Here is an 88,952-nt window from a genome sequence, read left to right as displayed (position 1 = left end):
GCCCGGTCAACTCGGTGATAGGCATGAACCCGGACACGGTGATCCCGCGGTTCATCTCCGCACTGCCTTCCAAGTTCGAGGTGGGACGTGGGAGGGTGTCGGTATGCGCAGTAGTGGTCGACATCAGTCACTCAACTGGCCGTGCACGGTCGATAGAACGGATTTTCGAGGAATTTGACGGAACATCGGAGTGATGCGGGTGGCAGATGAAAGAAGGAGTTTTCCAATCGGAGAATAATACTCCTATATTAGGTGCTATGTGTGCAACCTGATCAGGAGGATGGTGCTATGGAGGTGCTAAAGGTCTCTGCCAAATCCAACCCCAACTCGGTGGCTGGTGCTCTTGCAGGTGTCATACGTGAACGCGGTATGGCTGAACTCCAGGCGATAGGGGCTGGGGCGATAAACCAGGCGGTGAAGGCCGTCGCGATTGCGAGGGGATTCGTTGCTCCAAGTGGCCTGGATCTCGTGTGCGTGCCTGCATTTGTCGATGTTATGATCGATGGAGAGGAACGAACCGCCATCAAACTGATCGTGCAGCCACGGTGATTCGGTTCCGACCACAGGAGGGGGGTGCATCCGGGGTCTACTCGACGCGAGCGCCCTGCGATATTCGCAATGATCCATATTTCTAACTGGTTTTTCAGACGTGTGTGAGTCGTCTTCTTCTGGTGCCCCTGCAGTCGGATCCGTACGCGGCAACGCGGGCGCAAATGCGATGGATTGGATACAGTTTCTTGGAGGTGAACGACCGTTCCGGGGCGAATCCACATGCCAGCGTGGGGAGGTGGAGTCGAACCGGAAGAGGGGTCGTAGATGGGTGAAGGGGAGAAAGCGACGCTCCGCCCCTTGGCAGAGCGAGATCTCGACGCTTTGGTTGCATGGGATGAAGACTCTGACGTAGCCGATCTCATGGGTGGATCGACTCGGACTCAAGAGGAGTCGAAGGCGAAGTTCATGGCGCTTATGCGCGATAGGAACAGTGCAGCCATGGCCATTGAGTCAGATGCCGGTGTGCTTATCGGCGATATTGAGCTGATCGAGATCGCGTGGCGGAGCGGAGATGCAGAACTGGTGGTTCGCATAGGAGAGCCCGCCTACTGGAACCGGGGCTACGGTTCAGAAGCGGTTCGGGCAGTGCTCGAATTGGCTTTTGGCCAGATGGGCCTGAGGCGGGTTTATCTGAGGGTGTGCGCTAATAACGCCAGGGCCATCAGGTGTTACTCAAAATGCGGGTTCCGCTGTGAAGGTGTGGTCAGGAGGCGGTTCGGAGATACCCGCGACCCGAGGATCATCGTTTTGATGACGATCCTAAGGGACGACTTCATCAGGATGAGGGTGGCGTCCTAACGGTTTCATACCTATACTGCACCCGGGGAGGGCACGTGCCCTCCCTTTCTTCTTGCCAATTCTCGCTCACATCGCCCGGGATATTTGCGGAGCATTGAAGGAGAAAGCCTCACAGCATAGAAGTAATCGGTCAAGTGGAGTAAAGTGGAGCAAAGTGGTGGGTCACGGTGTTCATAGGAGAGTACAGGCACTCCCTCGACAACAAGGGCCGCATCATAGTCCCATCCAGGTTCCGGGAGGAACTTGGGGATAGCTTTGTTCTCACCCGGGGGCTCGACACTTGCCTTTTCGGATTCGCCATGGATGAGTGGCGAACGCAAGAGGCCAAACTAACAAGCCTTCCGATGACCATGGCAGATGGCCGAGCCTTCTCAAGATTGTTCTTCTCTGGAGCATCAGAGTGTGAACTGGACCGCCAAGGCAGAGCCCTTGTCCCTGGCCATCTCAGGGAATATGCGAAGATCAACAGGGATATCGTGATAATCGGCGTGTCGTCGCGGTTTGAGGTATGGGGAGCCGAGGCGTGGGACGAGTACCTGGCCCGGGTCTCCGGCTCTTATGAGGCGATCGCAGAGAAGCTGGTCTCGCTGCAGTAAGGCGACAACGTTGCGATATGGTGGGCTCGGCACGAGCAGGGCCGCCTGCCGCAGGAAGCGTGGAACGAGATTCGATGGACTACGCCCACACCCCAGTCATGCTCCGAGAGGTTTTGCAGTTTCTGAACCCGGGCCCAGGTGATGTTGCAGTGGATTGCACTCTGGGCGGCGCGGGTCACTCTGCCCGGATCGCTGAGAGGATCGGACCCGCTGGATTCCTCCTCGGCATCGACAGAGACCAGGACGCACTGGCGGCTGCGGAGAGAACCCTATCAGGGCAGGAGTGCGCAATCAGGCTCGTTCAGGGGAACTACGCTCTTGTGGGGGAAATCGTGGGGCGAGAGGCTCCACGCCCTCCCGATTGTATGCTTTTTGACTTTGGAGTCAGTTCGTACCAGCTTGATTCTGCGGAACGCGGGTTCACGTTCCGCGAGGATGCTCCGCTGGACATGCGGATGGATGCTTCGTCAGGAATGTCCGCGGCCGATCTGGTGAACACCGAGAGCGAGGATGAGCTGGAACGGATCATCAGAGAGTATGGCGAGGAACGGTGGGCGGCGAGGATAGCCCAGTTCATCGTGGATGCACGGCACACCAAACCCATACTCACCACAGGGCATCTGGTTGGCATCATCCTGGCGGCGGTGCCCCGCGGGGCGAGAAGAGAAGGCCCCCACCCAGCCAGAAGGACATTCCAAGCTCTGCGGATAGCTGTGAACGATGAGCTCGGCGCGATTAGGCGCGGCCTCGAGGGCGCCATTGAGTGCGCTGCACCAGGAGCGAGAATCGTGGCCATCTCATACCACTCGCTCGAAGACAGGATTGCGAAAGAGGCATTCAGGAGTGCAGAGAGGCCATGCACCTGCCCGCCGTCGATGCCTGAATGCATATGCGGCCGTGTAAAGCAGGTGGATGTGATCACGAGGAAACCCGCGTTGCCATCAGAGGAAGAGATAGCGTTGAACCCGCGCGCCAGGAGCGCCAAGCTCAGGGCCGTGCGAAAGGTTCTAGGCTTGTGAGGGGGCGAATAGCCATGGAGTGCAGCAGTTCGAGAATCGGTGAGGTGGGACGGCACGCAGCTGCGCGGAGGGCCACAAGGGGTCGGAGATTCGTGGCGGCGTGCGCAACAGTCGCCATTGCAGCTGTCGTGGTTCTCGTTGCATACCTGGCCCAGAGAGCAGAGATAGTCCGAGCGTCCGATGGACGCGTCCGAGCCGAGTCTCGTTTGGCCGCGCTGAGAAACGAGTACGATCGGAGGTCACTGGAGCTCGCACGCCTCACATCCCTCGATAGAATCGACCGTGCAGCCCGTGTTCAGTTAGGAATGGTGGATCCAACAGCCACTGGAGTGGTGATGGTCGATGCAAGGCCGCAGGTTGCTTCGGCCTCCGTGTCCACGCCTGCGGCCCGCGCGCTGTCCGAGCCGCCGACAGTGCTCGCTTCGGTATCGGGGGCGATACAGCATATGGCAATGGCCGCGGCATCCAGCCTCGTAGCCGCGTGGTTTGCGAACGCCCCGGCGCAGCTCCCTGTTGTTCTCGATTGAACGAAGGTCATGGAGGCATGAGAGGTGCCATCTAGATCCGTTAACGCCAGGAAAGCCTACCGCCGCGCGGCGCCTGGCAGGCAGATCCACAACAGAAACGTCTCAGGAGTATCGGTGTCGCCTGTCGTCATCAGGGCAAGGGCCTATCGGGTGATTGTCCTGGTGACGCTGCTTTTTCTTGCACTCGTGCTCCGGCTGGCATGGATTCAGATCGTGAAGTCGCCCTTCTACACCAAGCTAGCGTTGGATCAGAGAATGCGTCCTGTCCCAGTGGAGGCAAGAAGGGGCACGATCTATGATCGGCAACGCAGGGAACTGGCTGTAAGCATCAGTGCCGATTCTGTGTACGCTGCTCCGGCCGACGTCCGTGACCCCTCGGATGCGGCGAAGAAGCTATCGACTCTGCTGGGCGTTGCCGAGGAAACTCTTCTGAAGAACCTCACAGCTCGTCAGCAGACGGTCTGGCTCAGACGGAAGGTGGAACACGATGTCGCCGATGCCGTCAAGAAGCTCGGACTGAGCGGCATAGGTGTGGTTGAGAGCGGACAGCGGTTCTATCCGAAAGACACTCTGGCGGCGCAGGTCATCGGAATTGCCGGAATCGACAACCAAGGCCTTGAGGGAATTGAGCAGTACTACGATTCCCAGCTGCGCGGCGTGCGAGGCCAGATAGTTGCTGAACGAGATGCGGCTGGCAGGGAGATTGAGGGAGGCAGGCAATCCCGTATTCCCCCAGTCGATGGAAACTCCATAGTGCTCACTATTGACGAGGTGATCCAGTTCATCTGCGAGCGGGAGCTCGATCGTGCACTCGTCGACACTGGTGCATCGCGCGGGCTCATTCTCGCCATGGACCCGCGCACGTCTGAGGTGCTCGGCATGGCGATCCGCCCTACGTTCAACCCGAACAACTACGCCCAGTATCCAGGGGCGAACAGGCGCAACTTCGCCATCTGCGACATGTATGAGCCGGGTTCCACATTCAAGGTGGTGACGGCCGCTGCCTCGCTTGAGGAAGGTGTGGTCACGCCGAACACCATGTTCTTCGATCCAGGATTCATCAAAGTGGAAGACAGGACGATGAAGTGCTGGAAGGCCGGGGGGCATGGGTCGCAGACATTCACTCAGGCCACGGAGAACTCCTGTAACCCAGTGTTTGCGTCCATCGCGCTGAAACTCGGAACGGAGAAGTTTCTCCAGTATGTGAGGGCGATGGGGCTCTCCGAGAGGACCGGAATCGATTTCCCGGGCGAGGCTGCCGGGATAACCCATCAGGTGAAGAAGATCGGCCCTGTGGAACTCGCAACCTATGGATTCGGCCAGGGCATATCAGTCACCCCGCTTCAGCTCCTGAACGCAATGTGCGCAATCGCCAACGGCGGCGCCCTCATGAAGCCTATGCTGGTGCGGGAGGTGCTCAGCCCCGAGGGGGAAGTCATTCAGAGGTTCCAGCCAACCAAGATAAGGCAGGCTGTGTCCGCGAAGACCGCCTCCGAGCTATCGACCATACTTCAATCAGTGGTGGTGAACGGGTCCGGCTCACGCGCGGCAGTGCCGGGCTATGCGGTGGCTGGCAAGACAGGGACTGCGCAGAAGCCGGAGCGTGGGGGATACGGAGAGAAGCGAGTGGCTTCGTTCATGGGTTTCGCACCGGCCAACGACCCTAGGATCGCCATACTGGTGGTGCTTGATGAGCCCACCGTGGATGTGAAGTACGGCGGAGTGATCGCCGCGCCGATCTTCAAGGCGGCAATGGAGGATGCTCTGCGCTACCTCGAACTGCCTCCGACCTACGGACCTACTGGCAGTTCGGTGAAGAAGACAGTGACGGTGCCTAATGTGGTCGGCAAGTCTGCAGATGATGCAAATTCGATCCTGAGTGCGGCGAAGCTCTCGACGAGAGCAGAGGGAAGTGGGTCGGTCGCCACGGAACAGACTCCGAAGGCAGGGGCGCGAGTGGATGCAGGGACCACAGTCGTCGTTTACTTTACCCCTGCAGAGCGGTATAATCCTGACGATGCTGAGGTGGAAGTGCCTGATGTAATTGGAAGGACGCTCAAGGACGCTGCGCTGCTCCTTGGGGCCCGGGGCCTCAGCGTGAATCCGGTGGGGAAGGGTCTAGTCGTACGGGAGGAACCTGCTGCGGGCACAGTGGTGAAGGCCGATACAATGGTCACCATATACCTGGAGGACTGATGCAGATGCCACAGATGAGTCTGGGCGAACTCGTTGCCCGCACTCCAGGATGCGAACTCCATGGCGACGCCGACGCCATGATCGGGAGCCTCGTGTACGATTCGCGACGCGTTTCCGGGGCAGGCGTGCTGTTCGCAGCTTTCGTGGGGGCCAACATTGATGGCCACAGTTTCGTTTCCGATGCTATCTCCCGCGGTGCAAGCGCGGTGCTTGTATCGAGGGATATTGACGTCCCGGCGGGGACAGCAGTCGTAAAGGCCGTTGATGCCAGGGCGGCTCTGGGAGACATGGCCACTGCGCTGTACGGCGACCCCTCATCTGTGCTGAGTGTTGCGGGAGTGACAGGAACCAAGGGGAAGACGACGACTGCCAGTATCCTGCACTCGATACTCGAATGGGCAGGGCGCCCCGCAGGGCTTTTGGGCACCATTTCCTACCGCGCGGGCGGGAGCGTCGTCCCTGCGCCCAACACCACACCTGAAGCCGCGGACATTCAGAAGCTAATGCACGAAATGGCGGCAGCTGGGCAGACCCATTGTGTGATGGAAGTATCATCTCATGCCGTGTCCCTTGGCAGGATCGCTCATATCGATTTCGATGTTGGCGTTTTCACGAATATCGGCCATGACCACATGGACTTCCACAGGACGCTCGAGAACTACGTCGACGCCAAGGCGGGTTTCTTCCGCACCCTAGGCGCCTACGGCAGGCGTGACGCCAAGCCCTGGCCGAAGAGGGCAGTCATCAATCTGGACGACCCGTACGGGGCTTCGATGATTGCCGCTGCACAGAGCGGTGGAGCGGAGGTAATCACCTACTCACAGCGTGGCGCGAACGCCGACTTCCGAGCGGAGGACATTTCACCTGGCGGCAGGGGGCTCGCATATATGCTGCGGGAAGGCGCCTCGTCGGTGCGAGTGTCGTCATCTCTTGTTGGCGCGTTCAATGTGTACAACTCGATGGCCGCCATAGCCGCGGCTCGCGCCTTAGGAGTTGAGCTTGAGCCCGCTGCTGTCGCGGTCGAGCATTTCCCGGGAGTCCCCGGGCGGTTTGAAGCGGTGTCGGAAGGGCAAGATTTCGCCGTGATTGTGGACTACGCCCATTCTCCGGATTCCCTGGCCAATGTACTTGCGACTGCCCGAGAGATGGCTCAGGGCCGCGTCATATCCGTGTTCGGATGCGGCGGTGACCGCGACCGAACCAAGCGCCAGCTTATGGGGAGGATATCCGCGGAGATGGCGGACCTGACCATCGTCACCTCGGACAATCCCAGAAGCGAGGCGCCGAATGCGATAATCGGTGAGATCATCGGCGGAATGGGCTGCCGGGATGGACGATGGGTCGTGGAGCCTGACCGGGCGCAGGCGATCCGTACGGCGATTGGATGGGCGCGGCGTGGAGATGTGGTTCTCATAGCAGGCAAGGGTCATGAGACCTACCAGATATTTCGGGATAGGACGATCCACTTCGATGACAGGGAAGTGGCGCGCGCCGCGATCAGGGAGCTGATTTGACTTGTTTTCATACACCCTAGCCCAGGTTGCCTCGGCAGTTGGGGGAACCTTGCAGTCGGGAGATGCAGGCCGTGAGGTCCGTTTTGCGGTAGTGGATTCGAGGCTTGCCGGGCCTTCCGCCATCTTCTTTGCTTTGCGTGGAGAGCGAGGGGACGGGCACGCATTCGTGGAAGCTGCTGCAGCTGCCGGCGCCGCTGGCGCCGTGGTGTCGAGAATTCCGAATGACGCGAAGGCCCTAGATCCGAGATTCGGCGTGATCCATGTCACTGACACGCTGGCGGCTCTGGGCGCACTGGCCGCCGTTCACCGGCAGGCGCTGAACCTGCCAGTAGTGGGCGTTACGGGCAGTGCCGGCAAGACAACGACAAAGGACATGATCGCATCGGTCCTGTCGTCGAGGCGCCGTGTGGCGTCCACGGCTGGGAATCAGAACAATGAGATCGGCGTACCCCTCACGGTGCTCGGAATGGGGTCTGAGCACGACTGTGCAGTGGTTGAAATGGCTATGAGAGGCCGCGGGCAGATCGCAAGCTTGGCGCAGATTGTGCGCCCTACTATGGGCGTTATCACAAACGTGGGCGACGCCCACATTGAGCTCCTTGGATCGAGAGAGAATACCGCTGTCGCCAAGGCAGAGCTCATCGAGGCTCTCGAGCCCGGAGGAGCGGCGATCCTCAATGGCGATGATCCGTTGACCAGGGCCATGGGCGCCTCGGCCAAGGCCGGAGTCCGAGTGATACTATACGGCCTTGGGGATCACTGCTTGATCCGGCCGGACGCCGTTGATCTGCAATCAGGTAGTTCCAGCTTCACACTTGGGGCGTCGGGCATGGCGGAGAGGGCAATCAGGTTCACTGTTCCCTTGCCAGGCATGCACAATGTGGTGAACGCCTTGGCGGCTTTGGCGGTGGGAATCGAGTTCGGGATGGACGCGGAAGCCATGGCGGCCGGGCTGGCCTCTTTCGCGCCCTCATCCATGCGAATGCAGTTCCAACCTGCGCCTGCCGGGTACGTGGTGATAGATGACAGCTACAATGCGAACCCTGCGTCCATGGAGTGCGCCATCGATGCTGCGGTTGTCCACGCTGCAGGCAGGCGGGTTATTGCCGTCATGGGAGAGATGCTCGAACTTGGGCAGGCGAGCGCATGCGCCCATGCCCGAGTCGGAAGGCATGCGGCAAGGGCAGGCGTTGCCGGAATAGTGGCTGTGGGCGCCCACGCGTCAGATCTCGCAAGAGCGGCGCGGGAAGAGGGACTACGCAACGATATGGTGTTGGAATGCGGCGACAACGCTGCGGCCGCCGCCGCCGCGACGGTCCTCGCACGAGAAGGCGATGTGGTGCTTGTTAAGGGGTCGAGGGGGATGCACATGGAGGAGATTGTCGCTTCCCTCGTGCAGGGTGAAGACGGGCAGGGTGAGTTGGCGTGAGCGAGGTTCTTATGCGTTCCGCAGTATCTGGGACAGTGGCTCTGGCAGTGAGCCTTCTGATCGGGCCGCCGGTAATCGGATATCTGCGAAGGCTCAAGTACGGGCAGGTGGTGAGGACCGATGGACCAGCCTCGCACCTGAAGAAGTCTGGCACTCCTAGCATGGGCGGGGTCATCATGTTGGCAGCCGTGGTCATCGGAGCAGTCTCCGGAAGCCGGTCTTTCAATGAACTCCCGTGGGCTCTGTTCATCACAACGGGATGTGGGCTTATCGGAATGGCCGATGACTACGTATCCGTGGTAGCCCATCGGTCTCTAGGCCTCCGGGCCAGACACAAACTGCTCTTACAGGGCGCGCTAGGCATCATCCTGGGCATGTACGCCTACGCCTCGCCGAACCTCGGGTCGGCGGTTATTGTGCCGTTCACCCACGGTCGCCTCATCGACCTTGGCATTTGGAAGATTCCATTCGTGGCCCTCGTGCTCATCTCGGCCACTAATGGCGTAAACCTCACCGATGGGCTTGACGGACTAGCTGGCGGAACGGTGGCAGTCGCCTCCTTTGCCTACCTTGCGGTGGCCAGGAGCATCGGAAACGCCGAGATGGCGGTGTTCGCAGGCGCAGTTGGCGGGGCGTGTCTGGGGTTCGTCTGGTGGAATGCCTACCCTGCCCGTGTATTCATGGGCGACACCGGCTCCCTCGCCCTAGGGGCTGCCCTCGCTTGCATGGCCGTGCTCACCAAGACGGAGTTCATACTGGTGATCATCGGAGGGGTGTACGTCATGGAGACTCTCTCTGATATCATCCAGGTTGCGTCTTTCAGACTGACGGGGAAGCGCGTGTTCAGGATGGCGCCTATCCATCACCATTTCGAGCTCTCGGGAGTGCCGGAAACCCAGGTGGTGGTGAGATTCTGGATCGTCGCTGCTTTCTTCGGGGTTCTCGGCTTCATGGCTCTGTGAACCGCGCGGAATGTGGGGGGTTGGCATGCGTGATCGGCGAGGTCTTCCGGACCTGGTCTTGCTCATAGTCGCACTTGCGCTGCTTGGGATAGGAATAGTCATGGTGTTCAGTGCGAGCTCTGTGACGTCCTTCTATGAACAGGGAGATCCGTATCACTACCTCAAGCGGCAATCCCTGTGGGCGGTGATCGGCCTCGCCGGGCTTCTGCTGGCGATGAGGATCAACTACCATGTATGGGAGAAGACCGCGGGCGTACTCGCTGTCGTAGGTGTGGGCTCATTGGCCTTGGTGCTTGTGCCTGGCATCGGAAAGCTGGTGGCTGGATCAAGGCGGTGGCTCGGTTTTGGCTTCGCGCGATTCCAACCATCCGAGTTCGCCAAACTGTTCTTGGTGATGTGGCTCGCGGCATACCTTTCAGGGCCGCAGGAGCGAGTGAAGGATTTCCTTCGCGGGATCATTGTGCCCCTGTCTGTGGTGGGGGTGGCTGCGCTTCTCGTATTCGCAGAACCTGATCTCGGCACCGCCATTACCTTGGTGGGTGTGGGCGGTCTCACGGTGATGGTGGCGGGATGCAATGTCGGGCATCTCCTAGGCATCGGGTCACTTGCCGTCCCCGTGATCTACCTCCTGGCGAAATCGGAGCCATACCGGATGCGAAGGCTGACATCCTTCATGGACCCGTGGGCAGATCCGCTGGATTCCGGGTTCCACATAATACAGTCGCTTCTCGCCCTTGGGTCGGGAGGGCTGGTAGGCGTGGGGCTGGGGTTATCCCGGCAGAAGTGCTTCTACCTCCCTGAGCAGCACACCGACTTCATCTTCGCCATAATCGGAGAGGAACTCGGTTTCCTTGGCACTGCAACGGTGATTGCCCTGTACGTTCTGTTCGCGGTGAGGGGCTTCCGCACTGCCATGCAGGCGCCTGATGCGTTCGGCTCCGTACTCGCAGCAGGCATTACGGTAATGATTGCACTGCAGGCCCTCATGAACATCGCGGTTGTGACCGGTTCGATGCCCATAACTGGCATCACCCTGCCGCTGATCAGCGCCGGAGGGTCTTCACTCCTGCCTACGCTGGCCAGTATAGGCATACTATTGAACATATCCAGCCATGTAGGGCAGAGATAGAGACGTCCCGGGCGGCCTTGCGCGGCGCGGCCCCATGTGAGCCGTGGGCCCGGATGAGGAGTGGCATGAGCTTGGCTATCAGTGACTTAACCTCCGCCCAGCGCCTGAGGTTCATTCTGGCGGGCGGGGGAACAGGCGGGCACATATATCCGGCGATATCGATAGGGCGCGAACTCCTCTCGAGGCATCCTGGCGCAGAGATTCTCTTCGTTGGAGGAGACCGGGGCCTTGAGAGAGATCTGGTTCCGCGTGAGGGGTTTCCTTTTCGGGCGATCAGGGTATCGGGTTTCCGGAGGAAGCTTTCCGCCGACACCATTGCCACGGCATTTCGAGCAGTTCAGGGCGTGTTCCAGTCGGTTGCTATTATAAGGGGATTCCGCCCAACCGCAGTAATCGGCACAGGAGGCTACGCCTCTGGCCCGGTCGGGCTTGCAGCCGTACTTCTAGGATGCCCCTTGATCATCCACGAACAGAACGTGGTTCCGGGTGTCACCAATCGCATGCTGTCCCGATCCGCGCAGACGGTGGCCATCAGCTGGGAGGAGTCGAGGCGGTTCCTTCGCCGCCCGGAGAGGGCGGTGCTCACAGGCAATCCAATCCGCGCAGATGTCATGAGTGCATCGCGGGATGAAGGGATCCGCTCGTTGGGGCTGAACCCCAGGCGCAAAGTGGTGCTGGCTTTCGGAGGCAGCCAGGGCTCGGAGACGATCAACAAGGCGTTCATCGCGGCTGCCGCCGGGCGCGAACTCAGGTGTGATCACGGTGTTCAGCTCGTCCTGGCATGCGGGAAGGGGAAATTCGATACTGCGGTTCGGTTGGCAGGGGCTGCCGAACTCCCTGTGATCGTTGGGCCCGACGGTATAGGGCGTTCAGGCAGCGGAGATCTTATACTGATGCCATACATTTACAATATGCCCCAGGCCCTGGCCTGCGCCGACCTTGTGGTATCGAGGTCAGGCGCCATTACCCTGGCCGAACTCGCTGCCAGAGGAGTGCCGGCGGTGTTGGTTCCTCACCCATACGTGCCTGACAACGTTCAGGAGAAGAATGCCAGGGCGATGGCAGCCAGGGGCGCAGCAAGGGTGATCCTGGATCGGGATCTCACACCTGAATCCCTGACTGCACATGTGGTGTCGCTCATCTCGTCTCCGTCCGCTCTTCGGCAGATGGGGGATTCGGCACGAGCGGCGGGAATACCGGACGCGACTGCACGGGTGGCGGACTGCGTGGAGCGGGCAGTGGGTTGGACATGCTCTCGGAAAGGGCAAAAGGCATAGAATAGCAGCGTGCAAGTTGCTGATGGGCAGGAGAGGTGCAGCCATTTGGATGGCGGAATGCGGGTGCATTTTATCGGAATAGGTGGAAGCGGGATGAGTCCGCTCGCTCAGATAATGATAGGGCTTGGGGCATCGGTATCCGGGTCCGATGTCCGTTATTCGCCACATCTGGAGGACATGTCCGCCCTAGGAGCTGAGGTATATCAAGGGCACGACCCGGATAGGGCAGTCCGCGCGAATATGGTGGTGGCATCGGCGGCGGTTCCAGCCGACGATCCGGAACTGAAAGCGGCGCAGCTCGCAGGCGTTTCGATAGTGAGCAGGGCGGAGATGCTCGGAGAGATCATGCGCACGCGTAGAGGAATCGGGGTCACTGGCACCCACGGCAAGACCACGACCTCAGGGATGATAGCTCTGATACTCACTGAAGCCGGGCTTGATCCCACCATCGCCGTTGGCGCCGGGCTTCCCTGGTTGGCCAGTGGAGGCAGGGCTGGGAGCGGCGATTTCATGATTGCAGAGGCCGATGAGGCCTACGGATCGTTCCTCAAACTCGACCCCGAGATTGCCGTGGTGACGAATATCGATGATGACCACCGCGATCACTATGGAACCTTCGAAGGCATCCTCGATGGTTTCTCTGAGTACCTGTCGAGAATCAAGCCACTGGGTTTTGCGGTGTTGTGCGCCGATGATCCGAATGTGGCGCTGGCAGCGTCTGAACTCAAGCGGCGAATAGTGCGATACGGGGTGGCATCGGAGGCCGACTATACCGCTACTGAGTATCGTGCCTCGGGTTTTGGCTCCCGCTTCCTGGCCCTTCACCGCGGAGTAGCCCTAGGGCAAGTAGAGCTTTTGGTGCCTGGAATGCATAACATGAGTAATGCCCTGGCGGCAATCGCTGTGTGCGATCAGATTGGACTGGACTTCGATGCCATTCGGAGGGCCTTGGCGAAGTACACTGGAGCTGACCGCAGATGCCAGGTGTTGGCGCAGGTGAACGACATTGTGGTCGTGGATGACTATGCCCATCACCCAGCCGAGATACGAGCTACCCTGGGGGCCATCAGGCAGGCAATCCGCGGACGGCTTGTGGCGGTGTTCCAGCCTCAGAGGTTCTCCCGCACTAGGCTCTTGCGGGATGAATTCGCCAGGTCGTTCAGCCTTGCCGATCTGATAGCCGTGACCGAGATCTACTATGAAGGCACGGGCGAATCGCCGATTCCGGGCGTATCTGGCCAGGACCTTGCGGAGCGCATTGCGGCCTATGAGGGCAGGCCCGTTGTATACCTGCCTGACAAAGGCGCTCTGGAGCGGTTCATGTCAGAAACGGCGCGTCCCGGCGACACCATAGTGACCATGGGCGCCGGAGACATATACAGGACATCGCGGAGCTTTGCCGAAGAGCTACTCCGCTCGGGGGCATGCCCCGGGCCATCTCGGGATGGGCGGTGGTAAATCGATGGCGAGCATGGTCACCGATGAACAGGTCACGCGTCTGGCACTCTCGTTCAGTGGGGTGATACTCCGGAACGAGCCCATGAGCAACCATACATCGTTCCAGATCGGTGGCCCGGCCGACGTGATTGTTTCGCCGCACGATAGCGAGTCCCTCATTACTGTTCTTTCGTGGGCATGGAATGAGGGGTTGCCTGTTTTCGTATTGGGGAATGGGACCAATCTTCTTGTCGCCGATGAAGGCATACGCGGGGTGGTCCTTCGGATCGGCCCGGGCCTAGACAGGATCTCATTCAATTCCACGCAGGTTAAGGCGGGATGCGGCGTCAGCCTGCCAGCGCTCGCCAGGGTCTGCGCCGAACGAGGGCTGTCTGGCCTCGAATGGGCGGTGGGAATACCGGGTTCTCTTGGAGGGGCATTGGCCATGAACGCCGGCGCCTACTCGAGCACCGTAGGCGATGTCACTAGAGAGGTGATGACTGCAGGTCTCGACGGTTCGATCTCGACGAGGACCGCTGAGGAGATGCAGTTTGGTCAGAAATCGAGCAGGCTATCCCACGGAGATGCAGTGGCGTACGAGGCGGTGCTTTCGCTGAAACCAGGCGTTCCCCACGATGTTGCAGCGAGGATGGCAGGGTACATGAAAGACCGCAGGATCAAGCAGCCCCTGCATCTTCCCAGCGCCGGGTGTGTCTTTCAGAACCCATCTGGCCGCGGAGCGGGCAGATACATCGATGCCGCCGGGCTCAAGGGAATGCGAGTGGGCGGCGCAGAGATATCGAATGTGCATGCGAACTTCATTGTGAACGCTAGCGGGGCGACTGCGCGGGATGTGCTGATCCTGATGGACGTCGTGAAGAGGACTGTTTATGAGAAGTTCGGAGTGGAGCTTGTTCCAGAAGTGAGGGTGGTGGGAGGTTAGTCCGCCATGGATTCGCTGAAAATAGCCGGAGGCGCGCAGCTCGGGGGAAAGGTGCGGGCCAGCGGCGCCAAGAATTCCTGCCTCAAGCTGCTTGCACTTGCAACAATGGCGACTGGGAAGTGCACCATCGGGAATGTGCCAGGCATTACCGATGTAGATACCATGTGCGATCTTCTTAGAATGCTTGGGGCCAGCGTATGCTCGCTGCGGCCTGATACGGTTGTGATCGACCCGAACTGCATGTCCTCCTGTGAACCGCCGGAGTCGATGGCGAGGCGGATGCGAGCCTCGGTGCAGTTGCTGGGGCCTCTTCTTGCGAAGTTTGGCGCGGTGAAGATGCCATTTCCCGGGGGTTGTCCACTGGGATCTCGACCGATAGATCTGCATCTCAAGGGGCTTGCCGCGATGGGCGCTGAGTTCTCAGAGGAGCACGGATATGTGATCGGCAAGGCGTCCCGGCTTGTCGGGGCGGACATTCATCTGGATTTCCCGAGTGTGGGGGCTACGGAAAACTTGATGGCAGCCGCATGCCTTGCATCTGGCGCCACAATCATAAGGAATTCAGCCCGCGAGCCCGAGATCGTGGACCAGCAGAACTTCCTTGTGCGCATGGGGGCTGAGATCCGGGGCGCAGGCACCGACACCATCAGGGTAACGGGAGTGAGCTCACTCGGATCAACGAACTACTCGGTCATGCCCGACAGGATAGAGGCCGGAACATATATGATCGCTGCTGCCGCCGCCAGCGGGGATGTGACAGTATATGACGTGGTCCCTGAGCATCTAGAAGCGCTCGCAGCGAAGCTATCTGAGGCTGGGGCGTCTGTTGTCTTCTCAGAGGACTCCGTGCGGGTCATCATGAACGGCAGGCCAGAGCCGATCACCGTGAAGAGCATGCCCTACCCGGGGTTTCCCACCGACCTTCAGGCGCCTATGGCCGCGATGCTTTCCACATCGCGAGGAACGTCCGTGATCACGGAGAACATCTTCAACAGCAGGTTCAGATATGTGGATGAGCTTGTGAGGATGGGCGCGCAGATAGGGGTGGACGGCCGCACTGCGGTAATACGGGGAGTATCTGAGTTGACGGGAGCTCGGGTGTCAGCTCCTGACATTCGAGCGGGAGCGGCCCTCATCATTGCGGGTCTAGCTGCGTGTGGAGAGACAGTGATAGATGGGGTAGACCACATCCAGCGGGGATACGACGGGATAGCGACCAAGCTCGCGTCGATCGGAGCGAAGGTCGAACTCATGACGGACGTCCCTATCGCTGCCGCCGCCGACTGATGCGCCCCGGAGTCGCCTCTCGATTATGCCGCACGATCATGCCGCATAGTCAACGAGCCAGCCTCGAGCATGGTATAATGGGGTCAGGCGCGTCACCGTCATGGGGGTGTGGGAAGTGCCTGACTCCTCCGACATTTTGGACATTGAAGAGGAACAGCCAGTCAAGCCCAAACGGGCTCTCACGTTTCCGGCGGCGGCTCTCCTTTTCGTGGTGTTTGCAGCACTGGCAGGGCTGAACTCGCCGTATTTCCGAGTTCACGGCGTCACGGTTCAGGGCGCCAACTACCTCTCAGATCAGGAGATTCTCCTCATCGCTGATGTTCCCCGTGAGGTGAACATTTTCCTGGTCCGCACCAGGGAGATCCGGCGACGGCTGATGGCAGCCCCTCGCATATCCTCGGCTGCTGTGGAGAGGGTGTGCCCCGACACCATAAGAATATCCCTAACAGAACGGGCAACTGTCGCTTACATACCATACGCTGGCTTTTTCATTGAGGTTGATGCGGACGGACGAGCCGTGGCGGTGTCGGAGGCAATCACTGATCGCGATATCCCGGTCATAGTCGGCCTGGCCCCGTCCTATGTTGCCGTGGGAGAGGCCGTGCGGCCGGAGGGTCCTGTGATGGTCGGCTCAATGGTCGGGCGGGAGCTTGCGATGAGGCAGATACCAAACATCTCGGAGGTTGACGTTTCACGCAAGGATGACATCGTTGTCAGGACCTCTGATGGCATCAAGGTGTACATGGGGAAGCCCGCGGATGTCGAATCTCGCGCGAGGGTGCTGGATTCCATTCTCGCTTCAGTGAGGGAGCAGGGCCTTGATGTTGAGTATATCGACATACGAGTGGAGGCCAAGCCGGTAATCCGCGTCAGGAGATAAGTGAATGCGTGCGAAGGGTTTTCTGCGGCGCATCTCGAATAGTGGGCTGTAATGCGAACGCGCCAACGTGCCAACGGCGATCAGGCGGAGGGGACGCTCTTGGGCAAGAAGGACATGACAGTAGGTCTCGACATTGGATCGAACAAGATCTGCGTGCTCATCTGCGAGCGCGGAGATGACGACATCCTCGAGGTGGTCGGGGTCGGAACAGGCCCTTCCGCCGGGCTCAGGCGCGGCGTGATTGTGGACATCGATTCTGCCGCCGCAGCAGTATCCGATGCGGTTGCCCGGGCTGAGAATATGTCCGGGTGCGGTGTGGTATCGGTCGTTGCGAGCGTTTCCGGCGCCCATGTATCATCCATGAACAGCAAGGGCGTTGTGGCCGTCGGGCGCACGGATCGTGAGATCGCTCAGGAAGATGTGGACAGGGTGCTTGAGGCTGCGAAGGTGGTGGCGATCCCCCCTGATAGGGAGGTCGTCCATGTGCTTCCGCGTGAGTTCATTATCGATGGTTGCCGTGGAATACGGCGGCCGATAGGGATGACTGGAATCAGGCTCGAGGTGGAGACTCACATCATCACTGGTTCCGCTACATCCATCCAGAACGTACATAGGGTCGCTGCACGCGCGGGGCTCGAGGTGGAGCAGGTGGTCCTGCAGCCTCTCGCAGCGGCCGAGGCGGTCCTCGCAGGGCCTGAGAAGGAACTAGGTGTGCTGGTGGTGGATATCGGCGGAGCAACCACCGACATCGCGGTTTTCCTTGAGGGCAGCGTGCAGCATACAGCCGTGATCCCGGTGGGAGGCGGCCACATCACCAACGATATTGCGCTTGTGCTGCGCATTCCTGTTGCGTATGCTGAGGAACTGAAGATTCGGTACGGTGCTGCCCGTGCCGATATGGTTGGTGCGGACGAGCTGTGCGGACCTGCAGCGCAGCAGAGCGGCAGCGTGGCGTCGGGCGTTCCCGCTTCGCAGATCTCGAGGAGGCAGTTATGCGAGATCATCGAGGCCCGCGTGGCGCAGATTATGGACATGGTCAAGGCTGAGGTCGGGCGCGTAGGCCTCCTCAGTCAGCTTCCCGCCGGAGTGGTCGTGACGGGAGGAACCGCCGAGATGAGGGGCGTTATCATCTGTGCGCAGGACGCTCTTCAGTTGCCGGCGCGGCTCGGCGTTCCCACAGGTGTGTCTGGCATGGCAGACGTTGTTGCGAACCCTACGTATTCCACAGCCGTAGGGCTGGTGAAGTACGCTTGGGCTCAGTCAGGGCTTGCCTCGGCAGCACCTGTGAAACAGCGCAGGCAAGGTGGATTCGTAAGCGGTGTGCGGCAGTGGTTCCGCGATATCTTCTCCTCTTAGGGCGAAGGGCAAGGGGGATGCGTGGTGTTTGAACTAGAACTCGAGAGCGAGCATTTGGCTAACCTCAAGGTAGTGGGGGTTGGCGGCGGCGGAAGCAACGCGATAAACAGGATGATCACTTCTGGGCTCAAGGGTGTCGAGTTCGTGTCCCTCAACACCGACGCTCAAGCCCTGCGCATGTCGGATGCTCCGAACAAGATCCAGATCGGAGAGAAGCTCACCAAAGGCCTGGGCGCAGGCGCTAACCCTGAGGTCGGCAAGAAGGCCGCCGAGGAAAGCCGCGACGAGCTAGCCCAGATACTCGATGGCGCCGACATGGTGTTCATCACTTGCGGGATGGGCGGTGGAACAGGCACCGGCGCCGCGCCCGTGATCGCTGAGATCGCAAAGGAACAGGGCGCGCTCACCGTTGGCGTCGTCACCAAGCCGTTCTCCTTCGAGGGAAGGCGGCGAATGAGCCAGGCCGAGCAGGGCATTGCAGGCCTCAAGGGCAAGGTCGACACGTTGATAGTGATCCCCAACGATAGGCTTCTGCAGGTGGTGGAGAGGAAGACGTCAATCATTGAGGCATTCCGCATTGCCGATGACGTTCTTCGCCAGGGAGTTCAGGGCATCTCCGACTTGATAATAGTTCCCGGACTCATCAACCTGGATTTTGCTGATGTCAGAACCATCATGACAGATGCCGGGTCTGCTCTCATGGGAATCGGCCTTGCCACGGGAGAGCAGCGCGCGGTTGAGGCTGCGCGAGCGGCAATCTCCAGCCCTCTCCTGGAATCCTCTGTCGAGGGAGCGAAGGGGATACTCATGAACATCACCGGATCATCCAGCTTAGGCCTGTTCGAGGTGAACGAGGCGGCTGAGATAATATCGAGTTCAGCGGATCCGGATGCGCTCGTGATCTTCGGAGCGGTTATCGACGAACAGATGGGCGATCAGATCAAGGTGACGGTGATCGCGACGGGCTTCGAAGGGGCGAAAACCAAGTCTTTGCCTAGGCGCGAGAGCTCCGGGAGGGTGGAGATCAAGCCCTTGGCCGGCGCCGACGACCTTGACATACCTCCATTCCTGCGGCGGACCAGGTAGGCCTGCCAGCGGTATTCCGTGTTCAAGAATCGAAAACGAAGCGGCGCGATCCGGCAGAACCGGGCGCGCCGCTGTCATTGTGTGCCCGACATGGTCGTTGCCTGAGGGGTGAAAGTCCCCGATGGTGGAGCAGCAGTAGCCATAGCTTAAGGCAAGGGTGTCCGCCATACTTGCATGTCCATTGGGCTGAGCTCAAGCAATCGCTGCTCAGTGGGACCTACAAGCCAAGCCCTGTACGCCGGCGCGAAATCCCGAAGCCGGGCGGAGGCGTAAGGCTTCTGGGGATACCCACCGCATTGGACCGTTTCATTCAGCAAGCTGCTCTACAGGTGCTGACGCCGCTGTTTGAACCCACGTTCTCCGAGCACAGCTACGATTTCAGGCCGGGCGGAGCATGGCCAGCCGCATTCGCGAGCTCAACTCCTACCTGCGAGGTTGGATGGGATACTACCGAATCGCGCGGACCTCGAGCGTATACCAGGAGATGGATCAATGGATACGACGACGTCTGCGGATGTGCCTGCTGAAGCAATGGAAGAGGCCCAAGACGGTGCGGCGAAACCTCGTCGCTCTGGGCATCCCCAGCGAGTGGGCGAGCATGATCAGTTGATCGCGCAAGGCATACTGGCGACTTGCGAACACCCCGCAGATGAGCAAAGCCCTTGATTTCGCCAGTAGGCGAGGCCGAGGGCTTCTGAGCGTGGTGGATCTCTACGCGCAGAATTCCTAAGGTTTCATGAACCGCCGTATGCCGAACGGCACGTACGGTGGTGTGGGAGGACAGGGGCTAGACGCCCCCTCCTACCCGATTTCCCCGGGTTCGGGTCCGTGGTCGTGACCGCGACGGTGACCGTGATCGTGACCGCGACGGTGACCGTGGTCGTGACCGCGACTGTGCCTGTGACCGAGACTGCCAGCTGCTGTGTGCAGCTCTGAGCTCTGCAGATGCTCCGCGCCTGGAGCATTCCCTTGGCATCGCGGAGGGCAACGTCCCGCCTGCCGCTTACGGCCGCTGATACGAATCCGCGATTCTTGAGATTCCGGTCCCGCAGGCGCTCAATGTCGATCAAACCGGCAGCGTCGCGCGCTCAATGCCACTCGATTCGACATTGACCACGGGGTCAGTGTCCATTCCGTCGACATTGACACTCTCGCTCCAGCAGTCGAGGTTCATGCGGGTTCATTGAGCTCGTCTCACTGCTGGGTTCGTCGACACTACCGCCCCGCGACTCGGTCGCGCTTCGTCAGGCGGCGCGGGCTGCAAACCTGAGCGCTCCGCGAAGGTCCGCGAAGGTCCGCGAAGGTCCGCCGTGATCCGAGTGCGTTTCCGTGAGGTTTTCCGCGAAGGTGTACGAATCTGACCCAGGCTATCCCGCAAGGTGGTTGAAATTGGATCAGTTCGACTCATTCTCACGCTGGATCGTGTGGAATGGGGGGTATATGGGCGCTCAAGTTGGCTCAAATTGGCTAAAGCCGGCCCGTATATGGAAAAATCTAGGTGAAACGAGATTGCTGGGAGCGCTTTTAGGGCGTTGCAGGGTCCGAAATCCCCCGTAGGTATGCGCTGTGGCGGTCAACCTGGGTCAGAAGCGCCCATCTCTCGTGAAAACCTGGTCGCTCCGCGTCCTGGTTGCACCTGGATACCGTGCCGGGTATGCAAAGCGCGCGAATCCGGGAGGAGACTGATCAGTGCTGGATTCGTCGACATTATCGCCCCGCGACTCGGTCGCGCTTCGTCAGGCGGCGCGGGCCCGCAGCCGTGCCTCAACCAGCCAGGTTCCTCCCTCGTCTGCGAGCGGTGCATACTGCAGAACGGCCTGAGCAGCATCGATATTGCTCGGCAGGCCTCTCGTCTAGAGCCGACAGCGTTTGTGGAACCGGGATGATACACTTGGCCCGGCGATTCATTGAAGGAAAGCAGACCACTCTCCAGTACAATATCCGAGAGCGAGGAAGGGAGGCTGGATGATGATTCGCATTTACGTTGACTCCTTGCTCCTGGTTTTCGGAAGCACCTTTGTCCTCGATTTCCTCACACTGTGGGCCATCAGGCAGATCGGCGCAGGAGGCAGCGGGCAGTCAGGCTCATCAGTTCGATCGGGGCAATCAGTCCGATCGGGGCAGTTAGGGCAGGCGCGGCTAGTTGGACGCGGACGGTTGGCAGCTGCCGCCGCCTTCTCGGCTGGAGCGTTCACCATTGCTGCAATGCTGGCGGATGCCGGACTTATGACTCTCTCTTCTCCAGGATCCCTTTTCGCTGGGGCGGTGATAGGAGCGGCATCGCTCCTGATTGCGTTCCCTGCCATGTCGGGCAGGACGCTCGCAAACGCGCTATTCTGCAGATACCTTCTGACCATCATGGCGGGAGGCGCAGGCATGGCTGCCTCGATTGCGACTTCCGGCAATACCGCCGCATCGTTCATCGCGGCGTCAGGCACGGTGCTCTTGATATCGGAGGCAGGCTGGGGAGTGGTTCACCGTGGAATCAGAGACGGTCTTTTCTTCGTTCCGATCTCGATCAGTTTCGATGGGGAAGCAGTATCGGTGTGGGCTCTGATCGACACAGGGTGCCGGCTTCGCGACCCAGTGTCGGGCAACCCCGTCATCATAGTGGAATACGCCGCCATAGAGAGCCTCATCCCACCGGAGATACGCGAGCCGGTGCGCAAATCGGAGGAGGACTTCACCGCAGCCGCGTATGCCATTGCAGGTTCGAGGTGGTCTGCCCGATTCCGGGCGATACCCTACTCCTCCATCGGTCAGGATGGAGGGCTGATGGTCGGCTTCCGACCAAACGAAATCCGCGTAGTAGATGGGAGGCGCCGCATTGCGACGTCGAGGGCTGTTGTGTGCATCCACTCATCCCGACTTTGTCATGATGGCAGGTATTGCGCTCTCATGAACCCTGACATACTCACTGCTGCGTGAGTGCAGAGGAGGGTATGAACATGGCACGCTGGATCGAGCGGGTGACATGGGCAGCAAGGCTGCTGCTTGTCCGCTTTCTTCGCTGGTTCGCTTTGTCGGATGACCCGATGGTCAGGTACGTGGGGAGCAGCGAGACACTCCCTCCTCCGCTCAGCTCAGATGAGGAGACTGCGCTAATACACAGGCTGAGCGGCGGCGCAAACGATGTAAAGACCGAACTCGTGGAGCGAAACCTCAGGCTGGTAGTGTACATTGCGCGCAAGTTCGAAAGCACGGGGCTTGGCGTTGAGGATCTGGTGTCCATCGGCGCCATCGGCTTGATCAAGGCTGTGAACACGTTCGATCCTCACAAGGGAATCAAACTTGCGACCTATGCATCACGATGCATCGAGAACGAGATTCTCATGTATCTGAGAAAGAGCAGCAGACTGAGGAGTGAGGTCTCGTTTGACGAACCGCTCAACATCGACTGGGACGGAAATGAACTGCTCTTGTCCGACGTGTACGGCACCGATGAGGATCTGGTGTATCAGGCGCTAGAGAATGAGGTGGACCGCGCTCTGCTGGGGCAGGCCTTGAGCGCGCTATCCGGCAGGGAGAAGCGCATCATGGAACTGCGGTTCGGATTCGCGGACGGGCTGGAGAGGACACAGAAGGAGGTCGCAGATCTTCTGGGGATCTCCCAATCCTACATATCCAGGCTCGAGAAGCGTATCATCACCAAGCTGAGACATCAGATGAGCCAGGCGGAATAGGGGGCGGTTTCAGAGCCGACTGCGGATGCAATGAACAACCCATCGCATCTAAATCCATCCGAATCCATCCCAATCCGTCCCGCCCCGATCCCGGCCACATCCGGCGATAGCGATTCCCCGGCGTAGGCATCCAGCTGACGTCGGGGTTCTCTATTTGTGAAAATAATTCCAATTTGGTATCCATCAGCGGAATAAAGGCTGGATAGGGGAGCAATACTGCTAGTGCAGGTCCCCAATGCGAGATAGTGGAGTGGTTCCGAAATGGCGCTGAACAAGGTCGAGATATGCGGTGTCAACACCTCCAAACTCCCAGTGCTGTCCAGCACCAAGATGCGTGAGCTCCTAGAAGCGGTGCGAGATGGGGATGATGAGGCGCGCGGGAGGCTGATCTACAGCAACCTCAGGCTGGTGCTGTCGGTGATACAGCGCTTCACGAACAGGGGAGAGTACGTAGATGACCTGTTTCAGGTGGGGTGCATCGGACTCATCAAAGCCATCGACAACTTCGACCTATCCCAGAACGTCAAGTTCTCAACCTACGCAGTGCCGATGATCATCGGCGAGATCAGGCGCTACTTGCGAGACAACAACCCCATCCGGGTGTCGCGTTCACTGCGGGATATCGCATACAGGGCTCTTCAGGTCCGTGACAGGCTGATGTCGCAGAACTCGAAAGAGCCGAGCGTCACCGAGATCGCGGATGCTCTGGGCGTGAAGAGAGAAGAGGTGGTCTACGCCCTCGACGCGATCCAGGAGCCGATCTCCTTGTTCGAGCCCATCTATCACGATGGAGGAGACCCGATCTATGTCATGGATCAGGTCTCAGATGACAAGAACGTGGATGTGAACTGGCTCGAAGGCATATCGATAAAGGAAGCCATGTCGAAGCTGTCGTCACGGGAGAGGCTCATCCTCAAGCTGAGGTTCTTCGAGGGCAGAACTCAGATGGAAGTGGCAGATGAGATAGGGATATCGCAGGCGCAGGTATCGAGGCTGGAGAAGGCGGCGCTGAAGCATATGAGGCGCTCGATGTGAAGGAAGGTTGGCATATTGGCGCACGAAGCTAGAGCACGGGCAATAACATGCGGCCTGATTCTGGCAGCGATGATCCTCGCATGGGCGGTGGCAGGGGCGAGGTCGGCCGGCGCGCGTGATGAAGTGACCTACGCGTTCAACTCGTCGAACCTAATAAGGCTGCACGTAGTCGCGCCAGGCAATGATGGCGCCAGCCAAAGGCTTAAGCTTGCAGTTCGCGATGCAGTACTCACTGAATCATGGCGAGCGATCTCAGGCGCAACCAGCTCACGCTGGGCCATGCGCGCGCTTTCCCAGAACCTTGGCAAGATCGAGCTTGCTGCGAGAGATGCGGTAGGCAGGGCAGGAGTCGACGCACCGGTCGCCGCCACCTTAGGCATGTCACGTTTCCCTGCGGCAGCTTACGGAAGAACTGCCTTCCCCGCCGGGGACTACCCAGCCCTGGAGGTGGTGATAGGGCTGGGCGCCGGCGCCAACTGGTGGTGTGTGCTGTTTCCTCCGTTGTGCCTAGTGGACCTGAATCGTGCGAGGATACTTGAGACAGACATCACGTTGACAGGGGCGGACCGGGGCCTCGAGAGAGGCCTCCCGGCGAACGGGCGGATCGCGCTGGAGTTTGCTGCTGGGCTTTGGACGGCCGGGCCATCCACGGCATTGCTGGAGTGGAATCTTCCGGCGTGGGTAGCGCGGTTGCTCCGGCTGCCCGATTTCCGGCAGGCGAGCAAGTAGAGGGTCTTCGCTGGTTCGAAGGTCGAGAGTCGATGCACCAACCCAGAGAACCATGCATACAATGGCAGGGGTTCAGTACACGCTGGGAGGCGCCGACATGATACAGCGCACATCCGATCTGCGGACCAAGGAAGTGGTCAGCGTGAACGATGGGAAAAGGCTGGGCTACATATTCGATCTGGAGGTTGACATGGACACAGGCAAGGTGACCAGTTTCATCATACCTGGGAGTGGAAGGCTACTGGGATTCCTGGGCCGAGGGGGCGAATTGGTGCTTGAATGGGATCGGATAAGGAAAGTGGGTCTTGATGTCGTGCTTGTGGATGATTCCGGCCTTGAATCCGCGAACGGGTGATGGTATACTTTCGCCTGCCGGAGGCGATGAAATTTGCAGTGTTGCCTATCTCAGGACACGTCCATAATCATAAAAGACGAGGAAGGACAGATCCTACACGTCAACCTCGGTTACTTCGACCCTGTTATCGAAGAAGACAGCCTCGAACACAGCCTATCGCAGTTCAAAGTGCTTACCCGCGCCGGATGGACCGAACTCCTCTCAATCGGGCGGAGGCAGCTATGGGAGGGAGAGCCTCTCTTTCACGTGAAAACACGACTAGGCAGGCTGTCCCTCACCGGAGAGCAGAAACTCGTGGTGAGGCGCGGCGTGGATGAGGCAATCCTTCAGGCCCAGGAACTCAAGGCAGGAGATGCCCTGCTCATGAGGGATCCGCCGAAACTAGGCAAGAAAGCGCCGCTCGTGAACTTGGAGGCTCAGTATCGAGCCTACGGCGTCCTTTCTGTCGATCGGACCACAGGCTATCTGGGATACATATATGAGATCGATACGGAGGACCACACACTCGTGGCGAATGAATTCCTCGTGAGGTGCATGTGATATAATTGCTGCATGAGGTCCAGCTTGCACCGGAGTACGAGGAGATCGAGCGCCATGAACAATCTGATCAGCGGTCGACGCAGGGTTCAGGAACGTACGGCTGCCGAGCGTGCCCTGAACCTCTTCATGCTGGCCGTGGCCATCGCGGTGGTCGCGGTCCTGTCTTATGTTCTCTTGGCCACCATCCGAGGCAATCTGGCTGGTCGATTCACCCAGGCCGCAGTCGCACGAAACGGCTTCATCGAGATTTCAATCCCTGCTAGAGCAGTTATAGTACGGGATGAGAGCGTCGCTATCACCCCAATCAGCGGGGTGCTTCACTACGCTGTCGGCGAAGGCGAGATGGCAGCTCCGGGAACTGTAGTCGCGGAGATTCGCGACCAATCTGCCACTGGAACACCCAAGCAGCAGCCTTCCGAATCCAATGACAACGCGAACCGATCCGCCGTCGATTCCTCGCTGAGAGAGAGGCGGGAACGGGAGCGTATATCGACAATCCGCGTTCAGATGGCATTGAAAGAGGAAGAAGCCAAGGCGTACGAAGAGCGAAAAGATACCAAGAACGCGAATAAGGCCCGTTCGGAACTGTCGGCGCTCAGAGCAAGGGAGCGCGAGGCGGAGTCGTCGCTTGCCCGGATTCAGGAGGAATCCCGCGCCGCCGCGGCCGAGGCAGCCAGCGCTAAGAGTGAATCGAATGCTGCCTCAGCACGCGCGTCCGCGGTCCTTCGCGCTAGCGAATCCGCGCTGATCTCCCGGCATATGGATGGGCTCGAGTCGGTGTACAGGCCGGGCAATCCCGATCTGCTGAATGCGGACCCCGGGGCCCCAGGCGCAGTCTCAAGGGACTGCGCCGAGGGAGAGCAGGTGTCAGCAGGGATGGCAGTGTTCCGAGAGGTGCAGAATTACCAGACGAATCTCGTCATCTTCGCGAATTACCGGGAGGGGGCCGCGCCCAGGCGGGCGCAGCGAGTGAGAGTGCGCTTTCCCAGGCTTGCGTCTGAGGCAGTAGGCGCCACGATCCTGGAAACGCGGAAACGCGAGGATCTGGGGGACAATACATGGGCGATCCACGTCGCCATGGATAGATATGCTGCATCCCTCACCAATCTGCGCACCGAACGGGTGGATCTGGTCACCGACTACGTGGGCGGGGTGGTAGTCCCCGAAAGCGCGCTGGTGCGCACAGGCGACTCAGATGCTGTATACGTCCTGCGCTCCGACAGATACACCCTGAAGAAGGTGTCGGTGCTGGGGAGAAACGGGTCTGAAGCAGTAGTCGAGGGAATCCGCGAGGGCGATCGAGTGCGAGTTAGGCTGTGACTGGGCCCATAAGTGCTGCAAAACAGAGGAATAGTCGCTCGGACGGAGAATATCTAGCCTTACGTGAGGTGGGCATCTTTGGCATCCATTTCGGATAACATCGAACACGTGCGCGAGGCCATCGCCTGTGCGGCAGGCAGGTCCGGGCGGAGTGCGTCAGAAGTGATGCTGGTGGCGATCACCAAGAACGTTGATGCATCGCGGATCACGGAGGCGGTATCCGCCGGAGTGCAGGATCTAGGCGAGAACAGGGTTCAGGAGGCCACTTTGAAGATCCCTCTGGTTTCGGCTGCAGCAGGCGCCGGGAGTCGCCTGGTATGGCATCTCGTTGGGCATCTGCAGAGGAACAAGGCCAAGCGCGCCGCTGAGTTGTTCACCATCGTCCACTCACTGGATTCGGAGGAACTCGCGGATGAGCTCAACCGGAAGTGCGAGGCGATGGGCCGGACTCTGGATGTGCTGCTCCAGGTGAATATCTCGGGAGAGGCTACGAAATCCGGCATCAGGCCTGAGGATGCCCGGGCATTCGCCATCGGAATGCCGAAGTACGAGCATCTCCGAATGCGCGGCATCATGACAATCGCGCCGTACTCAGCTGACCCGGAGTTGGCTCGGCCCGTTTTCCGCGAGGCGCGCAGGCTAGTCCAGGATCTCTCAGGGTTGCGTCTGAGCAACGTGTCTCTTGACCATATTTCCATGGGGATGTCCGGCGACTACGCAGTAGCCGTCGAAGAAGGGGCGACGATCGTCAGGGTGGGGTCCGCGATATTCGGCCCACGGACTTACTGAGATCGAGGTGTATCAATGCAGGAGGAGCGAGGGGAGCAATTCGTTGCCACTGTGATGGATAGCGCATCGCAAGCGGCGCAGTCAGGAGTGCCGGCGCTCACAGGATTTCTTGACCAGGAAAGCCAGGATGCCGCCAGGCAAGCCCTGGCGTCCGCTTCCGATGTAAGGGCCAGGTTCTACGGAGGGTACAGAGGAGCACAGCGCAAGAGGCTCGCAGTGATGCCATCGGGTTTCCCCGATGAAACATATGACCCGGAGATATCGTTCTTCTACTTGAGGCCCCTCGGGGAGCAGTGGGATGATGACGCCGCTGTGATTGCAGCACTGCGCGGGCTGGGCGTCGTGAGAGATGAAATAGGAGACATCTTCCGCTCCGATGCGGGATGGCAGGGAGTCATCTCGTCTTCGGCCTTCAGACATCCCACAGCGGAAGCGCGGACCCGGCAACACGGAGATGACCTGTGCGAACTGGATATCGCGGAGGTATCCTTTCCCGGGCAGGCTGCGAAGGCCATCAGAGCAACGGTGGCGTCCATGAGGCTCGATGCTGTTGCGGGCGCTGGATTCCCTGCGTCCCGCACAAGGCTCGCGCAGGAGATCAAGGCAGGCAGGTTCAAGGTGAACGGAATTATGGCCGATTCGCCGTCATCGCGTGTGTCCCCTGGCGATGTGGTTGTCTGCCGCGGCCGCGGCAGGCTGGTGGTTGAGGAAGTCCCAGGTGAGACCAAGCGCGGGCGCATCTCCGTGATCCTCAAGCGATACTCCGTGTACACCCCAAACACTCGGGAGGAGGCGCCACATGCTCACACCACTTGAGGTGCATTCCAAGCAGTTCTCCACTCGATTCGGCCGGTACGACGCCAGGGAAGTGGACGAGTTCCTCGACCTGGTGGGGCAGAGCTACGACCAGCTATACCGGGAGAGCACCGAGCTCCGAGAGAAGGTCAAGGTCCTGTCGGAGCAGCAGGAGCATACCGATGGAATCAGCGAAACACTAAAGCAGACCCTGCTCACAGCCCAGCAGGCAGCTGAGCAGACGAGGAGAAACGCCGAGGAGAAGGCTAAGCTCATCGTGGAGAGGGCGGAACTCCAGGCTGCCGAGGCCTTCGACAAGATGGAAGACAGGGTTCGCACCCAGGAGAAGCGCCTCGCCGACCTAACGGCCCAGGAGGGCACGGTTCGCGCGCGCATGAAAGCTATCCTCGAAGCCTACCTGGAAATGCTCGATAGCAGCGCCTCCGATTTCGGTGTTAGGCAGGCCGCCGCTACTCGAGAGTGAGCTTTCGGGGGAGTCGAGATGAAACAAATCTGCCGCACCCGGGAAGACTAGCCCCCATGAGGTGTAACGGGTGCGTAGAAGACGGGGGCGCGGCAGAGTAGACTCCCTGATCGTGAGCCTAGCTGAGCTTGCGAAGCGCCTCGACGACGCCAGCGTGGCGGAGTATGTGGAGTTCATGCGCTCACCCCGAAGGGTGGCCTGGTTCAACTTCGTTGCAGGCATAGCCAGGGGCTTCGGCATAGCTATCGGGGCATCGGTCCTCATGGCGGTCTTTCTCTACATCCTGTCTGTCGTGATTGAACTGAATGTGCCCATCATAGGGAAGCTCATAGCAGACATCGTGAAATTCGTCGAGCACTACCGATCATAGACGCACACCCTCGACACCTGCAGGCAGTAACACACGGAGGGACGCACATGGATCCGGCATCTCTTGGCATCTTCAAGGCGAAACTGGCTGCGGCAAGAGCTAAGGCGACAGAGAGGATCGAGGGCGTTGAGAAGGCGGCGGAGTTCGACCGGCCAGAGTCGGAGTGGAGCGGCGAACTGTCAAGCTACGATAATCACACCGGCGACAGTAGCTCCGCTCTGGAGATGCGCTCCATCAGCCTAGGGCTCATAAACCATGGTGAAGACACACTCGCGCAGATCGACGCGGCGCTCGACCGGGTGGAGAGCGGAACCTACGGCAAGTGCGTACGCTGCGGCATCGACATACCCGAGGAGCGTCTTCATGCCATACCCTGGGCCGCGAGCTGCGCCGAGTGCGGCGCGCGCAGTCCATCTCCTGTGGGAACAGGCACATCCAGGCCAATCGAGGAGGAGGTCATCAGACCTCCGTTCGGAGGCAGGAGCACCGCCCATGCTTACGATGATCCAGGCATCCACGGAGAGGACATATGGGACGAATTGGCTGAGTATGGGACTGCCAACAGCCCGCAGGACGAGGAATCGTTTGGATCCGGCGGCCCTGATGCCAGGTAAGCGCTGGCGACTGGGCGACGGACGCGGGCGACGGACGGGGCGACTGGAGCGCAGTTTACGGCGATTAGCAGGTGTGTTACAATACTGATCGAACCTTGGGCGGGCTATGGAGTTGGGAGCTGTGGCGCTTTTCCTGATATCTTCGTGGGTTGTTCTTCTCGACCAGATATCTAAAGCAGTGATCATGCGGCGCCTTGATCTCTACGAGGTCGTGCCGTGCCTCGGGGGGTTCGTTCGCATTACGCACGTTCGGAACGCCGGAGCGGCGTTCGGCATGCTTCAGAACAAACAGAACCTTTTTACTGCGGCGACGCTGCTTGCGGCGGCGCTTGTTCTGGTTTTCCACCAGCGGATCCCCAAACGGGAGTGGCCTGTTCGGACCGGGCTTGCGCTTGGCTTAGGCGGTGCAGTGGGCAACCTCATCGATAGGATTCGATTTTCGAGTGTGGTGGATTTCGTCGAGATCAGTCCGTGGCCAATCTTCAACCTAGCTGATAGCGCCATCGTTCTTGGGGTCGCCCTGATCCTGCTGTGGATCTTGCGCGTCCCCGGTCGGAAGGAGGAGTAGTTAGTGTATCCTGTTCTGTTCAAGCTTTGGAAGCTTCCGGTCTACTCGTGGGGCCTTTCTCTCGCCCTCGCGTTCGTGGCAGGCACATTGTTCGCCTCATCGCGGGGCAAGAAGAAGGGTATCAGCTCAGACAATATTATCGACCTCGCGCTCTTCGTATGCATTGGATCGATCTTGTTTGCGAGAATCCTGTACGTTCTGCTCAACATCGGAGAGTATGCCGCCCGTCCCGTCAGCGTGTTCTATATGCGCGATGGAGGGCTCTCGTTCTTCGGCGGTCTGGCAGGCGGCGCACTGGTGGGGATCATGTACTGCAAGAAACAGAAGGTGCAGATCGGCAGCATGGCTGATGTGATTGCTCCTGCAGTGGCTCTGGGTTACGCCATAGTCCGCATTGGCTGCCTACTGAACGGGTGCTGCTACGGAGTGGAGAGCCACGTGGCGTGGGCTATGAAGGCCGCCGGAGATGGGATCTTGCGCCATCCAACCCAGATCTATTCGGCAATCTACAGTGTCATCATCCTGTTCGTACTGCTAGCGATCGAGGCAAAGAAGAAGTTCGAGGGCGAGATCCTCTGGCTGTACGTGGGCTTCTACTCGGTCGCTAGGTTTATCGTAGAGTTCTGGCGGGAATCCCCGCGGGATTACTTCGCTCCATTCACCTCTACGCAGGTGCTCTGCGTAATCCTTGGCATACTCGCATTCGGAGTCGTCTCCGTGTACTCCCGCGCCTCCTCGACCCCATCTGCTGGGGCGAATCGGGCGAAGCCTTCCACCAAGGCATAGGTTTGCAGTGGTGGAACGAGATGGCGAGATGAACGCCGAGAAAGTGTTCACATTCTCGCCGGCCGAGGCCGACGAGCTATCCAGGCTTGATGTGTACCTTGCGAAGGAGCGGGCTGCTCCTTCGCGTTCTTTTGTGCAGAAGCTTATCGAGGATGGCAGGGTAAGGGTCGATGGCAGAATCGAGAAGAAGCCTTCATACAAGGTGAAGCCCGGTGAGAGCATCGAGGTGGAGATCCCTCCTCCCAAGCCCGAGCCGGCCTGGCTGGAGCCTCAGGCGATCCATGTCGACATCATCTACGAAGATGGCGACATCATGGTTATCAACAAGCCGAGAGGGATGGCTGTGCATCCAGGAGCTGGCCGCAAGACTGGAACCCTTGTTAATGCTCTTCTTGGAGCAGGAATTGGCCTGTCTGGCATAGGAGGCGTGCTGCGGCCGGGGATCGTGCATCGGCTTGATCGGGATACTTCTGGCGTAATGCTTGTAGCGAAAAACGACATCGCTCACTTAGGGCTCGCGGCTGACCTGGCCGCGCATCGAGTTGGCAGGCATTACCTGGCCATCCTCAGAGGGAATGTGGCTGAAGACGATGGGGTCGTGGATGCTCCAATCGCCCGGCGCCCTGTGGATAGAAAACGCCAGACCGTGTCGGTAGGCGGGAGGAGGGCAGTAACCCGATTCCACGTTGAGGAGAGGTATGGCGACTACACTCTGATAAGGGCGAAACTGGAGACTGGCAGAACACACCAGATAAGGGTGCACATGCAGTACATCGGGAGGCCTGTAGCGGGCGATCCGACCTACGGCGGAGTGGTTGGAGAGCTAGGCCTTCGAGCTCAGGCCCTACACGCGTTCCGAATCGAGTTCGTCCACCCCCGAACCGGAGAGAACATGAGCTTCGAGGCCCCGATGCCCGATGACATGGAAACCGCCCTCCATGCACTGAGAGCTCGCGGGCCGCGGAAAGCTCGGTAGAGCCCCCTCGGCGGGCTGGATTGGAGGCTTGAACACGCATGATAGAACGGTACGGCTATCCGGATATGAGGGAACTATGGACCGACCGGAGGAAATACGAGACATGGCTTTCCATCGAGGTGCTCGCGTGTGAGGCATGGGCGGCCTCAGGCAGGATTCCGAGTGATGCGTTGTCCCAGATCCGGGAGCGCGCGGGCTTCGATGTGGAGCGAGTGCTGGAAATCGAGGAGACTGTGAATCACGACGTGATCGCGTTTCTCACCGCCGTCGCGGAGAAGGTGGGAGACGCCTCGAAATACATACACCTGGGCATGACCTCTTCAGACGTGGTCGACACCGCTTTCGCATATCTGATGAGACAGGCGGCTGACGGGCTGATCACCGACATCAATTCTCTCATCGATGCTCTGAGGGAGCAGGCAGTTCGCCATAAGCATACCCCGATGATCGGGCGCACTCACGGGATGCAGGCCGAGCCCACTACGTTCGGGCTCAAACTCCTGTTGTACCTCTCAGAGCTGGAGCGCGACCGGGAACGGCTCATCAGGGCGCGAGATGGGGTGAGCGTCGGGAAGATCTCCGGCGCAGTCGGCACGTATGCGAATGTTCCTCCGGAGATCGAAGCATATGTATGTGGCAAGATGGGCCTTGCTCCGGCTCGGGTATCCAGTCAGATACTGCAGCGTGATAGGCATGCGGAGTACATGGCCCAGATCGCCATCGTTGGATGCTCCCTTGAGAAACTCGCGACGGAGATAAGGTCGCTGCAGAGGACCGAAATCGGTGAAGCAGCAGAGCCGTTCGCCCGCGGGCAGAAGGGATCGTCTGCCATGCCGCACAAGCGGAATCCGGTGCTGTGCGAGCGAATAGCCGGCCTGGCGAGAGTCTTGCGCGGCAATGCGATGGCTGCAATGGAGGACGTTGCCCTGTGGCATGAGCGGGACATCTCTCATTCCTCAGTGGAGAGGATCATCGTGCCCGATTCCACAATACTCCTCGACTACATGCTGAGGAAGACCACGTGGATAGTGCGCAACCTCGAGGTGCGCCCGGATAGGATGGCTGAGAACATCGAGTTCACGCGGGGGCTCATCTTCTCGGGTGAGGTCTTGCTGGCTTTGGTGGGCGCGGGGATGCTCCGCGAACAGGCCTACGAGATCGTGCAGAGGGCTGCCATGAAAGCGTGGGCTGAGCGCATGGATTTCCGAAAGCTCATCGAGGAGGAACCTCACGTGTCTGCGATGATCCCACATGAGGCGCTCGAAGTCTGTTTCGACTACACACGCGCCTTATCCCGCGTGGATGAGGTGTTTGCAAGGTTTGGGCTGTGATCCCACAACAAGAGCGGGGGAGATGATCAGAGGTGTTGCGGCGATGGCGCATTGGGCCCTTGGTCTCCAGATGCCTGGCCGGGCTGGTGATCTGTGCAGTAATGGCGCTGGCTGCCTCCATGGCGGGATGCGGAGCTCGCGACGGCCCTGCTCCTACCTGACCCGCTACGAGCTTGCTGGTCCCGGGAGGACCAGGTGATACAGACGCCAGCAGGCTGGCCGCTGCCGGAGAGCTTGGCGTGTCTGGTGAGGCGGTTAGGATGCTCGCTTCCGCGGCGGCACAGCCTTCTGATGTGCTGCTGGTGGCGTGCGGGGATGTGGTGTTCGACCGCGGTGTCGCGAAGGTGTGTAAGGACCGAGGGACGGATTGGCCTCTCGCGGCGGTGACGGATACGCTTTCATCAGCGGACATTGCTTTCGTGAATCTGGAATCACCGTTATCCAATAGCGGGGCGCGGATCCCTGGGAAGGGCATATGGTTCCGGTCGGATCCATGCTTCGGAGAGAAGCTGGCCACTGCCGGCATTGACGTGGTGAGCCTGGCCAACAACCACATCCTCGATTACGGCGAATCCGCATTTTCCGATACTGTTGATGTGCTCTGGGCGAATGGAATCGCGGGGTGCGGAGGCGGGGCGGATATGTGGGAGGCGCGCAGGCCGGTGTTGCTGAGGAAGAACGGCATCACATTCGCCTTCCTCGGGTACTCTGAGTTTGCGGAGATATACTGGTCAGTCACTCACCCGGTGCGTTTTCTGGCAGGAGTCAACAAGCCTGGCGTGGCGCCGGCCAACGCCGCGATGGTCTCGGAAGATGTGGCAAGGGCGAAGAGGATCGCAGACCATGTGGTGGTCTCATTCCATTGGGGCGACGAGTACGTCCACATGCCTGCGGATCGGCAGGTGAGCCTTGCGCACACAGCCATCGACGCCGGGGCAAGCCTGGCAATAGGGCACCATCCTCACGTACTGCAGCCCGTTGAGGTATACCACGGCGGGATCATCTTCTACTCCCTTGGCAACTTCGTGTTCGATCAGAAGAAGCCCGACACCGTCGAGAGCATGATGGCTCGAGTCGCGTTCTCCCGCGACCGGGTTTCGCAGGCAGAGGCTGTTCCAGTGAGGATCGAGGAGTGCCGACCGCGGCCGCTCACTGCGTGGGCGGCCAGGATAGCTCTATGGAGGCTTTCCAGGTGGTCCGCAAGCCGTGGCACGGACATCCTGAACCTATCTGGGCGAGGGGTCATCATGCTCCCACGCCAGGCCGCCGCTGCCGAGGCCCAGGGCCTTGGAAAGCTCCTCCCTTGACGGGGTTACCCATATGGTCCTGTGGTTCTCATACACGACCATTCCTGGCCTTGCTCCCCTGGGTTTATGCACATTGCGCTTTTCGGTATAGTCTACAGGCGCATTCGATGACATCCTGGCCCTGCTGTAGTAGGCAGCGAGCATTGCCGCCGCGTATATCGTTTCCTGAGGAACCTGCTCTGCGCCTCGACGCCTTATCACCACGTGAGAGCCTGAGACGTCCTTAGCATGGAACCACAGATCGCCATCGCGGGCGAGTTTCATTGTGAGCTGGTCGTTCTGGAGATTGTTCCTGCCCACGTATATGACATGGCCCGATTCGGCCTGGATTCGGGATGGCATGTGAGTGGACGCGGCGCGCACACTGCCTGAGCGCCCCCGGGCGCCGCCCCGTCCGGCCTTGGATCCTCTGGTCCCTCGTTTGGCGCCGGCTCGCCCGGCTGCATCCCCGGCGCCTTCCACATACCCGAGAGCCTCAAGCTCAAGCACAATCTGAGAGAACTCCTCTTCAGAATCTGCCATCTCCAATAGGCCATGCACACCCTCGAGATAGACTGCTTCACTCTCAGTCGAGGCTAGGTTCGCTGATATAGTCTCGATTGCCCGGCGGGACCTGGCGTATCGCGCGAAGATGGCCTGAGCGTTCTGTGATGCAGACATGGTGGGATCCACCTCGATCTCCACTTCAGGCATGTCAGGGTCGTAGTAGTCCACCAGAAGAACGTGACTTCGACCCATGGGGCCGCGTCCCAGGATGTTCAAGCTCGCGGTGAGAAGCTCGCCTGATCGCCGGAGCGAGGCATCGGACTGTGCAGAAGCGAGCTCATCCCTCTGTGTGGCAAGTTTTCGCCGAGCGCGCTCAAGGTGGGTTGCTGCTTCGCGAAGAATTGTCCGCTTGCGCGCCGCGAGCCTCTCGCTGGCCTCTGCGCCAGAATAACACGAATCCAGCATGGCGCAGGCGGAACCGAACGCCTCAATCCGGTGAGACGCCGCCTGGTGGGAAAGGCCGCACGGGCAGAAGGCAATAGCCGCTCCATCAGCCTTGTCGAACGCGGCTTCGAACACCAGCATTCCGGATCTGACCTGCGAGCAGAAATCGGAGAACTCCTTCCAGAGGCGCTCGATCTCGGCGCCGCCCAGCCCTGCTGCCGGCCGTTTCGGATCAAGGCCCGCCTTGAAGGCAAGCTCGGCTCCTATCACGCGCCCCAGCCCCGAGTAGGAGGACCACACGGCTTCCGCAATGCTCCCGGTGTGGGTTCGCCCCGCGAACCTCGCGAGGGACGCTGCGAACTCCTCCCGAGATGCCGTCATAGGGCTGGGCCTGTCGATGGGAGGCGGGGGGATGTATTGAACCCCTGGCAGGATCTCCCGGTAGCGGTTTACCGACTGGTCCACTCTGTGCACAGCGTCGAGAATGCGGCCATCCATGTCCGTGAGGATCATATTCGACCGTCGCCCCATCATCTCGGCGATAAGCAACTTGTTCTGGGATGGCTCGGAATCAGCCCAGCCTTCCACTCGCAGCGCGAGGATGCGGTCCAGTCCCTCCTGCCTCGCCTCCACTATCCTTCCACCCACCAGATGCTTGCGCAAGAGCATGCAGAAGGTGGTGGGCTCTGGAAGCGATGACGGCGGCGCAATAGTCAGGTGCGCCCTCGCGCCTGAAGGCGACGCGGATATCAGGAGTGAACCCGAGCGCCCGCGTCCGGCGGAGATCAGTATGGAATCGCGAGTGGGCGATTGCACCCGGTCGATCTTGGTCCCTGCGAGCTCACGGGATATCTCCTGTACGGCGGCGGAGAGTGTGATGCCGTCGATCTCCATGGCGTACACCCCTTTTCGATGCAGTTGATAGTATAGCACCCGCGTATGAACCCGGTCAAAAGGCCATAGGAATCTATGGACATGATCTGCTTCGAAAGGTGGTCAGGCCAATGCCCGACAAAGCCGTGTGGCACTCGGCGTCGATTGGGGTAGTCGAGAGGGAGTTGGAAACATCCGTTGCGGATGGCCTGGATTCGCGTGATGCAGCACAAAGGCTCGCGGCGTACGGCCTAAATCTGCTGAGAATGGCCCGTGGCCCGTCTGTGATAGGGATTCTCGTAAGCCAGTTCCAGGACTTCATGGTCCTAGTGCTCCTCGGCGCCACTGCGGTGTCAGCATATCTCGGGGAATACCAGGATGTATTCGCGATACTAGCCATTGTGATCCTCAATGCTGCTCTTGGCTTCGTCCAGGAGTTCCGGGCAGAGCGTGCTCTCGCGGCGCTCCGCCGCCTGGCAGCGCCCCACGCCACTGTGCTGAGGGATGGGGCGCTCTTGGTGATCGACGCTGCTAATGTTGTGCCAGGAGACATCCTGATTCTGAACTCGGGAGACCGGGCGCCCGCCGATGCGAGGCTCGTGGAATGCCACGGAGTGGAAGTGGACGAGTCGGTGCTCACCGGTGAATCCCGGCCTGTTCGCAAGGATTCCAGTGCGATAATGCGGGAGTCGGCGCCTGCGCCGGAGAGGCTCAACATGGTTCACGCAGGCACCGTTCTCACCAGGGGCCGCGGTGTGGCGATCACAACAGCGACCGGCATGGACACGGAGATGGGCAGGATTGCGGGCATGATGAGTGAGGCGTCAGAGGGCGATACGCCACTCCAGCGTCGCCTGGCGCAGCTGGGCAAGTGGCTTGTTGCAGGGTGCCTGGCAATCTGTGGCGCAGTTGCAGCTATAGGCGTGGCGAGGGGAGAGCCCGCTCATGCCATGTTCCTTGCCGGAGTGAGCCTCGCAGTGGCCGCAATCCCGGAGGGGCTTCCTGCCATAGTCACAGTAAGCCTCGCCCTGGGGGTTCAGCGCATGAGCAGAAGGCGGGCGATAGTGAGAAAGCTATCCGCAGTGGAGGCGCTTGGGTGCGCGACGGTGATATGCGCCGACAAGACGGGAACCCTTACTCAGAACGAGATGACTGCCGTTGCCATCGATCTGATAGGGCGCGAGATCACCGTCACAGGCGCCGGCTATTCGCCGGATGGACGATTCCTGCAGGCTGCAAGGGAGATCAAGCCGGCTGCGGACCCCACACTTCGAAACCTCCTGATGTGCGCTGCACTGTGCAACGATGCCGCCCTTTCGTGGACCAGGGATGGAGGACGCGGCCATTGGGAAGTGGTGGGCGATCCCACCGAGGGCGCGCTCCTGGCCCTGGCTCGGAAGGGAGGCGGCGACCTGTTGAGGCTCGCCAGTAAGCACGCGCGAGTAGCGGAGATTCCGTTCGAGCCGGAGAGGCGAATGATGGCAGTTGCGTGCGACGGGCCTGATGGGATATTCACCTTCGTGAAGGGCGCTCCCCAGGTCGTCCTCGATCTGTGCGATTCCAGGATGTCGTCGGGAGGTGCGGACGCGGCGGCTGTGGGCCGCATACCCCGTGAACGGAGGTTCGACGCGACTGTGGCGGCTGGGGCAGCGGCAATGGCGTCACGGTCGATGAGAGTCCTTGCACTGGCGTACGCACCCGGCAACCTCATATCCGAAGGACAGGGCGGGGCGCCTGCCGTAGGGGCGCGACTCGTGTTCCTAGGGCTGGTGGGAATGATGGACCCGCCTCGACCGGAGGCCGCTCGCTCTGTGGCCTTGGCGCGGCAGGCAGGGATAAGGACTGTGATGATAACAGGGGACCATGCAGCCACGGCTGAGGCGGTGGCGCGGGAGATAGGACTGTCCACGGGTGCGGCGTCCGACGGAGGTCTGCGGCTCGTATTGTGTGGCGAAGAACTCGACCAGATGAGCGATAGGGACCTTGAGCAGATCGTTGACGGCATCGGGGTGTTCGCAAGGGTGGCGCCTGCGCACAAACTCCGGATCGTGAGGGCCCTTAAGGCCCGTGGGCATGTGGTGGCCATGACCGGGGATGGAGTGAACGATGCTCCCGCCATCCGCGAGGCGGATATCGGAATTGCCATGGGACGCACAGGCACGGATGTGGCGCGTGAGGCATCTGCGATGGTGTTGTCTGATGACAATTACGCCACGATCATCGCAGCGGTGGAAGAGGGCCGATCAATATACGACAACATCCGGAAGTTCATCCGCTATCTACTGGCAAGCAATGTGGGAGAGGTGCTCACCATGTTCATTGCAGCGGTAGGCGGGCTTCCGATGCCCCTTACCCCGATACAGCTCCTGTGGATGAATCTCCTAACTGACGGGCTTCCCGCAATGGCCTTGGCTGCGGATCCCACTGACCCTGATACTATGTCCCGCCCTCCGCGGCGCCCCGATGAAGGAGTGTTCGCGGGTGGGCTGGGGCTCCGGATCATGGTCCAGGGCACGTTCATAGGGATATGCACGATCTGCTGCTATCTCCTTGCGGGCATGTGGCTTGGCCACGATCTTGAGACCGCACGGACCATGGCCTTCTCAACATTGGTGATGTCTCAGCTCATCTACGTTTTCCATTGCCGATCGGAGCGGCGAGCACTTAGCGAGATCGGACTCGGAACGAACAGGTTCCTCCTTGCTGCGGCAGCCATCAGTGTGGTGCTGCAGGCAGCCGGAATCCACACAGGCGCCGGCAGGGCGTTTCTGGGAACTTGCCAGCTCACCGTTATCGACTGGGTGCTGGTGCTGTTCCTGTCCGGTTGGTCATCGGTTCTCACGGCTGCGGCCAGGTCCGTGTACCGGGCTCTTCGACGCGCAAATGCCCTCTCCAGGCAGTCTGAATCACGCGAAACGGGGGAAAAATGCAGTCAGCCTGCTGGTGCAAGCAGGAATTCGCGCACGCAGGTGGAATAAGGGTTCCGGAAAACATATGTCCCGCAAGCTGGAGTTCAGCGTGAACACTTGATGCAGCTGGGGTTTGTATAGTACAATGGGCTGCACGGGACTGCAAAAGGGATGTGAGCTCCAGCTCATGTTGACGAGTATGACAGGTTTCGGCCGTGCCGAAGGCTCGGTCGATGGCAGGGCGGTCTCAGTGGAAGTCAGGTCGCTTAACCATAGATACCTCGACCTATCCATACGGATGCCCAGGGAGTTCTCTCCAGTTGAAGATAAGGTGAGGTCGCTTGTATCGGAGAGAATCGCAAGGGGCAAAGTTGATGTGTCAGTGTCGGTGGAACGGCGCGGTGATACACTTAGGACTGTGCTGTTCGATATGCACCTCGCACGCGCTTACTCTGAAGGCCTGGCTAGTCTCGCTCGGGAGCTTTCACTCTCACCTTCTGTGTCAGTCGAAACCCTTGCGGCTCTGCCTGATGTGATCACGGTCAGCGAAACGTCGCTAGGGGCGGAGGAGATGTGGGCGATGCTCTCCTCACCGCTTGGAGAGGCCCTCACGCAGCTGGAATCGATGCGCAGGGCAGAGGGCGAAAGGCTCGAGAGTGATATTGCGCATAGAATAGAGAGAATTGACCAAACACTACAGGAAGTTGGGGCCCACGCGCCGAATTCTGTAGAAGCCTACCGTGCACGGCTTGCCCGCCGTGTTGCGGACATGGCCGTGGATGTTAGGGTCGATGAGGCCAGGCTTGCCACGGAAGTGGCTCTGTTCGCCGATAGATGCGATTACACCGAGGAAACGGTTCGCTTCCGCTCCCACATTGCGCAGTTCCGCGCTTCGGCTCGCGAGCGCGGGAGCGTGGGAAAGAAGCTTGACTTCATAACGCAGGAAATGAACCGCGAGGCAAACACAATCGCGTCGAAATCCCAGGATTCGAATGTCTCCGCCCTGGTGGTGGAGATCAAAGCGGAATTGGAGAAGGTTCGCGAGCAGATTCAGAACATCGAGTGAACGCGGCTGATCGGCATTCCCATCACTAAACAGGAGGTGCGGTTGAGTGAACAGTCTCCCTAAGCTTTCACCTGAACAGAAAGACGCAGCACTCAAGAAGGCGCAGGAGGTCAGGAGCAAGAGGGCTCAGATTCGCGAGAACCTGAAGGCCGGGCAGATGGGCCTCGAGGAGATTCTCGGCAAGGCAGAGGACGAGGTCATCGGAAAGATGCGCGTCGCCTACCTTCTGGAGTCGCTTCCCCGGATCGGCAGGGTCAGATCCCGTCAGATCATGGAGGAGATCGGCATCGATGAGAGCCGGAGGGTTCAGGGGCTAGGCGTCAGGCAGAAGGAAGCCCTACTGAAGAAGTTGGCCAAGTAGGGGGATGGGCCGTGGCCATCAAGCTCGTCAATATCGGCTTTGGGAACATAGTAGCCGCAAATCGACTCGTAGCAATTGTCAGCCCTGAGTCGGCGCCGATTAAAAGGATAATCCAGGAGTGCCGGGAACGCGGCATGCTTGTCGACGCCACCTACGGACGGCGGACCCGTGCTGTGATGGTCGCCGATAGCGGGCATGTGATTCTATCCGCAGTGCAGCCTGAAACCGTTGCGCACCGGGTGGAAGCTAAGGACGCCGATGCGGTTGGACGGGAGTAGAGGCCGCCACATGTTGCCAGCACAAAGTGATTTGCCCAGAACCCGTGGGAACCTGATCGTTCTCTCAGGCCCGTCTGGGTCGGGCAAGAACTCCGTTCTCGCGAGGGTGAGAGCGGAGGTTCCCGGCCTCGCTTACTCCATCTCAGCCACTACCCGCGCGCCTCGCATAGGCGAGTCAAATGGGTTGAACTACTTCTTCCTTTCGCGTGGGGCGTTTGAGGCCAGGATGGAACAGGGCGGCTTTCTTGAGACGGCCGAGTTCTGCGGCAATCTGTACGGCACTCCGAAGGCCTTTGTTGACGAGAAGCTTGCGGCGGGCGAGGATGTGATCATGGACATCGAGATAAGCGGGGCCATACAGGTCCGCCGTTCGATGCCTGAGGCGATCTTTGTTTTCCTCATGCCGCCGTCCATCGCTGAGCTTCGGGCGAGGATCGAGAGGCGCGGATCCGAATCGCGCGAGGCGATTGAACGCCGGCTCGCCGTGGCTGTGCAGGAGGTACGGGAGGTCTTCCGATACGACTACGTCGTGTTGAACTCCGATCTCGCCTCAGCCGTGGAGCGAGTCAAGGCGATCATACTCGCGGAACGCGCCCGTGTTCCCCGTTGCGATTGCGAAGGCCATATCCGTGATTTAATCGAGTCTACGGGATCCTAGCGTAGATGGCTGTTGCGGGGGCCTGCCTGACGCCGCTCTGGAAGTGCGACGGATGAAGGGGGCTTCATGTGATGCAAGGGCATTGATGTCAAGGAGGCGTCCAGATCAGTTGATTCGAACCCCATTGGAAGACCTAATAACCAAGGTTGACTCCCGCTACACGCTGGTGGTCATGACTGCGAAGCGCGCGAGGCAGATCATGGACTTCCAGCAAAAGAGGGGCGACTATGGCCTTGAGAAGCCTGTGACCCGTGCAATGCGCGAGATTCAGGAAGGGAAAGTTACTTACTACAGACCTTCCCTTGATGACGCATCGGCGCCATGGGATCATGCCGACTATGCAAAGCACGCCCGCGCAGGCGCGAATCAGGGATAAGATGTGCGCGGCATGTGTGTTTGGAGTCACCGGCGGCATCGCTGCTGCTAAAGCCTCACTAGTGGCTAGTGCGCTCACCAAGCGCGGTGTTGATGTGCAGGTCATAATGACCAAGTCGGCGTGCGAGTTCGTTGCGCCGCTTACGTATCGCACGCTCACTGGAAATCCAGTGAGCATCGATTTGTTTGCTGAACCCGGCCAGTGGAACGTGAAGCATGTTTCCCTTTCGGAAGCGGCGGACCTCTTCGTGATAGCCCCGGCCACGGCCAACTTCATCGGGAAGCTTGCGTCGGGCATTGCCGACGACCTTCTCACAACTACTGTCATGGCCACGCGGGCGCCTGTACTGATCGCACCTGCCATGAATGTGGGCATGTACGCGAATCCCATAGTTCAGCGGAACATCGAGTCCCTCAAATCGCTCGGGCGCCGTTTCATCGGCCCCGAGTGCGGGAGGCTCGCCTGTGGAGACGTCGGCGTTGGGCGGATGGCAGAGCCTGACCGGATAACGGAGTTCGCCATGCACATGCTGGCATCGAAAGGGCGGCCTGCGCTTGTCGGGCGAAGAGTAGTGGTGACTGCTGGCCCCACTCACGAGCACATCGACCCTGTCAGGTTCATCGGCAACCGTTCCTCGGGCAAGATGGGCTACGCGATCGCCTGGGCCGCCGGGGCCAGGGGCGCGGAAGTTACGCTGGTGTCTGGGCCCGTGGCTCTTGATCGCCCAGAGGGATGCGAACTTCTCATGGTGGAGTCTGCAGCCCAGATGCGCGAGGCGACAATCAAGGCCGCACGCGAAGCCGATATCGTGATCGGCGCGGCTGCGGTCGCCGACTATCGCCCTGCCCACTACAACGAGTCGAAGATCAAGAAGTCAGATGGCGAGATGAACCTGGAGCTTGCCCGCACCTCCGACATCATAGCTGAGATCGGCCGTGCAAAGGGCAATCGCACCGTTGTCGGGTTCGCAGCTGAGACCGACGACATCATTGCCCATGCTCAGTCGAAGCTCGACGCGAAGAATTTGGACATGGTCGTGGTCAACGCTGTGGGAGGCCCGTCGTCACCCTTCGGAGCAGACGAGAACACCGTCACAATACTGCGTCCAGGCCTTGAGCCTGAGGCGCTTCCCTCCATGACTAAGCTCACCCTGGCCCACGAAATCCTCGATCGCGTGTGCCTCTCTCTCGGGCCGAAGCGCGGATAATCAGCAGTTTCCCTTGGCATGCATGGGTTTTCGAGGAGGAATAGGAGTGTGCGCGTAGAACCTGTATCTTTAGCCATTTAGGGAACGGGGGAACAGGCCTTGGCGCGCCCTGGTCACAAACGAGTTGGCGATGTACTGCTGGAAGCTGGCGCACTCACGTTAGCTCAGCTTGATGAGGCTCTGGAAGTCCAGCGCCGCACCGGGGAGAGGCTTGGCCGAATCCTGGTGAAACTCGGATACACTTCCGAATCGGCCTTGGCTGGAGTTCTCGAGCATCAGCTCGGGGTGAAGCGCGTCAGCCTTCCGGAGTATGTTATCTCCGATGAGGTGATCAAGCTGGTTCCGGAGGCCATGGCTCGAAGGCATAGAGTGCTCGCTCTGGAGCTCTCCGGGAAGAAGCTCACTCTTGCCATGGCTGATCCGTTGAACGTGTTCGCCATCGACGATGTGAAGCTCGCCACTGGGCTCGACGTTGAGCCGGTGGTGGCTGCTGAAGATGAGATCCAGCGGGCGCTAGAGCAGTACTACGGATCCTCTGAGGATCTCGACCAGGTCGTGCGGGATCTTGAGGATTACTCCGGCGAGGGCGTAGAGCTTACCGGAGAGGAAGAGGAGATCGGCCTCGATCGCCTGCGAGAACTGGTGGATGAGGCGCCCGTAGTGCGCCTTGTGAACATGATCATCTCCCAGGCGGTGCGGGAGCGCGCCTCCGATATTCATGTAGAGCCGCAGGCGGGCTCGGTCAGGGTACGGTACCGAGTGGATGGAATGCTTCGGGAAATCATGAAGACCCCCCGAGGAACCCGCGCTGCTATTGCATCTCGGTTTAAGATCATGTCGAACATGGATATCGCAGAGAGGCGAGTGCCTCAGGATGGCCGAGTCCAGCTGAAGGTGGAGGGGGAGGAGATCGACCTCCGAGTTTCCACATTGCCAACGCTCTACGGGGAGAAAGTCGTGTGCCGGGTGCTGTTCAAGCGCGGCGCGCAGGTTCGGCTGGAGCAGCTTGGATTCCTCCCGGATAACCTTGAGCTGTGGGATAGGGCCTTGTCCCATCCATACGGGATCCTGCTAGTGACTGGCCCGACCGGAAGCGGCAAGACCCAGACGCTCTATGCCTCCCTCAACAAGCTCAACTCCGACGATAAGAACATCATCACGGTGGAAGACCCAGTGGAGTTCAGGCTCGATGGGGTGAACCAGGTTCAGACCAACGTAAAGGCCGGGCTCACTTTCGCTTCAGGGCTTCGCTCCATGCTGCGGCAGGACCCGGATATCATCATGGTAGGCGAGATCCGCGATGGCGAGACTGCAGGAATTGCGGTGAACGCGGCCCTCACGGGGCACCTGGTTCTCTCCACCCTGCATACCAACGATGCGCCTGGCGCAACCGTGAGGCTCTCCGATATGGGCGCCGAGCCGTTCCTGGTGGCTTCATCTCTCATCTGCGTGCTCTCCCAGCGCCTGGTGCGCAGGGTGTGCTCCCACTGTGCAGAGGAGTACACTCCCGACGCGGAGTCGTGGGGAAGGTGGCTTCGGACTACTAACGGGCTGTCCGATGAGCCGGGGCTCGGACTTCCCAGCACACTAGTGCGGGGCAAGGGCTGCAGGCAGTGCGGGAACACCGGCTACTCCGGGCGGACGGCGATACATGAGATCATGAATGTGAACGAACCCATCCGCCAGGCGATCGCCAAGAGCGCATCGTCGGACGCACTCGGGGCAATCGCCCGCGAACACGGGATGAGGCGGCTCATAGAGGATGGGGCTGAGAAGGTTCGCAGGCGCATTACCACAATTGATGAGGTGATGCGCGTAGCCGCCGGCGGGGATACATAGAACCCCCGATGCGCTGGGGAATGGACATGGACGGCCATATTCCGAATCAGGCGTCGTTCTTCCCGGATTCTATAGGTTGAGCTATAATCATGTGCATGCGATTGCCGATAATCCTCTCTAGGCACCGCAATCGCTCACTTGTGGACGGTGATTGAGTGACCATCGACGAACTGCTCCTTGAGGCGGTCAACCTAGGAGCTTCTGATCTGCACATAACGGTGGGATTGCCTCCCATGGTGCGGGTGATGGGGATACTGAAACCCCTGGCCGGCAGGCCAAAGTTACTGCCGGCGGACAGCGCGGAAATGGTGCTCGCGATGATGAACCCCAAAGTCAGGGAGACCTTCGATACACTAGGAGAGGTCGACTTCTCCTACGGCATGCCCAAAGTGGCCAGGTTCAGGGTGAATGCCTACACTCAGCGAGGATCCATCGGAGCTGCTGCACGTGTGATCCCAACGAAGATTCGCTCCCTCGATGAGCTTGGCCTTCCGGCCGTGGTCCGCACATTTGCGGACAAGCCTCGGGGAATGGTGCTGGTGACCGGCCCTACTGGAAGCGGGAAATCCACTACTCTCGCATCGCTGATTGACATCATCAACAACGAAAGGCAGTGCCACATCATCACGCTGGAGGACCCGATCGAGTACCTGCATAAGCACAACAAGAGCATGATCAACCAGCGTGAGGTGGGTTCGGATACGAGATCGTTCGCGGCTGCTCTCCGCTCTGCGCTTCGGGAGGACCCGGATGTCATACTCGTAGGCGAGATGCGCGACCTGGAGACAACGTCTATCGCGTTGACTGCTGCTGAGACTGGGCACCTGGTTTTCGCGACTCTGCACACCAACGACACTGTGCAGACTGTAGACAGGGTGATCGACCAGTTCCCCCCGCACCAGCAGCAGCAGGTCAGGATCCAGTTGGCGTCGGTGCTTCAGGGGGTCGCATCGCAAACATTAATGCCGAGGGCAGACGGCACTGGCAGGGTCATCGCAGTCGAGGTCCTGGTCGCCACGCCGGCAGTCCGCAACCTGATCCGAGAAGGGAAGACCCATCAGATATACTCGGTGCTGCAAACTGGCGCCAAGTTCGGGATGCAAAGCCTGGACATGGCCCTTCGCGACATGGTTGCGCGTGGCCTGATAACCCGTGATGAAGCCCTGGTGCATGCGTCTGACCCCGAGGAATTCCGGAGGCTTGCGGATCCGGCGCGGATGATGTAGCCAGGGGGTCCGAATCGAGGGAGGTGATCCACCATGGCGAGCATCTCATGGTCCTATCGTGGACGCGACTCATACGGCAAGGTAGTCGAGGGTTCGATGGAGGCGGAGAACGCCGCCGCCGTGGCGGAACGCCTTAGGAACCAGGGGCTCATGCCAACTTCGATCACTGCGAAGCGTGCGTCCGTGTTTGACGCCCCCATAGGCGGCACTGCGAAGAAAGGCGCGCCCGCAAAGCATATCGGAGTTGTGCAGCTATCCCTAATTTCGCGCCAACTTGCGACAATGATCGGCTCGGGGATATCCCTCGTGCAGGCCCTGAACATACTTGTGCAGCAAATAGAAGCGCCCTCGGTGCGCGAGCTCATAAACGAAGTTCGTAGGAGTGTAGAGGCTGGAGAGACGTTCTCGAACTCCCTGGCGAAGTTCCCAACCGCGTTTCCGCCACTGTTCATCTACATGGTGGAGGCCGGAGAAGCGTCAGGATCCCTTGACGCAGTGCTTGACAGAGTCGCTAAGCACTTCGAAAAGCAGGTGGAGGTCAGGGGCAAGGTCAAGGGCGCCCTTGTTTACCCGGCTATTCTGGTGGGCGTAGCGGCAATAGCCATCACGGCGCTTATGATGTTCGTGCTGCCCACCTTCATCGACATGTTCAAGGGGTTCAACATGGAATTGCCGGCCATAACTCGAATACTCTTCGCCTTCGGCACTAGCATGCAGCATTTCTGGTACATCTACTTCGGGGCGCCCGCGGTCGGAGTCTACTTCTTCCTTCACTACGTGCACGGCGCCGGCAAGGGCTGGTTTGACCAGACGGTGCTGCGCATACCCGCGGTAGGAGTGCTGGTTCGAAAGGATAACACGGCGCAGTTCGCACGGACCTTCGGGATGCTGGTGCAGAGCGGAGTGCCCATGCTGCAGGCGCTGGATCTCCTAGATAGAGTATCGGGAAACTCGGTTGTGAAGGACACGGTGAGGGCGGCCAAGGCATCAGTTCGCGATGGGCAGGGGCTTGCGAGGCCGCTCCGGCAGTCGAAGATATTCCCCCCGATGCTCGCGCACATGGTAGGCATCGGCGAGGAGACAGGCGCCCTCGACGATATGCTCATAAAGACCGCTGACTTCTATGATCAAGAAGTCGACTATGCGGTGAAGAACCTCACAACGGCCATCGAGCCTGCGATTATCCTCGTGATAGGGGTTTTCGCGGGTTTGATAGTAGCAGCCGTCATGATGCCGATGTTCAACATGGTGAACATTTCCATGTAGCTGCAATTCTAGGCGTCCGGTCGGCGCCGGACGAGCTGCTAATCGATTGTGTGGAACAATGCCATGTTGGAAGGAGGTGAAACAGGATGATAAAGAACGAGAAGGGCTTCACGCTGATGGAGCTGATGATCGTCATCGTGATAATCGGGGTGCTGGCTGCAGTTGGAGTGCCCGCGTACAAGGGCATGACCGACAAGGCACGCGAGGCTGCCTGTGATGCGAACCTACGTACTGTCCAGACGGCTGTCAGCATGTATTATGCTGAGTACGGAGAGTACCCCGCGAATCTGCTGCCCGCTACTCTGGCAGACCGAGATGGCAATCCGTACATTGAGAACATTGACTCATTGACGACGTGCCCGGCCGACAAAACGACCGTCTATACTCTCGCGGGAGGCGTCGTCAGCTGCGCTAGTGCTAAGCACCCCCACAACAACTAGGATTCGGTTTCCCAATTCTGATTGCGCCACGCCTGCGCTGCCCGGGCGACCATCATGGTCGCTCGGGTTTGCAGCAGGTGGACGAGCTGTCTCTGCTGCGTGTTGTCGTGCGTTTTCCGAAGCGAATCCAGCAAAGGGTGTTGCTGTTGCTATCTGAATCCTTCGCGTTTGTGCTCGGCCTCCTCGTCGGCAGTTTCCTGAACGTCTGCATCTGCCGCCTCCCGGGACGTAAATCCATCGCCTGGCCTGGATCGGCTTGCCCCGCGTGCGGGGCCGCGCTCAAGCCGCGGGATCTGGTTCCGGTGGCAAGTTACGTCGCCCTGCGCGGCAGATGCCGTTACTGCTCCGCTCGCATATCACCGCAGTATCCCCTGGTGGAGCTCATCACCGGGGTCTTTTTTGCTTTGACGATGGCGGCCTTCGGGCCTACAATAACCAGCCTATGCTGGTCTGCGTTCATATCACTTCTGATTGTCGCCTGTTTTGCCGATATCAACACCGGCCTCATCCCGAATTCCATTACGTATCCTGGGATCGCTGCAGGGCTCATCTTCTCGCTATTCGTTCCTCAGTCGTCGTTTGCGTTCTCTCTCATCGGCCTTATTGTATGCGGCGGGGTCGTGTGGATTGTGGGAACGGCCAGCCGCGGTGGGATGGGCGGGGGAGACGTGAAGCTCATGGCCATGGTCGGTGCATTTCTTGGGTGGAAGCTGGGGCTTCTGGTCCTATTCGCCGGATCTTTGTTTGGCGCGATTGTTGGAATTGCGCGGATTGCCAGTGGAAAGCAAAAACGGCGAGATCCTATGCCGTTTGGTCCGTTCCTGGCGATTGCAGGAGCGCTGTCGGTCTACTTTGGACATCTCGCATTGAGATTGCTCGGATGGGAGTAGGAATTCCCCAGAACAGGGCGAATCATATTGTAATATGCATGCCCATGCATGGATTCCTCCTAGGGGGTGCTGGCGGGTGCCATGGAACCTATTTTCGAAGCAGTCCAAGAGCATGGTTGGGCTCGACATAGGCACGAGCCGGATCAAGCTCGTTGAACTCATAAGCAAGGCCGGAACGGTTCAGCTTGCCCGCGCGGCGGTTCAGCTCACGCCTGCGAACGCAGTGAAGGATGGCATGATTACTCAGCCGGAGCTGGTGGCTGAGGCGATCAAGGCCGGGCTTGCCGCTGGGCGCTTCAAGTCGGAGCAGGTGGTTGCGGCCATCGCCGGGCAGGGCGTGATCGCTAGGCACGTGAAGTTCCCGCGGATGCCTGCGGAGGAAGTTCGCGAGGCTCTGAAGTGGGAGGGGCAGAAGTACATCCCCTACCCGATCGAAGAGGCCGTGGTGGATTTCGAGATCATCGACGGGATGGCCGATCCGAATGCGCCGGATATGGAGGTCATGCTCGTGGCCTCTCAGAAGAGGCTCGTGGATTCGCATGTGAAAGCGATCGAACTCGCAGGGCTCAGTCCCATAGCCATCGATGTGCAGCCATTTACGGTGCTGCGGGCCTTGCGTTGGGAGCCGAAGGGAGACTCAGCCAAGGCTGGGCGGGCAGCTACGGCATACATCGACATTGGAGCGGGCACCACCGATATCGTGATCGCAGAGGGCGAGAGGCTCAGGTTCACCCGGATCGTGCCCACAGGAGGGAATTCGTTCACTGCCGCAATAGCGGAGCGGTTGGGCGTGAGCTTCGATGAGGCCGAACAGATCAAGATCGACGAGGCTCGGCTGTATGAAGACGAATCCGAATGCCCCGTGACGGACGATAGGGGCCGAGCGATAGTGGATGCGGTGTTTCAAGTGGCATCGTCAATCGCGGTGGATGTGCGAAGGTCGCTTGACTACCACGATCTGCAGCTTGAGGCCAGAAGCCAGGACGCGGGCGTCACTGGCGTGGTTCTCACTGGCGGCGGGTCTGTGCTTGAGGGGCTCGACCGGTATTTCGCCGCAGAGCTCGGCCTGGCCACCTGGAGAGGCGACGCTCTCCGAAACCTCGCGATCAGTCCGAAGCTCTTGTCGAAAGGCGATCTTGCAACACTCGGGCCGATGCTAGCCGTTGGGATCGGACTTGCCCTTCGGGAGGTGGCTGATTCATGACCAAGATCAACCTCCTTCCACATCGCGAACAGGCCAGACCGCGGGTCACGCCGAGGAAGCTCATCACTATTGTCGTTCTTGAGCTGATAGTGGTCGGCGCCTCGGCCCTCTACGCCTACAGGCACTTCTCCATTGTACAGATGGAGAAGGAAGTAAGGCAGGTGCAGGCGCAGCTTGCTTCCATGCAGCAAGACATGGACGTGCTTACGAAGGTGCAGATGCGTTCGAAGGAAATACAGATTCTCATCGACGAGGCTCGTGCGATCAAGTCGGAGGGCATTGCGTCGGGAAGAGTCCTCCGGGAGGTCAGGCGCATACTTCCGCAGGATGTCTGGCTGTCATCTCTATCAGCTGCCCCTGAACGGATCATTGCTGTCGATGCTGCTGCCTTTTCGCTGGAGTCGGTAGCCAGGGCCGCCCTGGCCATGGAGGCCTCCCCGTTGTTCTCAGGAGTTCGGGTGGGGTCGATGAAGCTATCCATGGCAGGTGATGCCCGGGTCTACGCTTTTGATGTTGAATGCGCGGTAGAGCCAGGGAGGTGAGGCGCATGGCCTTGGCGATTGGAGGAAGTCCGAAGCAGCAGAAGCTCTTGATCATCCTGCTGTGCGTGGTCGCGGCGGCCGGGCTTTACACTTACGTCTTCGCGCCTCAGGCGGCGAAGTACGATTCGGTGAAGTCGCAGCTTGCCGATGAGGGCACGAAGCTCACTATCAACCTGTCCAAGTTGAAAAGGGCGCCTGCAGCGGAGGAGGAGCTCTCAGCGGCTATCGCGGAGCTTGAAGGTTTTGAGAATCTCGTTCCATCGGAGGACGCGATCCACTACCTGTACCGGGACATTGAGTCGGTCTCTAGGAAGACCGGCACATCTATTCTCGACATCACCATGGGCGCACGCAAGGAGCGAGGCAGGTACGTGGAAGTCCAGGTCACGGCGAGCATCGTGGGGAAGTACAACGACATTCTCGACTTCGTTGAAGGCCTTGACGCCCTCCCCAGGGTGATCAACATGAATGGCTTCACGTTGAACGCAAGGGCCGAGTCTCCGGAAAGCGGCGTCGCTTGGCAGGACAAGCTATCCAAAGGCCCCGAAGGCCTCATATCGGCCACAGTGCAGATGACTACCTACGTGCGGGCGAAAGGCGGTGATCAGGTTGGCGATGGATCTGGGCCAAACGGAGCAAAGAAATGACCCCGAAGCCGGTGTGGCGCCGGAGCGGGGAAAGGCGAGGCGATACGGCGCGATGCCCATCGCATCCCTGGTGATCCTGGCGCTTGCCCTCACGTGGTTCGTATGGTTCATGAGTCACGGAGGCGCCATCAAGCTTGGCCTCGTCAATCCCACCGAGCCGATGCCTGTGATTGCGGGAAGGCTTGCTCCGAAGCTCGAGCCGCTCCTCAAGCGAAGCGACGCGCTGGGATCGAATCGGGCGGAGGAAGAGATCGCTCCTATTGGTTCAGGCCGATGGGATCCGTTTCAGTCGCTGGCGCCTGAACCCGTGAAGATCGTCCTCGAGCCGGAGCAGCCCTCCGCGCCGCCGCCCCCCCCTTCTCCCGAGCCGGAACCGCCGCAGGCGACGCTAACCGGGGTGATCGGCGCCGATTTCCGTAAGATAGCACTGCTTTCTGTGGACGGGCAGACGCAGATGCTTGGCATTGGCGATTCGCCCTACCATGGCGGTGTGGTCAAATCCATCACCGATGACTCCATAACCGTGAGCTTCCTAGGCAAGGAGCTCAGATACCAACTCGGAGGTGAGCACAGATGAGAAAGGCCGGATACGCACGACAGGCGATATACGGGATTGTGCTGTTGCTTTGTCTGATCTTCGCCGTTCCGGCTGTGGCCGGGGAGCAGGCCGGCCGAGTGAGCCTCGACCTCAAAGGCGCCGAGATCTCAGAGGTGTTCCGAGCCCTTGCTGAGCTGGGCAACATGAACATCGTCCTCGATCCTGCGGTCCGCGGCACGCTCACCATCCGCCTGAAGGACCTGGGCATAGACGAGGCCTTGAAGCTAGTTGCGTACACGACTGGCGTGGAGTACAGGATCGTCGGATCGAGCCTGATAGTTACGCCGCCCGGTGCGGCAGCAGGGGGATTCGAAAAAGTCCTGCTTGAAAAGTTCGCCCTTACATACGCAAAAACTGCCGATGTGGTCCCAGCCCTGGAGCTATCGGTGGGCACAGGGAAGATCCAGCCTGACGCCAGAAGCAACTCTATTGTCGCCCGCGGAAGCGCGGCTGATATGCAGAGTATCCGGCAGATCATTGCCATGCTCGACGTTCCGGTTGGACCTCCTCCCGAGGCCATCGTTCCGGCTGAGCCCGCCCCTGCGCCCAAGCCGGAGGCGAGGCCGTCGCTTAGGGTATTCCGGCTCCAGCATTCGGATCCAGCCTCTGCGAAAACTGCTCTGGGTTTGGCGCTTCCAACGGGCACTGTGGGTATCGATGTGCGCACCAATTCCGTTCTTGTAGTAGCAGGTCCAGAACAGCTGGCACAGGCAGCTGAGATCATCGCAGCCATCGACATTCCTGTCCCTGAGAAGCTCGATTCCCAGGAGGCAATCGCGAAGGCGCAGGCAGAGGCGGCACTGGCAGCCGCTTTACAACAGGCCCCCGCTCCGCGCCTCGAGTCGCTTGAGGTAGTGAAGCTCAAGTATGCACCGGCAGACGCCGTTGCCGGGCTTCTCTCCATATTGGTCTCTCGCGACAAGATGCAGGCTGACGGGCGAACGAACACCCTTGTGATGCTGTTGGACGAGGCGTCACGGGAGAGAGCGCTGCAGATCATCGCCCAGGTGGACGCAGCGCCGCCTGATGCCGCCGTGGGTGTTTCTGCACCCACAGCGGAAGCGGCCTTTGCAGCCTCTGGGCGGCATGAGGCGGACGCGACGGTCACTCAGCCGCAGGCTGCTCCGGCGGCAGAGGCTGTGAAGGTGATCAGGCTCGCCTGGGCGGAGGCCGACAAGGCTCGCACCGCGCTGAGCATTGTTCTGGATCAGACGAGAGTCAGTGTTGACCAGAGAACGAACTCACTGATCCTCAGAGCGTCTCCCGATGAGATCGCGAGGGTCCAGGAAGTCGTATCCCTGATAGACATACCAATGGCGCCGAAGGAGTCCGCTGAGGCGAAAGCCCCGGCAGAACCTCAGGCGTCGCCGCCTGCCAGGTCACTTCGGGTATTCCGGCTTGCCTACGCAGAGCCGAACTCGGTTCGAAGCGCGCTTTCGCTGGTGATGTCGCCTGATGGGGCGCAGGCCGATCAGAAAACCGGGTCGCTTCTGGTATTCGGAACCCCTGATGAGCTGGCGCTGGCTTCCGAGATCGTGGCCGCGATGGATATCGAGGCCCCGCCAGTGGAGGCTCTCGAGAAGACCGAGTCGGCCCAGTCTGCGAAGCCAAGTTCAGAACCGGAAACGGCAGAAGTGGTTCGCCTGGCTTACGCGCTGCCCTCCAAGGTGCGTGAAGCTCTCTTGCCAATGCTTCCGCTGGCTAAGGTCTCAGTTGACGAGCGAACCTCATCGGTAGTTATCATGGGAACCTCGTCCCAGAGAGACCAGGCCAGGAGGATCATCGCGGAGCTCGACGCGTATGTGCCTGCGGTGGAGAAGCAGCCCGTGATGAAGGCCGAGGTTGCGCCTGAGCCGCAGAAGACTGCCGCGCCTGAGTCTCTCGCGCCTGCGAAGGTCCTGCAGGCGCTGCGGCTTGTGAATGCGGATGCCCTGGCGGTCAAGGAAGCGCTTTCCCTTGTGCTTCCGGTCGGTGCCGTTCAGGCGGATGTCAGGACGAACTCCGTCCTGGTGTATGCAACGGAAGAGGAACTCTCCCGCGCGAAAGAGATGGTGGCATTCGTCGATGCACCGGCTCTGGCCGAAACTGAGCCCGTGGCCGCTGCGCCGTCTCTCGTGCCGTCTCCCGCGTCTCCTGTGAGGACAGTCCGCGTGTTCAGGCTTGCCGAAGCTGATCCGGTTTCGGTGAAATCAGCGCTTGGGCTGGTCATTTCGCCTGACTCTATTCAGGCGGACGCCAGAACCAACTCAGTTCTGGTGGTCGGCGTTCCTGATGACCTGGCCCGGGCCGCAGAGATAGTGGCTCTTCTCGACGTGGCCGCGCCGAAGGCGCCTGAGCCAATTCCAGCTTTGCAGGTTCAGGAGAAGCAGGCTGCGCCAACTCCACGTGAGCCAGAGCCTGAGATCGCCGAGGTTGTGAAGCTATCCTATGCTCAGCCGGCGAGGGTGAGGGAGGCCCTGGCGCCCACCATGCCAGCATCCAAACTGAGCATCGACGAGCGCACTGGGTCCATTGTGATCGTGGGGACCTCGGCCCAGAGGGAGCAGGCGAAGATGGTAATCCGTGAACTGGATGTCGAGGTGGCCTCGCCAATCCAGGGAGAGCATGAACCTGCCGTCAAGGATGCCCCGGAGGCGCTCCTCCAGCAGCCGGCGCAGGCTGCCGATCCAGAGGCTTTGCAGGTGATCAAGCTTGCGTACGCTCCTGCAGCAAAGGTTCGTGAGGCTCTGGCGCCTATCATTCCCGGAGATAGCATTACGGTGGATGAGCGCACTAACTCGCTGGTGTTTGCGACCACCCAATCCAAGCTCGCCAAGGCGATGCAGGTCATCGGGAAGCTCGATGTTGAGGTGGCGATGCCTACGCCTGAGCCAATTGCCGTGCCGCCTGCGCAGCCAGAGCCTGCGGAGGTTGTGGCCTACCGCATGGCAAACGCATCCGCCGAGTCCATCAGGGCTGCTGTTGGCCTCCTGGCGCCAGCAGCGGATGTGCAGGTGGAACTCAGAACCAACACCCTGCTGGTAAAAGCCGCGCCGTCTGTTCATGCACGAGTGCGCGAACTTGTGGCCAGCCTCGACATTTCAGTCTCCGCTCCGCCGACGCCGGAACTGCCGGCCCCGCCGCCAGATGTAATGAGGGTGTTCAGGCTCGCCCATGCGTCTGCGTCTGAGATTCGCACCGCCCTTGGTCTGGTAGTGCCGTCAGGCAAGGTTCAGGCGGATGACAGGACAAAATCCCTGATCGTCATGGCGCCTGAGGCCGCGATGACGGATGTGGAGTCGGTGGTCAAGAGCCTCGATGTTCCGTCCGTTAATGCCGCTGAGCCCGATCCAGTCGTTACGAGGGTGTATAGGCTGAACTATGCGGTTCCCGCCGACGTGAAGAGCGGCCTCGCCAGCTTCATCAAGGGCGACATCACGTCGGACTCCCGCACGTCTTCAGTGATCGTGCGAGCGAGCGAATCGGAGCAGGGCAGGGCGGTGCAGCTCATAGAGGCGTTTGATCAGGAGCTGCCTCAGGTCCTGATAGAGGCGAGGCTCGAGGAGATAAACGTCGACGCCGCGCAAAAGCTCGGCCTTGACTGGTCGTTCTCTGGCATCAAGTTTGGAGAGAACGCGCTCGGGGAGTGGGCGTCGGTGAGCCTCGATTTCATGACGAATCTCACTGCGCTTGAGGAATCCGGCGCCGCCACCCTCATCAGCCGCCAACACACGTTCACCGTTGACGGCAAGATGGGAAAGATCCTGATAGGCGACAGGATCCCCGTGATAGTGCAGGAGGTTCAGGAGGGGCAGGCAGTCAACACAGTGCAATTCATCGATGCCGGAATCGAGCTGTCCATCACTCCCAAGGTGAGCGACGACGGCATGATCACGACCACGGTGAAGCCTGTGATAAGCTCAATCGTGGGTTGGACTCCCCAGAACTACCCGCAGATACGCACTCGAGAGCTTGAGACGGTAGTATCGGTGAAGAGCGGTGAGACCGCAGTCATCGGCGGCCTGGTGCACCGGGATGAGATCCAAAGTCTTGCCAAGGTGCCTATCCTCGGAGACTTGCCGATCTTCGGAGAGTTCTTCAAGAAGCGGACTACGACATCGAAGAACACGGAGATAGTGATGCTGATAACCGCCTGGCAGATCAGGCCCGGACAGCGTCCGACCCTCTCTGCGCCGGTGGCGAACGACAAGTTCCCAGTTGTCGTAATGGGCGCCCCAATTGGCAAGTAGCGGCGCACTCCCGGACGCCTAGGCGGCCGAAGGTCGGCTGCATCCCCACCGATGAGGAATCGAGCGCGCCACACAGGAGTCGAGCTTGATAATGAGGCGCGAGGCCGCAGCCTCGCGCTTCTTCGTTCCAGGCGGCCGGTGCAGCTGCGGTTGCTGCGCTTGCTGAGCATCAGCTAGTCGCTTCCGCTGGGCCGTTGCCCAGGGTTCGCCATTGTGGTAGAGTGATTTCTTGGGAGGCATGTGTATGAAACTCGGCAGGTTCCGAGCTCTCTTCGCAGAGCGCGGCATCGACGGAATCCTTATCAGCGGCCGAGAGAACCGCTACTACATGAGCGGATTCTCAGGAACCTCCGCTATGCTGGTAATCAGCTCAAGCGACGCTGCCCTGGTGACGGATTTTCGCTACGTGGAACAGGCGAAGCAACAGTGCCCGGACTACCGTGTGATCATGCACGGAAGCCCAATGACCGATACCCTTCTCCAGGTGGTCAGGGAGATGGGCATTCACAGGCTCGGGTTCGAATCAGAGCGGATGACCTTCAGTGAGTACGATGCCATCGGGAAAGCACTCGAAGGGGTGGAGATGGTCCCGACAAAGGGTGCGGTGGAGTCACTGCGAATGCTGAAGAGTCCGGCTGAGGTGGAGCTGATCGCCGAGGCCTGCAGGCTCACCGACAAGGCCTTCAGCCATATCCTAGGCTTCATCAAGCCTGGCGTCACGGAGATTGAGGTCGCAACTGAGCTCACTGCGTTCATGGTGAAGCACAATATGACGCCCAGCTTCGACATTATAGTCGCCTCCGGCCCGCGCGGCGCGATGCCTCACGGCGTTGCGTCGGACAAGCCGATACGGGCGGGGGATATGGTTACCCTCGATTTCGGCGGATTCCTCAAGCGCTACACGTCTGACATGACCCGCACGGTTGTTGTGGGCAAGCCCACTGATGAACAGAGGGCAATCTACGACCTGGTCCTCCGCGCTCAGCTGGCTGGCCTTGCCGCCGCGAGGCCAGGCCTCACTGGCCAGGCCGTGGATCAGGCATCGCGCAGCATAATCGCTGCTGCGGGCCATGGCGATCACTTCGGGCACGGCCTGGGGCACGCAGTAGGCCTTGAGATCCATGAGAGTCCTAGGTTCTCTCCTACTGATTCTACTGTCATCAAGCCGGGAATGGTAATATCAGTTGAACCAGGGGTGTACATACCAGGCTGGGGCGGCGTCAGGATTGAGGACCTTGTTGTCATAACCGACGGCGAGGCCAGGGTTTTGTATGAATCAACGAAAGACCTTATCCAACTGTAGGCAGGGGGAGTTCCAATGATCTCTACGAACGATCTCAGAACCGGGCAGACCGTCGAATGGGAGGGCGGGGTCTGGGCAGTAGTCGACTTCCAGCATGTGAAACCCGGAAAGGGCCCGGCCTTTGTGAGGACCAAACTCCGAAATGTCATCACCGGTGGAATAATCGAGACCACGTTCAGGGCGGGAGAGAAACTCCCGAAAGCGCAGATCGACTACAGGGACATGCAGTTCTTGTACGAGTCCGGCGGAGAGTATTTCTTCATGGATCAGACCTCCTTCGAGCAGATCGCCCTTGGGGTTGATCTGCTAGGCGACGCCATTAAGTATCTGAAGGAGAACATGATCATCGGAGTTCAGTTCTACCAGGGAGCGCCCTTCGGAGTGGAGCTTCCGAACTTCGTGGAACTCGTGATCGTCCAGACTGACCCGGGCCTCCGAGGCGACACTGCGTCAGGAGGCACGAAACCCGCGAAGTTGGAAACCGGCGCAGTTGTGCAGGTTCCTCTCTTCATCCAGGAGGGCGAGAAGATCAGGGTCGATACCCGCACGCACCAGTACCTGGAACGCGTGTAGCTGCACAGGCGGGGCAACTCGAGGCTCTATGTAAGCGGCGGTGCTGAATGCCAGCGCGGCCGCTTTTCGTACGTACTGGAATAATCCCGCGGTCAGTGCGTATGATTCCATAGCATGTCTTGGGAGGACAGCCTTGGATCACCATCCATGCGACCCAGTGATTGAGCAGATATGCCCGGCGCTCCCACCTCGCGCCCGCGAGGCGGTTCGCGCCATCACTCCCGCTATGCGGGCCCGGCTCACTGAGATTCGACTCAGGCGAGGACGGACTGTGATGGGGTCGGCGCCAGAAGGCGATTTCCACGTGTGCTCAAACGGTTGCCTGCTTGCCGATGCCCGTTCTGCCCAACCCGGCGTTCAGCCAGTTTTTGTGAGCGAGGGTGAATGGGAGGCCGCTCTCAGGCTGGTGACCGACTGTTCCATATACGCGGTAGAGCACGAGCTTGCGGAGGGCTTCGTCACAATCCGCGGCGGGCACCGAGTAGGACTTGTGGGCCGTGCGGTCCTTGATGAAGGCCGTGTTCGGACCCAACGGGACCTATCCAGCATGAACTACAGGGTGGCCCGACAGATCCTCGGCGCAGCCGATGGCCTGATGCCGTATATTCTCGGCCCAGATAGGTCCGGGCCCGAAAGCGCACTGGTTCTGTCCGCGCCTGGGCTCGGCAAAACCACCGTCCTTCGCGACATCGCAAGATGCCTATCGTGGGGTATCGATCGGGCAGAGCAGGGCTCTGACGCGATGCCCGCGCGCGAAGGCAAAGTGACCCGTGCGTGGACGGTGGGTGTTGCCGACGAGAGGTCGGAGATAGCTGCGTGCATCGACGGAGTCCCCCAGAACGATGTGGGCCCAAGAGCTGACGTGCTCGATGGGTGCCCGAAGGCGAAGGGGATCATGATGCTGATCAGATCGATGTCTCCACAGGTGATCGTCACCGACGAGATCGGTCGGGATGAGGATGTGGAAGCCATAGCCGAGGCCGCCAGATGCGGGGTGGCTGTGATTGCAAGTGCACATGCTGGGGGGCTTGAGGACGCATTCAAGAGGCGCCCGCTCGGACAGATCCTTGGGAGCGGGATCTTCAGAATAGCGATCGTGCTAGGACGCTCGCTCGGCTTAGGCACCTGCGAGCGTGTGATGGATCTCTCAACAGGGGCCGATCTGGCCCCACATCCGTTCCGGCTTGGGAATGCGGCCCCTGGAGGCGGCAGATGATCTGCGCCATTCTGAGATTAGTTGGCGCCGCGGTGACGGTTGGAGCGTGCGGCTTCGCTGGGCTTGCCGTCGCCGATTCCTACAGAGCCCGGGAGCGGGACCTGGCGTCGTGGATCACTGCACTCTCTGCCCTGGAGACTGAGATCTCCTACGGCTCGAACCGGCTTGCGGCCGCGATGCGAAGGGCCGGTGCGGCAGCCGGGGGTGCGGCCGGCCGTGGCCTTTGCCGCGCGGCCGTTCTGCTTGAGGAGGGCGGCACAGGCAGCGCAGGGGAGTGCCTTCGAGTCGCCCTCGAGGAAGATGGACAGGTAGACGGCGCGGAGGACCTTGCTGCGCTGGGGCAGGCCCTCGGGGCTTCAAGCGCTCGAGACCAATGCCGGCACATTGCCCTCGCGTCGCAGCGCATTGAGAGACGGCGGCTTGCGGCTGAGGAGGCTGCTCGCAGGAACTGCCGGCTGTGGTCGGCCATGGGCTTCCTCATAGGAGGAATGGTGGTCTTGGCGGTTCTGTGAGCCACGCCAAAGGCGGGGCCGAGTCCAGTCGGCAACCGGGAGGAGGGCCACACATTGGGCTTGGATCTGATCTTGAGGATAGCGGGAGTAGGAGTGCTAGTGTCTGTCCTATGCACCATCCTCAAGCAACAGGGCAAGGAGGAATACTCGTTCCTGGTCGCCTCCGCCGGATTGGTGGTCGTCTTTCTCATGCTCATCCAGCACATAGAGGAACTCCTTTCGAGCGTTCGGTCTGTCTTCAAGCTCTGGTGAGGGCGCAAAACATGGAAATTCTGCAGATCGTGGGGCTTGCCTTGCTTGGAACTGTCCTCCTGACGATAGTCCGTCAAACACGCTCCGACATTGCTGTGGCGCTCTCGGCCGCCGTTGGGGTAGTGGTGTTCATGATGGCAGCGTCCCGCCTTGCGCAATTCGTCTCTGTACTGACCCAGCTTGCAGATGCAGCCGGCGTGAGCAGGATCTACCTCGACACAGTGCTCCGAGTGGTGGGCGTGGCCTACCTCGCCGCATTTGGGGCGCAGGTGTGCAGAGACGCAGGTGAGGGCGCGCTCGCTTCCAAGGTAGAGCTGGCAGGGAAGGTGCTGATCCTGATGATGTCCGTTCCACTGATGTTCGCCCTTCTCGAGCTGGTGTTCAGGGTGCTTCCGTCGTGAGTTCGCGGTGCGCGCGAGCTATGGCCGCCTCTGCCCTCGCGATCGCCGCCCTGAGCCTGGTGTGGGCCAGTGGGGTTGGAGCGGCCGGGGGAACGGTCGGCGACGTGGCGGCGCCCATGGATGTCGCACAAGAGGCCGTCGACCGTGAGCTGTCATCGCTAGACCTTCGATCCATTGAGGAGTTCGTCGCCGAAATCGATAGGGACATGGCCGAGCACATGCCCCGCTTCGATATCAGGGAGATAATCTCAAACCACGGATCCGGCCTGTTCGATGCAGGGCGCCTGGCGCGGGACGCGGCATCGCTCCTTCTCGGCGAAGTGAAGCTCAATCTCAGGCTCCTCGGCGAACTCATTGTGATAGCTGTGGTCTGCGCGCTGCTTACGGTGCTTGGAGATGGTCTTGGAGGCGAGGGACCCGCCGCCGTTGCCTGGTCAGTCTGCTACATGGTGATTGTGGCGATCGGGGTGAACGCGTTCTCCCTGGCGTCGCACATCGCCACTGGAGCGGTTGACCAGATGATGTCCTTCATGTACGCCATGATTCCATCCCTCACGGCGCTGCTCGCGGCGTCAGGCGGGATCGCCTCTGCTGCCGTCGTGTCTCCGATGATGCTCGCGGCCACGTCTGCCGTTGCGACCGTAGTGAAGAGCACGGTGATCCCGCTCCTGCTGCTTGCGGCTACGCTTACTCTGGTTGGGGATATCAGTGGGCGAAAGCAAGTATCTCGCCTCGCCGGGCTTCTCCGATCCTGGTCGCTCACAGTGCTTGGCCTTGTGTCCACTGTGTTTGTCGCCGCTGCCGGGGTCAGGGGAGGACTGGCGTCGGTTTCGGATGCTGCCGCGGCGAAGGCTGCGAAGTTCCTCTCGGGAAGCATGATTCCTGTTGTGGGCAAGGTATTCGGAGATGCCATCGATTTGGTGGCTACGTCGTCGATGATGATCAGGGGGGCGCTCGGCGCCTTCGGCCTGGCGGCGCTCGCGGTCGTGTGCCTGCATCCGGTGATCAAGATAGCAGCGATAATGTTCCTATTCAGGGCCGGGGCGGCAATTACGCAGCCCCTTGGCGACGCCAGAGTGTCCGATTGCCTTTCTGAGCTGGCAAACTCGATCACCTCACTGTGTGTGTCAGTTGCGACCGTCGGTCTGATGTTCTTCATCTGCATTTCCCTCATGATCGGGCTTGGAGGCGTGATCGCGGCAGTGCGGTGATAGTTGCGTGGACGGTGCTTCCGGTTGGGGGGTGCGAAGGTGGATGCGATATCCGGGTGGGTGAAGGGAATAGCCTCTCTGGTGCTGCTTGTGACCTTCCTTGAGATGCTCGTTCCCCGGTCGGACATGAAACGATTGGTCGATATCGTCATAGGAATTGCGGTGATAGCTGCGGTGATCTCCCCCATCGTGTCATTAGGCGGAACGCTGGGGTTCGCGTTCGACCAATGGTCTCGAACCTCCGAAACCGCGTTGGCTGGCCGGGAGGACGTAAGGTCCCGAGCTGCCGTCATGTCGCAGTCCATCGGAACTCGCGATCCATCCGAAGACCTCGCCCCGAGGTTAGCCGCACGTCTGTTCGAAGTGCAGGCATCAGAGGCGCTCCTGCGGGAATACGGCGATGCTGCATCGTCATGGAAGGTGTCGGCATCACTATCTCGCGGAGGAGAGCTGGAGTGGATCCGGATTGACATGCGCGGCGGAGGAACCGCCGAGAGTGCGCAGGACGTAGCGGCAGTCGTGGCGTCTGCGCTGTCAGTGCCGGCAAGATTTGTCAGTGCGAGATGAATGGCATTGCAGGATGAGCATTACGGGGAGGGGTCGTTCGTGAACGGGGACAAGGGGACTCGATTTGACTTATCCAAGATCCCGCGGCTCAAGTCCATGATAGCCATGGCGGCTCTCGGGGTGATACTGATCATCGCGGGCGCCGTCGCGCGGCCGGATTCGACTAGCACCAGTTCGCCTGGGCCGAACGCCCCTGGACTCGGACTCACTGATGATGCAGTGGCGGCCTCAACCGCTAGCCAGGCCGTATCGGGATCTGGAATGAGCGCCGATGGGCGTGTTCTGGATGCGTACCGCGCTGATCTGGAGGGAAGGATCGCAGGAATCCTGTCTAGAATTGACGGGGCCGGGACTGTCAGTGTGGAGATAACCCTCAGAGGAAGCACGTCCCGAGAGTACGCGGCCAACACAATCTCTGAGGACAGGACTACGGAAGAGCCCGACAAAACAGGAACTGGAAGCAAATCCGTTGAGAAGCGAATCACCAGGGAGATTGTCCTGGCGGCTGACCCCGGTTCTGGCCGAGGTCAGTCACCCATTCTAGTGAGGGAGGATGCCCCGGCCGTAGTGGGCGTGCTCGTAGTGGCCCCGGGAGCTTCAGATCCTCGTGTAAGGCGAGAGCTGTCGCTTGCGGCCGAAACTCTCCTGGCAATGCCAGCGCACCGCGTTTTCGTGGCCACAACTAGGAAGTGACAGATAGGAGGCTCTCGGCAATGCCGGCGAGAGTGATTGTCCCCAATCGGAAGTGTCCACGGGGTTCATATACCCTGGTGGCGCTGGCAGTAGCCTCGCTGATAGCAGGAGCGGTGTTGAAGGCGGGCCTGGCCAGAACCAAGATGGCTGGTGCGCCGGCGGCGACGTCTGAAGCCCAGCCTGCGGCGGAGGAGACCAGTGAGCATCAGGCAATTGCGCCTGTGGATCCTCCCATCGTCACTCCGCTCGAACCGGGCTTCTTCGACGACTACAAGTTCGAGCGGGAGCGCGCCCGCTCCCGGGAGATTGAGACGATCGAGATGCTTGCGTCAAATCCGGGAGCAGACGCAGGAGTTCGAAAGCGGGCCTCCGAAGCATTGCTCGCAACCGCAGATCGCGCCAGGCGCGAATTCGAGGCTGAGAGCATGATACGGGCAAAAGGATATCTCGATGCCGTCGTGTCTCTGTCGGATGCAGGCGCGTGTGTGGTCGTGAAGTCGGGAAGACTTGAAGAGGCAGGCGCAACGCAGATAGGAGATGCCGTATCCCGCGCAACCGGAGTGGAACTTAGGAAGATCACTATCGTAGAGTGTGCTAGGTGAAGGATAATCGCGTCATACGGTGAATTCATCTGCTATAATACACTTACGCGGCCCGCCACTGACTGCCAATGATCGTCTGGCGGCTGCCAGGGGGTGTGTGGAATGGGATTGGAAGACAGGCCAAGCCTGGGCTCGGTTAAGATCACCAATGAGGTTGTCGCAGTCGTCGCGGGCCTAGCGGCGACTGAAGTGGAAGGCATCGCCGGGATGGGCGGCGGGCTCGCCGACGGAATAAGTGAGCTGTGGGGCAAGAAGAACCTTTCCCGCGGCGTCAAGGTTGAGGTGGGCGAGCGGGAAGCCGCAGTCGATCTGTCTGTTGTGGTCAAGTATGGAGCAGTGATACCGGAAATCTGCGCCCAGGTGCAGAAGAACGTTAAGCAGGCGATAGAGGTTATGACTGGTCTCGACGTGGTTGAAGTGAATGTCCACGTAACAAGCGTTTTCTTTGAAGATAAGGATGCGCCCGGAGAGGTGCGTGTGCGATAGGCGCCATGGGTGGCCGCACAGGCAGAGATGGGTATTGGGTGAGGTGGCGAAGCTTGAAAACGATTGACAGAGTAGTCCTTGTCATCTCCGTTGCGGTAATGGCGTTTCTCTCAGTAGTGATTCTTGCCTCTGGATCCGGCGGATCGTTTCCCAATGATTTCGCCATCGCCTTCTATGATGCGCTCACTTCCAACCGGGTCATCACGGTCCTTGCGTCGATTCTCGTCGTTTTAGTGATGCTCTACGTGGTGATGCTGGCGCTGAAGTCCGACAGGGGTGAGCGCGACATCGTGGTGAGCACCGACCTCGGTGAGGTCCGCGTATCCATGGCGGCCATTGAGACCATTGCACGCAGAACGGCTCGGCAGGTCAGAGGCATACGCGATGTTGAAGCAACTGCAGATGGCGATAACGAAGGAATCAGGGTATTCTCCAGGGTGCAAGTATATCCTGACGTCAGCATTACCGAGGTATGCGAGCAACTGGAGAAGCAGCTTGCCGACGCCATTAACGCCGCCGTCGGAGTGCCTGTGAGATCGGTCCACACAGTAGTGCGGGGAGTGGCATCCGATCACAACAGGCCCCGAGTGTAGGGGCGGCTCGCGGAGAGGTGACCCGTATGCCTGGGTTCGGGAGCAACCACTGGAACATTCCTGAGGATCGCGCCGGTTCGATTATCGGCGCGGCGGCTGGAGCGGTTTTCGGCCTGCTGGTGATCGTGGCTGGTTTCTGGAGGGCCTTGGCCTTTCTGTTTTTCGTAGCTCTCGGCTTCATGATAGGCAGGTACATAGATGTCAACGACGATGTGAAAGATGATTTGGCTCGGCGGTTTGGCAGGCCGCGCGACTGACAGGAGTGGTATTGGCATGCGCACTGATAGGCGCAGGGCCCGCGAGGCCGCTATGAGGGCTCTTTATCAGATGGACATATCCGGATCCTCACCTGAACAGGCTTGCGAGTTCGCGGTGGCGGGCTCGCCAGATCTTGACCTGCCTGAGCGTGCCCAGCTATTTGCCAAGACGCTTGTGTTCGGAGTGGTGTCGAAGCTCAAAGAGATCGATGATGTCATTGCGCGACTCGCCCGAGATTGGGCCGTGGACCGGATGTCGCCGACCGATCGGAATGTGATGCGTATCGCCGTCTTCGAGATGTTGTATCTCCATGACGCGCCTGTGGCTGCCTCCATCGATGAGGCGGTGGAGATCGCCAGGCTCTATGGCAGCGCCGAGTCATCGAGGTTCGTGAATGGCATCCTCGGAAGCCTCGCTGAGATGATCAAGGGTGGTTCGGGTGGCGAAAGCGACGCGCGGAGCGGTGATGGAGGCGGCGATGCAGGCGAGCCTCGGGCTTGACACGAGTTGCTACACGACTTCGGTCGCGCTTGTGTCAGGCGATGATCTGGTTTTCGATGGTAGGATTCCGCTCAGGGTGCCCGATGGGGCTTGCGGGCTTCGGCAGTCAGATGCGCTTTTCCAGCATGTGAGGAACCTTCCGGCCCTGATCGGGGAGGCATTCGGCGCAGCACGCGAAGGCGGGTTCGAGGTATCCAATGTAGCGGCGAGCGCCTGGCCTCGCAGGGCAGAGGGCTCATACATGCCCGTATTCATGGCATCGGCGGGGTATGGCCGCTCGATCGCCTCGGCGTTGTCTGCGCGATGCGTTGAGGTATCCCACCAGGAAGGGCACATTGCCGCCGCATCATGGTCCGCCGGAATGGACCAGAACGGCGGCTTTCTTGCTCTTCACCTTTCCGGCGGAACCACTGAGCTCCTTTCGGTTCACGGAGTGTTTGAGTCCGATCTCATCGGTGGAACCGAGGATCTCAACGCCGGGCAATTCGTTGACAGGGTAGGTGTGGCCTTGGGGATTCCGTTCCCGGCAGGGCCTGGCCTGGAAGCGATGGCTCGCGGTTGCCCCGGCGGTGCGCTCAGGCTGCCTGTTGCTGTTCGCGGGCTCTCAGTGAGCTTCTCCGGCCCGTGTTCCGCGGCGCTCCGCTCTGTTCAGGCTGGCGCGCGAACTGAAGATATTGCCTTGGCCGTGTTCGACTGCATCGGCCGGTCGATGTCCTCACTGTGCGCGGCCGGGCTTATGCATACAGGGGCCAACTGCGTGCTCGCCGCGGGAGGAGTGGCCTCCAATTCGATCGTGAGAGAGATTATGACGACGAGCATCGGCTCGCTCGTCCCAGGGGCGCAGGTGCGGTTCGCGGAACCTGCATACTCAGGCGATAACGCGGTGGGGGCGGCCCTGCTCGGGCAGGAGGTGCGTCACTTTTATGCATGCCAATGACGCTGCCATGACTGTATCCGAAGTCACAAGGCGTGTGGCCAATGCCATCGGAAGCGACCCTGTTCTCGATGATGTGTGGGTTGAGGGCGAGATATCCAACTTCACGCATCATACGTCAGGGCACATGTACTTCACCATGAAAGATGCTGGATCCCGCCTGCGAACGGTGATGTTCCGCGCTGCAAACGCACGCCTCCGCTTCCGTCCCGGCAATGGGATGGAAGTGATGGCCCACGGTCACATCGGCCTCTATGAGCAGGCAGGGGAGTACCAGCTCTACGTCGACGTGATGGAACCCTTTGGCCTAGGCGGGCTTTACCTGCAGTACCTTCAGATCAAGGAGAGGCTCGCGGCTGAAGGCCTGTTCGACGAGGCGTCAAAGCGTGCGATTCCCACATTCCCCCGGTGCATAGGTGTGGTCACATCGCTCACAGGAGCGGCCCTGAGGGATATCATCAAGGTGTCTCGCAGGAGATGGCCAGGGATGGACATCCTGGTGATCCCCTCTCTTGTCCAGGGTGAGCAGGCGCCTGAGAACATAGAGGCGGCGATTCGCCTTGCGAACAAGGTGAACGCGGCGGACAGACCTGACGTGCTCATAGTCGGGCGCGGTGGGGGATCTGTAGAGGATCTGTGGGCTTTCAACGATGAGCGTGTCGCCAGAGCCATTCGCGCATCGCGGATCCCGGTTGTGTCAGCAGTTGGCCACGAGACCGACTTCACCATCGCGGATTTCGCGGCTGACCTTCGGGCGCCAACCCCGTCCGCAGCCGCAGAGATGGTCGCTCCAGACGCAATCGCCTACGCGAAACGTGTAGAGCTGGCGAGCAGCAGGCTGAGGCGGGAAATCCGAAGCATGGTGGATCAGAGGCGCCAGCATGTGGATGATCTCGGTCGATGGCTTGTGCACAAGATTCAGTCTAGGCTGAGTTCAAGCCGGGAAAGGCTCAATGCCCTCTCTGGAAGGCTCGATGCCATGGACCCCATGGCCGTGCTGAATCGCGGGTATTCCGTGTGCCGACTGACTGATGGGACCATCCTCCGGGATGTGAGAGCGGTGGGAGTTGGAGACGGAGTCCTGGTTCAGTTGGGCCGCGGAGGCCTGGGATGCGTTGTGCGCGAAGTCCATGATGGTCAGCTGGCGGAAGCAGAGTAGGCACAGTGGAGTAAGTGAGGAGCAGTCATCATGGGTGCGAAGAAGAAGGCAAGGTTTGAAGATGCCTTGACGCGGCTGGAAAAGATAGTTGCAGATCTTGATCGAGGCGATCTTCCTCTTGATGACGCCCTGAAGCTGTTTTCAGAAGGGGCGGAACTCGCGAGGGAGTGCAATGCAGTCCTAGATGAGGCGTCAGGAAAGCTGCAGGTGCTCCTGGAATCGGAAGATGGAACGACCGAGATCACAGCGGCGCATGACCTCGACATGCTCTCTGAGGAGGACGGCGAGTGAAGGGCGATAGTTGGTTGTCCCAGGTGACAGCGGAAGTCAACTCTGCGCTCGACCGGGCCCTGCCTCCAGTGATTCCCTCACAGGGGCCGCTATCGTCAGGGCTCCACTCGGCGATGAGGTATTCCGTGTTCCCAGGGGGAAAGCGGCTCCGCCCCGCGCTTGTGTATGCTGCGAGCGAGGCTGTCCGCGGCGTAGCCCCGCTTGCGACTGGGGCGGAGCGCAGAATCAGCGTGAACCCAGACTCCCTGAGCCGCCTAGGAGCGAACGCTGCTGCCTGGCCTGCGGCAGCAGTGGAGCTTGTTCACTGCTACTCCCTTGTTCATGATGACATGCCGTGCATGGATGACGATGACTTCAGGCGCGGCGCGCCATCCTGCCACAGGGCATTCGGAGAGGCGCTTGGCCTCCTGGCAGGAGATGCTCTGCTCACGCTGGCGTTTCAGGTTCTCAGCGACCCCTGCTTCGTCGATCTTGTGGGGGCTGACCGTGCGTGTGCATGTGTCCGGGAACTCTCCGTGGCGGCAGGCGCCTTGGGCATGGCGGGCGGACAGGCATTGGATATCCTGCCTCCTCCCTCTTGCGGAGCGGACGCTGAGAAGACGATGACCAAGATGGAGACCCTGAAGACGGGCAAGCTGATTCAGTGCGCTGTAGTCATGGGCGGCATCATAGGCGGTCTCGCTCCGGGAGATGCTGACCTGAAGCGCACATCTGCGCTTGCGCGCTTCGGACGGGATTTTGGCCTTGCGTTTCAGATCCGCGATGATCTCGAGGATGCCGAATCCCAGGATGAAGAGGCCGGCCGGCTAACGTCGGTTTCGGTGTGGGGCAAGGACGCGGCCGCTGCACGGCTTGGCTGCCTTGCAGGTTCAGCTCGCGATGCGGCCACGGGTTTCGGAGAGCCGGGGGATCGCATGTTGTACCTGGTTGACCTCGTATTATGCAACAGACGGTGATGTGAGAGTGTTTTCGGTAACCACAGGAGTACTTGCCAACCGCCATCTATGGGCAGCTTTGGCCGCGTGGGCAATTGCACAAGCCCTGAAGGTGCTCACCAGCATCCGGCGGGGCCACAGGCTGGACTGGTCGAAGTTGGTGGGGCCTGGCGGAATGCCAAGCTCCCACTCGGCCTTTGTGACTGGCCTCGCCATAAGCATCGGCATAACTGAAGGCTGGAACTCGCCCGGGTTCGCAATGGCGCTCGTATTCGCCATGGTGGTGATGTACGATGCGGCGGGTGTGCGACGAGCAGCAGGCAAGCAGGCTAGGGTCCTAAACCAGCTGGTTGACGCCATGTTTGACGAGGGGCATGTACCCTTCGGCAAGCTGCGTGAGCTCCTAGGGCACACGCCTCTTGAGGTAGTTGCAGGCGCGATTCTGGGCGCCGTGACCGCCTGGTATCTGCTTGGGCGCTGATACACGGGCCACAGGATAACAGGCAGGCGCCAGGCCGCTCGGTAATTGAATAATGCCAGCTTCTGTGGTATGATCTTTTGTGAACTTGATAGGTGGCGCAGTATCCTAGTCGGAGTAGGCGTTCCTGAGGGCGGGGCTAAAACACCGCCGATGGGCACATCGATGAAGTCCCTTGTGCTGGCTTTCGACGCCCAGTTGGGGGCTGGTGCTGGGGGTTAAGGATGTAGGGCGATCCGCAATGGCATGCGGGCGTGGACCCTGCTTCCGTGGAGGCCCAAGTTCGTGGGTATACTACGGCTTGGGGGTAACCTGCATTCGGTACTGGCTGTTGGGGCCGATTTGTGTTGGGTGCAGCGTAGCCTGCCTTGAGTGGACGTGCAGGATGGTGGGTATCAGGTCCCTGTATCCCCGGCCAGGGAGACGGACCGTTTGCTGCCTGAAAGCCCGCCTGCAAAAGAGGCTAAGGAATTGCTCGGACCGCTGGGGAAAACCCCTAGGCTGTCTCAGATCAAGGACACCCTGAGGATTACAGTGTGCACTAAGTGGCGATCCAGTGGCTCTCTCGGCGACGAGGAGCGCCTGTCGTAAAGGGAAACCGCCCGCCGGCGACGGCAGGGTGTACAGACGGGAAAACCTACTGGACCTCAAGTCACAATATTTACTCAGGGTGTTGCCACCTATCAGCTATCATCTTTTCCGTTCCTTCAATGAGGTGACGATCACTTGTCACAAGGGTTTGGACGCATCCTAGCCGTCGGGCTGTGGACGTTCGTCCTGTCGGCGGCCATGAGTTCCGGATCCGGGGCGGTCGCCGAGTTCATGAGCCTCTGGTTTTCCGTCGGTGTTCTGATCGCTATCATTGGCGCGGGGATTCTCTTCGACATAGTCGGGACTGCCGCCACTGCCGCAAGTGAGGCCCCGATGAACGCCATGGCAGCGAACAGGGTGCACGGCGCCACGGAGGCTCTAGCGCTTGTACGAAACGCACCTGCGGTGGCGAGCTTCTGTAACGATTTCGTGGGCGACATATGTGGGACGGTGAGCGGCGCCGTTGGGGCCACCATCGTCCTTCGCTTCTCAGTGGCAGCTACTGGGGGAGCGGATATGCACACGCGCATCCTTGCGGCCAGAGTCCTGCCTACGCTGGCGGTGGCCATCATCTCCGCTCTCACGGTTGCAGGAAAGGCTGCGGGGAAGCGGTTTGCCATCGAATCGGCCGATGGGGTAATCCTGCAGGTTGGTCGGGTGGCGGCCACGTTCAACTCCATCATTGGTCGCGATGGGCGTGGCAAGAGCAAGAACAAGCGCCGACAGAAAAATGGGCACTAGCAGAAACCACGGGAACACGAGTACAGCGAGGAGCGATGCGCTGCCGATGAGCGGTATCCTTGAGCGCGTAGACGAGCCCGCGGATCTCAAAGGGCTCACCGATTTCGAGACCCGCCAGCTCGCCGCAGAGCTACGGGCGCACATGGTTGACACTCTGTCGAATACTGGGGGGCATCTCGCCCCGAGCCTTGGCGTTGTGGAACTCACTTTGGCGATACATATGGCGCTCGACGCCCCTCGCGACAAGATCATCTGGGATGTTGGGCACCAATCATATGTGCACAAGCTTCTCACCGGAAGGAGAGAAGCATTCTCTTCCATAAGGCAGGAGGGCGGGATCAGCGGCTTCCCAAGGCGTGACGAGAGCATCTACGATCCCTTCGGGACCGGCCATTCCAGCACATCCATATCCGCCGCCCTCGGAATGGCCATCGCACGGGACCTGGCAGGCGAGAACTACACTGTGCTGGCAGTGATCGGCGACGGCGCCCTGGGCGGAGGGATGGCCTTAGAGGCGATGAATCACGCCGGCCATGCCGGAACCGATCTGATTGTCGTCTTGAACGACAACGAAATGTCAATATCCAAAAGCGTAGGCGGTCTCGCCAGTTACCTGGGTTCACTGCGGGCTAACCCGAAGATCCGCAGGCTTAAATCAGGGCTTGAGCAGGCCCTGCTCAGCATCCCTTTGATAGGCCCGATTCTCAGCCGCTCAGCGCATGCGGTGAAACAGAGCGTCAAACAGCTTGTCTTGAGTGGCATGTTCTTCGAAGAGCTAGGCTTCATGTACATAGGACCGATAGACGGGCACAATGTGAAGGCAGTACGGCGTGCGATCGAAGATGCAAAGCAGGCGCGGGGTCCAGTCCTGATCCACGCCATTACCGTCAAAGGAAAGGGATACGCTCCGGCAGAGGCCAATCCATCAAGGTTTCATGGAACCGGGCCGTTCGTCGTGGCCACAGGTGAACAGCGCATCGAGCCAGTGCGGTCCTTCACATCTCACTTCGGAGAAGCCATGGTCCGCGCCGCAGATCGGGACCAGCGGATCATCGGCATAACTGCGGCCATGACCGATGGGACCGGCCTTCGAGATTTCGCCCGCACGTACCCCAAACGCTTTCACGATGTTGGAATAGCGGAGGAGCACGCAGTCACGTTCGCTGCGGGGCTGGCGGCATCCGGGCTGCGTCCGGTGGTTGCGATATACTCAACGTTTCTCCAACGGGCCTACGATCAGATAATCCACGACGTCGCTCTGCAGAAGCTCCCGGTCCTGTTCGCAGTGGACCGCGCGGGCGTAGTCGGCGAGGACGGCTACACGCACCAGGGCGCGTTCGATGTGGCCTTCCTGCGAAGCATCCCGGGGATGGTTGTGATGGCCCCAAAGGATGAGCAGGAGCTTGCTGCCATGCTCCACACAGGGCTTGCACTGCCGGGTCCCTGCGCCATCAGGTATCCGCGCTCTCCTGGCAGAGGGCTTGAAGTGAATTACCCTCTGTCGGCGATGGGCATAGGCAGGGCAGAGGTCCTTCGGGAAGGCGCCGATTGTGCAGTGTTTGCTCTCGGCCCGATGGTGTGGCAAGCTCTCGAGGCAAGCAGGATTCTATCGATGCACGGCGTAAACTGTGCAGTGGTGAATGCTCGGTTCGCAAAGCCAATCGATTCCGATATGCTTGTGAGATTCGCCAGGCTCACGCGGGCGATAATCACATGTGAGGACGGATGTGCGATGGGTGGTTACGGCTCCGGCGTACTTGAGGCCCTGGCGGCAGAGGATATCGCCGGCCTTCAGGTATCAACGATGGGGCTGCCTGATAGATTCGTGGAACACGGATCCCGGGATTCGATTCTTGCTTCTCTTGGCCTCGATGCACGTGGGATTGCCTCAGTGGCCGAGGCCATGGTGCAATCGAGGGCGGCCATGGCGGCCGCAGGTGGTTCATATGCCTCGCCAAAGTGACCGGCCTCACAAGGCCAAGCTTGAGCAGCTGATCATCGATAGAGGGCTCTCCGAGAGTCGTGAAGCAGGCAGGCGCGAGATTCTCGCTGGGAATGTGCGCGTTGATGGGCTTCGAGAAGACAAGCCCGGCGCCATGGTCAGGTGCGATGCGGAAATCATGATAGAAGGCGGTCCGAGGTATGCGTCCCGCGGAGGCGAGAAGCTGGCGCACGCTCTCGATGTCTTTCGTATCGATGTTGATGGAGTCACAGCAGTTGATGTCGGCGCATCGACCGGAGGATTCACCGATGTCCTTCTCAAACGTGGGGCCGCCCGCGTGTACTGCGTCGATGTGGGCTACGGTCAGCTTGCCTGGGAACTCAGGCAGGATCCCCGAGTAGTTGTGCTCGATAGGACGAACGGGCGCAGTCTGTCTCCCAGGATGTTCGATCCGAGGCCTGATTTCGCGACCGCAGACGTCTCTTTCATCTCGCTATCCAGGATACTTCCGGCTCTGTACCTGGTGACTGTGCCGGACTGCACGGCAGTGTGTCTGGTGAAGCCGCAATTCGAGGCTGGCCGGGAGCAGGTGGGCAAGCACGGGGTGGTGCGGTCTGCCCAGGTTCACGAGGAGGTTCTGAATGCGGTGTACGGGTACGCCGTGGAGGCGGGGTTCCATGTGATGGGATTCACAGCTTCGCCAATCAAGGGTCCTCAGGGCAACATCGAGTTCCTGATGCATCTGAGCAAGGGCAGCGCCAGGCGTGAAGAATCTGCGTTTCCAGCGTCGAAACCGGGGATCGGCGATGATTGTCGCTCGGTGGTTGCCGAATGCGTGGCCGTTGCCCATGAATCCCTCAACACGCGGGAAGGGAGGGATTGCGACGAACAAGGCCGGAATAGTGGTCCAAAGGACCAAGCCTGAAGCAACGAGGATTGCTGCCAAGGTAGAAGAGTGGATGAACCGGTCTGGAATCGACACGGTGACCGATTCAGGATGGGAAGGCCCTCTGCCTGATGGGATTGACTGTGTGATAGTGCTGGGCGGGGACGGCACGCTTCTTTCCGTCGCCCGCAGGGCAGCGGATCGTCGCATTCCCATACTCGGCGTGAACATGGGGAACCTTGGGTTTCTCACTGAGGTGGAGCCCGATAGCATCGAACCTGCATTGGAGGCGCTGGTCAGCGGCGACTACCGAGTCGAGGAAAGGATGATGGTAGAGGCTACTGTGATGCGCGCCGGGCGCGATATCGCGAGATTCACTGGGTTGAACGACATAGTCATCAGCAAGGGCGCCTTCTCTCGGATGGTCAAATTGGATATCTACGTAAACGACGAGTTCTTTGTCACTTTTCCGGCAGACGGGGTCATTGTGTCCAGCCCAACAGGCTCAACTGCGTATTCTCTTTCCGCGGGCGGTCCGCTTATCAACCCAAGCATCGATGTTCTCCTTGTAACACCCATATGCCCTCACACCCTGTTCTCGCGTTCGCTCGTTATCGCAGCCACCGATCAGGTTCGGGTCGTAGTGGAGCCGACGCATGACGAGGTGGCGGTCACTGTGGATGGGCAGGTGGGATTCAGGCTCGAGTCGGAAGACGAGATTGTTGTTGGAAGAGCGCCAGAGGTGACGCGTTTCATTAGGACTAGGGCCAAGAACTTCTACGGCATCTTGAGGGAACGGCTCAAACAGGACCGTCTCTAGGGTGCCCAGACAGCCGGGAGGGTCGTATGTGAAAGCAAGGCGACACCAGCGTATCCTTGACATCGTTCGAAATAGGGTCATCCAAACTCAAGAAGAACTCGCGGCTGAGCTGGCACAGGATGGCATAGCGGTGACCCAGGCCACGGTATCCAGGGATATTAAGGAACTCAGGCTCATCAAGGTCCCGGTGGGAAACGGCACCTATCGCTACTCGATCCCGGCTGAGCGAAACGTGGAGGACATCAACCGCAGGATCGAGCGGATGTTCCGCGATGTTGTAGTCAACATCGAGGACAGCCTCAATCTGGTCGTAGTGAAAACGGTGGAGGGCGCAGCTCAGGCTGTCGCTGCGATCATTGACGACTTGGAGTGGGCGCAGATAGTTGGCACCCTCGCAGGCGACGATACCATCATCCTGGTGATCAAACCGGTGGAGGCCGCGCCAGATATAATGTCGAGGCTCAACAGGTTCCGCAAGCAACCCTAGGGGGCGGCGCTATGCTGATCGAAATGGAAGTGGCAAACTACGCCCTCATCGACCGCATGCGGGTGAAGCTCGGGCATGGATTCAACGTGCTTACGGGTGAAACTGGCGCGGGCAAGTCACTGGTCATCGACTGTCTTGGCCTGGCTTTAGGTGGACGGGCCTCAGCCGATTCGGTGCGTGTAGGCGAGGAGTCGGCTACTGTGGAGGCGGTATTCGATGTATCTGGCCTCTCGGGCGTGGAGAATGCCCTTGCAGAGCAGGGCATAGAGCCTGAGCCGGATGGAACCATGGTTGTCTTCAGAGAGGTCTCACGGCAGGGCCGGTCAAGGTGTCGGGTGAATGGCAGAATTGTGACGCAAACTGCCCTCGCAGGTATCGGAGAGCAATTGGTCGACATTTACGGGCAGCAAGATTACCAATCCCTGGTTGTGCCCCGGCGCCACCGGGCGCTTCTCGATTCATTCGGAGGCGCCGAACTCCGGGAGGCACTGAGGCAATATCGGAGCCTCTACGATGAGTGGAGGGCGCGCGAGGGTGAACTCATGGCGCTTCGCGCTCTGGCGAGGGAGAGAGCGCAACGAGCCGACATCCTTTCGTTCCAGGCCGGAGAGATCGAGGCCGCAAGGCTACAGCCAGGCGAGGACTGTATCCTGGCCGCGGAGCGGACCGTTCTGGCCAACGCGGAGAAACTGCGCCAGGCTGTTGATCGCGCATATGAACTGGTGTATGAGTCCTCAAGCCCTGATTCGAACGCTGCCGCAGATATGCTGGGCGACGCACTCTCTGAACTGGACTACGCTGCCAGGATTGATCCTTCTCTCGCATCGGCCCGCGACGCCGTGGCCAACATGTGCGAACTGGCGGCAGATGCTGGCCGCGCCATGAGGTCCTATCGGGATTCGGTGGACTTCAGCCCTGATCGCCTGTGCGAAGTCGAGGAAAGGCTTGCAGCAATCGCCAGGCTGAAGAGGAAGTATGGCGACTCCCTCGCAGATGTTATGGAGTACGGCGCGTCGGCTCGCGCCGAGCTGGCCGGCATCTCCACTGCTGATGAGCGTGCCTTTGAACTGGAGGCGGCAGTCGAGGATATCGCGGTGAAGCTAGGCGTGGCCGCTGAGAAACTATCGCGCCTGAGGGCGACAGCGGCGGTGCAACTGGAGCGGGACGTCTCCCTTGAGCTTACGGGGCTTTCCATGCCCAGTGCGGTTTTCCGCGTGGCGATGCGTGGCAACAATGCCGGATCTCCACTGCTCCTGAATGGAGCGCAGTGCTGTGCAGGGCCTGACGGCATCGATGACGTGGAGTTCATGTTCTCAGCGAACCGTGGAGAGGATCCTAGGCCGCTCGCGAAGATTGCAAGCGGAGGGGAGATGTCCAGGGTGATGCTGGCCATAAAGTCGGTGCTGGCGGAGGCTGATGCCATGCCCACCATGGTCTTTGACGAGGTGGATCAGGGCATCGGAGGAGAGGCCTCCATGGCAGTTGCAGCTAGGCTTGCAGCCATAGGATCAGTCCGACAGGTGCTGGCAGTCACGCATCTGCCCCAGATTGCAGCAGTGGCGGGAATCCATTTCAAAGTGGAGAAGGCCGAGACAGGCGGACGGACCGAGGTCAGGCTGATGCAGCTCGACCCTGAAGAGCGAGTAGCTGAGACAGCCAGAATGCTTGGGGGTGAGAATCCATCAGACCTTACGCTGGCCCACGCTCGTGAGATGCTCACGCTCATTCCGCGATTGGAAGGACTTAATCGAGGTTTGTTGAAGTCATAAGTGGATTGCCATCTCGAACGGGGGAGGGAGGACTCAGGCCGCCGACCCCGGCGGTCTGTGGCCAAAGACAGTGCGAATTAAGGAACACCCAATACTCAGCTTTCCGCCAGGCGAGGAAGTGAGGTTCACTTTCGACGGAAAGGAGATGTCCGGAGCCGATGGAGAGCCTATAGCCGCCGCTCTCCACGCTGCCGGAGTGAGAGTCCTCCGCCGCAGTCCGGGTCTGGGACGTGCGAGGGGGTTCTTTTGTGCCATCGGGAACTGCTCGTCTTGCTTGATGACTGTGAATGGTGTGCCGAATGTTAGGGTGTGCACTGAGCCGTTGAGGGAAGGTATGGTGGTCGAGACACAAACGGGCCATGGCAAGCTGCCGGTCGATTAGGCAGTTGAACGGCTGGGAGGACGGTGACCTAGTTGAGAGAGTACGATATCGCCGTAGTAGGCGCTGGCCCAGCGGGGCTTGCAGCCGCGTTGGCCTGTGCCGACGCTGGTGCGAAAACGCTGGTGATCGACTCTAGCGACGTCCCTGGAGGTCAGCTGGTCAAGCAGACCCACAAGTTCTTCGGTTCGGAGAGGCAGTTCGCAGGAACGCGCGGGATTAGGATCCCTGGCATATTCGCCGATAAGCTCGCGCACCACCCGAACGTAGAGACCATGTGGGGCGCCAACGCCTCCGGCTACTACGACTCCGGTGTGCTCACTATCGAGAACGACAGGCAATTCGTGAAGGTGAAGCCGAAGCGGCTCATACTCGCCACTGGAGCAGCTGAGAAATCCCTGGCCTTCGAGAACAACGATATTCCAGGTGTGTACGGAGCAGGCGCAGTCCAGACCCTCATGAACGTATACGGCGTCGTCCCTGGGGATCGGGTGCTGATGATCGGCGCCGGCAACATCGGCCTGATCGTCAGTTACCAGCTGCTTCAGGCCCATGTGAATGTTGTGGCAGTGTTGGAAGCGGCGCCGTGTATCGGCGGATACCTGGTTCACGCGTCCAAGCTCAGAAGAGCCGGCGTGCCGATAATGACATCTCACACCGTGGTCAAAGCGCTAGGCGATGATTGCGTGCGCGGCGCTGTCACGGTGGAGCTCGATAGCCGTTGGCTGCCCGTGCCAGGCGCCGAACGTGAGGTCAAGTGCGATGTGATATGTCTCGCTGTCGGCCTCACTCCCTTGGTGGATCTTCTGTGGCAAACCGACTGCCAGATGAGGTACGTCCCAGTTCTGGGCGGCCACGTTCCTGTTCGCGACGGGAATATGCGCACATCAAACCCAGCGGTGTACGTGGCAGGGGACGCGGGCGGGGTGGAGGAAGCAAGCTCTGCGATGATCAGTGGAGAGATCGCGGGAATATGTGCGGCCAAATCCCTTGGCTTCGAGCGCTCCGGCAGCGTCGAACGCCTCGCGCAGCTGAAAGCGGACCTTGCAGCGATACGCTCCGGCCCCACGGGGCAGAAGATATGCGACGGCGTTAGCTGCGCCACGGTATGCGAGGGGGGCTGGCAATGAGCGAGGCGCCGAACCGGGCGGATGAGAACACCATTATATGCCGTTGTGAGGACATTACGCTGGCGGAGATTCGCCGCCTGATCGCTCAGGGGTATCATAGCATTGATGAGATTAAGCGGGTCTCCCGCGCTGGAATGGGCCAGTGCCAGGGCAGGACCTGTAGGCAGCTGATTGCGAGGGAACTCGCGAATGCTCTAGGAGTGAAAATCGAAGATGTTGAGATGCCCACGTTCAGGCCGCCGTCAAGGCCGGTCATGATATCGACTATCGCCAAGGGAGAGGAAGGCGAAGGCGATGAGTAGGAACAGCGCTGATGTTGTAGTGATCGGCGCCGGCGTGGTAGGCGCCTCAGTCGCCTTCGAGCTCGCCCGTGCGGGCTGCAAGAACGTGGTCCTGATCGAGAAGGCGACTCCCGCCGCAGGATCCACCGGAAGGTGCGGAGCGGGAGTGAGGCAGCAGTTCGGGACCAGGCACAACTGCATCCTGGCCCGGGAGGCTGTTCGGATCTTCGAGAAGATGGACGAGTATCTCGATTACCGGCCGGGTGTGGAGTTCCGGCAGAGCGGTTACCTCATGGTCGCATACTCCGACCACGAGTGGAACCAGTTCAAGAAGAACGTCGAGCTTGAACGGAGCCTCGACATCGATGTGAAAACGCTGACACCCGAAGAGGCCAGGGGCATCGTGCCTTTTCTATCCCTCGACAGGCTTGTTGGGGCTACGTTCTGTCAGGAAGACGGGCATGCGAACCCATTTCATACCACATTCGCCTACGTGCAGGCGGCTCGCCGCCTTGGCGTTGAGGTTCAGACCCACACCAGTGTGATCGGCATAGAGACATCAAGTGATAGGATTCAGGCGGTGGTCACCGACAAGGGCAGGATCAGCACCAATACGGTCGTGAACTGCGCCGGAGCTCGATCCGGCGAGATTGCGTCCATGGCGGGCATCGACCTTCCCGTGTATGGCGAACGCCATCAGATCCTTATCACCGAGCCTGTGAATGCATGCATGGGTCCGATGGTGATCTCATTCCATCACGACTTCTACTGCCAGCAAACACCTCACGGCAGCTTCATTATGGGAGTTGGGATGCCAGGTGAGCCGAAGAGCTTCAATATCCGCTCTTCTGTGGAATTCCTGGATGAGATGGCCCGGAAGCTCGTGACGATTCTGCCGCCCCTCGCCGAACTCCGCGTGGTGCGGCAGTGGGCCGGGCTGTATGATCGGTCTCCCGATGCCCAGCCGATCCTAGGAGAGTGCCCCCCGGTTCACGGCTTCTACAATGCGAATGGCTTCTCGGGCCACGGCTTCATGCTTGCTCCCATCGTTGGGGTGCTCCTTTCAGAGCTTATACTTACGGGGAAGACGTCGATCCCCATCAGCATGCTCGATGCCGGCAGATTTGCAAGAGGAGAACTGGTCTTGGAGCCAACCGTGGTCGGATAGCCCGGCCGCGGGAACGTTTAGCAGCGCCTAGGCATTCAATGATCCGTCTATTCATGCACGCGCGGGTGGGTCAGGCAAGGCTCGCCCGCGCTGGTTTTTTGCCGGATCCAACGGGATCTGCTCGGATAATCTAGAGGAATTCCGGCAGATGACGTAGAAGAATGGACAACTGTCCGTAATGCCCCGCAGGTGTATATGCAGGTGAAGGAGGATCCGCTCGCATGCTCAAGTACATATCGATGGGTGGACCGGTCATGTACCCGATCATCCTCTGCTCTGTGATCGGTCTGGCCGTCTCCATCGACAAGCTTATTCAGCTCGTGTTCATACCAGCCAATTCAGAAACCCTGATGCGCACCGTCAAGGCGCACCTATCGCAGGGGCAGGCCGTTGAGGCGATGCAGGCGGCCAAGGCCGCCAGAGGCCCAGTGGCAGCTCTGGCCCGCACGGCAATAGCCGCGTACGGCAAGCCGAGGCAGTACATCAAGGACTCTCTGGAGCTTACTGGCAGAGAGGAGATCTCCGCGATGGAGCGGAGAATGAGCATCCTCGATGGGCTTGTCACTTTGGCGCCTCTTCTAGGACTTCTCGGCACTGTAACCGGGCTAATAAGGAGCTTCCAGGTTCTCTCCGCTTTTGCGAACCTCACGACACCTGCCCAGCTATCAGGGGGAATCGGAGAGGCGATGATAACTACCGCGGCTGGCCTGATCGTTGCGGCCCCGCTCATGGCGATGTACACGTGGCTCTCAATTAGGATTGATGATCGAATCCTCGACATGGAGAGGCGCGTGGTCGAGCTCATCTCGATCACCGCCGGGCCGGACGGGGGGGCCAACTGATGTTCGAGAACAGCCGCAGGGGGCGCCGTCTGCGGGTCGAGATCCTGCCGATGATCGACATCATGTTCTACTTGGTCCTGTTCTTCATGGTGTTTGGCACATTCCGGACTGAGACCGCCGGAATGCCACTCGAGCTCCCCAGAGCCGCCACTGCAAAGGATCTGAGAGAGCAGCACCTAGTGGTCGGGGTTGATGCCGAGGGGCGCATCTACTTCGACGATCGCATCTTGTCAGACGAGGATCTGACGCGGATCCTGGTTCCCCGGCTGAGGGCGGAAGCTGATCGGCTTGTGATCGTCAAAGCGGACAAATCCGTCAGATACGAACGGCTCATTCAGACCATCGATGCCATTCGAAAGGCGGGAGGCGCCCACCTTGCGCTTGCTGTGGAGCGCGCACCGCAGGCTGGCGGTGGTGGACAATGAGAGATGGCCGAGAGGGACGCGGGAACCTCGGAAGCCTGCTCATATCGGTTGCAGTCCATCTCGCAATACTGATTCTCATACCGTACACTGAACCCCCGGTGATCGATTACATCCCGCTGGACGTGCCCGGTGTGGTGGAGATAGCGACCATTGAAGGCAAGCCGGCCGTTGCCGCAGTGCCTGACGGCGTGGACGTCCGCGAACTGCCCGCTGAGAAGCTTGGCCCGAAGGCAACTGCGCCGCGAACGGCGCCAGACCCGAAATCGGAACCAGCGAAACCCGTGCAAGCAAAGGCCGCAGAGCCTAAGAAGCCTTCTGCCGAGCCTTCTCTGGAAACATCGGAGCCGAGGCAGGCAACGCCGCCTCCCGACCGCACCCCTGAGCCGACACCGCAGATCCCAGACGTGCTCACAGGCGCATCGAGCAACTACGTGGCGCCTCCTCCCACTCCTCCTGAGGCGAAGATGGCAGCTAAGCCGGGACCGGAACCGCGGCCGAGCACAGATGTGACGACTGTGCCCAAGGCCCCAGAGGGGTCAGACAAGTCGGGAGACGCGCCAGGGTCAGGAACCGCGAAGGTGGATGCTGCAGTTCATCCTGCTCCCCCTTCGCCAGATTACCCTGCGGGCGATGCTACGGGCGCCGCGATGATCATTTCCACTGGCGGGCCGCAGGATCACGGGGTGTGGATACCAAAGAGTGTGGCTAACATCAGGGGTCAGGGCGAGGCAGTAGTGCGAATTCGGGTGAAAGCCGACGGTTCGGTTGATCAGGTCGTATTCCTGAAGCGTCCATCGAATTCGGAAATGGAGTCGTACATCCTGAAGGCCGTGAACAGCTGGTCATTCAGGGAGGACAATACGCCCGGGAGAGCAGACGCCTACTACTTAGACGTGCGTGTCGGCTATGATGGCTGGACCGGAGACGTGATGGTGAAGAGCGAACGCGCTTCTTATCAGCCCCAGGGTTGATGTGTGGGGAGGTGCCTGCGACAATGCGGTTATCCTGGAGAACATGGCTGGCGGCGACGTTCACTGCGCTGGCCATGGTGTTTCTCTCTCTATCGTGTAGCCACTGTGCGGCGGCAAGCGAAGCTCCTGCCGCTCCAATTGCAGTGCAGAACCAGTTCATCAAGATAATCGTGAACTCCGGCCCAAACGAGGCGGGCAGATTCGGGGTGGAGACGACAGGCGGAGACCCGCGGAACTCTGGCGACGATGGGCTGCCGCTCATATATGGCAGACCGACGCCATGGACTTCGTACACCACCGTGAAGATCGATGATACGGATTGGGTGTTCGGCGGCAAGACCACCCGCAGGGCCGGCAGGGCCGGTAGGTATGGAGAGGCGGTGGAGGCTCCGAAGGCCTCAGGCGACAAGATCGTTTGCTCCTATCGGCTAGGAGACATCCTGGTCACCCAGGAATTGTCCTTCGTCAAGAGCCCCACGACAAGGTATGCCGACACCGCCCGTGTCCACTACACGGTCGAGAATGTGGGGAACATGACCCGCAGCGTCGGACTGCGCGTGCTCCTCGACACCATGCTTGGGGCGAATGACGGTGCGCCGCTTCGTGCAGGAGAATCGGCGATCATCACCGACACCATCCTGTCTGGATCCGAGATCCCCGATTACTGGCAGGCCTTTGATTCCATTGTGGACCCCTCCATCACGTCACAGGCGACGATGATAGGCGGGGAGCTCACACCGCCTTCGAGGGTGTCCTTCTCGAACTGGGGCAACTACGCTGACAGGCTGTGGGATGCTCAGATGGAAGCGGGGAAGCCCTTCAAGCGAGAACTCGAGGCCGACCTGGATTCCGCAGCCGCGATGTACTGGGATCCGGCGTTCCTGGCGCCAGGTGAGGTGCGCCATTACGTTACATACTACGGATTGGGCGCCATTACGCTCGCCCCGGGCAGGCTGGCTCTTGGGCTCACCTCCCCTGCAGAAGTGGGGCTTGCGCCCTCGGGGGTAGGTTCATTCCTCGCTGTCGCATACATCCACAATACTGGAGAAGGGCCTGCTCACGACGTAGAGACGAGCATTGTGCTCCCTCTCGGGTTCACTCTGGCCGAAGGGCAGAAGCAGTCGCGAACCATTGGCGACATGGAGCCCGGGCAGGTATCACAGGCAGCGTGGCAGGTTGTAGCCGATTGGGGCGGCGTAGGCCGATCATCTCTGGTGGTGCAGGTGTCTGCGAGCAACGCCGACTCCAACCGTGCATCCAGAGAGATCGAAGTGGTTGGGCCGCCGAGCCTGCTCGCCTACATGATCCCCCAGGATCCCCTCCGCGTGCAGGGGGAGAGGCGTTTCCCCTGGCCGGTCCGAGCGCGACTGCACGTGGAGAACACCGGCGGATCCACTGCCTACTGGGTACGGGTCATTATGGACTCAATAGGTGGTTTCTCACTCGGCAATGGCGACTCCAGAGAACTCCTCATAGGGCACATCGAGGCGAGAGAGAGTGAGGAGGTAACGTGGACGCTCTCAGGCGAACCCGCACCGGGTACGCACACGATCAGCGCGACAGCGAAGGCGCCGGGCTTGAAGGACTCGACAGGCAGCATCCGCCTGCAAGTTCCAGAGCTTCTCCCGAAGATCTGGCTTGCCCCGACTCCATCGCAGGCAGCGGCTGGGAGTGTGGTCACGGTGGAGGTGATGGTCACTAACCTCCCGGATCTTCAGTCAATCAGCTTCGATCTGCGATACGACCCGAAGCTTCTGGATATCGCAATGGTGTCTGCCGGGTCGCTGTTCGTTGACGGCAATGAGGTGCGAGGCTTCTCCGAAGGCGAACCGTGGAGCACGCCGGGGCTGGTGAGCGATGTTGGAGGAACGCTGTCGGCGCCGATGAACGCATGGGGAAGCGCCGCTAGGGTTTACTTCATTGCTAAGGGATTCGGAAACGCAGTCCTCGTGGTGGAGAATGTGGTTGTGAGCAGCAGTTCGGGCGCACAGATGAAGCTTGTCCCAGACCCTTGCGTGGTGCAGGTGTCACGTTAGCATATGAAACGGTTCTTAGGAGGGGTATCCATGAGAGCGGTCCCAAAGCGGCTGTGCACGGCGGCAATAAGCGTGGTGCTGATCCTTGCCGTGGCGGCGTCGGCCGCGTTCGCGGCGCCTGCGGTTGCGCCCACCGACGTGCCAAAGGATCACTGGGCATATGACGCAGTCACAATGCTTGTTAACAAGGGCTACATGGGAGTGTACGAGTCCGGCCAGTTTAGAGGAGAGGATCCCGTAAGCAGGTACCTTCTTGCCTTCGTAGTTGCGCGGTTCCTTCGAGATGCGGAGACCGGACGCACCTCTCTTTCAGATCAGGACATGGAGATCGTTCGGCAGGTATCGACGAATCTCCGCGACGAGCTTTCGGTGATGCAGGCGCGGCTAGCTGAGATAGAGAAGGCAGCCTCCGACGCGAAGAGCGGCATTGCCATCACCAATGACAGCCTCGCCAGGGTGGCGCGGCAGTACGCCGAGATATCGGTGAAACTGGAAGATCAGCGAAAGCAGCTGTCCCTGGAGATCGTGAAGACTGCGGACCTGGCTGACCAGCGGCTCGCTGCTGCTATTGCAGACGCCAAGGCTGAAGCTCAGGATAGGCTGAAACTTGATTCGCGGGTCACGGCTGAACTGACGAACATGACGAAGTCGGTTGTAGCCAACAAATCCCAGATCGATGCGGCTGCAGCCCAGATCGCTTCCACCCAGGCCCGTCAGGAGTCTCTCTCTCTCTCTCTGGATGGGGCACTGAAGTCCATCGAAGCCATGCGGGCTTGGGCTGCGGCGGCCATGCAGGAGGAAACCAGGGCAAGAGGGGATGCAGATGCGGCTCTCGACGCTGCCTTCCTGGCCAGGCTGGCTACAGAACGTGCGGAATGTACGAAAGACATTGATCAACTCAGAGGGCAGCTCTCAGCGACTAAGGCCGAGCTGTCTTCCACCATAGCCTCAGCACAGGCTGGGGCTGAAGCCGGCCTGAACGATGAAGCTCGTGCCCGCGCATCGGGAGACGAGAAGCTCTCGCTGGACCTAGGCGGGCTCCGCCTCGCCCTGATGGCCAAGGATGATGAGCTCGCCAAGGGGCTCAGTCTATCGATGAGCGCCATGACGAAGGAACTCGATGATCGCGACGCGGCGCTATCCGCCGCGATTTCGAAAGCAGTCGCCGATTACACCACCGCGCTCGGAGCTGAGCGCAGGGCGCGTGAGGATGCACTGGCACAATGGGCGTCGAGCTTCAGTCGGGGGCAGGAAGAGCTGAAGAGCTCAACCGCTGCATCGCTTTCAGCGGCGATCGACTCAGAGAGAACCGAGCGCGGCGTGGCGGATGACAGGCTCTCGCTGTCTCTCTCGGGATTCCGGGCCGAGTATGACGCCTACGTGAAGGCAGCAGCCGATGCCTCTGCCGCGCTAGCAGGGCAGCTCGATGCGGAGAAGCTCGCGCGTGAAGCAGGCGATGAGCTCCTTGGTAAGGCCGTTGCCGACGCGATGGCCGCGGTAAGCTCGGAGCAGCAGGCCCGTGCCAAGGAGGATGGAGCATTGGCTTCGAAGATTGGCGCCGAAATCGCTGCTCTAGGCCTCAGTTTGGACAGCAAATACGAAGCCCTCGCGAAGCGGGATGGGGAGCTGTACGAGGCGATCACCGCCTCCACAGGGGATCTGTCTGCGAAGATCGCAGATTCCACCAACGCGGAGCGCCAGGCGAGAGAAGCCGGAGACGCAAGGCTAGCCTCGGAGGCAGCTTCCATGGCCAGTGCACTTCGGGCCGAGATGGGCGCAGTTGCTTCTGAAGGATCGAAGGCCCTTGCAGCCACATCCGATTCTCTGGCGTCAAGGATCGGCCTTGAGGAGCAGGCGCGCCTCGATGAGATGAAGAAGCTGCGCGAGGATTTGGCTTCTGCAGGAACCAAGATGGCAGACCTCGACCAGAAGGCGGCGCTGGCAGATGCTGCAATCATCTCCACGCTGCAGGCGGAGAGCGTGCGCATCGATGCGGTTAACGCCGACCTCGTCTCCATTCGCAAGAGCATCGAGGACCTTCGCGCCTACACGGCTCGCGTGGAAGCGGACCTGGCAGCTATGTCGGACAGGACTAGCAAGGATTACTCTGAGCAGCGTGCAGCGCTGTCGGAGCTGTCCGCGTCCCTAGACCAGACCGCCAAGTCCATCACCGATAGGATCGTGAAGAACGAAGCGGAGGCATTGAAGACCAGCGCCAAGGTGATCGAGAACGCAATGCTGATCCGCGACGCAGCTGATCTCCTTGGGAAGACCCGCGATTCGCTTAACCGCACATCACTCTCGCTTTCCGAGGCGCAGGCATCGATTCAGAGCATCAACACCAGAATAGCCTCCATCGATGAGCGCCTCGCTAGCATGGAACGGATGATGCAAGGCAGTGTGGACGAACTGAAGAAGAGGTTCGCCGATGACCTTGTGGCCGAGAGATGGGAAGCAGAGGCACGTGAGATCAAGCTGCAATCCCGTATCGAAGAGCTGGAAGGTCGAGTAGGCAGGCTTGAGGGGCTGAAGGCCGAAGCGGACGCCGCCGCTGCTAAGGGCGGTTCAGCAGGGCTCTGGATCGGATTGGCCGCTGCTGCTGCGCTGATCGCAGTGCTGATCGGCTCGGGATCCAAGTAGCGCAGCCGCGTTGCGCTGGCTCTTACCCAATCGAGATTCTTCCAGTGCAAACGGAGTATCGCGTAGATAGCTGGAACGCCGGGGTCCCCTTGGGGCCCCGGCGTTCTTCTCAACGGGTCCAGCTCGTCCACGCTGGCCCGCCTGTTACGCTGTGGCCAACATGAAGGAATCCACAGGCGAAAGGTCAAATCATCATCCTAAATTCAGAATTTGGCCACTATCGCAATAGTCCATGCCCTCCATCGTTCCATTACTCGCTCACCAAGTGGCTTATCCGAGGGAGACTACATGTTCATTTGCGCCAAGTCCATCTCCTCAGCATCAAGGCGGACAGGCTCCGGAGCGGACTAGGGTGTATCATGATCTGCTGCGCCAGGTCGAGACCATCGATGAGCTAGGCCACCGGGCCATCGAGACCTACGACGGGCTCGGACGATTCGTCCTCGCGGAATGGAAGGATGCCGCCAACGATTCGCATATCCTTGCACACACCCGGTACGACTCGCTGGGCGGACGCAGCTTCTGGCGTCATAATAGTCGATGATCCGATTGGTCCAATACCCGTGGATCCACAGACGCCGCCTCCGCCACCCCCACCTCCGCCAGTGCTGGAGTAGGATATGACCGTCACGTGTTATCTCGTGCTGAACGGGAAGTACATGGCCAAGGTGGTGCGGCAGGGGTCGGATCCTGCTCGGACCTACTTCCTACATACGGATGCGGTGGGCTCGGTGAGGACCATCACGGACGCCGCGGGGCAGCTTGCAGCGAGGTTTGAGTATGAGCCGTTCGGGATTGCGACCGTGGCAAACAGCGCTTTCGGGGATCGATGCTCCGGTCCTTTTTTACTATCTCCACCGCCTCATTGAGTATGTCTAGTTCCAGCTGCCTTCGATATATCTGTTTATCTAGGGATTCGATTTCTGCTAACAGAGCATCCCGATCTTTGGGCATCGTTCGTTCAGGCGATTCTCCCATGCCCCCTCCGTCCTTCTCTCCGAGTAGTTCCGTCTTCCATTTGTATAGGCTGTTCCTACTGGCACCAAGCTGTTCAGCAACGGAGGCGGCGGCTCCTTCCCTGGCGCACAGTTCAATCACTGCGCTTCTCTTCTGCTCTTTGGAAAAATGCACCCCAGCACTACGCCGTATTCTGATCTTTCGTTTCCCGGGGGCCAGTTGATCAATCCACCCCCTCAGCGTCGCTCTAGATGGATACCCTACGGTCCTAACCGTTCGGCTGATGCTGCGTCCGTGATCCAGATAGTAGTCCACAGCAGCTTGCATCTGTTCAGGGGTGTGCCGGGGTTGTCTCGAGTACTGCCCGCGCAATTCGCCTGTCTCCTGGTACTCCTTGTACCATCGCACTAGCATTCTGCGATTTGGGTATCCTAGCTCCCGGACAGTATCAGCAGCGCTGAAGTCATACTTGATGTAGAGTCTCACTGCTTTCATCCGATCCTCATACAAATGCATGGACTACCTCCTGACCGTTAAGTCCAGGATTTCGTCCGCACCCCCACTATGCACTTTCCACTTGCCGAACAGACCCGAAGGGGGGGGTGAACCTTAAGTGATTCATCCTTATAGTCCGCCTGCGCTTGTACGGGCGGGCGATCGCGGGGGATGAGGGCGGGATTCTCATTTTTGGGTAAATCGGAGATGCAGATTCTCATTCGTGAGGATTTTCCATCGGGCTGTGCTCAAAAATGAGAAACTCGCCCCGGTACCGGGGCGCGCGCCATCGCCGCGCTGCAATGGATCGCTGGCGGATCGCCGGCGCTAAGAAGCCCGCGGTGGGCACAACGCGCGTAGCTGGATCTTAAAGAATGGCGGCGCCGTTGCGCCGCCTACCGCCTATGCTCCTGTGGTTCGCCTGCGCTTGTACGGGCGGGCGATCGCGGGGGATGAGGGCGGGATTCTCATTTTTGGGTAAATCGGAGATGCAGATTCTCATCCGTGAGGATTTTCCATCGGGCTGTGCTCAAAAATGAGAAACTCGCCCCGACACCGGGGCGCGCGCCATCGCCGCGCCACTGAATGCTGCAATGGATCGCTGGCGGATCGCTGGCGGATCGCCGAAGAAAGATCGTGGCCGCAGAAGGCGGCACGGTCGCCATCGTCCTGCAAATCGGAAACGACATCGTGTGCGAGGTTAGCACACCCGAGAGTGGACCGGCGACGACCGCATGCTATCTTGCCTTAGCGCGGACCCAGCGCGGTCCACTTGCCAGGGTCGACATCAGGGCAGCATGGGGCGACACCCTTGTCGAGCAATACTCCATCAGACCCCTTGGGACGTGGGGGCCGTTATGCCCCGAATCCCAGGCCGGACCAATGGCAGTTGATATTTGGATTCACCAGATAAGTGCGTCAAAGCGGGGGCAAGACAAGGCCAAAGAGGTGTGTCGTCTCGCCAGCATGGACGGAACGGCAGTAGACAGCACAGGCTTCGGGCACGCACGTGGAAGCAATGGAAGCGCGTACGAACTCAAATAGAGGTAGGGGGCGGACGAACCGCCCCCTACTCGATAGGTGCGCCCGGCATGATCGTTGTCTGAGGGGTGAAAGTCCCCGATGGTGAAGGCAGCAGTAGCCATAGCTTAAGGCAAGGGTGTCCGCCGCGAGGCGGAATCTGAAGGAAGCCGACGGCAAACCTCCGGCCCGACGAAC

At 60.0% G+C, this 88,952-nt stretch carries 91 protein-coding genes; 90 read left to right on the top strand and 1 reads right to left on the bottom strand.

Annotated features, from left to right (window positions below):
* The 36 genes from VB144_04590 to VB144_04415 all read left to right on the top strand — a co-directional run.
* On the top strand, positions 1-194 hold a 194-nt coding region (locus VB144_04590), incomplete at its 5' end, for a YmdB family metallophosphoesterase (protein MEA4882938.1).
* 94 nt (positions 195-288) lie between these two features.
* A complete protein-coding gene (locus VB144_04585; protein MEA4882937.1) occupies positions 289-549 on the top strand; it encodes a stage V sporulation protein S in 261 nt (86 codons plus the stop codon).
* Between the two features lie 267 nt (positions 550-816).
* On the top strand, positions 817-1,350 hold the full coding sequence (locus tag VB144_04580) for a GNAT family N-acetyltransferase (GenBank protein MEA4882936.1): 534 nt from the start codon (positions 817-819) through the stop codon (positions 1,348-1,350).
* Positions 1,351-1,517: 167 nt separating this feature from the next.
* A complete protein-coding gene (mraZ, locus tag VB144_04575) occupies positions 1,518-1,946 on the top strand; it encodes a division/cell wall cluster transcriptional repressor MraZ (protein ID MEA4882935.1) in 429 nt (142 codons plus the stop codon).
* 59 nt (positions 1,947-2,005) lie between these two features.
* Positions 2,006-2,965 (top strand): 16S rRNA (cytosine(1402)-N(4))-methyltransferase RsmH, encoded by a 960-nt coding sequence (rsmH, locus tag VB144_04570; GenBank protein MEA4882934.1) that lies wholly within the window; start codon positions 2,006-2,008, stop codon positions 2,963-2,965.
* A 14-nt stretch (positions 2,966-2,979) separates the two neighbouring features.
* Positions 2,980-3,492 carry a cell division protein FtsL gene (locus VB144_04565; protein MEA4882933.1) on the top strand — a complete coding sequence of 171 codons (513 nt, stop codon included), beginning with the start codon at positions 2,980-2,982 and terminating at the stop codon, positions 3,490-3,492.
* 24 nt (positions 3,493-3,516) lie between these two features.
* Positions 3,517-5,688 (top strand): penicillin-binding transpeptidase domain-containing protein, encoded by a 2,172-nt coding sequence (locus VB144_04560; GenBank protein MEA4882932.1) that lies wholly within the window; start codon positions 3,517-3,519, stop codon positions 5,686-5,688.
* 5 nt (positions 5,689-5,693) lie between these two features.
* Positions 5,694-7,202, top strand: a complete 1,509-nt coding sequence (locus tag VB144_04555; protein MEA4882931.1) for a UDP-N-acetylmuramoyl-L-alanyl-D-glutamate--2,6-diaminopimelate ligase — start codon at positions 5,694-5,696, stop codon at positions 7,200-7,202.
* A gap of 1 nt (position 7,203) precedes the next feature.
* Positions 7,204-8,631, top strand: coding sequence for a UDP-N-acetylmuramoyl-tripeptide--D-alanyl-D-alanine ligase (murF, locus tag VB144_04550; GenBank protein ID MEA4882930.1), 1,428 nt, complete (start codon positions 7,204-7,206; stop codon positions 8,629-8,631).
* Positions 8,628-9,593, top strand: a complete 966-nt coding sequence (gene mraY, locus VB144_04545; protein MEA4882929.1) for a phospho-N-acetylmuramoyl-pentapeptide-transferase — start codon at positions 8,628-8,630, stop codon at positions 9,591-9,593. The genes murF and mraY overlap by 4 nt, the downstream gene beginning before the upstream one ends.
* 25 nt (positions 9,594-9,618) lie before the next feature.
* Positions 9,619-10,722 carry a putative lipid II flippase FtsW gene (gene ftsW / locus VB144_04540; protein ID MEA4882928.1) on the top strand — a complete coding sequence of 368 codons (1,104 nt, stop codon included), beginning with the start codon at positions 9,619-9,621 and terminating at the stop codon, positions 10,720-10,722.
* Positions 10,723-10,793: 71 nt separating this feature from the next.
* On the top strand, positions 10,794-11,999 hold the full coding sequence (gene murG, locus VB144_04535; GenBank protein MEA4882927.1) for an undecaprenyldiphospho-muramoylpentapeptide beta-N-acetylglucosaminyltransferase: 1,206 nt from the start codon (positions 10,794-10,796) through the stop codon (positions 11,997-11,999).
* Positions 12,000-12,056: 57 nt separating this feature from the next.
* Complete coding sequence (murC, locus tag VB144_04530) at positions 12,057-13,457, top strand: UDP-N-acetylmuramate--L-alanine ligase (GenBank protein ID MEA4882926.1); 1,401 nt, start codon at positions 12,057-12,059, stop codon at positions 13,455-13,457.
* A gap of 4 nt (positions 13,458-13,461) precedes the next feature.
* Entirely contained in the window at positions 13,462-14,379 is a 918-nt protein-coding gene (gene murB / locus VB144_04525; protein ID MEA4882925.1) for a UDP-N-acetylmuramate dehydrogenase, read from the top strand.
* Between the two features lie 6 nt (positions 14,380-14,385).
* A complete protein-coding gene (gene murA, locus VB144_04520) occupies positions 14,386-15,666 on the top strand; it encodes a UDP-N-acetylglucosamine 1-carboxyvinyltransferase (protein MEA4882924.1) in 1,281 nt (426 codons plus the stop codon).
* A 115-nt stretch (positions 15,667-15,781) separates the two neighbouring features.
* Entirely contained in the window at positions 15,782-16,546 is a 765-nt protein-coding gene (locus VB144_04515; GenBank protein ID MEA4882923.1) for an FtsQ-type POTRA domain-containing protein, read from the top strand.
* 99 nt (positions 16,547-16,645) lie between these two features.
* Positions 16,646-17,902: a cell division protein FtsA gene (gene ftsA / locus VB144_04510; protein ID MEA4882922.1), complete on the top strand. Its 1,257-nt coding sequence runs from the start codon at positions 16,646-16,648 to the stop codon at positions 17,900-17,902.
* 24 nt (positions 17,903-17,926) lie between these two features.
* Positions 17,927-18,988, top strand: coding sequence for a cell division protein FtsZ (gene ftsZ, locus VB144_04505; GenBank protein MEA4882921.1), 1,062 nt, complete (start codon positions 17,927-17,929; stop codon positions 18,986-18,988).
* Between the two features lie 394 nt (positions 18,989-19,382).
* Complete coding sequence (locus VB144_04500; protein MEA4882920.1) at positions 19,383-19,598, top strand: group II intron maturase-specific domain-containing protein; 216 nt, start codon at positions 19,383-19,385, stop codon at positions 19,596-19,598.
* A gap of 1,358 nt (positions 19,599-20,956) precedes the next feature.
* Positions 20,957-21,916 (top strand): sigma-E processing peptidase SpoIIGA, encoded by a 960-nt coding sequence (locus tag VB144_04495; protein MEA4882919.1) that lies wholly within the window; start codon positions 20,957-20,959, stop codon positions 21,914-21,916.
* A 14-nt stretch (positions 21,917-21,930) separates the two neighbouring features.
* Complete coding sequence (sigE, locus tag VB144_04490) at positions 21,931-22,671, top strand: RNA polymerase sporulation sigma factor SigE (protein ID MEA4882918.1); 741 nt, start codon at positions 21,931-21,933, stop codon at positions 22,669-22,671.
* A 261-nt stretch (positions 22,672-22,932) separates the two neighbouring features.
* Positions 22,933-23,706: an RNA polymerase sporulation sigma factor SigG gene (gene sigG, locus VB144_04485; GenBank protein MEA4882917.1), complete on the top strand. Its 774-nt coding sequence runs from the start codon at positions 22,933-22,935 to the stop codon at positions 23,704-23,706.
* 15 nt (positions 23,707-23,721) lie between these two features.
* Positions 23,722-24,435 carry a stage II sporulation protein R gene (locus tag VB144_04480; protein ID MEA4882916.1) on the top strand — a complete coding sequence of 238 codons (714 nt, stop codon included), beginning with the start codon at positions 23,722-23,724 and terminating at the stop codon, positions 24,433-24,435.
* Positions 24,436-24,532: 97 nt separating this feature from the next.
* Positions 24,533-24,790: a YlmC/YmxH family sporulation protein gene (locus VB144_04475; GenBank protein MEA4882915.1), complete on the top strand. Its 258-nt coding sequence runs from the start codon at positions 24,533-24,535 to the stop codon at positions 24,788-24,790.
* A 33-nt stretch (positions 24,791-24,823) separates the two neighbouring features.
* Positions 24,824-25,330 carry a Hint domain-containing protein gene (locus VB144_04470; protein ID MEA4882914.1) on the top strand — a complete coding sequence of 169 codons (507 nt, stop codon included), beginning with the start codon at positions 24,824-24,826 and terminating at the stop codon, positions 25,328-25,330.
* A 54-nt stretch (positions 25,331-25,384) separates the two neighbouring features.
* The gene (locus VB144_04465) at positions 25,385-26,650 is read left to right on the top strand and encodes an HlyD family efflux transporter periplasmic adaptor subunit (protein MEA4882913.1); all 1,266 of its coding nucleotides are present in this window, start codon (positions 25,385-25,387) and stop codon (positions 26,648-26,650) included.
* A 78-nt stretch (positions 26,651-26,728) separates the two neighbouring features.
* Positions 26,729-27,439, top strand: a complete 711-nt coding sequence (locus VB144_04460; GenBank protein ID MEA4882912.1) for a YggS family pyridoxal phosphate-dependent enzyme — start codon at positions 26,729-26,731, stop codon at positions 27,437-27,439.
* Between the two features lie 15 nt (positions 27,440-27,454).
* A complete protein-coding gene (locus VB144_04455) occupies positions 27,455-28,255 on the top strand; it encodes a S4 domain-containing protein (protein ID MEA4882911.1) in 801 nt (266 codons plus the stop codon).
* Positions 28,239-28,718 carry a DivIVA domain-containing protein gene (locus tag VB144_04450; GenBank protein ID MEA4882910.1) on the top strand — a complete coding sequence of 160 codons (480 nt, stop codon included), beginning with the start codon at positions 28,239-28,241 and terminating at the stop codon, positions 28,716-28,718. The genes VB144_04455 and VB144_04450 overlap by 17 nt, the downstream gene beginning before the upstream one ends.
* Before the next feature lie 70 nt (positions 28,719-28,788).
* Complete coding sequence (locus VB144_04445) at positions 28,789-29,088, top strand: DUF5665 domain-containing protein (GenBank protein ID MEA4882909.1); 300 nt, start codon at positions 28,789-28,791, stop codon at positions 29,086-29,088.
* 47 nt (positions 29,089-29,135) lie between these two features.
* Positions 29,136-29,702 carry a TraR/DksA C4-type zinc finger protein gene (locus tag VB144_04440; GenBank protein ID MEA4882908.1) on the top strand — a complete coding sequence of 189 codons (567 nt, stop codon included), beginning with the start codon at positions 29,136-29,138 and terminating at the stop codon, positions 29,700-29,702.
* A 121-nt stretch (positions 29,703-29,823) separates the two neighbouring features.
* Complete coding sequence (lspA, locus tag VB144_04435) at positions 29,824-30,270, top strand: signal peptidase II (protein ID MEA4882907.1); 447 nt, start codon at positions 29,824-29,826, stop codon at positions 30,268-30,270.
* 3 nt (positions 30,271-30,273) lie between these two features.
* On the top strand, positions 30,274-31,056 hold the full coding sequence (gene lgt / locus VB144_04430; GenBank protein MEA4882906.1) for a prolipoprotein diacylglyceryl transferase: 783 nt from the start codon (positions 30,274-30,276) through the stop codon (positions 31,054-31,056).
* A 28-nt stretch (positions 31,057-31,084) separates the two neighbouring features.
* Positions 31,085-32,032, top strand: a complete 948-nt coding sequence (locus VB144_04425; protein MEA4882905.1) for an RluA family pseudouridine synthase — start codon at positions 31,085-31,087, stop codon at positions 32,030-32,032.
* 38 nt (positions 32,033-32,070) lie between these two features.
* Positions 32,071-33,363, top strand: a complete 1,293-nt coding sequence (gene purB / locus VB144_04420) for an adenylosuccinate lyase (GenBank protein MEA4882904.1) — start codon at positions 32,071-32,073, stop codon at positions 33,361-33,363.
* A gap of 239 nt (positions 33,364-33,602) precedes the next feature.
* Positions 33,603-34,670, top strand: a complete 1,068-nt coding sequence (locus tag VB144_04415) for a CapA family protein (GenBank protein ID MEA4882903.1) — start codon at positions 33,603-33,605, stop codon at positions 34,668-34,670.
* Here the strand turns inward: VB144_04415 and VB144_04410 are convergent.
* Positions 34,590-36,494, bottom strand: a complete 1,905-nt coding sequence (locus VB144_04410) for an NFACT RNA binding domain-containing protein (GenBank protein MEA4882902.1) — start codon at positions 36,492-36,494, stop codon at positions 34,590-34,592. The genes VB144_04415 and VB144_04410 overlap by 81 nt on opposite strands.
* A 110-nt stretch (positions 36,495-36,604) precedes the next feature.
* On the opposite strand from VB144_04410, the gene VB144_04405 reads away from it, so the two are divergent.
* The 54 genes from VB144_04405 to VB144_04140 all read left to right on the top strand — a co-directional run bounded on the left by VB144_04405 (position 36,605) and on the right by VB144_04140 (position 88,778).
* Positions 36,605-39,451 (top strand): cation-translocating P-type ATPase, encoded by a 2,847-nt coding sequence (locus VB144_04405; protein MEA4882901.1) that lies wholly within the window; start codon positions 36,605-36,607, stop codon positions 39,449-39,451.
* 118 nt (positions 39,452-39,569) lie between these two features.
* Positions 39,570-40,448, top strand: coding sequence for a YicC/YloC family endoribonuclease (locus VB144_04400; GenBank protein MEA4882900.1), 879 nt, complete (start codon positions 39,570-39,572; stop codon positions 40,446-40,448).
* Between the two features lie 46 nt (positions 40,449-40,494).
* Positions 40,495-40,809: an integration host factor, actinobacterial type gene (gene mihF, locus VB144_04395; GenBank protein MEA4882899.1), complete on the top strand. Its 315-nt coding sequence runs from the start codon at positions 40,495-40,497 to the stop codon at positions 40,807-40,809.
* 11 nt (positions 40,810-40,820) lie between these two features.
* Positions 40,821-41,087 carry a DUF370 domain-containing protein gene (locus VB144_04390; GenBank protein ID MEA4882898.1) on the top strand — a complete coding sequence of 89 codons (267 nt, stop codon included), beginning with the start codon at positions 40,821-40,823 and terminating at the stop codon, positions 41,085-41,087.
* A gap of 31 nt (positions 41,088-41,118) precedes the next feature.
* Positions 41,119-41,745 carry a guanylate kinase gene (gmk, locus tag VB144_04385; protein MEA4882897.1) on the top strand — a complete coding sequence of 209 codons (627 nt, stop codon included), beginning with the start codon at positions 41,119-41,121 and terminating at the stop codon, positions 41,743-41,745.
* 109 nt (positions 41,746-41,854) lie between these two features.
* On the top strand, positions 41,855-42,121 hold the full coding sequence (gene rpoZ / locus VB144_04380; protein MEA4882896.1) for a DNA-directed RNA polymerase subunit omega: 267 nt from the start codon (positions 41,855-41,857) through the stop codon (positions 42,119-42,121).
* Entirely contained in the window at positions 42,084-43,328 is a 1,245-nt protein-coding gene (coaBC, locus tag VB144_04375) for a bifunctional phosphopantothenoylcysteine decarboxylase/phosphopantothenate--cysteine ligase CoaBC (GenBank protein ID MEA4882895.1), read from the top strand. Before rpoZ ends, coaBC begins: the two co-directional genes overlap by 38 nt.
* A gap of 99 nt (positions 43,329-43,427) precedes the next feature.
* A complete protein-coding gene (locus VB144_04370; GenBank protein ID MEA4882894.1) occupies positions 43,428-45,167 on the top strand; it encodes an ATPase, T2SS/T4P/T4SS family in 1,740 nt (579 codons plus the stop codon).
* A 155-nt stretch (positions 45,168-45,322) separates the two neighbouring features.
* Positions 45,323-46,393 (top strand): type IV pilus twitching motility protein PilT, encoded by a 1,071-nt coding sequence (locus VB144_04365; protein ID MEA4882893.1) that lies wholly within the window; start codon positions 45,323-45,325, stop codon positions 46,391-46,393.
* A gap of 33 nt (positions 46,394-46,426) precedes the next feature.
* Positions 46,427-47,659 (top strand): type II secretion system F family protein, encoded by a 1,233-nt coding sequence (locus VB144_04360; GenBank protein MEA4882892.1) that lies wholly within the window; start codon positions 46,427-46,429, stop codon positions 47,657-47,659.
* Between the two features lie 86 nt (positions 47,660-47,745).
* Positions 47,746-48,099, top strand: a complete 354-nt coding sequence (locus tag VB144_04355) for a prepilin-type N-terminal cleavage/methylation domain-containing protein (GenBank protein MEA4882891.1) — start codon at positions 47,746-47,748, stop codon at positions 48,097-48,099.
* Between the two features lie 77 nt (positions 48,100-48,176).
* Positions 48,177-48,989: an A24 family peptidase gene (locus VB144_04350; GenBank protein MEA4882890.1), complete on the top strand. Its 813-nt coding sequence runs from the start codon at positions 48,177-48,179 to the stop codon at positions 48,987-48,989.
* A 76-nt stretch (positions 48,990-49,065) separates the two neighbouring features.
* Complete coding sequence (pilM, locus tag VB144_04345; GenBank protein ID MEA4882889.1) at positions 49,066-50,193, top strand: type IV pilus assembly protein PilM; 1,128 nt, start codon at positions 49,066-49,068, stop codon at positions 50,191-50,193.
* The gene (locus VB144_04340) at positions 50,190-50,735 is read left to right on the top strand and encodes a PilN domain-containing protein (protein ID MEA4882888.1); all 546 of its coding nucleotides are present in this window, start codon (positions 50,190-50,192) and stop codon (positions 50,733-50,735) included. Before pilM ends, VB144_04340 begins: the two co-directional genes overlap by 4 nt.
* Positions 50,736-50,740: 5 nt before the next feature.
* Positions 50,741-51,382 carry a type 4a pilus biogenesis protein PilO gene (pilO, locus tag VB144_04335; GenBank protein ID MEA4882887.1) on the top strand — a complete coding sequence of 214 codons (642 nt, stop codon included), beginning with the start codon at positions 50,741-50,743 and terminating at the stop codon, positions 51,380-51,382.
* On the top strand, positions 51,345-51,959 hold the full coding sequence (locus VB144_04330; GenBank protein ID MEA4882886.1) for a hypothetical protein: 615 nt from the start codon (positions 51,345-51,347) through the stop codon (positions 51,957-51,959). Before pilO ends, VB144_04330 begins: the two co-directional genes overlap by 38 nt.
* Positions 51,956-56,209, top strand: a complete 4,254-nt coding sequence (locus tag VB144_04325) for a secretin N-terminal domain-containing protein (protein MEA4882885.1) — start codon at positions 51,956-51,958, stop codon at positions 56,207-56,209. The genes VB144_04330 and VB144_04325 overlap by 4 nt, the downstream gene beginning before the upstream one ends.
* A 244-nt stretch (positions 56,210-56,453) precedes the next feature.
* The gene (locus VB144_04320; GenBank protein MEA4882884.1) at positions 56,454-57,512 is read left to right on the top strand and encodes a Xaa-Pro peptidase family protein; all 1,059 of its coding nucleotides are present in this window, start codon (positions 56,454-56,456) and stop codon (positions 57,510-57,512) included.
* Positions 57,513-57,527: 15 nt separating this feature from the next.
* Positions 57,528-58,085 (top strand): elongation factor P, encoded by a 558-nt coding sequence (efp, locus tag VB144_04315; GenBank protein ID MEA4882883.1) that lies wholly within the window; start codon positions 57,528-57,530, stop codon positions 58,083-58,085.
* Positions 58,086-58,218: 133 nt separating this feature from the next.
* Positions 58,219-59,301 (top strand): stage III sporulation protein AA, encoded by a 1,083-nt coding sequence (gene spoIIIAA / locus VB144_04310; protein MEA4882882.1) that lies wholly within the window; start codon positions 58,219-58,221, stop codon positions 59,299-59,301.
* The gene (locus tag VB144_04305) at positions 59,298-59,813 is read left to right on the top strand and encodes a hypothetical protein (protein MEA4882881.1); all 516 of its coding nucleotides are present in this window, start codon (positions 59,298-59,300) and stop codon (positions 59,811-59,813) included. The genes spoIIIAA and VB144_04305 overlap by 4 nt, the downstream gene beginning before the upstream one ends.
* A 54-nt stretch (positions 59,814-59,867) precedes the next feature.
* Positions 59,868-60,065, top strand: a complete 198-nt coding sequence (gene spoIIIAC / locus VB144_04300; GenBank protein ID MEA4882880.1) for a stage III sporulation protein AC — start codon at positions 59,868-59,870, stop codon at positions 60,063-60,065.
* 11 nt (positions 60,066-60,076) lie between these two features.
* On the top strand, positions 60,077-60,466 hold the full coding sequence (spoIIIAD, locus tag VB144_04295) for a stage III sporulation protein AD (protein ID MEA4882879.1): 390 nt from the start codon (positions 60,077-60,079) through the stop codon (positions 60,464-60,466).
* A complete protein-coding gene (spoIIIAE, locus tag VB144_04290; protein ID MEA4882878.1) occupies positions 60,463-61,677 on the top strand; it encodes a stage III sporulation protein AE in 1,215 nt (404 codons plus the stop codon). The genes spoIIIAD and spoIIIAE overlap by 4 nt, the downstream gene beginning before the upstream one ends.
* A gap of 39 nt (positions 61,678-61,716) precedes the next feature.
* Complete coding sequence (locus VB144_04285; GenBank protein ID MEA4882877.1) at positions 61,717-62,244, top strand: stage III sporulation protein AF; 528 nt, start codon at positions 61,717-61,719, stop codon at positions 62,242-62,244.
* 39 nt (positions 62,245-62,283) lie between these two features.
* Entirely contained in the window at positions 62,284-62,937 is a 654-nt protein-coding gene (locus VB144_04280; GenBank protein MEA4882876.1) for a hypothetical protein, read from the top strand.
* Between the two features lie 20 nt (positions 62,938-62,957).
* Entirely contained in the window at positions 62,958-63,539 is a 582-nt protein-coding gene (locus tag VB144_04275; GenBank protein ID MEA4882875.1) for a SpoIIIAH-like family protein, read from the top strand.
* 102 nt (positions 63,540-63,641) lie between these two features.
* Positions 63,642-64,025, top strand: a complete 384-nt coding sequence (locus tag VB144_04270; protein MEA4882874.1) for an Asp23/Gls24 family envelope stress response protein — start codon at positions 63,642-63,644, stop codon at positions 64,023-64,025.
* Positions 64,026-64,078: 53 nt separating this feature from the next.
* Complete coding sequence (amaP, locus tag VB144_04265) at positions 64,079-64,618, top strand: alkaline shock response membrane anchor protein AmaP (GenBank protein ID MEA4882873.1); 540 nt, start codon at positions 64,079-64,081, stop codon at positions 64,616-64,618.
* Between the two features lie 26 nt (positions 64,619-64,644).
* The gene (locus VB144_04260; protein ID MEA4882872.1) at positions 64,645-64,875 is read left to right on the top strand and encodes a DUF2273 domain-containing protein; all 231 of its coding nucleotides are present in this window, start codon (positions 64,645-64,647) and stop codon (positions 64,873-64,875) included.
* 16 nt (positions 64,876-64,891) lie between these two features.
* Positions 64,892-65,377 carry a transcription antitermination factor NusB gene (gene nusB, locus VB144_04255; GenBank protein ID MEA4882871.1) on the top strand — a complete coding sequence of 162 codons (486 nt, stop codon included), beginning with the start codon at positions 64,892-64,894 and terminating at the stop codon, positions 65,375-65,377.
* Positions 65,316-66,314, top strand: a complete 999-nt coding sequence (locus tag VB144_04250) for an O-sialoglycoprotein endopeptidase (GenBank protein MEA4882870.1) — start codon at positions 65,316-65,318, stop codon at positions 66,312-66,314. Before nusB ends, VB144_04250 begins: the two co-directional genes overlap by 62 nt.
* Positions 66,301-67,470 (top strand): exodeoxyribonuclease VII large subunit, encoded by a 1,170-nt coding sequence (xseA, locus tag VB144_04245; GenBank protein MEA4882869.1) that lies wholly within the window; start codon positions 66,301-66,303, stop codon positions 67,468-67,470. The genes VB144_04250 and xseA overlap by 14 nt, the downstream gene beginning before the upstream one ends.
* A gap of 30 nt (positions 67,471-67,500) precedes the next feature.
* Positions 67,501-67,761, top strand: a complete 261-nt coding sequence (gene xseB, locus VB144_04240; GenBank protein ID MEA4882868.1) for an exodeoxyribonuclease VII small subunit — start codon at positions 67,501-67,503, stop codon at positions 67,759-67,761.
* Entirely contained in the window at positions 67,758-68,717 is a 960-nt protein-coding gene (locus tag VB144_04235) for a polyprenyl synthetase family protein (GenBank protein MEA4882867.1), read from the top strand. Before xseB ends, VB144_04235 begins: the two co-directional genes overlap by 4 nt.
* Before the next feature lies 1 nt (position 68,718).
* Positions 68,719-69,177, top strand: a complete 459-nt coding sequence (locus VB144_04230) for a divergent PAP2 family protein (GenBank protein MEA4882866.1) — start codon at positions 68,719-68,721, stop codon at positions 69,175-69,177.
* A gap of 723 nt (positions 69,178-69,900) precedes the next feature.
* The gene (locus tag VB144_04225) at positions 69,901-70,506 is read left to right on the top strand and encodes a hypothetical protein (GenBank protein MEA4882865.1); all 606 of its coding nucleotides are present in this window, start codon (positions 69,901-69,903) and stop codon (positions 70,504-70,506) included.
* Between the two features lie 46 nt (positions 70,507-70,552).
* The gene (gene dxs, locus VB144_04220) at positions 70,553-72,469 is read left to right on the top strand and encodes a 1-deoxy-D-xylulose-5-phosphate synthase (GenBank protein MEA4882864.1); all 1,917 of its coding nucleotides are present in this window, start codon (positions 70,553-70,555) and stop codon (positions 72,467-72,469) included.
* The gene (locus VB144_04215; GenBank protein ID MEA4882863.1) at positions 72,453-73,373 is read left to right on the top strand and encodes a TlyA family RNA methyltransferase; all 921 of its coding nucleotides are present in this window, start codon (positions 72,453-72,455) and stop codon (positions 73,371-73,373) included. Before dxs ends, VB144_04215 begins: the two co-directional genes overlap by 17 nt.
* Positions 73,297-74,154, top strand: a complete 858-nt coding sequence (locus VB144_04210) for an NAD(+)/NADH kinase (protein ID MEA4882862.1) — start codon at positions 73,297-73,299, stop codon at positions 74,152-74,154. The genes VB144_04215 and VB144_04210 overlap by 77 nt, the downstream gene beginning before the upstream one ends.
* Before the next feature lie 28 nt (positions 74,155-74,182).
* Positions 74,183-74,641: an arginine repressor gene (gene argR, locus VB144_04205; protein MEA4882861.1), complete on the top strand. Its 459-nt coding sequence runs from the start codon at positions 74,183-74,185 to the stop codon at positions 74,639-74,641.
* Between the two features lie 11 nt (positions 74,642-74,652).
* Positions 74,653-76,410, top strand: coding sequence for a DNA repair protein RecN (gene recN / locus VB144_04200; protein MEA4882860.1), 1,758 nt, complete (start codon positions 74,653-74,655; stop codon positions 76,408-76,410).
* Between the two features lie 70 nt (positions 76,411-76,480).
* A complete protein-coding gene (locus tag VB144_04195; GenBank protein ID MEA4882859.1) occupies positions 76,481-76,792 on the top strand; it encodes a (2Fe-2S)-binding protein in 312 nt (103 codons plus the stop codon).
* Between the two features lie 32 nt (positions 76,793-76,824).
* Positions 76,825-77,919, top strand: coding sequence for an FAD/NAD(P)-binding oxidoreductase (locus VB144_04190; GenBank protein ID MEA4882858.1), 1,095 nt, complete (start codon positions 76,825-76,827; stop codon positions 77,917-77,919).
* Positions 77,916-78,221: a (2Fe-2S)-binding protein gene (locus tag VB144_04185; GenBank protein ID MEA4882857.1), complete on the top strand. Its 306-nt coding sequence runs from the start codon at positions 77,916-77,918 to the stop codon at positions 78,219-78,221. The genes VB144_04190 and VB144_04185 overlap by 4 nt, the downstream gene beginning before the upstream one ends.
* Positions 78,214-79,368 carry an FAD-binding oxidoreductase gene (locus VB144_04180; GenBank protein MEA4882856.1) on the top strand — a complete coding sequence of 385 codons (1,155 nt, stop codon included), beginning with the start codon at positions 78,214-78,216 and terminating at the stop codon, positions 79,366-79,368. Before VB144_04185 ends, VB144_04180 begins: the two co-directional genes overlap by 8 nt.
* Positions 79,369-79,589: 221 nt before the next feature.
* The gene (locus VB144_04175; GenBank protein ID MEA4882855.1) at positions 79,590-80,210 is read left to right on the top strand and encodes a MotA/TolQ/ExbB proton channel family protein; all 621 of its coding nucleotides are present in this window, start codon (positions 79,590-79,592) and stop codon (positions 80,208-80,210) included.
* Complete coding sequence (locus VB144_04170) at positions 80,210-80,635, top strand: biopolymer transporter ExbD (protein MEA4882854.1); 426 nt, start codon at positions 80,210-80,212, stop codon at positions 80,633-80,635. The genes VB144_04175 and VB144_04170 overlap by 1 nt, the downstream gene beginning before the upstream one ends.
* Complete coding sequence (locus tag VB144_04165) at positions 80,632-81,606, top strand: hypothetical protein (GenBank protein ID MEA4882853.1); 975 nt, start codon at positions 80,632-80,634, stop codon at positions 81,604-81,606. Before VB144_04170 ends, VB144_04165 begins: the two co-directional genes overlap by 4 nt.
* 23 nt (positions 81,607-81,629) lie before the next feature.
* Positions 81,630-83,642: a cohesin domain-containing protein gene (locus tag VB144_04160; protein ID MEA4882852.1), complete on the top strand. Its 2,013-nt coding sequence runs from the start codon at positions 81,630-81,632 to the stop codon at positions 83,640-83,642.
* Positions 83,643-83,672: 30 nt separating this feature from the next.
* Positions 83,673-86,282: an S-layer homology domain-containing protein gene (locus VB144_04155; protein ID MEA4882851.1), complete on the top strand. Its 2,610-nt coding sequence runs from the start codon at positions 83,673-83,675 to the stop codon at positions 86,280-86,282.
* A 352-nt stretch (positions 86,283-86,634) separates the two neighbouring features.
* Positions 86,635-86,826, top strand: a complete 192-nt coding sequence (locus VB144_04150) for a hypothetical protein (GenBank protein MEA4882850.1) — start codon at positions 86,635-86,637, stop codon at positions 86,824-86,826.
* 76 nt (positions 86,827-86,902) lie between these two features.
* Positions 86,903-87,151, top strand: a complete 249-nt coding sequence (locus VB144_04145) for a hypothetical protein (GenBank protein ID MEA4882849.1) — start codon at positions 86,903-86,905, stop codon at positions 87,149-87,151.
* 1,219 nt (positions 87,152-88,370) lie between these two features.
* Positions 88,371-88,778: a hypothetical protein gene (locus tag VB144_04140; protein MEA4882848.1), complete on the top strand. Its 408-nt coding sequence runs from the start codon at positions 88,371-88,373 to the stop codon at positions 88,776-88,778.
* The last annotated feature ends 174 nt before the right edge of the window (positions 88,779-88,952 follow it).

The sequence above is a fragment of the Clostridia bacterium genome, assembly GCA_034926675.1.
GTDB lineage: Bacteria > Bacillota > DTU025 > DTU025 > DTU025 > JAYFQW01.
Note: the sequence above shows the minus strand (reverse complement) of the source record. Positions and strands in the feature narration are given on the sequence as shown.

Coding starts and splice junctions, on each gene's coding strand:
- VB144_04585 (MEA4882937.1), top strand. CDS start 289: ATGGAGGTGCTAAAGGTCTCTGCCAAATCCAACCCCAACTCGGTGGCT.
- VB144_04580 (MEA4882936.1), top strand. CDS start 817: ATGGGTGAAGGGGAGAAAGCGACGCTCCGCCCCTTGGCAGAGCGAGAT.
- VB144_04565 (MEA4882933.1), top strand. CDS start 2,980: ATGGAGTGCAGCAGTTCGAGAATCGGTGAGGTGGGACGGCACGCAGCT.
- VB144_04555 (MEA4882931.1), top strand. CDS start 5,694: ATGCCACAGATGAGTCTGGGCGAACTCGTTGCCCGCACTCCAGGATGC.
- ftsW (MEA4882928.1), top strand. CDS start 9,619: ATGCGTGATCGGCGAGGTCTTCCGGACCTGGTCTTGCTCATAGTCGCA.
- murC (MEA4882926.1), top strand. CDS start 12,057: ATGCGGGTGCATTTTATCGGAATAGGTGGAAGCGGGATGAGTCCGCTC.
- murB (MEA4882925.1), top strand. CDS start 13,462: ATGGCGAGCATGGTCACCGATGAACAGGTCACGCGTCTGGCACTCTCG.
- murA (MEA4882924.1), top strand. CDS start 14,386: ATGGATTCGCTGAAAATAGCCGGAGGCGCGCAGCTCGGGGGAAAGGTG.
- VB144_04500 (MEA4882920.1), top strand. CDS start 19,383: ATGGCCAGCCGCATTCGCGAGCTCAACTCCTACCTGCGAGGTTGGATG.
- VB144_04495 (MEA4882919.1), top strand. CDS start 20,957: ATGATTCGCATTTACGTTGACTCCTTGCTCCTGGTTTTCGGAAGCACC.
- sigE (MEA4882918.1), top strand. CDS start 21,931: ATGAACATGGCACGCTGGATCGAGCGGGTGACATGGGCAGCAAGGCTG.
- sigG (MEA4882917.1), top strand. CDS start 22,933: ATGGCGCTGAACAAGGTCGAGATATGCGGTGTCAACACCTCCAAACTC.
- VB144_04475 (MEA4882915.1), top strand. CDS start 24,533: ATGATACAGCGCACATCCGATCTGCGGACCAAGGAAGTGGTCAGCGTG.
- VB144_04465 (MEA4882913.1), top strand. CDS start 25,385: ATGAACAATCTGATCAGCGGTCGACGCAGGGTTCAGGAACGTACGGCT.
- VB144_04455 (MEA4882911.1), top strand. CDS start 27,455: ATGCAGGAGGAGCGAGGGGAGCAATTCGTTGCCACTGTGATGGATAGC.
- VB144_04450 (MEA4882910.1), top strand. CDS start 28,239: ATGCTCACACCACTTGAGGTGCATTCCAAGCAGTTCTCCACTCGATTC.
- VB144_04440 (MEA4882908.1), top strand. CDS start 29,136: ATGGATCCGGCATCTCTTGGCATCTTCAAGGCGAAACTGGCTGCGGCA.
- VB144_04425 (MEA4882905.1), top strand. CDS start 31,085: ATGAACGCCGAGAAAGTGTTCACATTCTCGCCGGCCGAGGCCGACGAG.
- purB (MEA4882904.1), top strand. CDS start 32,071: ATGATAGAACGGTACGGCTATCCGGATATGAGGGAACTATGGACCGAC.
- VB144_04410 (MEA4882902.1), bottom strand. CDS start 36,494: ATGGAGATCGACGGCATCACACTCTCCGCCGCCGTACAGGAGATATCC.
- VB144_04405 (MEA4882901.1), top strand. CDS start 36,605: ATGCCCGACAAAGCCGTGTGGCACTCGGCGTCGATTGGGGTAGTCGAG.
- VB144_04400 (MEA4882900.1), top strand. CDS start 39,570: ATGTTGACGAGTATGACAGGTTTCGGCCGTGCCGAAGGCTCGGTCGAT.
- coaBC (MEA4882895.1), top strand. CDS start 42,084: ATGCAAAGCACGCCCGCGCAGGCGCGAATCAGGGATAAGATGTGCGCG.
- VB144_04360 (MEA4882892.1), top strand. CDS start 46,427: ATGGCGAGCATCTCATGGTCCTATCGTGGACGCGACTCATACGGCAAG.
- VB144_04355 (MEA4882891.1), top strand. CDS start 47,746: ATGATAAAGAACGAGAAGGGCTTCACGCTGATGGAGCTGATGATCGTC.
- VB144_04340 (MEA4882888.1), top strand. CDS start 50,190: ATGACCAAGATCAACCTCCTTCCACATCGCGAACAGGCCAGACCGCGG.
- pilO (MEA4882887.1), top strand. CDS start 50,741: ATGGCCTTGGCGATTGGAGGAAGTCCGAAGCAGCAGAAGCTCTTGATC.
- VB144_04325 (MEA4882885.1), top strand. CDS start 51,956: ATGAGAAAGGCCGGATACGCACGACAGGCGATATACGGGATTGTGCTG.
- VB144_04320 (MEA4882884.1), top strand. CDS start 56,454: ATGAAACTCGGCAGGTTCCGAGCTCTCTTCGCAGAGCGCGGCATCGAC.
- efp (MEA4882883.1), top strand. CDS start 57,528: ATGATCTCTACGAACGATCTCAGAACCGGGCAGACCGTCGAATGGGAG.
- VB144_04305 (MEA4882881.1), top strand. CDS start 59,298: ATGATCTGCGCCATTCTGAGATTAGTTGGCGCCGCGGTGACGGTTGGA.
- spoIIIAD (MEA4882879.1), top strand. CDS start 60,077: ATGGAAATTCTGCAGATCGTGGGGCTTGCCTTGCTTGGAACTGTCCTC.
- VB144_04275 (MEA4882875.1), top strand. CDS start 62,958: ATGCCGGCGAGAGTGATTGTCCCCAATCGGAAGTGTCCACGGGGTTCA.
- VB144_04270 (MEA4882874.1), top strand. CDS start 63,642: ATGGGATTGGAAGACAGGCCAAGCCTGGGCTCGGTTAAGATCACCAAT.
- VB144_04260 (MEA4882872.1), top strand. CDS start 64,645: ATGCCTGGGTTCGGGAGCAACCACTGGAACATTCCTGAGGATCGCGCC.
- nusB (MEA4882871.1), top strand. CDS start 64,892: ATGCGCACTGATAGGCGCAGGGCCCGCGAGGCCGCTATGAGGGCTCTT.
- xseA (MEA4882869.1), top strand. CDS start 66,301: ATGCATGCCAATGACGCTGCCATGACTGTATCCGAAGTCACAAGGCGT.
- xseB (MEA4882868.1), top strand. CDS start 67,501: ATGGGTGCGAAGAAGAAGGCAAGGTTTGAAGATGCCTTGACGCGGCTG.
- dxs (MEA4882864.1), top strand. CDS start 70,553: ATGAGCGGTATCCTTGAGCGCGTAGACGAGCCCGCGGATCTCAAAGGG.
- VB144_04215 (MEA4882863.1), top strand. CDS start 72,453: ATGCCTCGCCAAAGTGACCGGCCTCACAAGGCCAAGCTTGAGCAGCTG.
- VB144_04210 (MEA4882862.1), top strand. CDS start 73,297: ATGAATCCCTCAACACGCGGGAAGGGAGGGATTGCGACGAACAAGGCC.
- recN (MEA4882860.1), top strand. CDS start 74,653: ATGCTGATCGAAATGGAAGTGGCAAACTACGCCCTCATCGACCGCATG.
- VB144_04185 (MEA4882857.1), top strand. CDS start 77,916: ATGAGCGAGGCGCCGAACCGGGCGGATGAGAACACCATTATATGCCGT.
- VB144_04180 (MEA4882856.1), top strand. CDS start 78,214: ATGAGTAGGAACAGCGCTGATGTTGTAGTGATCGGCGCCGGCGTGGTA.
- VB144_04175 (MEA4882855.1), top strand. CDS start 79,590: ATGCTCAAGTACATATCGATGGGTGGACCGGTCATGTACCCGATCATC.
- VB144_04170 (MEA4882854.1), top strand. CDS start 80,210: ATGTTCGAGAACAGCCGCAGGGGGCGCCGTCTGCGGGTCGAGATCCTG.
- VB144_04165 (MEA4882853.1), top strand. CDS start 80,632: ATGAGAGATGGCCGAGAGGGACGCGGGAACCTCGGAAGCCTGCTCATA.
- VB144_04160 (MEA4882852.1), top strand. CDS start 81,630: ATGCGGTTATCCTGGAGAACATGGCTGGCGGCGACGTTCACTGCGCTG.
- VB144_04155 (MEA4882851.1), top strand. CDS start 83,673: ATGAGAGCGGTCCCAAAGCGGCTGTGCACGGCGGCAATAAGCGTGGTG.
- VB144_04145 (MEA4882849.1), top strand. CDS start 86,903: ATGACCGTCACGTGTTATCTCGTGCTGAACGGGAAGTACATGGCCAAG.